The organism is Halolamina salina, assembly GCF_054653455.1.
Genome location: NZ_BAAIGE010000002.1, coordinates 2,131,591 through 2,240,063 on the forward strand (window position 1 = coordinate 2,131,591; position 108,473 = coordinate 2,240,063).

At 69.2% G+C, this 108,473-nt stretch carries 109 protein-coding genes and 5 tRNA genes (2 of these 114 only partly in view); 58 read left to right on the forward strand and 56 right to left on the reverse strand.

The annotated features are described in order from the left end of the window. Window positions 1–694, reverse strand: partial view of a TVP38/TMEM64 family protein gene (locus ACYQZ5_RS11390; RefSeq protein ID WP_379732186.1) — the 5' portion only. It extends 8 nt beyond the left edge of the window; 694 of the gene's 702 nt are visible here — the first part of the coding sequence; the start codon lies at window positions 692–694; its stop codon lies off the left edge, out of view. Window positions 695–842: 148 nt separating this feature from the next. Between ACYQZ5_RS11390 and ACYQZ5_RS11395 the strand changes: the two genes are divergently transcribed. After that, on the forward strand, window positions 843–1,577 hold the full coding sequence (locus ACYQZ5_RS11395) for a creatininase family protein (protein WP_379818400.1): 735 nt from the start codon (window positions 843–845) through the stop codon (window positions 1,575–1,577). Here the strand turns inward: ACYQZ5_RS11395 and ACYQZ5_RS11400 are convergent, their stop codons facing one another. Next, window positions 1,578–1,991: a DUF5790 family protein gene (locus tag ACYQZ5_RS11400; RefSeq protein ID WP_379732093.1), complete on the reverse strand. Its 414-nt coding sequence runs from the start codon at window positions 1,989–1,991 to the stop codon at window positions 1,578–1,580. Window positions 1,992–2,179: 188 nt separating this feature from the next. Next, window positions 2,180–2,527, reverse strand: a complete 348-nt coding sequence (locus tag ACYQZ5_RS11405; RefSeq protein ID WP_379732092.1) for a dihydroneopterin aldolase family protein — start codon at window positions 2,525–2,527, stop codon at window positions 2,180–2,182. A gap of 93 nt (window positions 2,528–2,620) precedes the next feature. Between ACYQZ5_RS11405 and azf the strand changes: the two genes are divergently transcribed. After that, the gene (azf, locus tag ACYQZ5_RS11410; protein ID WP_379818399.1) at window positions 2,621–3,409 is read left to right on the forward strand and encodes an NAD-dependent glucose-6-phosphate dehydrogenase Azf; all 789 of its coding nucleotides are present in this window, start codon (window positions 2,621–2,623) and stop codon (window positions 3,407–3,409) included. On the opposite strand, the gene ACYQZ5_RS11415 is transcribed toward azf, so the two are convergent. After that, entirely contained in the window at window positions 3,410–3,883 is a 474-nt protein-coding gene (locus ACYQZ5_RS11415; RefSeq protein WP_379732090.1) for a redoxin domain-containing protein, read from the reverse strand. It lies immediately after the preceding gene. Window positions 3,884–3,972: 89 nt separating this feature from the next. On the opposite strand from ACYQZ5_RS11415, the gene ACYQZ5_RS11420 reads away from it, so the two are divergent. Next, complete coding sequence (locus ACYQZ5_RS11420; protein WP_379732089.1) at window positions 3,973–4,794, forward strand: MOSC domain-containing protein; 822 nt, start codon at window positions 3,973–3,975, stop codon at window positions 4,792–4,794. 7 nt (window positions 4,795–4,801) lie between these two features. Here ACYQZ5_RS11420 and ACYQZ5_RS11425 read toward each other — a convergent pair whose 3' ends face one another. From ACYQZ5_RS11425 to ACYQZ5_RS11435, 3 genes are all read right to left on the reverse strand, one after another. After that, a complete protein-coding gene (locus tag ACYQZ5_RS11425; RefSeq protein WP_459846228.1) occupies window positions 4,802–5,410 on the reverse strand; it encodes a hypothetical protein in 609 nt (202 codons plus the stop codon). Further along, entirely contained in the window at window positions 5,407–7,308 is a 1,902-nt protein-coding gene (locus ACYQZ5_RS11430; RefSeq protein ID WP_379730658.1) for a flippase activity-associated protein Agl23, read from the reverse strand. Before ACYQZ5_RS11430 ends, ACYQZ5_RS11425 begins: the two co-directional genes overlap by 4 nt. A gap of 75 nt (window positions 7,309–7,383) precedes the next feature. Then, complete coding sequence (locus ACYQZ5_RS11435) at window positions 7,384–8,805, reverse strand: single-stranded DNA binding protein (RefSeq protein ID WP_379730659.1); 1,422 nt, start codon at window positions 8,803–8,805, stop codon at window positions 7,384–7,386. Window positions 8,806–9,009: 204 nt separating this feature from the next. On the opposite strand from ACYQZ5_RS11435, the gene ACYQZ5_RS11440 reads away from it, so the two are divergent. Next, on the forward strand, window positions 9,010–9,693 hold the full coding sequence (locus ACYQZ5_RS11440) for a hypothetical protein (RefSeq protein WP_379730660.1): 684 nt from the start codon (window positions 9,010–9,012) through the stop codon (window positions 9,691–9,693). Window positions 9,694–9,757: 64 nt separating this feature from the next. On the opposite strand, the gene ACYQZ5_RS11445 is transcribed toward ACYQZ5_RS11440, so the two are convergent. The 4 genes from ACYQZ5_RS11445 to ACYQZ5_RS11460 all read right to left on the reverse strand — a co-directional run bounded on the left by ACYQZ5_RS11445 (window position 9,758) and on the right by ACYQZ5_RS11460 (window position 14,106). Continuing rightward, a tRNA-Pro gene (locus ACYQZ5_RS11445) sits at window positions 9,758–9,830 on the reverse strand. A 42-nt stretch (window positions 9,831–9,872) separates the two neighbouring features. After that, entirely contained in the window at window positions 9,873–11,756 is a 1,884-nt protein-coding gene (locus ACYQZ5_RS11450; RefSeq protein ID WP_379730662.1) for an SLC13 family permease, read from the reverse strand. Window positions 11,757–11,804: 48 nt separating this feature from the next. Further along, entirely contained in the window at window positions 11,805–12,014 is a 210-nt protein-coding gene (locus tag ACYQZ5_RS11455) for a glycine zipper domain-containing protein (RefSeq protein ID WP_379730663.1), read from the reverse strand. 37 nt (window positions 12,015–12,051) lie between these two features. After that, window positions 12,052–14,106, reverse strand: coding sequence for a DEAD/DEAH box helicase (locus ACYQZ5_RS11460; RefSeq protein WP_379730665.1), 2,055 nt, complete (start codon window positions 14,104–14,106; stop codon window positions 12,052–12,054). A gap of 131 nt (window positions 14,107–14,237) precedes the next feature. Between ACYQZ5_RS11460 and ACYQZ5_RS11465 the strand changes: the two genes are divergently transcribed. Then, window positions 14,238–14,441 (forward strand): DUF8106 domain-containing protein, encoded by a 204-nt coding sequence (locus ACYQZ5_RS11465; protein WP_379730666.1) that lies wholly within the window; start codon window positions 14,238–14,240, stop codon window positions 14,439–14,441. Window positions 14,442–14,498: 57 nt separating this feature from the next. Here ACYQZ5_RS11465 and ACYQZ5_RS11470 read toward each other — a convergent pair whose 3' ends face one another. Next, entirely contained in the window at window positions 14,499–14,867 is a 369-nt protein-coding gene (locus ACYQZ5_RS11470) for a cupin domain-containing protein (RefSeq protein ID WP_379730667.1), read from the reverse strand. 87 nt (window positions 14,868–14,954) lie between these two features. On the opposite strand from ACYQZ5_RS11470, the gene ACYQZ5_RS11475 reads away from it, so the two are divergent. Next, on the forward strand, window positions 14,955–16,133 hold the full coding sequence (locus ACYQZ5_RS11475) for a CBS domain-containing protein (protein WP_379730668.1): 1,179 nt from the start codon (window positions 14,955–14,957) through the stop codon (window positions 16,131–16,133). Between the two features lie 460 nt (window positions 16,134–16,593). Here ACYQZ5_RS11475 and ACYQZ5_RS11480 read toward each other — a convergent pair. Next, window positions 16,594–16,664, reverse strand: a tRNA-His gene (locus ACYQZ5_RS11480). 114 nt (window positions 16,665–16,778) lie between these two features. Here ACYQZ5_RS11480 and ACYQZ5_RS11485 point away from each other — a divergent pair. Then, window positions 16,779–17,234: a DUF5814 domain-containing protein gene (locus ACYQZ5_RS11485; protein ID WP_379731077.1), complete on the forward strand. Its 456-nt coding sequence runs from the start codon at window positions 16,779–16,781 to the stop codon at window positions 17,232–17,234. Here the strand turns inward: ACYQZ5_RS11485 and ACYQZ5_RS11490 are convergent, their stop codons facing one another. Next, entirely contained in the window at window positions 17,235–17,621 is a 387-nt protein-coding gene (locus tag ACYQZ5_RS11490) for a DUF8146 domain-containing protein (protein ID WP_379731078.1), read from the reverse strand. Between the two features lie 115 nt (window positions 17,622–17,736). On the opposite strand from ACYQZ5_RS11490, the gene ACYQZ5_RS11495 reads away from it, so the two are divergent. Continuing rightward, entirely contained in the window at window positions 17,737–17,931 is a 195-nt protein-coding gene (locus ACYQZ5_RS11495; protein ID WP_049981782.1) for a cold-shock protein, read from the forward strand. A gap of 78 nt (window positions 17,932–18,009) precedes the next feature. Here the strand turns inward: ACYQZ5_RS11495 and ACYQZ5_RS11500 are convergent, their stop codons facing one another. Next, the gene (locus ACYQZ5_RS11500; protein ID WP_379731079.1) at window positions 18,010–19,860 is read right to left on the reverse strand and encodes an ABC transporter ATP-binding protein; all 1,851 of its coding nucleotides are present in this window, start codon (window positions 19,858–19,860) and stop codon (window positions 18,010–18,012) included. Window positions 19,861–20,137: 277 nt separating this feature from the next. On the opposite strand from ACYQZ5_RS11500, the gene ACYQZ5_RS11505 reads away from it, so the two are divergent. Next, window positions 20,138–20,638 carry an acyltransferase gene (locus ACYQZ5_RS11505; protein WP_379731080.1) on the forward strand — a complete coding sequence of 167 codons (501 nt, stop codon included), beginning with the start codon at window positions 20,138–20,140 and terminating at the stop codon, window positions 20,636–20,638. A gap of 13 nt (window positions 20,639–20,651) precedes the next feature. On the opposite strand, the gene ACYQZ5_RS11510 is transcribed toward ACYQZ5_RS11505, so the two are convergent. Together ACYQZ5_RS11510 and dacZ are read right to left on the reverse strand one after the other, a co-directional pair. After that, on the reverse strand, window positions 20,652–21,455 hold the full coding sequence (locus tag ACYQZ5_RS11510) for a mechanosensitive ion channel domain-containing protein (RefSeq protein WP_459846234.1): 804 nt from the start codon (window positions 21,453–21,455) through the stop codon (window positions 20,652–20,654). Beyond that, complete coding sequence (gene dacZ / locus ACYQZ5_RS11515) at window positions 21,455–22,261, reverse strand: diadenylate cyclase DacZ (protein WP_379731082.1); 807 nt, start codon at window positions 22,259–22,261, stop codon at window positions 21,455–21,457. The genes ACYQZ5_RS11510 and dacZ overlap by 1 nt, the downstream gene beginning before the upstream one ends. A gap of 121 nt (window positions 22,262–22,382) precedes the next feature. Between dacZ and ACYQZ5_RS11520 the strand changes: the two genes are divergently transcribed. Beyond that, window positions 22,383–23,549, forward strand: a complete 1,167-nt coding sequence (locus tag ACYQZ5_RS11520; RefSeq protein WP_379731083.1) for an AI-2E family transporter — start codon at window positions 22,383–22,385, stop codon at window positions 23,547–23,549. A gap of 286 nt (window positions 23,550–23,835) precedes the next feature. On the opposite strand, the gene ACYQZ5_RS11525 is transcribed toward ACYQZ5_RS11520, so the two are convergent. Further along, window positions 23,836–23,920: transfer RNA gene (locus tag ACYQZ5_RS11525), tRNA-Leu, on the reverse strand. Between the two features lie 97 nt (window positions 23,921–24,017). Between ACYQZ5_RS11525 and ACYQZ5_RS11530 the strand changes: the two genes are divergently transcribed. After that, the gene (locus ACYQZ5_RS11530; RefSeq protein ID WP_379731084.1) at window positions 24,018–24,578 is read left to right on the forward strand and encodes a DUF6149 family protein; all 561 of its coding nucleotides are present in this window, start codon (window positions 24,018–24,020) and stop codon (window positions 24,576–24,578) included. A gap of 7 nt (window positions 24,579–24,585) precedes the next feature. On the opposite strand, the gene ACYQZ5_RS11535 is transcribed toward ACYQZ5_RS11530, so the two are convergent. Together ACYQZ5_RS11535 and ACYQZ5_RS11540 are read right to left on the reverse strand one after the other, a co-directional pair. Continuing rightward, window positions 24,586–25,452, reverse strand: a complete 867-nt coding sequence (locus ACYQZ5_RS11535; RefSeq protein ID WP_379818691.1) for a class 1 fructose-bisphosphatase — start codon at window positions 25,450–25,452, stop codon at window positions 24,586–24,588. Further along, a complete protein-coding gene (locus ACYQZ5_RS11540) occupies window positions 25,452–26,273 on the reverse strand; it encodes a class I fructose-bisphosphate aldolase (RefSeq protein ID WP_379730921.1) in 822 nt (273 codons plus the stop codon). Before ACYQZ5_RS11540 ends, ACYQZ5_RS11535 begins: the two co-directional genes overlap by 1 nt. A 132-nt stretch (window positions 26,274–26,405) precedes the next feature. Between ACYQZ5_RS11540 and ACYQZ5_RS11545 the strand changes: the two genes are divergently transcribed. After that, window positions 26,406–27,767 (forward strand): M28 family peptidase, encoded by a 1,362-nt coding sequence (locus ACYQZ5_RS11545; protein ID WP_459846238.1) that lies wholly within the window; start codon window positions 26,406–26,408, stop codon window positions 27,765–27,767. A gap of 208 nt (window positions 27,768–27,975) precedes the next feature. Then, the gene (locus ACYQZ5_RS11550) at window positions 27,976–28,410 is read left to right on the forward strand and encodes a universal stress protein (protein WP_379730923.1); all 435 of its coding nucleotides are present in this window, start codon (window positions 27,976–27,978) and stop codon (window positions 28,408–28,410) included. Window positions 28,411–28,426: 16 nt separating this feature from the next. On the opposite strand, the gene ACYQZ5_RS11555 is transcribed toward ACYQZ5_RS11550, so the two are convergent. Continuing rightward, a complete protein-coding gene (locus ACYQZ5_RS11555) occupies window positions 28,427–29,110 on the reverse strand; it encodes a helix-turn-helix domain-containing protein (protein ID WP_379730924.1) in 684 nt (227 codons plus the stop codon). Window positions 29,111–29,211: 101 nt separating this feature from the next. Between ACYQZ5_RS11555 and ACYQZ5_RS11560 the strand changes: the two genes are divergently transcribed. The 5 genes from ACYQZ5_RS11560 to ACYQZ5_RS11580 are packed head-to-tail and all read left to right on the forward strand — an operon-like array spanning window position 29,212 to window position 35,180. After that, window positions 29,212–30,897, forward strand: coding sequence for an ABC transporter substrate-binding protein (locus ACYQZ5_RS11560; RefSeq protein WP_379730925.1), 1,686 nt, complete (start codon window positions 29,212–29,214; stop codon window positions 30,895–30,897). Window positions 30,898–30,900: 3 nt separating this feature from the next. Then, a complete protein-coding gene (locus ACYQZ5_RS11565) occupies window positions 30,901–31,857 on the forward strand; it encodes an ABC transporter permease (RefSeq protein ID WP_379730926.1) in 957 nt (318 codons plus the stop codon). Next, window positions 31,854–32,837: an ABC transporter permease gene (locus ACYQZ5_RS11570; RefSeq protein ID WP_379730927.1), complete on the forward strand. Its 984-nt coding sequence runs from the start codon at window positions 31,854–31,856 to the stop codon at window positions 32,835–32,837. Before ACYQZ5_RS11565 ends, ACYQZ5_RS11570 begins: the two co-directional genes overlap by 4 nt. 1 nt (window position 32,838) lies before the next feature. After that, window positions 32,839–33,885 carry an ABC transporter ATP-binding protein gene (locus tag ACYQZ5_RS11575; RefSeq protein WP_379730928.1) on the forward strand — a complete coding sequence of 349 codons (1,047 nt, stop codon included), beginning with the start codon at window positions 32,839–32,841 and terminating at the stop codon, window positions 33,883–33,885. Further along, window positions 33,882–35,180 (forward strand): ABC transporter ATP-binding protein, encoded by a 1,299-nt coding sequence (locus ACYQZ5_RS11580; RefSeq protein WP_379730929.1) that lies wholly within the window; start codon window positions 33,882–33,884, stop codon window positions 35,178–35,180. The genes ACYQZ5_RS11575 and ACYQZ5_RS11580 overlap by 4 nt, the downstream gene beginning before the upstream one ends. On the opposite strand, the gene ACYQZ5_RS11585 is transcribed toward ACYQZ5_RS11580, so the two are convergent. Further along, the gene (locus ACYQZ5_RS11585) at window positions 35,181–35,840 is read right to left on the reverse strand and encodes a DUF1028 domain-containing protein (protein WP_379730930.1); all 660 of its coding nucleotides are present in this window, start codon (window positions 35,838–35,840) and stop codon (window positions 35,181–35,183) included. A gap of 88 nt (window positions 35,841–35,928) precedes the next feature. Between ACYQZ5_RS11585 and ggt the strand changes: the two genes are divergently transcribed. Together ggt and trmY are read left to right on the forward strand one after the other, a co-directional pair. Next, entirely contained in the window at window positions 35,929–37,578 is a 1,650-nt protein-coding gene (ggt, locus tag ACYQZ5_RS11590) for a gamma-glutamyltransferase (RefSeq protein ID WP_379818699.1), read from the forward strand. 78 nt (window positions 37,579–37,656) lie between these two features. Beyond that, the gene (gene trmY, locus ACYQZ5_RS11595; RefSeq protein WP_379732333.1) at window positions 37,657–38,253 is read left to right on the forward strand and encodes a tRNA (pseudouridine(54)-N(1))-methyltransferase TrmY; all 597 of its coding nucleotides are present in this window, start codon (window positions 37,657–37,659) and stop codon (window positions 38,251–38,253) included. Here the strand turns inward: trmY and ACYQZ5_RS11600 are convergent. From ACYQZ5_RS11600 to arcS, 4 genes are all read right to left on the reverse strand, one after another. Next, window positions 38,250–39,086, reverse strand: a complete 837-nt coding sequence (locus ACYQZ5_RS11600; protein WP_379818701.1) for an RAD55 family ATPase — start codon at window positions 39,084–39,086, stop codon at window positions 38,250–38,252. The two genes, trmY and ACYQZ5_RS11600, sit on opposite strands and share 4 nt — an antisense overlap. Window positions 39,087–39,147: 61 nt before the next feature. Further along, a complete protein-coding gene (locus ACYQZ5_RS11605) occupies window positions 39,148–40,110 on the reverse strand; it encodes a beta-ribofuranosylaminobenzene 5'-phosphate synthase family protein (RefSeq protein WP_459846244.1) in 963 nt (320 codons plus the stop codon). A 57-nt stretch (window positions 40,111–40,167) separates the two neighbouring features. Next, window positions 40,168–40,515 (reverse strand): SHOCT domain-containing protein, encoded by a 348-nt coding sequence (locus ACYQZ5_RS11610; protein WP_379732239.1) that lies wholly within the window; start codon window positions 40,513–40,515, stop codon window positions 40,168–40,170. A gap of 93 nt (window positions 40,516–40,608) precedes the next feature. Next, window positions 40,609–42,366, reverse strand: coding sequence for an archaeosine synthase subunit alpha (gene arcS / locus ACYQZ5_RS11615; RefSeq protein WP_459846246.1), 1,758 nt, complete (start codon window positions 42,364–42,366; stop codon window positions 40,609–40,611). 85 nt (window positions 42,367–42,451) lie between these two features. On the opposite strand from arcS, the gene ACYQZ5_RS11620 reads away from it, so the two are divergent. The 4 genes from ACYQZ5_RS11620 (at window position 42,452) to ACYQZ5_RS11635 (ending at window position 46,958) form a co-directional block, all read left to right on the forward strand. Then, complete coding sequence (locus ACYQZ5_RS11620) at window positions 42,452–43,600, forward strand: sensor histidine kinase (RefSeq protein ID WP_379818458.1); 1,149 nt, start codon at window positions 42,452–42,454, stop codon at window positions 43,598–43,600. Between the two features lie 68 nt (window positions 43,601–43,668). Beyond that, window positions 43,669–45,009 carry a glutamate-1-semialdehyde 2,1-aminomutase gene (gene hemL / locus ACYQZ5_RS11625; RefSeq protein WP_379732365.1) on the forward strand — a complete coding sequence of 447 codons (1,341 nt, stop codon included), beginning with the start codon at window positions 43,669–43,671 and terminating at the stop codon, window positions 45,007–45,009. 65 nt (window positions 45,010–45,074) lie between these two features. Then, window positions 45,075–46,223: a hydroxymethylbilane synthase gene (hemC, locus tag ACYQZ5_RS11630; protein WP_459846249.1), complete on the forward strand. Its 1,149-nt coding sequence runs from the start codon at window positions 45,075–45,077 to the stop codon at window positions 46,221–46,223. Continuing rightward, a complete protein-coding gene (locus tag ACYQZ5_RS11635; protein WP_459846251.1) occupies window positions 46,224–46,958 on the forward strand; it encodes a uroporphyrinogen-III synthase in 735 nt (244 codons plus the stop codon). A gap of 5 nt (window positions 46,959–46,963) precedes the next feature. On the opposite strand, the gene ACYQZ5_RS11640 is transcribed toward ACYQZ5_RS11635, so the two are convergent. After that, window positions 46,964–47,419 (reverse strand): nucleoside deaminase, encoded by a 456-nt coding sequence (locus ACYQZ5_RS11640; RefSeq protein ID WP_379732782.1) that lies wholly within the window; start codon window positions 47,417–47,419, stop codon window positions 46,964–46,966. Between the two features lie 75 nt (window positions 47,420–47,494). Here ACYQZ5_RS11640 and ACYQZ5_RS11645 point away from each other — a divergent pair, with 75 nt between their 5' ends. Beyond that, complete coding sequence (locus tag ACYQZ5_RS11645; RefSeq protein ID WP_459846253.1) at window positions 47,495–48,832, forward strand: APC family permease; 1,338 nt, start codon at window positions 47,495–47,497, stop codon at window positions 48,830–48,832. An 89-nt stretch (window positions 48,833–48,921) separates the two neighbouring features. On the opposite strand, the gene ACYQZ5_RS11650 is transcribed toward ACYQZ5_RS11645, so the two are convergent. Together ACYQZ5_RS11650 and ACYQZ5_RS11655 are read right to left on the reverse strand one after the other, a co-directional pair. Continuing rightward, window positions 48,922–49,539: a trimeric intracellular cation channel family protein gene (locus ACYQZ5_RS11650; RefSeq protein WP_379818172.1), complete on the reverse strand. Its 618-nt coding sequence runs from the start codon at window positions 49,537–49,539 to the stop codon at window positions 48,922–48,924. Then, complete coding sequence (locus ACYQZ5_RS11655) at window positions 49,539–50,054, reverse strand: nicotinamide-nucleotide adenylyltransferase (protein ID WP_379730466.1); 516 nt, start codon at window positions 50,052–50,054, stop codon at window positions 49,539–49,541. The genes ACYQZ5_RS11650 and ACYQZ5_RS11655 overlap by 1 nt, the downstream gene beginning before the upstream one ends. Before the next feature lie 202 nt (window positions 50,055–50,256). Here ACYQZ5_RS11655 and lonB point away from each other — a divergent pair, with 202 nt between their 5' ends. Then, window positions 50,257–52,386 carry an ATP-dependent protease LonB gene (lonB, locus tag ACYQZ5_RS11660; RefSeq protein WP_379730467.1) on the forward strand — a complete coding sequence of 710 codons (2,130 nt, stop codon included), beginning with the start codon at window positions 50,257–50,259 and terminating at the stop codon, window positions 52,384–52,386. A 503-nt stretch (window positions 52,387–52,889) separates the two neighbouring features. On the opposite strand, the gene ACYQZ5_RS11665 is transcribed toward lonB, so the two are convergent. The 3 genes from ACYQZ5_RS11665 to tatC all read right to left on the reverse strand — a co-directional run bounded on the left by ACYQZ5_RS11665 (window position 52,890) and on the right by tatC (window position 55,608). Further along, complete coding sequence (locus ACYQZ5_RS11665; RefSeq protein ID WP_379730468.1) at window positions 52,890–53,360, reverse strand: type IV pilin domain-containing protein; 471 nt, start codon at window positions 53,358–53,360, stop codon at window positions 52,890–52,892. Window positions 53,361–53,618: 258 nt separating this feature from the next. Next, window positions 53,619–54,161, reverse strand: coding sequence for a type IV pilin domain-containing protein (locus tag ACYQZ5_RS11670; protein ID WP_379730469.1), 543 nt, complete (start codon window positions 54,159–54,161; stop codon window positions 53,619–53,621). A gap of 220 nt (window positions 54,162–54,381) precedes the next feature. Further along, window positions 54,382–55,608, reverse strand: a complete 1,227-nt coding sequence (gene tatC, locus ACYQZ5_RS11675) for a twin-arginine translocase subunit TatC (RefSeq protein WP_379730470.1) — start codon at window positions 55,606–55,608, stop codon at window positions 54,382–54,384. Between the two features lie 96 nt (window positions 55,609–55,704). Between tatC and ACYQZ5_RS11680 the strand changes: the two genes are divergently transcribed. From ACYQZ5_RS11680 to ACYQZ5_RS11700, 5 genes are all read left to right on the forward strand, one after another. Continuing rightward, window positions 55,705–58,440: a twin-arginine translocase subunit TatC gene (locus ACYQZ5_RS11680; protein ID WP_459846257.1), complete on the forward strand. Its 2,736-nt coding sequence runs from the start codon at window positions 55,705–55,707 to the stop codon at window positions 58,438–58,440. 136 nt (window positions 58,441–58,576) lie between these two features. Next, window positions 58,577–58,753 (forward strand): ribbon-helix-helix domain-containing protein, encoded by a 177-nt coding sequence (locus ACYQZ5_RS11685; protein WP_379731929.1) that lies wholly within the window; start codon window positions 58,577–58,579, stop codon window positions 58,751–58,753. Beyond that, window positions 58,750–59,484, forward strand: a complete 735-nt coding sequence (locus ACYQZ5_RS11690) for a queuosine precursor transporter (RefSeq protein ID WP_379731930.1) — start codon at window positions 58,750–58,752, stop codon at window positions 59,482–59,484. The genes ACYQZ5_RS11685 and ACYQZ5_RS11690 overlap by 4 nt, the downstream gene beginning before the upstream one ends. Before the next feature lie 75 nt (window positions 59,485–59,559). Beyond that, a complete protein-coding gene (locus ACYQZ5_RS11695; protein ID WP_379731931.1) occupies window positions 59,560–59,898 on the forward strand; it encodes a DUF8064 family membrane protein in 339 nt (112 codons plus the stop codon). A 40-nt stretch (window positions 59,899–59,938) separates the two neighbouring features. Next, the gene (locus ACYQZ5_RS11700) at window positions 59,939–60,148 is read left to right on the forward strand and encodes a hypothetical protein (protein WP_379731932.1); all 210 of its coding nucleotides are present in this window, start codon (window positions 59,939–59,941) and stop codon (window positions 60,146–60,148) included. Between the two features lie 13 nt (window positions 60,149–60,161). Here the strand turns inward: ACYQZ5_RS11700 and ACYQZ5_RS11705 are convergent, their stop codons facing one another. From ACYQZ5_RS11705 to ACYQZ5_RS11720, 4 genes are all read right to left on the reverse strand, one after another. Continuing rightward, window positions 60,162–60,932 carry a 23S rRNA (uridine(2552)-2'-O)-methyltransferase gene (locus ACYQZ5_RS11705; protein ID WP_379731934.1) on the reverse strand — a complete coding sequence of 257 codons (771 nt, stop codon included), beginning with the start codon at window positions 60,930–60,932 and terminating at the stop codon, window positions 60,162–60,164. A gap of 89 nt (window positions 60,933–61,021) precedes the next feature. Continuing rightward, window positions 61,022–62,395 carry an MATE family efflux transporter gene (locus ACYQZ5_RS11710; protein WP_459846260.1) on the reverse strand — a complete coding sequence of 458 codons (1,374 nt, stop codon included), beginning with the start codon at window positions 62,393–62,395 and terminating at the stop codon, window positions 61,022–61,024. A 126-nt stretch (window positions 62,396–62,521) separates the two neighbouring features. Continuing rightward, window positions 62,522–62,911, reverse strand: coding sequence for a ubiquitin family protein (locus ACYQZ5_RS11715; protein WP_379818166.1), 390 nt, complete (start codon window positions 62,909–62,911; stop codon window positions 62,522–62,524). Between the two features lie 59 nt (window positions 62,912–62,970). After that, on the reverse strand, window positions 62,971–63,969 hold the full coding sequence (locus ACYQZ5_RS11720; RefSeq protein WP_459846263.1) for an acetamidase/formamidase family protein: 999 nt from the start codon (window positions 63,967–63,969) through the stop codon (window positions 62,971–62,973). Window positions 63,970–64,069: 100 nt separating this feature from the next. On the opposite strand from ACYQZ5_RS11720, the gene ACYQZ5_RS11725 reads away from it, so the two are divergent. The 3 genes from ACYQZ5_RS11725 (at window position 64,070) to ACYQZ5_RS11735 (ending at window position 66,411) form a co-directional block, all read left to right on the forward strand. Continuing rightward, window positions 64,070–65,071 (forward strand): aldo/keto reductase, encoded by a 1,002-nt coding sequence (locus ACYQZ5_RS11725; RefSeq protein WP_379731733.1) that lies wholly within the window; start codon window positions 64,070–64,072, stop codon window positions 65,069–65,071. 63 nt (window positions 65,072–65,134) lie between these two features. Next, window positions 65,135–66,163 (forward strand): threonine aldolase family protein, encoded by a 1,029-nt coding sequence (locus ACYQZ5_RS11730; protein WP_379731734.1) that lies wholly within the window; start codon window positions 65,135–65,137, stop codon window positions 66,161–66,163. A gap of 89 nt (window positions 66,164–66,252) precedes the next feature. After that, window positions 66,253–66,411 (forward strand): hypothetical protein, encoded by a 159-nt coding sequence (locus ACYQZ5_RS11735; RefSeq protein ID WP_379731736.1) that lies wholly within the window; start codon window positions 66,253–66,255, stop codon window positions 66,409–66,411. Window positions 66,412–66,450: 39 nt separating this feature from the next. On the opposite strand, the gene ACYQZ5_RS11740 is transcribed toward ACYQZ5_RS11735, so the two are convergent. Then, on the reverse strand, window positions 66,451–69,153 hold the full coding sequence (locus ACYQZ5_RS11740) for a GAF domain-containing protein (protein WP_459846266.1): 2,703 nt from the start codon (window positions 69,151–69,153) through the stop codon (window positions 66,451–66,453). Window positions 69,154–69,346: 193 nt separating this feature from the next. On the opposite strand from ACYQZ5_RS11740, the gene alaS reads away from it, so the two are divergent. Both alaS and ACYQZ5_RS11750 read left to right on the forward strand, forming a co-directional pair. After that, a complete protein-coding gene (alaS, locus tag ACYQZ5_RS11745; RefSeq protein WP_459846268.1) occupies window positions 69,347–72,115 on the forward strand; it encodes an alanine--tRNA ligase in 2,769 nt (922 codons plus the stop codon). Between the two features lie 58 nt (window positions 72,116–72,173). Next, on the forward strand, window positions 72,174–72,812 hold the full coding sequence (locus ACYQZ5_RS11750) for a DUF7979 domain-containing protein (protein ID WP_379732927.1): 639 nt from the start codon (window positions 72,174–72,176) through the stop codon (window positions 72,810–72,812). Window positions 72,813–72,819: 7 nt separating this feature from the next. Here the strand turns inward: ACYQZ5_RS11750 and ACYQZ5_RS11755 are convergent, their stop codons facing one another. Further along, window positions 72,820–73,029 carry a hypothetical protein gene (locus tag ACYQZ5_RS11755; protein ID WP_379732925.1) on the reverse strand — a complete coding sequence of 70 codons (210 nt, stop codon included), beginning with the start codon at window positions 73,027–73,029 and terminating at the stop codon, window positions 72,820–72,822. An 87-nt stretch (window positions 73,030–73,116) separates the two neighbouring features. On the opposite strand from ACYQZ5_RS11755, the gene ACYQZ5_RS11760 reads away from it, so the two are divergent. From ACYQZ5_RS11760 to ACYQZ5_RS11775, 4 genes are all read left to right on the forward strand, one after another. Then, entirely contained in the window at window positions 73,117–73,884 is a 768-nt protein-coding gene (locus tag ACYQZ5_RS11760; protein ID WP_379818552.1) for an alpha/beta fold hydrolase, read from the forward strand. Between the two features lie 42 nt (window positions 73,885–73,926). Beyond that, window positions 73,927–74,097, forward strand: coding sequence for a hypothetical protein (locus ACYQZ5_RS11765; RefSeq protein ID WP_379732376.1), 171 nt, complete (start codon window positions 73,927–73,929; stop codon window positions 74,095–74,097). Next, entirely contained in the window at window positions 74,094–75,080 is a 987-nt protein-coding gene (gene corA, locus ACYQZ5_RS11770) for a magnesium/cobalt transporter CorA (protein WP_379732375.1), read from the forward strand. The genes ACYQZ5_RS11765 and corA overlap by 4 nt, the downstream gene beginning before the upstream one ends. Window positions 75,081–75,230: 150 nt before the next feature. Continuing rightward, window positions 75,231–76,187, forward strand: coding sequence for an AEC family transporter (locus tag ACYQZ5_RS11775; protein ID WP_459846272.1), 957 nt, complete (start codon window positions 75,231–75,233; stop codon window positions 76,185–76,187). Window positions 76,188–76,219: 32 nt separating this feature from the next. Here the strand turns inward: ACYQZ5_RS11775 and ACYQZ5_RS11780 are convergent, their stop codons facing one another. Further along, window positions 76,220–77,662 (reverse strand): MATE family efflux transporter, encoded by a 1,443-nt coding sequence (locus ACYQZ5_RS11780; RefSeq protein WP_459846273.1) that lies wholly within the window; start codon window positions 77,660–77,662, stop codon window positions 76,220–76,222. A gap of 131 nt (window positions 77,663–77,793) precedes the next feature. On the opposite strand from ACYQZ5_RS11780, the gene mtnP reads away from it, so the two are divergent. Next, window positions 77,794–78,660, forward strand: coding sequence for an S-methyl-5'-thioadenosine phosphorylase (gene mtnP / locus ACYQZ5_RS11785; protein WP_379732816.1), 867 nt, complete (start codon window positions 77,794–77,796; stop codon window positions 78,658–78,660). Window positions 78,661–79,223: 563 nt separating this feature from the next. Here the strand turns inward: mtnP and ACYQZ5_RS11790 are convergent. The 3 genes from ACYQZ5_RS11790 to ACYQZ5_RS11800 form a co-directional block, all read right to left on the reverse strand. Then, entirely contained in the window at window positions 79,224–81,152 is a 1,929-nt protein-coding gene (locus tag ACYQZ5_RS11790; protein WP_379731700.1) for an ABC transporter ATP-binding protein, read from the reverse strand. Between the two features lie 143 nt (window positions 81,153–81,295). Then, a complete protein-coding gene (locus ACYQZ5_RS11795) occupies window positions 81,296–81,571 on the reverse strand; it encodes a DUF7538 family protein (RefSeq protein WP_379731701.1) in 276 nt (91 codons plus the stop codon). Next, entirely contained in the window at window positions 81,568–82,071 is a 504-nt protein-coding gene (locus tag ACYQZ5_RS11800; protein ID WP_379731703.1) for a DUF192 domain-containing protein, read from the reverse strand. Before ACYQZ5_RS11800 ends, ACYQZ5_RS11795 begins: the two co-directional genes overlap by 4 nt. Before the next feature lie 84 nt (window positions 82,072–82,155). Here ACYQZ5_RS11800 and ACYQZ5_RS11805 point away from each other — a divergent pair. The 7 genes from ACYQZ5_RS11805 to ACYQZ5_RS11835 all read left to right on the forward strand — a co-directional run bounded on the left by ACYQZ5_RS11805 (window position 82,156) and on the right by ACYQZ5_RS11835 (window position 86,208). Next, a tRNA-Val gene (locus tag ACYQZ5_RS11805) sits at window positions 82,156–82,228 on the forward strand. Between the two features lie 264 nt (window positions 82,229–82,492). After that, window positions 82,493–83,047: an FxLYD domain-containing protein gene (locus ACYQZ5_RS11810; protein ID WP_379731704.1), complete on the forward strand. Its 555-nt coding sequence runs from the start codon at window positions 82,493–82,495 to the stop codon at window positions 83,045–83,047. Window positions 83,048–83,108: 61 nt separating this feature from the next. Next, window positions 83,109–83,182, forward strand: a tRNA-Phe gene (locus tag ACYQZ5_RS11815). Between the two features lie 121 nt (window positions 83,183–83,303). After that, window positions 83,304–83,942, forward strand: coding sequence for a hypothetical protein (locus ACYQZ5_RS11820; RefSeq protein ID WP_379818557.1), 639 nt, complete (start codon window positions 83,304–83,306; stop codon window positions 83,940–83,942). 58 nt (window positions 83,943–84,000) lie between these two features. Continuing rightward, the gene (locus ACYQZ5_RS11825; protein ID WP_459846277.1) at window positions 84,001–84,858 is read left to right on the forward strand and encodes an alpha/beta fold hydrolase; all 858 of its coding nucleotides are present in this window, start codon (window positions 84,001–84,003) and stop codon (window positions 84,856–84,858) included. A gap of 103 nt (window positions 84,859–84,961) precedes the next feature. After that, complete coding sequence (locus tag ACYQZ5_RS11830; RefSeq protein ID WP_379732315.1) at window positions 84,962–85,366, forward strand: DoxX family protein; 405 nt, start codon at window positions 84,962–84,964, stop codon at window positions 85,364–85,366. Window positions 85,367–85,425: 59 nt separating this feature from the next. Next, a complete protein-coding gene (locus tag ACYQZ5_RS11835; protein ID WP_379732314.1) occupies window positions 85,426–86,208 on the forward strand; it encodes an enoyl-CoA hydratase/isomerase family protein in 783 nt (260 codons plus the stop codon). A 1-nt stretch (window position 86,209) separates the two neighbouring features. Here the strand turns inward: ACYQZ5_RS11835 and ACYQZ5_RS11840 are convergent, their stop codons facing one another. After that, window positions 86,210–86,770, reverse strand: coding sequence for a hypothetical protein (locus ACYQZ5_RS11840; RefSeq protein WP_379732313.1), 561 nt, complete (start codon window positions 86,768–86,770; stop codon window positions 86,210–86,212). A gap of 113 nt (window positions 86,771–86,883) precedes the next feature. Here ACYQZ5_RS11840 and nucS point away from each other — a divergent pair, with 113 nt between their 5' ends. Together nucS and ACYQZ5_RS11850 are read left to right on the forward strand one after the other, a co-directional pair. After that, the gene (gene nucS / locus ACYQZ5_RS11845) at window positions 86,884–87,660 is read left to right on the forward strand and encodes an endonuclease NucS (RefSeq protein WP_379818920.1); all 777 of its coding nucleotides are present in this window, start codon (window positions 86,884–86,886) and stop codon (window positions 87,658–87,660) included. Window positions 87,661–87,718: 58 nt separating this feature from the next. Then, window positions 87,719–88,249, forward strand: a complete 531-nt coding sequence (locus ACYQZ5_RS11850) for a 50S ribosomal protein L16 (protein WP_379732943.1) — start codon at window positions 87,719–87,721, stop codon at window positions 88,247–88,249. A gap of 13 nt (window positions 88,250–88,262) precedes the next feature. Here the strand turns inward: ACYQZ5_RS11850 and ACYQZ5_RS11855 are convergent, their stop codons facing one another. Next, on the reverse strand, window positions 88,263–88,424 hold the full coding sequence (locus ACYQZ5_RS11855; protein ID WP_379732945.1) for a hypothetical protein: 162 nt from the start codon (window positions 88,422–88,424) through the stop codon (window positions 88,263–88,265). A 116-nt stretch (window positions 88,425–88,540) separates the two neighbouring features. On the opposite strand from ACYQZ5_RS11855, the gene ACYQZ5_RS11860 reads away from it, so the two are divergent. Next, window positions 88,541–89,578 (forward strand): PfkB family carbohydrate kinase, encoded by a 1,038-nt coding sequence (locus ACYQZ5_RS11860; protein ID WP_459846281.1) that lies wholly within the window; start codon window positions 88,541–88,543, stop codon window positions 89,576–89,578. Here ACYQZ5_RS11860 and ACYQZ5_RS11865 read toward each other — a convergent pair. Both ACYQZ5_RS11865 and ACYQZ5_RS11870 read right to left on the reverse strand, forming a co-directional pair. Continuing rightward, on the reverse strand, window positions 89,575–91,002 hold the full coding sequence (locus ACYQZ5_RS11865; RefSeq protein WP_379732030.1) for a dihydrolipoyl dehydrogenase family protein: 1,428 nt from the start codon (window positions 91,000–91,002) through the stop codon (window positions 89,575–89,577). The genes ACYQZ5_RS11860 and ACYQZ5_RS11865 overlap by 4 nt on opposite strands. A 39-nt stretch (window positions 91,003–91,041) precedes the next feature. Next, entirely contained in the window at window positions 91,042–91,266 is a 225-nt protein-coding gene (locus tag ACYQZ5_RS11870) for a DUF7860 family protein (protein ID WP_379732029.1), read from the reverse strand. Window positions 91,267–91,346: 80 nt separating this feature from the next. Here ACYQZ5_RS11870 and ACYQZ5_RS11875 point away from each other — a divergent pair, with 80 nt between their 5' ends. Then, a complete protein-coding gene (locus tag ACYQZ5_RS11875) occupies window positions 91,347–91,589 on the forward strand; it encodes a DUF8151 family protein (protein ID WP_379732028.1) in 243 nt (80 codons plus the stop codon). 1 nt (window position 91,590) lies between these two features. Here ACYQZ5_RS11875 and htpX read toward each other — a convergent pair whose 3' ends face one another. Next, the gene (gene htpX, locus ACYQZ5_RS11880; protein ID WP_379732027.1) at window positions 91,591–92,463 is read right to left on the reverse strand and encodes a zinc metalloprotease HtpX; all 873 of its coding nucleotides are present in this window, start codon (window positions 92,461–92,463) and stop codon (window positions 91,591–91,593) included. A gap of 87 nt (window positions 92,464–92,550) precedes the next feature. Here htpX and ACYQZ5_RS11885 point away from each other — a divergent pair, with 87 nt between their 5' ends. Then, the gene (locus ACYQZ5_RS11885; protein ID WP_379732026.1) at window positions 92,551–93,261 is read left to right on the forward strand and encodes a fumarylacetoacetate hydrolase family protein; all 711 of its coding nucleotides are present in this window, start codon (window positions 92,551–92,553) and stop codon (window positions 93,259–93,261) included. A gap of 523 nt (window positions 93,262–93,784) precedes the next feature. After that, the gene (locus tag ACYQZ5_RS11890; protein ID WP_379731536.1) at window positions 93,785–94,900 is read left to right on the forward strand and encodes a 60S ribosomal export protein NMD3; all 1,116 of its coding nucleotides are present in this window, start codon (window positions 93,785–93,787) and stop codon (window positions 94,898–94,900) included. Window positions 94,901–95,049: 149 nt separating this feature from the next. Here the strand turns inward: ACYQZ5_RS11890 and ACYQZ5_RS11895 are convergent, their stop codons facing one another. From ACYQZ5_RS11895 to ACYQZ5_RS11915, 5 genes are all read right to left on the reverse strand, one after another. Continuing rightward, on the reverse strand, window positions 95,050–95,868 hold the full coding sequence (locus ACYQZ5_RS11895) for a hypothetical protein (RefSeq protein WP_379731537.1): 819 nt from the start codon (window positions 95,866–95,868) through the stop codon (window positions 95,050–95,052). 34 nt (window positions 95,869–95,902) lie between these two features. Then, window positions 95,903–97,777, reverse strand: a complete 1,875-nt coding sequence (locus ACYQZ5_RS11900; protein WP_379731538.1) for a helicase C-terminal domain-containing protein — start codon at window positions 97,775–97,777, stop codon at window positions 95,903–95,905. 81 nt (window positions 97,778–97,858) lie between these two features. Next, window positions 97,859–98,800 (reverse strand): DUF7351 domain-containing protein, encoded by a 942-nt coding sequence (locus tag ACYQZ5_RS11905; protein WP_379731539.1) that lies wholly within the window; start codon window positions 98,798–98,800, stop codon window positions 97,859–97,861. A gap of 70 nt (window positions 98,801–98,870) precedes the next feature. Further along, a complete protein-coding gene (locus ACYQZ5_RS11910) occupies window positions 98,871–99,158 on the reverse strand; it encodes a hypothetical protein (protein WP_459846286.1) in 288 nt (95 codons plus the stop codon). A 98-nt stretch (window positions 99,159–99,256) separates the two neighbouring features. Then, window positions 99,257–100,078, reverse strand: coding sequence for a fumarylacetoacetate hydrolase family protein (locus ACYQZ5_RS11915; protein ID WP_379818918.1), 822 nt, complete (start codon window positions 100,076–100,078; stop codon window positions 99,257–99,259). A 145-nt stretch (window positions 100,079–100,223) separates the two neighbouring features. On the opposite strand from ACYQZ5_RS11915, the gene ACYQZ5_RS11920 reads away from it, so the two are divergent. The 4 genes from ACYQZ5_RS11920 to ACYQZ5_RS11935 all read left to right on the forward strand — a co-directional run bounded on the left by ACYQZ5_RS11920 (window position 100,224) and on the right by ACYQZ5_RS11935 (window position 102,377). Further along, complete coding sequence (locus ACYQZ5_RS11920; protein WP_379732563.1) at window positions 100,224–100,865, forward strand: DUF7504 family protein; 642 nt, start codon at window positions 100,224–100,226, stop codon at window positions 100,863–100,865. Between the two features lie 48 nt (window positions 100,866–100,913). Continuing rightward, window positions 100,914–101,249 carry a DUF5783 family protein gene (locus tag ACYQZ5_RS11925; RefSeq protein WP_379732564.1) on the forward strand — a complete coding sequence of 112 codons (336 nt, stop codon included), beginning with the start codon at window positions 100,914–100,916 and terminating at the stop codon, window positions 101,247–101,249. A 69-nt stretch (window positions 101,250–101,318) separates the two neighbouring features. Continuing rightward, window positions 101,319–101,693, forward strand: coding sequence for a NifU family protein (locus ACYQZ5_RS11930; RefSeq protein ID WP_379732565.1), 375 nt, complete (start codon window positions 101,319–101,321; stop codon window positions 101,691–101,693). 90 nt (window positions 101,694–101,783) lie between these two features. Continuing rightward, complete coding sequence (locus ACYQZ5_RS11935; protein WP_379818917.1) at window positions 101,784–102,377, forward strand: Sjogren's syndrome/scleroderma autoantigen 1 family protein; 594 nt, start codon at window positions 101,784–101,786, stop codon at window positions 102,375–102,377. A gap of 15 nt (window positions 102,378–102,392) precedes the next feature. On the opposite strand, the gene ACYQZ5_RS11940 is transcribed toward ACYQZ5_RS11935, so the two are convergent. The 4 genes from ACYQZ5_RS11940 to metG all read right to left on the reverse strand — a co-directional run. After that, window positions 102,393–104,825, reverse strand: coding sequence for a DEAD/DEAH box helicase (locus ACYQZ5_RS11940; protein WP_379731456.1), 2,433 nt, complete (start codon window positions 104,823–104,825; stop codon window positions 102,393–102,395). Window positions 104,826–104,899: 74 nt separating this feature from the next. Continuing rightward, window positions 104,900–105,142, reverse strand: coding sequence for a ferredoxin (locus ACYQZ5_RS11945; RefSeq protein ID WP_379731455.1), 243 nt, complete (start codon window positions 105,140–105,142; stop codon window positions 104,900–104,902). 69 nt (window positions 105,143–105,211) lie between these two features. Further along, window positions 105,212–106,555 (reverse strand): cytochrome P450, encoded by a 1,344-nt coding sequence (locus ACYQZ5_RS11950; RefSeq protein WP_379731453.1) that lies wholly within the window; start codon window positions 106,553–106,555, stop codon window positions 105,212–105,214. Window positions 106,556–106,676: 121 nt separating this feature from the next. Next, window positions 106,677–108,473, reverse strand: the 3' portion of a protein-coding gene (gene metG / locus ACYQZ5_RS11955) for a methionine--tRNA ligase (protein WP_379731451.1). Its footprint extends 282 nt past the window's final position; the window shows 1,797 of its 2,079 coding nt (coding positions 283–2,079); its start codon lies beyond the right edge, outside the window; the stop codon is at window positions 106,677–106,679.

Genomic DNA, 108,473 nt, shown 5'->3' on the forward strand with positions numbered 1-108,473 from the left:
GGATCCGTGGTTCGAGCCGTTCGACGAACCGACGGATGCGACCTTGGTTGTAGTAGCCGAGCAGCGAGAGCGAGACCACCGCGCCGATCAGCGCCGCACCCGAGAGGAACTGTCCGTTCGCCAGTTCGCCGCCGGCGTACACCGTGATGACGTAGGCGGGCAGGCGGCCGACGGCGATGACCGCCATGAACGTTCTGAGACGCCACGTCGTGAGCCCGCTCAGGAAGCAGATCGCGTCGTCGGGGAGGCCGGGGATGAGGACGAACACGATGAGTCCCGGGATCCCGACCCGCTCGACGAACCCGTCGAACCGCGTGAGGATGTCCTCGTGGAGCGCGCTCTCGACGAACGGACGCCCGTACCGCTTCGCGAGGCTGAACGCGACGGCGCTCCCGATGAGCACGCCGACGAGGCTGTAGACGGTTCCGGCGACCGCACCGAAGAGGTAGCCGGCGACGAGGGCCACGATCTGTCCGGGGATCGGGGCGACGACGACCTGGGTCGCCTGCACGATCACGAACACCAGCGGGGCGAACACGCCGAACTGGTCGATCCAGAGCCGGAGGGCCTCCGTGTCGAAGACGAACGGCGCGTAGCGACGCAACGCGACGTAGAGGGCGACGAACCCGGCACCGAGGAGGGCGACCGCGAGGACCACTCGCCAACGGGCTTGCCGTGACGAGAAGAACTTCATAGAGATCGATTGTCGGTACGCAGTCTTGAATCTTCTTTCTCGTGGCACAGCTTCTCACCCCTATAGCTGGCACCCACGGAACCGGGGCAGTGCCGAACCGGCGCCGCCGACCCACAGCCTACAAGCGATGCCCACCCGAGCACCGCGTATGCGCCTCTCCGACGCGACGTGGACCGACGTTCGCGACGCCGACGCCGACCTCGCCGTCCTCCCGGTCGGCTCGACCGAGGGTCACGGCCCGCACGCGCCGCTGGGAACCGACGCGTTCACCGCCGAAGCCGTCGCCGAGGCCGGCGCCGACGCCTACGAAGCCGAGACGGGCGATCCCGTGCTCGTCGCACCGACGGTGCCGGTCGGCATCAGCGAGGAGCACCGCGCGTTCGACGGGACGCTCTGGGTGTCGCCGGACACGTTCCGCGCGTACGTCCGCGAAACCGTCGAGAGCCTCGCCGCTAGCGACGGGCCGGACGCGGTCGTGCTGGTCAACGGCCACGGCGGGAACGTCGACGCGCTCCGGGAGGTCGCCGCGCGGCTCACCCGCGACGGGGTGGCCCGCGTGGCGCCGTTCACGTGGTTCGAGGCGGTCGGCGAGCACAGCAGCGACATGGGCCACGCCGGCCCGCTGGAGACCGCGTTCCTGCGACACGGCCGCCCCGAACTCGTCCGCGAGGAGCGCATCGACGACGCCCGCGAGGGCGGGAGCGAGCGCTGGGGCGACTGGGTGTCGGGGGTGAACCTCGCCGTCGACAGCGACGAGTTCACCGAGAACGGCGTGGTCGGCGACCCCGGAGAGGGCGACGCCGAACGGGGAGCGGAGCTCGAGGAGCTGGCGACGGCAGCGCTGGTCGATCTGCTCGACGCGGTTCGGGAGCGAGCGGGCTGACTACTCGTCCTCGCCGTCCTCGTCCTCCATGGCGTCCTGCAGCGTGGAGCGCAGCGACGGCAGCGTCCCCGCGAGTTCGCTGGCGTCGTCGTGGGCGTCTTCGATGTCCTCGATCAGTTCCTCGAGGTCGTCGATCTCGGCTTCCAGATCGTCAGCGTCCTCGAACGCGTCGGCGCGCTCGCCCATCACGTACTGCTTCTTCGCCGCCCGGAGGTGCTCGGCGGCGTCGGCGGTGTCCAGTGCGGACTTGAGGCCGTTGAGCACGCCCAGCGCGTTGTCGGCGTCCACCTCCCAGATCGCGTCGGCGTCCGGGAGCGACTCGCGGGCGTCGGCGAGGTGGCTCTCGACCTCGCCACGCATCTCCTCGGCCGCCTCGCCGAACAGGTCGTCCTCGTCGAACGTGGTCTGACTCATGCGGGTAGTTTGCACACCGGGGCGGTAAAAAGGTCGCCACGGAGCGGAACTGAAACGACGGGCGATATCGGTTCAGACCGCGGTTCAGCCGGGTCCGGGGGATCAGTTTCACCGCGCCGGCCCGGCCGTCGATCGCGGCAGTCGCCTCAGCGATCGCGGCAGTCGCCTCAGCGATCGTGGTAGTCGCCTCAGTCCTCGACGGCGACGAGCTTCATCCGCGGGTAGCCGTCCTCCATCGCCATCCGCGTGCGGACCGCGGTTCCCTCGTAGTCGATCCGCATCTCGACCTCCATCAGGCTGCCCGTGAGCTCGGCGTACCCCTCGTCGTGGTCGATCGCGTCGGCGACGCGGTCGTCGAGGATCTCGACGGCGACGGACTCGCAGTACGGCTGGTTCTCGATCGCCTCCTCGATGGCGGTTTCGAGGCTGCGGGTGCTCTCCGGCGAGACGGGGGTGCCGGCGAACTGGTGGTAGAGCGAGCCGAACTTGATGCCGGCCTCGAAGCAGGCCTGCTGGGCGTCGGTCGTGTCGGACATACGCGGGGCTGGGCGGCGACCCGGGAAAGCGGTACCGGAGCCGACCCGCCGAACCGCACCGTATTTACCCCCAGTATCCACATATCCACCCGAATGGACGACCCGGTGCTGCTGACGGGTGCCGGCGGCCGCGTGGGGCAGGCGATCCTCTCGCGGCTCGCCGACGAGTACGACTGGCGGCTGCTCGACCGGGAGCCGATCCCCGAGGAGCGCCGACACGGCGTCCCCGAGTCGGCGTCGATCGTCGCGGACGTGACCGACGAGCACGCCGTCGCCGACGCCGTTTCCGGCTGTGGCGCGGTGATCCACCTCGCGGGCGACCCCCGGCCGGACGCGCCGTGGGACTCGGTGCTCGCGAACAACATCGACGGCACCCAGACCGTGTTCTCCGCTGCCGTCGACGCCGGCGTCGAGAAGGTCGCCTTCGCCTCCTCCAACCACGCCGTCGGCGCCTACGAGACCGACGAGCGCACGCCGGAGATGTATCGGACCGACGACGAGTACCGACTCGACGGCACCGAACTCCCGCGACCGTCGAACCTCTACGGCGTCTCGAAAGCGAGCGGCGAGACGCTCGGGCGCTACTACCACGACCACGCCGACCTCGACGTGGTCTGTGTCCGGATCGGGAACCTCACTGAGGGCCACCCCCCGCGGGAATACGAGCGCGGGCAGGCGATGTGGCTCTCCCACCGCGACTGCGCCCGCCTGTTCCGGTGCTGTCTGGAGGCCGACTACGGGTACGAGATCGTCTACGGCATCTCCGACAACGACCGGAAGTACTACTCAATCGAGCGCGCGAAGGAAGTGCTCGGCTACGAGCCCGTCGACAATTCTGCGGAGTACACGTTCAAAGGGGAACCGAAAGACGACGCGGCGTAGCTACGCGTCCTCGACGGCCGCGAGCAGGTCGTCGTAGTCGGGTTCGTTCGTCGGATCGTCGGCGACCCAGTCGTACGTCACCGTCCCGTCGTTATCGAGCACGAACACCGCGCGGTTCGCGATGCCGTAGAGGCCGAGGTCGGGGATGTCCATCTCCAGTCCGTACGCCCGGATCGCCTCGCCGGCCATGTCGCTCACGAGGTCGAACTCGATGCCGTGCTCCTCGCGGAACGCCCCCTGGGAGAACGGCGAGTCGGCGCTGACGCCGAACACCGTCGCACCGGCGGCCTCGAACTCGCCGATGCGTTCCTGCAGCGCGACCATCTCGTTCGTGCAGGGCGGCGTGAACGCGCCGGGGAAGAAGGCGAGCACGACCGGCCCGTCGCCGAGGTGGTCGTCGAGGTCGAAATCCTCGTGGTCGCTCGTCCCTTTCGTCGCCGAGAATCTCGGTGCCGAATCGCCGGTAGAAACCATACCGAACTGTACGGCCCGCCGACAGTTAAAGACGGCCACGAACATGGGCGGGAACGAACATCTATGTCCACGGGCGGCTACTCCCGACCGTGTCCCGACTCGAACGCGTCCGGATCTACCCGGTGAAGGGACTCGACGCCACCGAGGTCGAGTCCAGCGAGATCCTCGACGGCGGCACGCTCGCGGGCGATCGCGAGTTCGCGCTGTTCGAGGCCGCCGCCGTCCCGTCCGACGCCGAGGACGACAGTATCGACGGCAACCCCCACGACAACGGGGTGTTCAACGCCAAGCACAGCGACCGGTTCCACGAACTCGACACCGCGTACGACCCCGAAACGACGACGCTGACCGTCGAAACCGCCGACGGCGACCGCCGCGAGTTCGACCTCGACGACGAGCGCGCGGCGGCCGGGGCGTGGTTCTCGGAGTTCTTCGACGCCGATCTCACCCTCCGCCGCGACGCGTCGCTGGGGTTCGTCGACCGGCGGGGGATGGGACCGTCGGTGATCAGCACCGCCACGCTGGAAACCGTCGCCTCGTGGTTCGACGACCTGAGCGTCGAGGGCGCGCGCCGGCGCCTGCGGGCGAACCTCGAGGTCTCCGGCGTGCCGGCGTTCTGGGAGGACCGCTTCGTCGGCGAGGACGCCCCGGCGTTCGAAGTCGGCGGCGTCCGGATCGAGGGTGTCACCCCCTGCGCCCGCTGTGTCGTGCCCGAGCGCGACCCCGAGACGGGAGAGCCGACGCCGGAGTTCCGGCAGCGGTTCCTCGAGAAGCGCGAGGAGACGTTCCCCGACTGGGCCGACGAGGCGGCGTTCGACCACTTCTACACGCTGATGCTGATCGCGCGAGTGCCGGAGGCGGATCGTGGTCAGCGCCTCGCCGTCGGCGATCCCGTCGAGATCGTCGACTGAGGCGGCGTCAGTCGAACAGTCCCGAAACGTCGTCTTCCTTGCGCCGCTGGCGGCCCACGAGCCCCGAGAGTCGCTCGAACACGATCGCGCGCTCGCTCGGCTCCGCGGCCGCGTAATCGCGAACGAACGTCGCGTAGCGCGTAGTTTCCGGATGCTCGCTCCGCCGGGCGAACCGCAACGCGTCCGCGACGACCTCGGGGTCGTCGCCCCGAGCGGCGGCGACGGTGCCCGCGACGACGACCGCCGCCGACAGCGGGAGCGCACCCGGCGTGGGGCGGTCGCCGTCGACCGCGATCCGGGGCGGCGGCGAGCGTTCGGCGATCTCCGGATCGGTACCGAACGCTGCCAGCCAGCGCTCGATCGGGGCGAGATCGACGCGAGTACCGTCGACTGCATCGAGTTCGATATCGGCCGCCGTCGCCGCATCGAGCGCCGCGTCCCACTCGCCGCGGCGACTCTCGGTGACGGCCGTCGCGAACGCGGCCAGCCCGTCGAGTAGCTGATCGTCGGCGTCGTCGGCCTCGGGGGCTACGGGCGCTTCGCCCGCCCAGATCGAGCGGGCGACGCCGTACTGGCCGGCGTTGTGTGCCGCCGCGCCGGCGAGGAGCGCAGTCATCCCTCGGCCTCCGCGAGTGCTTCCTCGTCGACGTAGACGACGACCTCCCGGCCCATCGTCCGGAGGTGGTGCTGGCGGCGCTCGTACCCGTCGTCGAGCGCGGCGTCGACCGTGTCGTCGTGGTCGACGTGGGCGATCACGACCGCGGGCTGGCTCTCTTGGATCTGCGACCGGAGTTCGGTCTCGTTGTACGCACACTGCTGGCTCACGTCGTCGGCGGCGACGTACCAGTGGATCGGCAGCGCCCTCGCGAGGCGCAAGCACTCGGGCGCCATCCCGCCACCTTCCCCGGGTTCGGCGACCAACTCCTCGCCGTAGACGAGCAGGTCGGTCCCCTCGTGTGTGGGCGCGATCGCGCCGATGTCGTCGAACGTTCCCCGGAACTCCTGCTGAGGCTGGGCGTACTGCACGAGCTCGTTGTCGTCGGCCGTGGGGTTGACGTACGACGCCGAGGCCGCCGGGACGAGCATCGCTCCGGTGACGAGCAGCAGCAGCGCCACGGTCAGCACGGTACCGACGCGGTCCTCCGCGGCCAGCGACTGCCAGCCCCAGCGGACCACCAGCCCCAGCGCGACGGCGGCCGGGATCACCAGCGGGACGATCGCGTTCACCATGATCCAGCCCGCGCGGATGTCCGTCGCCAGCGGGTAGCCGAGGATGCTGACGAACCCCCAGTAGCCCGTGAACATCACCAGCGATCGCGGGCGGTCGCCGGCGTAGCGCGCGACGACGAACCCCAGCGCCGCGAACGGCACGACGACCAGCGCGTAGTTCGCGAGCACCGAGACCGTGTGCTCGAGGAAGCAGACGTAGCCGCCGATGATCGTCTCCTCGCCGCACTTCGGCTCGACGCTCCCGCCGAACCAGTACTCCAGCCCCGGGCGGATGTCGCCCCACGTCGCCTCGAACAGCTCGGGGAAGCGGAGGGGGTTGAACACGGCGTCCCAGAGGCCGACGCCCGAGCCGACGGTTCGCGGGGCGTAGAAGAACAGCGAGATCAGGAGGAACAGCCCCAGACTCCCGAGCAGCGCGCCGCCCCAGCGGATCGCATCCCCGTCCGGGCGAACCACGTCGACGAGCATCGTCAGCGAGACCAGCAGCACCAGCGCCGTCACGACGGCGGTCAGCGCCCACCCCGACAGCGTCGCGTAGCCGAGCACGAGCAGCGTGAGCGCGGAGAGGACCGTCCAGACGGCGGCGTCGGTCGAGCGCTCGGGGTCACGCAGCGCCTCGAAGTACGGCTCGACGCGGGCGGCGACGGCGTCGATCCCCGAGTCGTAGTTCCGGGGGTGCATCAGCGAGAAGTCGAGCAGGAGCGCCCCTGCGCCGATCCAGCACATCAGGTACACCAGCGCGTTCTCCTTGGCCGCGAAGCCGAGCGCGCCGAACGCGAAGGCGGGGTAGAGCAGCCGCGGGCGGGCGTCGTCCACCGCACGGAGGCCGAAGCCGAAGGCGACGAACATGAACGCCGCGACCAGCAGCGAACTCCGGTAGAACCGCGAGTAGTAGAGCATGATCGGGTTGAACGCGAGCAGGACGGCGACGAGCACCGTCTCCGTGTCGCGCAGGCGCTGCCGGAACAGCAGTGCGGCGAGCGGGAGCAGCGCGCCGACGACGGCGACGAACAGCCGCATCGAGAAGTCGTTCGGACCGAGAACGGCGAACAGCCACGCGTCGGCGTACTGCGCGAGCGGCCCGTGGACGATGTAGCGGTAGCTGATCTCGCCCGTCTCGAGGTAGTGCAGCGCCCAGTAGGCCACGCGCCCCTCGTCGAAGTGAGCGACGCGCTGGCCGAGAAAGAGGAGACGGGCGATTAACCCGGCGGCGACCACGACGAGCACGGCCCGGACCGTGTCGTCGGTCCGGCGGAGGGCGTCGGGGAGCGAGGAACGATCCATCGGTCAGCGAGTGTAACGGGCGAAACCTAAGTGTGTCCTTCCCGGCCCGAGCGGGCGGTACAGCCCCGGAGCGGCTCAGAGCAGTTCGTCGGCGTCGATGCGGCCGCCGTGCTCGACGCCGCGAACCGTGACTTCCTCGCCGAGCTGGACGCTCTCGCTCGTCTCGACGCTGCGGGTCTCCTCGCCGTTGTCGACGACGACCGGACTACCGGACTGGACGACCGTCCCGGTGAACTCGACCTCTTCGCCGTCCCCCTCGGCACTCTCGTCGTCGCGGAGCTCGTCCGCCCCGTCGCCGTCCTCGCCGAACGCCGAGAGGCCGCCCTGATCCGCCGACGGCGGCGTCTTCTCGTCGCCGCCCGCGTCGGCCCCCGCTACGTCGGCCTCGCCGTCGAGGATCGAGACGGTCGACTGCCAGCCTGCGGAGGCCTCGAGCTCGTCCTGCCAGCCGTCCTGAATCTCCACGTCGGTGAACGCGACGCGGTCGGCAAGCGTGATGTCACGATCCGCTTTCTCCCCCCAGAGTGCGACCCGGATGTCGCCCGTGTCGTCACGGACGCGGACGTTCCGGACCTGCCCCTCGGAGCCGTCGTCGCGGTCGAACGTGCGCTTGTCGTCGGTCTCGATCACTGCGCCCGCGATGTCGACGGTGTCGCCCATCTCCACGTCGTCGATGGCCGTCGTCTCGGGGACGTACTCCACGTCCTCGTCGACCTCCTCGATGGTGCCACGGGAGCCGACGTGCAGTTCGAGGTCGCCCTCGCGCTCGCGGACGTAGCCGTCGACGACCTCGACGACTTCGTCGGCTTCGAGCTCGTCGAGCAGGTCGGTCGCCTCGTCCCAGAGCGTCACCCGGATGCGGCCCGTCTCGTCGCCGATCGCGACGTTCGCGACCCGGCCCTCGGTGCCGTCGTCGCGGTCGAACGTGCGGTACTGGTCGTCGACGTCGAGCAGCTTCCCGACGAGGGTCACGTCCGACAGGCCCATCGAGAGCTCCTCGACCGTGTAGCTGTCACTGACGGAGACGTCGATCTCCACGTCGGGGTCGATCTCGGCTTTGTCCGCCGAGACCTCGACGCCGTTGTACCCCTCCTTGGGGCGGCCGGCGATCCGGAGCACGTCGCCCTCCTCCAACTCTTCGAGCGCGGACTCGGCCATCTCGTCCCACAGCGAGAGCCGGATCCGGCCGGACTCGTCGGCGACCTCGGTGTTGACGACCTGTCCGTCGGGCTGGTCGCCATCGCGCTCGAACGTCCGCTTCTCGCCGATGGAGACCAGCTTCGCGACGAACTTCACGTCGTCCATCCCCGGCTCGATGTCCGCGACGCTCTCGACCTCGCCGCCCTCGTCCTCGAGCTCGTGGGCGACCAGCATCGCCGCCGTCTCGTCGTCAGCGAGGCCACCCATCTCCTCGACTTTCTCCGCCACCATCTCCTCGAACTCCTCGGCGGAGACGTCCGCGTCGAGTTCCTCGTGGACGTCGTCGATGGCACTCATTCGTAGCGGTGGGTAGCACAGCCGACGGTTAAGCGTTGCCGTTGGGGTGGGAACGCGCCGCTTGCGTGTGGTTTCGTGGTTCGGTTCGTGTCGTCCATACGCGGGCTGGTGCGCCCTCCTACAAGAGGGTCGGGACGGCGTCGCGGGACGGTCGACGACCCGCCGGCGACAACGCTTTTCGGCACGCTGGCGTTATCCCTCGGTATGAGCTACGAGACCACGACCGAGCGGGGGTTCCTGCTGTCGGCCCGCGAGTGGGGCGTCGTCGGCGGCGCGACGGGGCTGATGCTCCTCAACGTGTTGGTGATGTACGTCGCGGCGGCGACGCCGGTCGCGCAGGTCAACCGGATCGTGTTCTCGGTCCCCATCGTCGGCGCGCTGATCTACGGCGCGCTGATCACGGGCGGCCAGATGGTCGCCGAGCGCGGCTTCGAGAACGACTCGATGGGGCTGGCGATGGCGGGCGTCGTCGTGCTCGAACTCGCCTTCGGCGCGTTCGGCGGCGGCATACTCTCCTTCCTCTCGGAGGGGGTTCGGATCACCGCGCTGGCGATCACCGGCGCCATCGTCGTCGCGATGACGGCGCTGATCGGCACGTACGTCTACCTGCGCTCGGACACGCAGTTCGACCACTACGGCCGCTGGGCGACGTACGCCTTCCTCGCGGGGCTGGGGGCGATCCTGCTCGCGACATTCGTCCCGGCGGTGGGCGTCGCCGCGTTCGCGCTGATCTTCGCGGGGTTCCTGCTACGGCTCGGCTACGAGATGTGGCAGGTCCGAGAGAGCCGCGGGCGGCCGGCGATGCAGTCCGTGGGGCTGTACGTCGCGGTGGCCGGGGTGTTCGTCCACGTGCTCCAGCTGGTGGTGCGGTCGCTGGCCGAGCGGTAGGCACAGACGGCTCGCAGCGTCACCTCGACGCAGAAATCACTCGGTGACAGTGTGACGCGGAAAATGGGACCGCCCGGATTCGAACCGGGGTCACGGGCACCCAAGGCCCGAAGTATACCAGGCTAACCCACGGTCCCGTGCCCCTACGTCCGCGACTCGCGCGCTAAAGCGTTTCGGGGTCAGACCGCGATCGGGATGCCGAACATCGTCGCGATCCCGAGCGTCGTCACGATCATCAACAGCAGTTGGAGCGGGCCGCCCACCCGGACGTAGTCCGTGAACCGATAGCCGCCGGGACCGTAGACGAACAGGTTCGTCTGGTAGCCCACCGGCGTCATGAACGCCGTACTCGCCGCGAACATCACCGCGAACAGGAACGCGGTCGCGCTGGCGTCGACGGCCTGAGCGGTCTCGACGGCGACGGGGATCATCAGCACGACGCTGGCGTTGTTGCTGATCACGTTGGTCAGCAGCGCGGTGAGCAGGTAGAACACCGCGAGCACGCCGATCACCGGCAGCGCCGCCGAGGAGGCGACGACCGCCTCCGCGAGCAGCGAGGCGGCGCCGGTTCGTTCGAGCGCGATCCCCAGCGGGATCACGCCGGCGAGCAGGAGGATCACGTCCCACTGCACCGCCTCGTAGATCTCCCCGGGGTCGAGACAGCGCGTGACGACCATCGCGAGCGATCCCGCGAGTGCGGAGACGACGATCGGGAGGATCCCCAGCCCCGCGAGCGCGACGACGGCGGCGACGATGCCGATCGCGAGTCCGGTCTTCTCCTCGCGGTAGTCGTGCTGTTCGACCTCGCCGATCAGGATGAACTCCCGGCCGCCGTCGATCCGCTCGATCGTCTCCGTCGGCGCCTGCACCAGCAGCGTGTCGCCGACCTTCAGCGGCACCTCGTCCATCCGCCGGCGCACGACCTCGCGGCCACGACGGAGCGCGAGCACGGTCGCGTTGTAGCGCTGCCGGAAGCCGATCGAGGTGAGCGACTCGCCCACCAGCGGCGAGCCGGGGGCGACGACGACCTCGACGAGGTTCTGCCCCGCCTCGGCCTGTTCGAGTTCGGCCTCGTCGACCGGCACGTCCACCAGATCCAGCCCTTCGAGGTCGAGCAGCGAGAGCAGCGTGTCGCGGTCGGTCCGGAGCGTGAACGTGTCGCCGGCCTGAATCTGCTTGGGGCCGAGCGGTTCGAGGAACACCTCGTCGCCGCGGATGAGCTGGAGCAGGTCCACGTCGAGATCGCCCTCCGACAGCGCGTTCCGGACCTTCCGGCCGACGAGCGGGGAGTCCTCCCGGACGGTCACTTCGGTGAGGTAGTCGCCGACGCCGAACTCCTTGGTCAGGTCGTCGGTGGGCGCGATCCGGGCGGGCGTGAGCCAGCGACCGACGGTCAGCAGGTAGGCGATCCCGACCAGCATCACCACGACCCCCAGCCCCGTGAACTCGAACATCCCGAGCTCGTGGAGGTCGGTGTTGGCGTACTCCGGCGCCGCGGCCAGCCGCGCGGCCACGTCGCTCGCGAGCACGTTGGTCGAGGTGCCGATCAGCGTGAGCGTCCCGCCGAACATCGAGGCGTACGACAGCGGGAGCAGGAGCTTCGAGGGGGAGGTGTTGCCGCGGTTGGCCACGTCGGTCACCATCGGGAGCAGGATCGCGACCGCGGCGGTGTTGTTGATGAACCCGGACACCGGCGAGACGATGCCGACGACCGCACTCAGCTGTTTGATCTCGCTGTCGCCGGTGATCCGGCCGATGTACTCCCCGAGCGTCTGGACGATCCCCGTCCGGCGGACGCCCTCGCTGAGGATGAACATCGCGAGCACGGTGATCGTCGCGGGGCTGGCAAAGCCCGAAAGCCCCTGCTCGGGCGTGATCATCGTCACCTGCCCCGCGAGGACGCCGGCGTCTGCGAGCACCCCGCTGACGGGCTCGACGAGCATCAGCGTCACCATGATACCCAGCGCGGTGATGTCGACGGGCACCGGCTCCGTCGCGAACAGCACCAGCGCCGCCAGCACGATCAGGGTGACGACGACGACTCCGGGCGTGATCGCTGCCACGGGGATGTGGTTACCGCCGGCCGGCAAAAGGGTGGGGGTTCCCGACGGTCACTCCCGCTCGGCGAACGCGGCGCCGAAGGCGGCGCCCAGCGCGAGCCCGATCCCCATCCCGACCGCGAGGTTCTCCAGCGACAGACCGATCGCCGCGCCGAGCGAGACGCCGAGGCCGATCCCCAGCGCCATCGCTTCGTCGTCGTCCATCTCGTCCGCATCCGGCTCCTCGGGCGCCGGCTCGTCGGCCGAGTCGTCACTCGTCATGGGGGAGCGCGCGACGCGCGGGAAGAAGTCGGTTTCGCTACAGTTCCTGCTCGGCGAGTTCGAGCGCCGCCACCTGCTCGTAGGGGCTCTTCCCCTCGCGGATCCCCTCGAGGATCAGGAACGCGTCGTCCGGCGAGAGGAAGTGGCTCGTGACCGCCCGACCGAGCGGCGTCGCCTCGAAGCCGTCGATGAACTCCCACTCGAGCAGCTTCCCGACCGCGTGTTTGGTGGGCACGTCGCCGATCATGCGGTCGTTGAGCCGCTTGGCGAGCTTGCCGGCGACGGCGATGTTCGCCAGCGTCTCTTCGGCGGCGGCAGTCTCGTCGTACACCGTCGAGACGTCCTCCATCTCACCTTTCAGGAGTTTAAACGCGATCTCGTCCTCGGTGGCCTCCATCGAGGCGTGGTAGGAGCAGTCCGGCTCCACGAGCAGGTACACCGTCCCCTGATCGTGGTAGTCGGGGCGGCCCGCACGGCCGAGCATCTGGGAGAACTCCTGGACGGAGAGCCACTCGATCCCCATCGCGAGCGAGTCGAACACGACCTGCGAGGCGGGGAAGTCGACGCCCGCCGCGAGCGCGGCAGTCGTCACGACCGCCGCGAGCTCCTGATCGCCGAACTGGCGCTCGACCTGCTTGCGCCGGCCGTAGTCCAGCCCGGCGTGGTACGGCGCGGAGTCGTACTCCAGCTTCCGGGAGATCTCGTGACAGCGCCGCCGGGAGTTGGTGAAGATGATCGTCTGCCCGCGATACCCCTTCGAGGACTTGCTGTCGAACTCCCGCCTGACGAGGCGGTCCTCGATCCGGAGTTTCTCCCGGCCGTCGGCGAACGTGACGTGGCGCTCGATCGGGACGGGCCGCTCCTCGAACTCGATCAGCGTCGCGCGGAGCTGTTCGGCCAGCCACTCGGGGTTGCCGACCGTCGCGGAGAGGTAGACGTACTGCGCGCCGTCGTAGTCCGAGCGGTCCTTCGCGCGCTGCTCGCAGTAGTGCTTGAGCCGGGAGATCATCCCGTCGAGGCGGTGGCCGCGTTCGCCCTCCTTCAGGCTGTGGACCTCGTCGATGACGACGGTGCCGATGTCGCCCATGTCCTTGCCCGTCCGGAGGCCGTGGTCGATCCCCTCGTAGGTGCCGACGATCACGTCGGCGTTCGGGTCGAACTGGGCGCCGGAGTCGGTCACGCGGGAGCCGCCGACCCGCAGCGTCACGTCGAGGATGTCGCCGTAGCGCTCTTGGAAGTCCTCGTGTTTCTGGTTCGCGAGCGCGACCAGCGGGACGAGGAAGAGGAGTTTTCCGTCGCCCTTCAGCGCGCGGTCGACGCCCGCGAGCTCGCCGACGAGCGTCTTCCCCGTCGCCGTCGCGGAGACGACGAGCTGGTCCCGCCCCTCGAACAGCCCGTTCTCGACGGCGAGGCTCTGGACCGGAAGGAGATTGTCGAAGCGACCCTCGATCATCGACTGCAGTTTCGGGTGGAGGTCGAGGTCGCTCGTCGGGTACGGGTCGACCTCGTCGGTGGTGGCGGAGATGGTGTCGAACTTCGTGAGGTCGGGGTCGAGTTCGCCCTGCAGGAGGTCGGTGATGCGGTCGAGGTCGCCCACCTCGAGCAGAAGCTCCTCCAGTCGCTCCTGTGCGGCGCCGGTGAACTGCCCCTTGTAGGCGAGTTCGCGTTCGAGCTCCTCGACGGCGCAGTCCTGGCAGATGTAGTCCCGATCGGCCGAGATGGCGGTCTCCTCGGTGATCGGCGAGTAGCGGCCGGCGTTGGCGCAGTACCGACAGGTGCGGACGACCAGCGCCTCCTGCTGGTAGCCGTCGAGCATCGCCTGCAAGCGTTCGCGACCCTCGGGGGAGGTCTGCTCGGAGATGCGGATGCGCTCGGCGCGGCGGGCGAGTTCGACGAACTCCTCGGGGCGCATCGGCTCGCCGCCGTCGTCGTCGGACTGCAGGAACCGACGGGGCCGCGGCCCGGCATCGGTCTCCTTGAGTTCGAGCGTGCCGCGGAACACCCGGGAGCCGTCACGGAGCACGACGACGCGGTAGTCGTCGCCGGACTCGTGGAGGAACAGGGTGTCGACGCGGGCGACCTGCTGAGACACGGGTGGGGGTACGCGAAACGGGTACTTCAGCCATGCGGTCGGCGCGAAGCCGTGCCGCGGGAATCCGGCGCATGCGGGTGCAACACAGCCTCACGGAGGGTTTACGGCCCCTCAGCGGCTACACTCCGATAATGAACTCCTCCACGCGCACGAAGGCGACGCTGTTCTGCTCGGTCTGCGGGCACGAGAGCCCGGCCGACGGCGATTGGGACGAATCGGCGACGGCCACCGAGATCGGCGAGCGGATCACGCTCTCCTGCCCGGACTGTGCGACGACGATCACGCGCCGACCCGTGAGCAAGCGGAGCGTCGACGCCGTGGTGGCGAGCGACTGACCGGCACGCTGTCAGCCGGGCAGGGCAAGCGACTGATCGGCGGCGGAGAACCGACCGCTATTCCTCGACCAGTTCGATCGTGTCGTCGCCGTTCGGCACCGCACAGAGGAACGCCCCCGGTCGGTCGCTGTCGTTCCGGTACCAGTGGACCGCGCCGGCGGGGATCAGCAGCGAGTCGCCGGCGGAGACCGTGTACTCCTCGTCGTCGATCCCGACCACGTACTCGCCCGCGAGCACGTACTGCTCGTGTTCGACCGCGTTCGTGTGCTCGGGGACCTCGGCGCCGGCGTCGAGTTCGAACCGCCGGATCGCGAAGTTCGGCGCGCCGTCGCTCTCGTCGAGTAGTACGCCTTTCTGCAGCCCCTCGGCGGCGTCGACGGGCTCGTACTCGATCTCCTCGCTGCGTTTCACGACGTGATCGACCATACCGGGAGTTCGGCGCCGGGGCGCTAAACCGTGACGGCACGGGCCGCGGCGACCGCCTTTTTCACCCCCTCGGCCCAACCGAACGGTATGCGAGGTATCCGTCTCGGGAGCGTCTTCGGCATCCCGATCAAGCTCGACGCCACGTTCCTGCTGATCCTACCGGTGTTCGCCTACCTGATCGGCAGCGACGTGACGACGCTGGTCGAGGAGGTGTTCAACCCCGCGTTCGACGCCGGGATCGAGACCGGCGTGTTGACGCAGGGGTACACCCCCTTCGCGCTCGGCGCCGCGGCGGCGATCGGGCTGTTCACCTGCGTGCTGCTCCACGAACTGGGCCACTCGGCGGTCGCGATGTACTACGGCTACGAGATCGACTCGATCACGCTCTGGCTGCTGGGCGGCGTCGCCCAGTTCGCCGAGATGCCCGAGGACTGGAAGATCGAGTTCCAAGTGGCCGTCGCGGGACCGATCGTAAGCGTCGCCCTCGGGGGGCTGGGCTACGCCGGCTTCTCGCTGGTCGCCGGCGGCGGGCGACCGATCGCGACGTTCCTGCTCGGCTACCTGATGCTCGCGAACGTCATGCTCGCCGCGTTCAACATGCTGCCCGGGTTCCCGATGGACGGGGGCCGCGTGCTGCGGGCGCTGCTCGCCCGGACGCGGACCCACGCTCGCGCGACCCAGATCGCCGCGGAGGTCGGGAAGGGGTTCGCGCTACTGCTGGGGCTGCTCGGGCTGTTCAGCGGCCCGAACCTGCTGCTGGTCGCGCTGGCGTTCTTCATCTACATCGGCGCGGCGGGCGAGGCCCAGCAGACCGTGCTCAAGGCGGCGTTCCAGGGCGTCACCGTGAGCGACGTGATGACCGCGGAGCTTCACACTGTCTCGCCGGACGACAGCGTCGCCGACCTGATGGGCCGGATGTTCCGCGAGCGCCACACCGGCTACCCGGTGGTCGAGAACGGCGAGCTCGTCGGGATGGTGACGCTCGCCGACGCCCAGTCGGTCGACGAGGTCGAGCGCGACGCGATGCGCGTCGACGACGTGATGTCGACCGAGGTGTACACCGCGACGCCCGAGACGGAGGCGATGGAGGCGCTCCAGACGATGCAGGAACACGGCGTCGGGCGCCTGCCCGTCGTCGACGCCAACGGGAAGCTCTGCGGGATCATCTCCCGGACGGACCTGATGACCGCGTTCGACATCATCCAGCAGAGCGGCGCCGCTCCGAGCGAGTCGATGGGGCCGAACCTCTCGCCGTTCGGGCGGTAGTCGGCGTTTTTGCGGGTTTGGTGGTCGTCCGTCGTCAATTCTGTCGATCGTGATTCGTCGTCGACGGCTGGTATAGCAACAGCAGTTCGATCGTTGGCACCTTGTGACCGCACCGCCCCGCACAGCCCACAGACCTCCCCAGCCGACTCCTTCGTTCACTGCGTTCACTCAGTCGTCCCTCGCGCTGACTCGCGCACGGAGGCGCTCGCGCTTCGCGCCGACCGCCGTGGCGGTGGACGCCTCGCGCCGGCGACCTGTCGCCGGCGCGGGGGGAGGGGTGGGGAACCCGGTACTGCGCCGGGCTTCATGCCCGGCGCACTGCGGTCACAAGTAGTCAAGCATCGAGATGCTGTGCCGTTGCGGTTGCTGTCTGACCGACGACGTACGTGAACATAGCCGATAAGTGAGGATGCGGGATTCGACGAGCCTTCGGCTGCTCACGTTCGTTCGCAGCCAGAAGGTCCGGGCGCGGGAATTGAACCCGCGTCTCAGCCCCCACAAGGCTGAAGGATACCACTACCCCAGCCCGGACACAGCGATTCCTACCACGGTTTCAGGGAAATACGTTACGACATTCCCGGCCCCGTGACACGCCGCCGCAGGGGAGCGGGAGGCTTTTGCCGCCGACTCGCGTAACCGCCGGTAGTGGCGATCACCGACAAGATCTACGTCAAGAACCACCGGCAGATCGCCTCCCAACTGGAGCGCTCGATCCCCAAGGGCGCGTTCAAGGGGGCGACGCTGGACCTGCTGTTCACGGGCGACGGCATCGAGAAACTCGACGAGGCGACCCGCGAGAAGGTGCTCGACTTCGCGGAGGACTTCCTCGACTGCGACTGCGACAACAACCCCTACTGCGGCCACCCCGAGGAGAAGTTCGTCCAGTACCTGCTCGAACTCCGCGCGCAGGGACTGGGTCCCGACGCCATCGTCGACACGATGTCCGCGGAGTACATGCTGTACGCCTACTCGGGGGACGTGCTCTCCTTCCTCGACAGCTCGATCCGACGGCTGGAGGCCGTCGAGTCGCTGGCAGAAGTCGAAGGGGACCAGGAGGCCGCACGCCGCGCTCGCGAAGCCAAGCAGGAACTCTCGGGCTGACTACCCGATCTGGTACGTGTTCTCGTCGCCGTCGAGGTCCTCGAGCTTGACGACCTCTTCCGTCTCGTCGGCCTGCTCGCGCAGGTAGTCGATGTAGCGTTTGTGCTCCTCCAGCTGCTCGCGCAGGTGGTCGGCCTCCAGCTCCAGCCGCTCGTGCTCGCGGATGAAGCTCTTCGGCACCTCCACCGTCGGCGGGAAGCTCTCGTCGTCCTCGGCCTCCCGATCGGCGGGGACGAGATCCACCTGCCCGTCGTGGGCGACGAGCGTGTCGACGTAGTCCCGAAACACCGCCGACAACGAGATCTCGCGCTCCTCCGCGATCTCCCGCAGCGCCTCGAACGCATCCTCGTCGACGCGGAAGGAGATCGTCTTGCTCTTGGTCCCCATCTCGCCCGGCGGTTGTGAGCGGCCGAACTTAAGCGTTTGTGGGCGGCGAACCGACGAGCGCGGCGGTCGCGCTCTCGAAAGGGTTATCCGGGAGCGGGTCGTTGCTTCGGTTGCAATGGCGACTGGAACGGTTGATTTCTTCAACGACACGGGCGGTTACGGTTTCATCGAGACTGAGGACGCAGACGAGGACGTCTTCTTCCACATGGAAGACGTGGGCGGCCCGGACCTCGAGGAAGGCCAGGAAGTTGAGTTTGACATCGAACAGGCCGACAAGGGCCCCCGCGCGACGAACCTGACCCGCCTGTAAGTCGGTTCTTCGCTGCGGATTTCTGCGTTTATTACACTGAACAGCGGTAGCCCCGGCGATCGGTCGTCGGCCGAGCCCTCAGCGGGCGCGTGCCGGCGTGACCGTCTCGCCGACGTGGAGCCGCCAGAGCTCCGCGTACAGTCCGTCCGCGTCGAGTAGCTCCCCGTGGCTGCCGCGTTCGACTATCTCTCCGTCCTCAAATGCCAGCAGCCGGTCGGCGTCCCGGACCGTCGAGAGTCGGTGAGCGATCGCGATCGTCGTCCGCCCCGCACGCGCCTCGGCGAGGCTCTCCTGCAGGAGCAGTTCCGTCCGGTTGTCGACGTGGCTGGTCGCCTCGTCGAGCAGGAGGATCGGCGGATCGGGTAGGATCGCCCGCGCGATCGCCAGCCGCTGTCGCTGCCCGCCCGAGAGCCGCGTCCCGCGCTCGCCGATCCGGGTGTCGTACCCCTCGGGCAGGTCGGTGACGAACTCGTGGGCGTTCGCCCGCTTCGCCGCGTCGACGACCGCCGCGCGATCAGCGTCGTCGACGCCGTAGGCGACGTTCTCGGCGACGCTACCGTCGAACAGGTAAGGGTCCTGACTTACGTAGCCGACCTGCTCGCGGAGGTCGGAGGCGGCCACCCCAGTGGTGTCGGCGCCGTCGACGGCGATCGTCCCCGAGTCAGGGTCGTAGAACCGCAGCAGGAGTCTGAGCGCCGTCGACTTCCCGGCACCGGTCGGCCCGATCAGTCCGACGAACTCCCCGGGCTCGACGGCGAAGGAGACACTCCGGAGTGCGGGATCGGTCGCTTCCGGGTAGCCGAAGCGTACGTCCTCGAAGGCGACGGCCCCCGACACGTCGCCGAGAGCGTTCCCGCCCTTGGCGTTCCCCGTCGGGTACCGAAGCAGGCCGAGGACGCGCTTGGCGGACGCCCGTGCGTCGGTGTAGCCGTCGGCCACGTCAGCCAGCCGCGAGGACTCGCCGACGAACATCCCGCTGTAGAAGTAGAACGTCACGAACGTCCCGGCCGAGAGCTGTCGGGTGAACGGCCCCGGCGGCCCGAACAGCAGCCACGAGCCGCCGACCGCGACGACGAGAAAGCCCGTGGCCACGGAGACGCCGCGGCGCGCGGCGAAAAACAGCGCCGAGAGCTTCCCGGCCGCCCAGTCGGCCCGCCAGTACGCCCGTGACTCGTCGGCGACTCGCTCGGACTCCGCCTCCGCAGCGGCGAAGGCTTTCACCGTCTCGATCCCCTCGACTGCCTGCTGAATCCGGGTGTTCAGCGCGCCGACCGCCTCCCGCCGCTCGTCGTACCGCGGCTCGACCGCGCGCTGGTAGCCGGCGACCAACAGGGCCATCACCGGCGCGGGGGCGAGGACCGCGAGAGTCAGCTGCCAGTGGATCGCCAGCATCGCCACGAGGGTCGCGACGAAGAACGCCCCTGTTCGGACGGCTCGCTGGAGCCCGTCGTCGAGGAACGACTCGAGTTGGTTCACGTCGTTGTTGAGCACGCTCATCACCTCGCCGGTGCGTTCGCTCTCGAACACTGGAACGCCGAGCAGCCCCGCGGCGTCGAACGCGTCGGTCCGAAGGTCGTGCAGCATCGAGCCCCGGAGCCACCGCCACGACGCCCGACGGAGGGCGTTGGTTCCGACGTTGACGACGCCGGCGAACAGGAACGCCCCAAGCAGGAGCCGGAACTGGCTGCCGGTGTCGACGGGGAGCCACCCCGAAGGGACGAGTGGCAGCGAGAGGCCGCTCCCGAGCAGGAACCCGTCGACGAACTGGCCGAGCAAGTACGGCGCGACGAGTGTCGACAGCCGCCACAGTACCGTGGTGACGACCGCGGCGCCGAACAGCGCCCGCCGACCGGGAACGTATCGCCGAAGCATCGCGAGGACCGGCCAGTCCTGTTCGGCCGCGGCGTCGGTGATCGACGGGAGGCTCATCGCCGCCACCTCGGGAGCGGGCAGTCCCGGACCGTGTCGACGCCGTGGGTGGGACCGACGGCGCGGATCGGGCCGATCGGTAGTGTGCGTCTCGGTTCAGCAGGTCGTACCGTCGTGGTGTCTCGTTGCATCGTGACACCGCTGCGGGCGGCGGCCGGCGGGGCCCAGCACAGTGCTGCGGCTCCCGCCGAGAGAAGACGGACGGAACGATTTTCGGGGAGAACTTAAATCGGTCGCTGCCCCCTGTCGTTTTGTCTCCCCCCGACCAACCCCGTCCATGAGCGACGACACGCGGTTCGAGCGACTGGACCGCCACGCCACGCCCGGCCCGCGGAACTCCCTCCGGCACTGGCCCGACGCCAAGTCCCCGCTCCGCGTGGCACTGAACTACGTCGCCGTCTGGCTGATCCGGATCTCCCCCAGCCTCCGGTTCAAGAACTGGCTGCTCCGGCGGCTCGGCGCCGACGTGGGGGCGGGCGTCTCGTGGGGGCTGGAGGCCACCCCGGACGTGTTCTGGCCCGAGCGCATCACGCTGGGCGAGGACGCCATCGTCGGCTACGACGCGACGCTGCTCTGTCACGAGTTCTTACAGGAGGAGTACCGCCTCGGCGACGTGGTCGTCGGCGATCGGGCGATGATCGGCGCGGGCGCGATCGTCCTCCCGGGCGTCGAGATCGGCGACGACGCGCAGGTCGCGGCGAACTCGCTGGTGACCGAGGACGTGCCCGAGGGCGAAACCGTCGCGGGCGTGCCCGCGGAGCCGCTGGACCGGGAGTGACGCCTCGGCGGCGTCAGTCGTCGTGGACGATCACAATCCCGCCCTCGAACACGCGGTCGTTCGGGACGATGTACTCCTCGCCGTCGGACTCGATGTGTGTGACGAACACGTCGATCTCCTGGACGACGCCGCGCTGACCGTTGATCTTCACCGTGTCGCCGATACCGTAGGGCTCGTTCAGGAACAGGTACAGCCCCGCGGCCGCGGAGGTGAGCATCTGCTTGCCGGCGACGACGCCGAACACCACCAGCGCGAGGGCGTACAGCGCCAGCAGCACGACCAGCGCGAACGTCGCGACGCCGATCTGATCCAGCGCGAGCACGGTCGCGACGTAGACGACGCTGTACTTCGCCGCGGTCGGGACGATCCCGATCTGGGGGAGCTTGACGCTCCGCAGCCGCTCGGAGAGCACGAGTTCGACCTTGTCACCGACGATGACGCCGACGATCAGGATCAACACGGCGACGAAGAAGCTGGGGAAGAAGCCGGTCGCCTGCGACCAGAACTGCTCGGCGTAACTCCGCTCCGCGATGGAGACGGCGACGATTGCGCCGAGGATGACGATGAACCACCCCGAGAGCTGTGAGAGGATCGCAACCGTCGAGGTGCCGATCCCGCGGGCGGTGCGCTCGAACGCCGTCCCCTCAATCGTCTCCGGCAAGCCCGCCCGTCTGAGCAGTCCGGCGTTGACTTTGACGACCAGCCACGCGAGAAGCACCGCGAGGACGAACACCCCGAGTGCGAGCCAGATCCGCTCGGGAACCGCGCCCAGCGGGCCGCCGGCCTCGAACCCGGATTGGAGGGCCATCGGGGGCATCAGTAGTCCTCCGGGTCGATCTCCAGAATCAGCTCGCCGCCTTTGAACGCCCGGACCATCCCGTCGGACTCCGAGAGCACGATCGCGGTCGCGTTGGTCGCCCGGGTGACCGCCGCGCCGGCCATGTGGCGGGTGCCCAGCCCCTTCGGGATGTCCACGCCCTCGGCCCCCGGTTCGAGGTAGCGGTACGCGGAGACGATCTTCCCGGAGTCGCTGATGACGAACGCGCCGTCGAGCCGCGAGAACTCCTTGAGCATCACGTTCACGATCGGGTCGCCGACGTGGACGTGGGACTTCTCGAAGGGGTTGTAGCTGAGCGGCCGGGACTTGTTCATCACCTTCCCGGCGTCGCCGATCACGAACAGCGCGCCGACGGGCTTGCCCTTCTGGCCTTTCTTCCCCAGTTCGATCACCACCTCGAACACGTCGCGGATGACCCCCGGATCCGCACGCGAGTTCGCGAACAGGTCGTACACGCCGGAGTGCATCGACTCGTCGGCGCGGACGCGCACGACGGAGTCGTGTTCGTCGAACACGCTGACGACGCACGCCACCTCGTCGCCGTCGTCGACGACACCGCGGTCCATCGCGCCCTCGACGCCGAACTTGATCCGGTCGCGGACGTTCTCGAACTCCAGCGGTAGCTCGACGAACACCTCGGCGTCGACGACGTTCTCCGGCGCGATAACCACAACCTCCCCGTCGAGATCCTCGAAGCGTTCGTAGAACCCGCTGCTGGGGGAGAACACGAACACCGCGTCCAGATCCGCCGTCAGGTCGTCGAGGAGATCGGCAGGGGTCGACATTATCAAGAATAATCCCGCCCGTGGATCAAAGGGTTTGTGGGTCCGTCAGACGGGCGTCCGACGCCGCCCCTGCGGGGAGCTTCCCAGCAAGCTTTAGACGGAACGCGCTGATGGGTCGCGTATGGACGAGAGACGGCTGATTATCGCCCTGTTCGGCGTGGCCGTCACGGCCATGGTCGGCTTCCTCGCACACCGGTTCATCGCCCCGCTGACGGTGTCGGTGTTCCTCTACTACTCGACGCGTCGGTACTTCAAGTTCCTCCGGCGGCTCCGGCTCCCCGCGCGGGTGCGGGCGGTGACGGTGCTCGCCTCGCTCGCGGTGCCGCTGTTGCTGCTCGTGAGCTACGCGACGGTGCTACTGGTGATCGAGGCACGGTCGTTCGTGGAGCAGTACTCGCTGCTCGACGTGGCGGCGACGGAGGTCGAGTGGCTCGGCGGGATCGACCGCATCCCCGAGTTCACCGTGCAGGGGCTGTACGAGGCGTACCAGTCGGGCGACCTCTCGCCGTTCATCCAGTTCGCGACCGACCACGCGGAGCTGTTGACCTCGCTGGTCTCGGGCTTCTTCCTCAACCTCTTCGTCGTCGTGATCGTCACCTACTACCTGCTGATCGACGGCCGGCGGATGCGCGACTGGCTGCTCCGGTTCGACGACGACGCCATCATCCGGGAGTATCTGGAGGCCGCCGACGAGGAGTTGGAGTCGGTGCTGTTCGGCAACCTCCTGAACGTGATCGCCATCTCGCTGATCGCGATCGCGTCGTTCACCGCCTACAACGCCGTCGCCCCCGCGCCGGCGGAGGTCCCCTACCCCGCGCTGGCGGGGACGCTGACGGGGATCGCGAGCCTGATCCCGGTGGTGGGGATGAAGATCGTCTACCTCCCGCTGACGGCGATCGCCGCGCTCCCGATCGTGCTCGGCGGCGACCAGTCGCTGCTCGTCTACGTCGTCGGCTTCCTCGCCGTCGCGGTCGTCGTCGTCGACACGATCCCGGACATCCTCCTGCGGCCGATCCTGAGCGGCGAGACCACTCACGTCGGACTCCTGATGCTCGCGTACACGCTCGGGCCGGTGGTGCTGGGGTTCTACGGCCTGTTCTTCGCGCCGATCGTGCTGGTGATCGCCATGACGTTCGCCCAGACCGCCCTACCGCGGCTGCTCGGCGCCGACGAGGACGATGGGATCTCCTCGGACCAGATGCGGCTGCGTGACTTCACGGAGCAGCGGAGCTTCCGGGAGAGCGTCCGGGAGCGGGTTCGGGACGGCATGCCCGGGAGCGATCGGTAGTGGCTGCACAGTTCGGTACGTAAAGACCGCTCTGCCGTTTCTTCAAAACGATACGCGGGACCGGATTCGAACCACGGTCGGACGTGCTCGCTCGCTGCGCGCGACCTCCCTGCTTCGAATCCTCATAGCGATTTTCTCCCTCGCTGTCGCTCGGACAGAAAATGCGCGGGACCGGATTCGAACCGGAGCGAGAAATGCTCGCTCACTCCGTTCACTGTGCGTTCCTCGCAAGGTTCGGAATCCTCACGTGGCGCATACATGCCTCTCACGTTCGTTCGAGGCAGTATGCGCGGGACCGGATTCGAACCGGCGGACCCCTACGGGATAGCGTCCTAAGCGCTACGCCTTTGGCCTGGCTCGGCAACCCGCGCGCACCCCCACCTACGGCCCAATCGCCGTAAGAAACTGTCGTTCCGGGCGACGCCGCCGGCCCCCAACTACTCCCGTCTCGCTCCCGAAACGACGCCCATGCGTCTCCACCAGAGCTGGAAAAACTACGCCACGCAGCTGCTCCTCGAACGGGAGATCCCCCTCGTCACCGACTGGACGCGCTCGTGGCTGGTCGATCTCCACGCCGACTTCTTCGTCGAGCACAGCGAGCAGGACGGCACAGCCCGCCGCCCCCTGTTCGACGCGCTGTTCGACGCCGCCATCGACGTCTACCTCGCCGCGCTCCGCGAGGGATACCCCGAGGCACAGGCCCGCGAGATCACCCACATCCAAGGGTCGTGGACGTTCATCCGGCACGGCTGGGGCGAACTGATCGAGTTCCCGCCCGACGAGTCTGCCGCGTACTACGAGCGCTACGAGGCGTTCTACGACCGTCACGACTGCTCGCCGAAGGATCCATTCGGGGAGTTCGCACCCGCGGATGGCCTCCCGGACGCGCCCGAAACGCCGGAGCGCCTGAACGGCGACTACCCGTTCGCGGCGTCGGGGCTGGACGACGGCGTCTACGTCGTCGACGAGAACACCGAGGTCAGACTGGAGTGTGGCGTCGACGCCGAAGACATCACACCGAGCGCCTGACTTCGATTCAGTCCGCGAGCGCCGCCTCCAGCCGCTCGACGTACGCCTCGTTCCCGACGTGAACGGGCACGCGCTGGTGGAGATCCGTCGGTTCGACCGACAGCAGCGACTGCTCGCCGTCCGAGGAGGCGCCGCCGGCGGCCTCGATTATCTTCGCGATCGGTGCGCCCTCGAACTGCAGGCGAAGCTTCCCGTTCGGCGCCGACTCGAGCGCGGGGTAGGCGAAGATCCCGCCGTAGCTCAGCACCTGATTCACGTCGCCGACCATCGCGCCGCCGTAGCGGAGTTTGAGCTCCGACTCCACCTCGCGGGCGTACTCGCGGAACGCGTCGGGCCACTCCGGCACTCGGCCGCCGAAGCCGTAGACGACGGGATCGTCCGGGAGGGAGACGTCCTCCTCGACCGCGCGGGCCTCCCCGCCGTCGATCACGGAGGTCGTCACCGTCCCCTCGCGGGCGACGGTCATCGTCGTGATCGGGCCGTAGAGCACGTACGCCGCGGCGACGAGGCTCTCTCCCGCCGCGGGTAGGGACTCGTCGGCGATCCCGACGATCGTCCCCATCGCGTTGTTGGAAGCGAGGTTCGAGGAGCCGTCGAGCGGGTCGATCGCGACCGCCACGTCGCCCTCGCCGGGCGCGCCGTCGCCGGTGTCGACGACCGCCTCCCGCTCCTCGCTGGCGAACTCGGCGACGCCGTCGATGGCGCCCAGCGCCTCGAAGAACAGTTCGTCGGCGTGAACGTCGGCGGCGGTGACGCTCTCGCCGGAGGGGTTCTCGACGCCCGCCTCCGTGAGTCGTCGGCCCGGGAGGCCGCCGCGCACGTCCGGGGCGACCGCCGCGACCGTCTCGAGCACGTCGTCGACGGTGTCGCTCATCAGTCGAGCGTCGCCTGCTCGCCGTGGCTCTCGACGGCGGCCAGCGCCTCTTCAACGGACGTCTCCTCGAAGATGATCTTCTCCAGCCCGTCGAGCAGCGCCTCGGGGTTCTCCCGCTGGAACACGTTCCGGCCGACCGCGAGCCCCTTCGCGCCGGCGTCCATTGCCTCCTTCACCGTCGAGAGGAACGCCTCGTCGGAGGCCTTCGAGCCGCCGGACATCACCACGTCCGTCGACGCCGCGGCGTCGCAGGCGTGGGCCATCGCCTCGGGGTCGCCGGGGTACTTGATCTTCGCCACGTCGGCGCCGAGTTCGAGGCCGAGTCGGGCCGCGTAGGAGATCACGGAGGGCTTGGTGTCGTTCTTGACGCCCTGCCCGCGCGGGTAGGACCACATGACGACGCCCATGTCCCGGTCGCGTGCTTCCTCCTGTGCCTCGGCGAACTCCTCGGCCATCTCCACCTCGTGGTTCGAGCCGCCGTAGAGGGTGAAACCGATTGCGTCGGCGCCGAGCTCGTCGGCGTACTCGACGCTCCAGTTCACGGCGGAGTCGTGCTCGCCCATCCAGAGGTTCGAGGTGCCGTTGATCTTCGCGAGCAGATTGACCTCTTCCTCGTAGTCGGGGTAGTGGGCCTCGGCGACGCCCTTGCCGACCGCCAGCGCGGTCACGGCGTCGTGGGTCGCCACGTCGAAGACGTGCTCGGGGTTCATCGACTCCGGCACCGCCTCGAAGTCCACGGGACCGTGTTCGAGACCGTGATCGTACGCCAGGATCAGCAGTTTGCCGTCGCGCGAGATGGGGTCAGTTGCGCCGGGGATCATGTTCTGCGTTCGGGCGAGTCGGCACAAAAAGCTATCCAACGGGCGCCGGGAAGCCCGCCGCCGCTCGCGTCGCCCTACCGGCTCTTTCCGCGACCCGCACCCCTTTATCCCGCGGCCGAAACAGCGTCGAATATGGTTCACCTACCCGACGCCGTCGTCGGCGACGCACAGACGAGCCTGTTCGCCTGGAACCGGCTCGAGGAGCTCGTCGACGTGGGCAACCGCATGGCCGGGCAGACCGGCGAGGCAGCCGGCGCCGAGATCATCCGCGAGGCGTTCGAGGACGCCGGACTCCGAAACCCCCACATCGAGGAGTTCGAGATCCCCGGCTGGTGGCGCGGCAGCTCCTCGCTGACCGTCGAGTCGCCGAACGAGCGCGTCCACGAGGGGAGTCACCAGGTCGTCGCGCTCCCGGGCACGCCCGCGGGCGAGGCGACGGCGCCGATCGTCGACGTGGGCGACGGCACCTACGAGGAGTTCGAGGCCAAAAGCGCCGAGCTCGACGGCGCGATCGCGATGGCGACGAGCGACACGCCCGAGTCGGCCGACCGCTGGCTCCACCGGATGGAGAAATACGTCAACGCGGCCGACCACGGCGCGGTGGCGTTCGTGTTCCGGAACCACATCGAGGGCGCGCTGCCGCCGACGGGCGAGGTCGGCTACAACAACCGCCCCGGCCCGATCCCCGCCGTCGGCGTCTCGAAGGAGGTCGGCGCGCGACTGGAGCGCTACGCCGCCGACGGCGACTGCGAGGTGACCGTCGAGGTGGACTGTCGGAACGAGCCCGCGACCTCCCGGAACGTCGAAGCCTATGTCGGTCCCGAGGGGCCGGACGAGGGCGGCGACGCCGACGAGGTGCTCGTGACCGCCCACGTCGACGCCCACGACATCGCCGACGGCGCGAACGACAACGGCGCCGGCTCGGTGCTCGTCGCCGAGGTCGGCCGGCTGCTCTCGCAGGTCGACGACGACCTCGACAGCCGCGTTCGGCTGGTCACGTTCGGCTCCGAGGAGATCGGCCTGCGCGGCGCGTACCACTGCGCGGAGACGACCGACCTCTCGAACGTGAAGTGCGTAATCAACCTCGACGGCGCCTGTAGTTCCCGAAACCTCCGTGTCGGCACGAACGGGTTCGACGAGCTCGGGGAGCTGTTCCGCTCGGTCGCCGCCGACTTCGACGCCCCGATCTCGACGGGGTCGACCATCTCCCCCCACGGCGATCAGTGGGCGTTCGTGCAGGAGGGCGTGCCGGCGACGATGACCGGCACCACCTCCGACCAGTCCGGCCGCGGCTGGGGGCACACCCACGCCGACACGCTGGACAAACTCGACTCCCGAGACCTCCGGGACGTGGCGACGCTGGTGACGGAGGCGGCGTACCGGGCCGCACAGGACGAGTTCGAGGTCGAGTCCCGCAGCCGCGAGGAGACCCGTGACGCGATCGACGAGGGGTACGTGCAGGAGTTGAAGATGGGCGGGCGGTGGCCCTACTGAGCCACGGCGAGTGACCTGCTGCGACCTCCGTGTCGCAGCGACGGAACCCATGCCGTGGCTCTGTCGTACTAAACCACGGCGAGCGAGCGCCGACGGCCTCTGTGCCGTCGGCTCCGAGCGCGATGCCGTGGCTCTGTCGAACTGAAACCCAACGAACGCCGCGCCGACGGCCGGTAGTTTTTCGCCCCGTGAAGCCGACCGCACAGCCGTGTCCGAAACCGTACTCGTCCCCGTAGACGGATCGCCTCAGTCCAACAGCGCGCTCGATCACGCACTCGAGACGTTCCCCGAGGGGGAGATCGTCGCACTGACCGCGGTCGACCCCATCGCGGCCGGCTACAGCACGACGCCCGGTCCCGACGCCGGCGGCTACCCCGGCGAGTGGATCAAGCAGGCCAACGAGCGCGCCGACGACATCCTCAACGATGCCGTCGAGCGCGCCGCCGAGCACGACCGTGAGATCGACACCGTCCGCGTCACCGACCGGCCGGCCCGGGCGATCGTCGACTACGCCGACGAGGAGGGCGTCGACCACATCGTGATCGGCAGCCACGGCCGGACGGGCGTCACGCGCGTCCTGCTTGGCAGCGTCGCCGAGAAAGTCGTCCGCCGCGCCCCCTGCCCGGTGACGGTCGTCCGCTGAACGTCGTCACCGATCGTCAGTAGAGGTGGCCGCCGACCTCCTCCATCACCTTCTCTTCGGCGCGGGCGAGATGCTCCCACGCCGTCGTGCGTGAGACGCCGAGCTCCTCGGCGATCTCCTCGACGGTGGTGTCGTGGTCGACGCCGTAGTAGCCGGACTCGATCGCGGCCCGGAGCGCGTCCCGCTGTCGCGGGGTGAGCACCGTCAGCAGCTTCGAGGCGTCGAGCTGTGGCTCCATCGTGAGCTGGCTCAGCTCCACGTTGCGTTCGAGCCGTACGTCGTTCCCCCACCCCTCGATCCGCTCGATGATCTCGGTGAGCCGGTCGGGATCCTCGAGGTAGATCGTCCAGCGCTCCCACCCATCCGAGATCGTCGTCCCCATCCGGTAGTGGATCCCCATGTCCGAGAGCCGTTCGGAGATGCTGTCCCACTTGCTCACGTCGACCGTCATCGAGACGTACACGCGCTCTCCGCCGAGCGCCGACAGCGGCTCGGCTTCGGTGACGGGCTCGGTCTCGCGGAACTGCTCGATGAACTTTGGGATCGAGTCGGCGTCGCCGACGAGTTCGATGATGCGCCGACGGGTGTCCCCCCGTCCGGTCATCGACGACACCGACCGCATCGTCACGTCGGGGAACGCCGCCGACACCGTCTGTTCGGGCTCGCCGCGGTGGCGGATCCGGAGCACGACTTCGCGCATACTCGTCCGTCGGCGTCGACCCGGAAGCGGCTTTCGGCTGTACGCCGGATATATTTGGGGTGAGACTCATGGGGATGTGGTAAATACACACACACAGGACTATGGCACCCGATACCGAGTGGACCGACGAGGCACTGAGCGGGCCTGAAATCGACAGGCGAACCGCGATATCCCTGCTCGGTGCGGCCGGGCTGGGCGGACTGGCCGGCTGTACCGGCGGCGACGGCACCGAAACCCCGACTGAGGGCGGGACCGACGACGGGACGGCGAGCCCGACCGCGACGCCGCCGTCGGAGGACCAGTTCGGCGGCCGGCTCCAGGCCGGCTGGTACACGGGCGCGATCGAACAGATGGATCCGCCGTACATCAGCGTCGGGCAGTACTTCCAGCTCGCCTCGAACGTGTTCAACGGGCTGACGACGCTGAAGCCCGACCTCACGGTCCGGGGCGATCTAGCCGAGGACTGGACCGTCGAGGACGACGGCGCGACGTTCACGTTCCAGCTCCGCGACGACGTGACGTTCCACAACGGCGAGCAGTTCACCGCGGAGGACGTCCGCTACACGATCAACCGCACCATTCAGGAAGAGGCGCCCGCCGCCTCGAAGCTGTCGTCGCTCCAGCCGGTCGACGACGGCGGCGTCGAGGTCGTCGGCGACTACGAGGTCACCCTCCGGTTCGAGGAGCCGAACGCGGTCGCGCTGATCTACCTGACCCGCGGCCCCGGCCGCGCCGCGACGATCGTGAACCAGACCGCGATCGAGGAGATGGGCGCCGACCAGTACGGCGTCACGCCGGTCGGCACCGGGCCGTTCCAGGTCACCGAGCACGAGGTCGGTAGCGGCGTGACCCTCGACGCCTACGACGATTACTTCGAGACCGACGAGAACGGGAACCAGCTCCCCTACCTCGACGGGATCGACGTGCAGCCGATCCCCGAGCCGGCGTCGATCGTCAACGCGCTCCGGGCGGGCGACATCGACTTCGCGAACATGCTCCCGCTCCAGAACCTCCAGCAGATCGAGGACGCCCAGAACGCGCGGGTCGACTCCAAGCCGGGCATCAACTGGACCGGGTTCGCGATGAATCAGGAGCGCGAGCCGTTCGGCGACCGACAGGTCCGCCGCGGGATCGCGAAGGTGATCGACAACCAGGCGTTCGTCGACTCCGCGTTCTTCGGCAACGCGCTGGCCGACACCGGCGTACTCAACAAGGGGACCGCATGGGTCTGGCGCGAGGAGGGCGAGAAGCCCAGCGACCAGCAGTACGCCCCCGAGGAGGGGAAGCAGCTGCTCGAGGACGCCGGCGCCGACGGCGCCAGCTTCTCGATCCTCGCCAACTCCGGCAACCTCCGCGCCGCCGAGGCGATGCGGAACCAGCTCAACAACGCCGGGCTGGACGTGAGCATCGATCAGGTCACGTCGTCGACGTACTGGACCCGCTACGAGGAGGGGGAGTACGACACGACCATCTCCGGCAGCGTTATCGACCCCGACCCCGACCAGTCGCTCTGGAACTTCTACCGCCTGCCCGACGAGGGCGGCGTCTGGAACTGGGTCAACCACGTCGACGAGGAGGTCCACCAGCTGCTGGCCGAGCAGCGCGGGACCGTCGACCGCGACGCGCGCCGCGAGGTGCTCTGGGAGCTCGAAGACAAGCTGATTCAGGATGTCCCCCACGCCTACCTCCACCACCAAGACGACATCGCGGGCGTCAGCACCAGCGTCCAGGGGTTCCAGCACATCCCCGGTCTGCGCTACTTCCACACGGTGTACCTCGACGAGTAATCGATGTGGCGATACATCGCGAAACGCGTCGCTCACGCCCTGTTCGTCATGTGGCTGGTGGCGACCACGGTGTTCCTCGGGCTGCGGTCGATCCCGGGCGGGCCTGTCCGTGCGATGCTCGGGCAGGAAGCGACGCCGGAGGCCGTGGCGTCGCTCCGACAGGAGCTCGGGCTGGACGAGCCGCTGCCGGTCCAGTACGTCGACTGGCTGACCGGCATGTTCGTGGGCGACTTCGGCACCAGCATCACCTCCGGCGCGGAGGTTGGCTCGCTGATCGCCCAGGCGGCGCCGAGAACCCTCTCGATCGCGCTGTTCGGCGTGCTGCTCGGGCTCGCAGTGTCGATCCCGGCCGGCGTCCTCGGCGCGACACGGCGGAACCAGCCCGCCGACTACGCCGCGACGATCGCCGCGTTCCTCGGCATCTCGATGCCCGCCTTCTTCGTCGGGATCCTGCTGGCGATCGTGTTCGGCGTCTGGCTGGGCTGGTTCCCCGTCGTCGGCTACACGCCGCTGTCGGAGGGGTTCGTGCCGTGGCTCAAGAGCATCACCCTCCCGGGGATCGCCGTCGGCCTGCCGTACGCTGCCGGCGTCACCCGGATGATGCGGTCGTCGCTGATCGAGACGTTGGACGAACAGTACATGCGGACCGCGCTGGCGAAGGGCGTCAGAAGCGACGTGCGGCTGTACAAGCACGCGCTCCAGAACGCCCTGATGCCGGTGGTGACGATCGCGGGGATCCAGCTCGCGCTGGTGCTCGGCGGCACGGTCACGGTCGAGATCGTGTTCGGCATCCAGGGGCTGGGTCGGCTGCTGGTCAACTCCATCCTGGAGCGTAACTACCCGGTGACCCAGGTCACCATCCTGCTGATCTCCGGTATATTCGTGTTCATGAATCTCATCGTCGACATCGCCTACACGGCAATCGATCCGCGGGTCCAGTACGGGGGTGACCAGGCGTGACCGACGGTCCCTCCTACGCCCGCAACGACGGCGAGTTCGGCGTCGGCGAGGTGCCCCCCGAGTACGACGTCGAGGAGACCGTCGAGGAGCACAAGTCCACCGGCGCCCGGATCGTCGAGGCGCTGCGGGCAAACAAGCTCGCACTCGCCGGCGCGATCGCGATCGTGCTGCTGGTGCTCGTGGCGGCGTTCGCGCCCTTTGTCGCGCCCCACGGTCCCGAGGAGCAGTTCGGCTTCATGCAGGAGCCGATGAGCCAGTCGGCCGGCGACTTCGACGGCGACGGGCAGACGGAGACGGTCACCCACTACCTCGGCACCGACTCATTCGGCCACGACATCCTCACCCGGATCATCTACGGGGCGCGCGTCTCGCTGTTGGTCGCGCTCGCGACGGTGGCGTTCGCCTTCAGCGTCGGGACGACGCTCGGCATCCTGGCCGGCTTCTACGGCGGCTGGGTCGACAGCGTCGTGATGCGCTACATCGACTTCCAGTGGGCGTTCCCCGAGATCATCTTGGGGGTGGGTATCATCGCGGTGATGGGCGGGCTCGGCGTCACCAACGTCGTGCTCGCGATCGGGATCGCGTTCATCGACGACTTCGCCCGCATCATCCGCGGCGAGGTGCTGTCGATACGCGAGGAGGAGTACATCACCGCCGCCCGCGCGGTCGGGATGAACGACGCCCGCATCATGTTCAAGGAGATGCTCCCCAACGCGGTGGCGCCGCTGATCGTGCAGGCGACGCTGATGATCCCCTTCGCCATCCTCGCGGAGGCAGGGCTGTCCTTCCTCGGGCTGGGTGTCAAGCCCACCACGCCGACGTGGGGGCTGCTGATCTCCGACGGTCGGCAGTTCATCTCGCGGGCGTGGTGGATCTCCGTGATGCCCGGGCTGGCGATCATGGTCACCGTCCTGGCGTTCAACACGCTGGGCGACGGGCTTCGGGACGCGTTCGACATCTCCGAGGAGGAGGTGAACTGAGATGAGCGATCCAGTGCTCGAAGTCCGCGACCTGCAGACGCAGTTCCCGACCGACCGCGGCGTCGTGAAGGCCGTCGACGGCGTCGACCTCACGATCGAGTCCGGCGAGATCGTCGGCCTCGTCGGCGAGTCCGGCTCCGGCAAGAGCGTGCTCGCCGACAGCGTCGTCGGCATCGTCGAGGAGCCCGGCGAGATCGCCGGCGGCGACGTTCTGTTCAACGGCGAGTCGCTGCTCGAGATGTCCGAGGCCGAGCGGGAGTCGATCCGCGGCGGCAACATCTCGATGGTGTTCCAGGACCCGATGAACAGCCTCAACCCCACGCTCCGCGTGGGCGAACAGATCGCCGAGACCGTCCGGCTCCACCAGGACGTCGGTGAGTCGGTGTCGCTGTCGGCCGAGATGAAACGGAAGATCGTCGGCGCCGCCAAGAACGGCGAGGCGTGGCGCCGCGCGATCGAGATGCTCGAGGCCGTCGAGATCCCCGAGCCAGACGCGCGGGCGACGGACTACCCCCACCAGTTCTCCGGCGGGATGCGCCAGCGCGCGATGATCGCGATGGCGCTGTCCTGCGAGCCGGACCTGCTGGTCGCCGACGAGCCGACGACCGCGCTCGACGTGACGATTCAGGCCCAGATCCTCGACGAACTCGAGGGGCTGAAGGACGCGTTCGACACCTCGATCCTGCTTATCACCCACGACCTCGCTGTGGTCGCGGAGACCTGCGACCGCGTGAACGTGATGTACGCCGGCGAGATCGTCGAACGCGCCGAGACCGAGACGCTGTTCTCCTCGCCGGAGCACCCCTACACGCAGGGGCTGATCGCGAGCACGCCCCGGCTGGAGGACGCCGACCGCGATCTCCAGCCGATCGAGGGGAACGTCCCCGACCTGATCGACATCCCCTACGCCTGTCACTTCGCGCCGCGCTGTCCGGAGTCGAACCGGGAGTGTTTCGAAGTCGATCCGGAGTTCCGTGACGTGGGCGAGCCGGACGACGATCACGAGGCCGCCTGTCTCCGGCGCGGCCCGGAGGGGGAGCAGCTATGAGCGGCGACGACCCCCTGCTCGCGGCCGAGAACGTGAAGAAGCACTTCGATCAGTCCGACGGCTTCCTCGACCGGCTGCTCGGCGGGGGCGGGCTGGTCCGCGCCGTCGACGGCGTCGACCTCGAACTTCACGAGGGGGAGACGCTCGCGGTCGTCGGCGAGTCCGGCTGCGGGAAGTCGACGCTGGGGCAGACGCTGCTGAACCTCCACTCGGCCACCGGCGGCTCGATCCGGTTCCGCGGCGACGAGCTCACGGGGCTGTCCGACCGCGAGATGCGCAAATACCGCCGGCGGATGCAGATGATCTTCCAGGACCCGCTGGCGTCGCTGAACCCGCGCCAGACCGTCGGCGACATCGTGACCGCGCCGATGGAGGTCCACGACATCGGCGACGACGACGCCGACAGGCGTGAACGCGCCGAGGAGCTACTGGAGCGAGTGGGCCTCAAGGCGGCCCACGTCGACCGCTACCCCGGCCAGTTCTCCGGCGGCCAGCAGCAGCGCGTCGGCATCGCCCGCGCGCTCTCCGTCGAGCCGGAGATGATCGTGGCCGACGAGCCCGTGAGCGCGCTCGACGTGAGCGTGCAGGCCCAGATCCTCCAGCTACTGGACGATCTGCAGGACGAGCTCGGGCTGTCGATCCTGATGATCACCCACGACCTCTCGGTCGTCCACCAGGTGGCCGACCGGGTCGCGGTGATGTACCTCGGCGAAATCGTCGAGACCGCGCCGGTCGAGGAACTGTTCGAGAACCCGAAACACCCCTACACCAAGTCGCTGCTGTCGGCGGTGCCCCGGATCGACCCCGCGGCCCGCGAGGACCGCATCCTCCTCGAAGGGACGGTCCCCTCACCGATCGATCCGCCCGAGGGCTGCCGGTTCCACACTCGCTGTCCGGAGGTGATCCCGGGCGACGACTGGTCCGGGGATCAGCCGGCGTTCCGCCGGGCGTTCACGTTCCGGAACCGCGTCGAGAACGGCGAACTCGACCCCGATGCAGTCCGTGACCGGCTCGAAGCCGAGTCCGACGACGTGACCGACGACGATGTGGCGGCGCGACTGATCGAGGGGGCCTTGCCCGGCGAGATCGAGTCGCTGCCCGACCCCGCGGCCGAGACGGTGCGGACGGCCGCAAAACAGGTCGTCAGGGGCGACGAGGACGCCGCCGCCGAGACGGTTGGGGCGTTCAGTTCGCCCTGTGTCGAGTCGGCGCCGCGGGTCGTCGAGCCGGCGTCGAACCGGACGGCGGCGTGTCACCGGATCGACCCGGAGCACCCCGCCGCCGAACTCGACTGATCAGTCGAAGATCCGTTCTTTCGACGACTCGCTGAACCCGTCGCTGGCCTCCACGGCCGCCTCGTACACGCGGCGGAGTTCTTCGACCGGATTCTCGTGTTCGTCCACGCGGAGGTCGTGGAACGCGGTGGTCTGGGGCGCCTTGATCAGGATCGCCGCCGAGGAGTGGCCGCGCTTGTCGCCGCCCGCCTCGACGCCGGCAGCGAGCGCGTCGAGCAGTCGGTCGCCGATCCGGCCGGCGGCGGCCTCGAACGCGTCGATGACGGCGGGCAGGGTGTCGCCCGTCGCGAGCATGTTGCCCGCCGCGGTGATCCCCTCGCGAACCTCGTGGCCACACCACTCGTCGCAGTCCGCGCCCGTGAACGCGAACTCGTTGCCCCGGCGGTCGACGCCGTGGAGCTGTCGGAGTTCGCTGTGCTCGTCCTGTTCGAGTAGCCCCGGCAGCGCGTCGTCGACCGCGAGGTCCGGCAGGAGGTCGATCCCCCGCCGGCCGAGTCGGACGTTGACGAAGCTCTGGGTCGCGACCGCCCCCTCGTGGCTGACGTAGGGACAGAGCGCCCCCACGGCGGGAGCGTCGGTCGCGACCGCGACGGCGAAGGCTGGCCCGTCGCCGGCGTCGTGGTCGGCCGACGGGACGCGTGTACAGACGGAGAACGTCATGGGTAGAGCGTGTGTTGCGGAGTGAAAAAGACCCGCACCGAATCTATTTGGGGAGGTACTTTACCCCCCTCGACCCATCCCCCCGGATATGTCAGAGCCGGACCTCGATCGATTCACTTCGCGCCGCTCGACCGTCTACGGCGCGGAGGGCGTCGTCGCCACCAGCCAGCCCCTCGCCTCGCAGGCGGGGATCTCCGTGCTGCGTGACGGCGGCAACGCGTTCGACGCCGCGGTGGCGACCGCGGCCGCGCTGAACGTCGTCGAGCCTACCTCGACTGGGCTGGGCGGCGACGTGTTCGCGCTGTACAAGACCGCCGACGGCGAGGTTGGCGCGATGCGCTCCTGCGGGGGCGCGCCCGCCGACGCGACCCTCGAGAACGTCCGCGAGGCCGTCGCCGCGGAGTCCGACGAGGACATCGACCCCGAGGAGACCGAGATGCCGATGACCGGCGCGCAGGCCGTGACCGTCCCGGGCACCGCGCGTGGCTGGGAGCTCACCGCCGAGGAGTTCGGCAACAAGGGGCTGGGTGAACTGCTCCAGCCGGCGATCCGCTACGCGACCGAGGGCTACCCCGTCTCCGAGGTCGTCTCGGCGCAGTGGCAGCACGCCGAGGAGCTGTTCACCGACGAGCACGCCCGCGAGGCGTACCTGTTCGACGGCGAGGCGCCGAGCACGGGACAGGAGGTCACGCTCCCCCGGCTCGGCGAGTCCCTCCGGACCATCGCCGAGGAGGGCGCCGACGCGTTCTACGAGGGCGAGATCGCCGAGAAGATCGCCGAGGAGGTGCAGTCGAAGGGCGGCTTCATGACGACCGAGGACCTCGCCGACTTCGAGCCAGAACTGCTCGATCCGGTGTCGACGACGTACAACGGCGCCGAGATCTACGAGCTCCCGCCGAACAATCAGGGGCTGATCGCGCTGGAGGCGCTCAACGTCGCCGAGGAGATCGGCGCCGGCGAGTACGACCTCGACAGCCCCGAGCGCGTCCACTACTTCGCGGAGGCGATGAAGGTCGCGTTCGCTGACGGCCACCACTACATCACCGACCCCGAGTACGAGGACCACCCGCCGCTGGGCTCGAAGGAGTGGGCGAGAGAGCGCGCCGAACTGATCGGCGAGGAGGCGAACCACGACGTGAGCTTCGGCGTCGAGGGGAGCAACGCCGAGGACGCCGACACCGTCCTCCTCTGTGTCGCCGACGACGAGGGGAACGTCGTCTCGTTCATCAACTCCCGCTTCGCCGGCTTCGGCTCGGGGCTGGTCGCGGGCGATACGGGGATCGCGCTCCAGAACCGCGGCTCGTCGTTCTCGCTCGATCCGGACCACCCCAACCGCATCGAACCCGGCAAGCGCCCGTTCCACACGCTGGTGCCCGCGATCGCGGACTTCGCGGCCGACGACGACGAGAAGGAGGACTGGGCCGCCTTCGGCGTGATGGGCGGGTTCATGCAGCCCCAGGGCCACCTGCAGGTGATCTCGAACATCGTCGACTACGACCTGCCGTTGCAGGCGGCGCTTGACCTGCCGCGCTGGCGCTACCGCGAGGACGGCTCGCTGGCGGTCGAAGAGCGCATGGACGCCGACAACGAACTGCTGACGAAGCTCACCCGCAAGGGCCACGAGGTGCAGGTGCTCTACCCCGGCCTGTTCGGCGGCGCCCAGATCGTCCGGAACGAGGACGGCACGCTCTCGGGCGCGACCGAGCCACGGAAGGACGGGAACGCACAGGGGTACTGAACCGAAGCCGGCCGACCGTCGCCGGCCCCCGTCGGAGCCAAACGTAAGCGATTCACGGACAGCCCGCCGACGCCCGATATGCGCCAGTTCCTCGTCGTCGGCCACGACGCGCCGACCGAGCCGTCGTTCTCGCTCGACGACATCGCCGGCGGCGCCGGCCGGCTGGACGTGCTGTGTCGCTGTGTCAACGCCGCGTTCTTCCTCTCACACGACCTGCGCGAGGAGGTCAAAGTCCACCTCGTCCTGAGCGACGAGTACACCGTCAGCTTCGACGGCGCCGACCTCCGCCGGCTCAACCCCGACGAGCGCTCGACGGCAGCGCTGATCCGCGGTGCGCTCGAGGAGAAACAGGAGGCGATCGGCCACCAGCCCGTCGAGACCAGCCCGGGCGTCTCGCTCTACCGGATGGGCGTCGAGGCGACGTTCGACCGCGTCGCCCGGGACGCGACGGTCGTCCAACTCCACGAGGACGGCGAGCCGCTCCCCGAAGTCGAACCGCCCGAGGACCCGCTGTTCGTGCTCTCGGATCACCACGACTTCGCGGCGGCGGAGGCGGAACTGCTGGCGGAGAACGCCGACCAGCGGGTACGAGTGGGGCCGGAGCTACTCCACGCCGACCACACGATCACCGTCGCGCACAACTACCTCGACACCGAGGGGTACGAGCGGTACTAACGGATCTTCCGCACGTCGCTCACGTCGAAGCCGCCCTCGTGGATCTCGGTCTCGAAGCGGACGATGTTCTCCGCCTCCAGTTGGGAGAGCACGCCGCGGAACTGCCGGACCACCATCGTCCGGGCGCGCTGTGAGCCGCCGGACTCCCACGAGAACTCGAAGGTGCCCTCGGAGGCGTCCATCAACTGCCCGAACTCCGTGCGGGTGATCGCGTCGCGGTTGACGATCATGATTATCAGGCCGTCCCAGGTGTGGGAGGCCTTCGTGAGTCCGCGGAGCAGCGTCGTGATGTCGCTCCACTCCACGTCCTCGCCCATCGCGCCGACGAGGTCCGAGATCGAGTCGAGCACGACGAGGTTGCCCGCGGCGTTCTCGTTGAGGTAGTCCCCGAGCGCGCCGAGCACGTCGTCGGTCCCCTCGGCCTTGCCGAGGTCCTCGATCGTCTGGGCCTCGCCCATGTACCACTCCCGCGGGATCGGCGAGAGCTGGAAGTACTCCGGCGAGAGGTCGCGGAACTGCATGCGCTCGGTCGCGGCCTCCACGATGTCGTCGTCCATCGAGTGCTGCATCTCGCGGGCGATCTCGTCGCTGTCGGCGGTGAAGGAGACGTAGTGGACCTCCGGCGGGACGACCGACCGCTCGGGCAGGTCGCCGTAGTAGAGGTCGAACAGCTCCGGGTCGGCGTCGTACAGCGCGTTCATCGCCGCCGCGGTGTGGGCGAACTCCCGGGCGCCCGCCCCGGACTCCCCGGCCGCGAGCAGGGTGCTCCCCGGCGGCGCCCCGCCGCGGAGGATGCTGTCGATGCGCGCGACGCCCAGCGGTAGCCGCTCCATAGCCCTTCGAGGGGACGCCGGCCGTATAAAGGGTTCCCGTGTCGGCGGCGGTCCGGAACCGTCAGTCGATCGACGCCCCGCGGTTGCGCCCCGCGGCGACGAGCACCTCCCCGTCGACGCCCGCCGCCTCGAGCGCGTCCGCCCCGGCCTCGCGGGCGGCGTCGGCGTGTGCGGCGTCGGTGACGCCGTACACCGCCGGTCCCCACGACGACTGGCCGACGCCGTACACCGCCGCCGATTTCGAGAGCGCGTCGACGACGCTGCCGACCGGGGGCCGGTAGGTGCCGCCCTGTTCGTCGGCGTACCACGCGCCGTTGAGGCGACCGACCTCGCTCACGGCGTCGCCGAACCGGGCGGCGTCGCCGGCGGCGATCGCGGGCAACACGCCGCGGACCACGACGCCCGAGATCCGGTCGGCGATCCCGGGGTCGGCGTCGCCCACCACCTGCCGCATCGAAGCGTCTTCGTCGTCGCCGCTCCGGCCCGCGGGGGCGTCGGGGACGACGACGAGGAACCGCCAGTCCTCGGGGACGGGGTGGCGGGCGGACACCTCGGGCACCTCCCACGCGCCCACCTCGGGCGCGTCGGCCGTGAACAGCGCCGCGGGGTGGCCGGCGTCGAGCACGAACCCGCCCTGCTCGAACGTCGCGACGCCGACGCCCGAACGCCCCCCGCGGCCGAGGTCGGGCGCGCGCTCCCGGGCGGCCGGCGCGCGACCGTACGCCCGAGCAATCGCCGCGAGCACGGCCAGCGCCGTCTGCGTGCCACTCCCGAGGCCGGCGTGGCGAGGGAGGTCGCTCTCGACGGACACCTCGGCGCCCGGAACCGAGAGCAGGTCGCAGACGCGTTCGGCGTACTCGGCGGCCACGTCGTCGTCACAGACGACCGCCTCGGCGGTCGTCGCCTCGACGGCGAGCGTCGGGCGATCGAGCGCGACGCCCAGCGCGCCGTAGAGCCGATCGTGTGCCAGCGAGAGGTTACCGAAGCCGAAGTGGAGCCGCGCGGCCGTCTCGACGCGTGCCATCGTCCGTCCCTCTCGCTCGGGGGACTTCGCCGTTTCGGCGGCCGGGGAGGGGGATCCTTAGCGCTCCTTGGCCACGGTGCGCTCCCGGTCGCGGTCCGAGGACTGTTCGGTGCCTTCGGTCTCCAGCAGCGTGTCCAGTCGCCGTTCGAACTCCGCCTCCGTGAGTTCGCCGCGGGCGTACCGCTCCCGGAGCGTCGCTACGGGGTCGTCGGCGTCCTCGGGGTCAGCGTCGGCGTCGTCCTCGTAGTACGTGAGGATCGCCAGCGCCGGCGCGGCGATGAACCAGCCGAGGATGAGAACGACCGCGGGGAGGGCGCCCAGCGAGAGCACTGCGGTGAGGGCGGCGAACCCGAGCGAGACCACGAGGACGAGCGCGATGCCCGGCCAAGACTTGAGCGGGACCATATCGGGAGACGCGTCAGGTATCCTGAAAAATCTACCGTGCTCAGGCGCCGTCGGCGGTCAGGAGTGGGACGCGCTCGGAGCCGGACGAAGCGTTCAAATCTCGTCCACGTGCCGGGTCTCGACGGCGATCCCGCGCGTCGACTCGACCATCTCCTCGCCGAACATCGACGCCCGGCCGACGCCGAACGCCTTCGGCCCCTCGACGATCACCTCGTCACCCGTGCGGATCGCCTCGTCGGCGTCGACGACGCCGGGCGCGAGCACGCTGCCGTGGGGGACGAACTCGTCGATCTCGACGGTCTTGCTCGGCGCGTCGCTCTCGGCCCACTTCCGCGCGCCCGCGGTCGTGAACGAGAGCACGCCGTAGTTGGGCACCATCGTCGCCAGCTGTTCGCCCTCGCTGTCCCGGACCTGCAGCTTGGGGTAGCGGCTGGTGGTCTGGATCTCGTCGCTCGGGAACAGCGCCTCGCCCGCGCCCTCGCCGAGTTGGTAGTCGGCCATCGCGCGGACGATCCGGTGCTCCCGGGTGCGCTTCTGGTACGCTTCCTCGCCCTCCAGCGCCGCCGAGAGCGCGTCGAGCGACTCCTCGGTGGTCGGGTGGTCGTCGACGGTGTACTCGAACTCGGCGTCGACGGCGGGTTCGACCGTCTCGCAGATCTCGGTGTAGCCGCCCGGCGGGACGTGGGCGATCACCCGGTCGTAGTCGTTCCGTTCGAGGTAGCGCCGCAGGACCTCGGCGACGAACTCCCGCTCGTCAGCGCTCCAGCGCCCGGTGACGACGGTGTCGTACTGCTGGGCGGGGTAGGTGAGTTCCAGTTCCTGCGGGACGACGCCGATGGGCGAGGTCATCGACGCGAGGTGGCCGCGCCACTGGATCGCGTCGTGGAACTGTCGGTGGCTCTGGGACTCGCTGTACGGCTTCTTCGCCGAGCAGGGGACGAGCACGAGCGGGCCGTCGAACTCCGTCCGGTAGCGCTCGGTCACGCGCTCGGCGAAGCGCTGGATCTCCGGCCGGCGGATGCTGTCGCCGCTCGCGGCCGCGAGTTCGCTGTCCCGGACGATCGGCGCACGCTCCTCGACGTAGGCGTACTGCTGGTCGAACTCCCGGAACGCCGCGGTGAGCCACTGGTCGTGGCGGGCCTGCCCCTCGACGTAGTCACGCAGGCGCCCCTCGCGGATGCGCTCGCGGACGACCCGGAGTTCCGTCCGCAGCGCGTTGGCGTTGTGCTCGGCGCAGTCCCGGCGGTCGAACTCCTCGATCGGCTGCTGGCAGGCCGAACACGAGCAGGGAAGCTCCCGGAGGTCTTCGAGGAAGCGTTCGCCGTCGCTGGTGAGGTAGAACCCCTCCGCGCCGCGCACCTTCGCCTTCTTCGCGTCGACGAGGTCGACGCCGGCGTAGACCAGCGTCGCGACGTTCCGCGGCGTCGCGACGCCGGAGAGGTAGAGCGCGGTGTCGGCGGGGATCGCTTCGCGGGTGCGGATAATCGCGTCTTTGAACGCCGCGGCGTGGCCGACGAAGCCGTTGGCATCCGAGAGCAGGTAGGCGTCGGCGCCCACGTCGCGGGCCTCCTCGCTGGAGACGACCGCGGCCGTCGGGGCGTCGATCTCCGGGTGGTCGACGCGGAACGACTCGCGGACGGGTTCGCGGGTGCCCGGCGGGAACGCGCGGTGGGGGAGGATCGTGAGGCTGTCGTCGGCGCCCTCGGGGAGTTCGCGGTCCTCGGCCCAGAGGGATCCGGCGTCTTCGGTCACCTCGTCGACCGTGGCCGGCGTCGTGAGGGGGTCGGCGAGGCGGAGTTCGCCGAGACGGGCGGCGCCGTCGCGCCCGTGCACCTCGAAGTACTCGGTCATGGCCGGAACTGGCGCGGGGAGGGCCTTATCGGGTTCGTTGTGACACCGCCGACAGCTTGATGCAGCCAGTGGGTCACCCTCATCCATGGTCGGATCCGGAGGCACACGGGGGATCGTCGACGTGCTCCTGCGGGAGGTCGGCTTCAACCCCGACGTGGAGAGCGACCGCGAGCCCGACCGGGGTCCCGTCCGACTGGTCGCGAGTGCCGTCGTCATCCTGACCGGCGTGGTCCTGTTGATCCCGAACGTCACCGTCCTGCTGACGCCGGGGGTCGGGCCGGTCGGACTCGCGCTGTCGCTGCTCGGCACGGTGGTCTCGACCGGGCTGGTCGCGGCGGGGTACAGCCTCTATCACAGCAACTTCAGCAACCGGAACGCGATCCGGATCGCGGTCTGGAACGTGCTCGGGATCGTCGTGCTGGGGTCGGTGATGCTCGGGCTGTTCGCCTACCAGCGCAACGCCGGCGCCGCCCCGGTCGACCGGGCGTTCACGATCGCGAACCTGCTCGCGATCGGCGCCGCGGCCCACGTCATCATCGGCGTCTACGACGCCCGGCGTGTCCGGGCCGAGGAGCTGGCCGCCGAGCGCCGGAAGCTGGCGGTGCTGAACCGCGTGCTCCGGCACAACCTCCGCAACGAGGCGACGGTGATGCTCGGTCACGCCGACCAGATCGCCGCGACCGCCGAGGATCAGGAGGTCGTCGACTCCGCGGAGACGCTCAAGCGACACGTCGAGACCGTCGGCGAACTCGCCGAGGAGGCCGACACCGTGATGAGCATCTACGACCGCCGCGGGAGCGGCCTCGAAGAGCGGTCGGTCCGGGCCGACGCGCGGGAGGCCGCGGCCGCGGTCGCCGACGACCACCCAGACGCCGACCTCACGGTCGACGTGCCCGAGGGGCTGGCCGTCCGTTCGGACCCCGCGCTCCCGGACGCGCTGGAGGAGCTCGTCGAGAACGGCGTCGTCCACGGCGCCGAGGAGCCGGCGGTCACCGTCACCGCGGCCCGCGAGAACGGCCGGGTCGCGATCGAGATCCGGGACAACGGGCCGGGCATCCCCGAGGAGGAGTACCAGGTCGTCACCGGGGACACCGAGATCACCCAGCTCACCCACGGCTCGGGACTGGGGCTTTGGGTCGCGCAGGCGGTCGTCGACGCCGCCGACGGGCGCCTCGACTTCGGCGCGCCCACGGAGGGCGGCACCGTGGTCACGCTCCGGCTCCCGGCGGCCTGAGCCGCGGAACGCGGCCCCGTCTGCCGAACCCGTTAGCTTCTTTCGCCGTCCGTCCCGACCCCCGAGGTATGAACCACGAGCGCTCAGGCGAGCTCTACGACCGCGCGCTGTCGGTCATGCCCGGCGGCGTGAACTCCTCGGTCCGGGCGGCGATCGAGCCGTACCCCCCCTTCGCCGACCACGGGGAGGGCGGCCACATGATCGACGCCGACGGCAACCGCTACGTCGACTGGGTGATGGGACTCGGCCCGCTCCTGCTGGGCCACGACCTGCCCGAACAGGTCCAGTCCGAGATCCAGCGCCACGCCAGCGCGGGACCGATGTACGGGATGCCGACCGAGATCGAGGTCGAGCACGCCGAGTTCGTCGCCCGCCACGTCCCGAGCGTGGAGATGCTGCGGTTCGTCAACTCCGGCACCGAGGCGACCGTCTCCGCGACCCGGCTCGCCCGCGGCTACACGGGCCGGAACAAGATCGTCGTGATGCAGGGCTCCTACCACGGCGCCAACGACTCCACGCTCGTCGAGGGCGACATCGACGAGCGCGGCCCCTCCACGCAGGGGATCCCGACGGAGTTCGCCGAGCACACCATCCCGGTGCCGTTCAACGACCCCGAGGCCGCGACCGAGGCGTTCGAGCGACACGGCGACGACATCGCCGCCGTGCTCGTCGAGCCGATCCTCGCGAACAAGGGGATCGTCCACCCCGTCGACGGCTACCACGAGACGCTCAGAGACCTCTGTGACGACTACGGCTCGCTGCTGATCTGGGACGAGGTGATCACGGGGTTCCGCGTCGGCGGCCTCGGCTGTGCCCAGTCGAAGTTCGGCATCGAGCCCGACGTGACGACGTTCGGCAAGATCATCGGCGGCGGCTTCCCCGTCGGCGCCATCGGCGGGAAGAGCGAGATCATCAGCCAGTTCACCCCCTCCGGCGACGTGTTCCAGGCCGGCACCTTCTCGGGCCACCCCGTGACGATGGCGGCTGGACTCGAAACGCTGCGTTTCGCCGCCGAAAACGACGTGTACGAGCACGTCAACGGCCTCGGCGAGAAGCTCCGGGAGGGACTCACCGAGATCGTCCGGGAGCAGGCGCCGTCGTACACCGTCGCCGGCACCGACTCGATGTTCAAGCTGATCTTCACCCGCGACGGCCCGGCGAACGTCGAGGACACCTGTACCGGTGGCTGCAAACAGAACGAGGGCTGCCCGCGCTACGACTACTGCCCGAAGACCGGCGCGGACGTGGCGGCCGCCGAGACCGACCGCTGGCGCCGCCGCTTCTGGCCGGCGATGAAGGAGCAGGGCGTGTTCCTCTCCCAGAACCAGTTCGAGTCGCAGTTCGTCTCCTACGGCCACACCGAGGAGGACGTGGAGAAGACGCTGGAGGCGTATCGGGAGGCGCTGTAAGCCGCTCCCGCAGCCGCCGGGGCGCGAACGCACCCCTTTTCCCCACCGGTCGCCCACTCCCGCCCATGAGCACCGACAGGACCCTCCGCCTCGCCACGCGCGGGTCCGACCTCGCCATGCGACAGGCCGCGTTCGTGCAGGAACGGGTTGGCACCCGCCGGCGCCCGGTGGAGCTGGTCGAAGTCCAGACCGAGGGCGACCGGATTCGGGACGAACTCATCGCCGACCTCGGCCGGATCGGCGCGTTCGTCCACGCGCTGGATCAGGAGGTCGTCGACGGCGACTGCGACGCCGCCGTCCACTCGATGAAGGACATGCCCACGGAGTTCGCCGACGGGATGGTCGTCGCCGCCGTGCCCGAGCGGGCACCCGCGAGCGACCTGCTGGTCACGAAGGACGGCAAGGATCTCGAAGACCTCCGCGAGGGCGCCGTCGTCGGCACCTCGTCGGTCCGCCGGACCGCCCAACTGCTGCACGCCCGCCCCGACCTCGACGTGCGGCCGCTCCGGGGGAACGTCGACACCCGGATCGAGAAACTGCTCGCGCCCGAACTCCAGCGCGAACACGAGCGTCGCCTCGGGACCGACGAGACGGAGGCGAGCAAGGAGATGCGGGAGTACAACCTCGACCCCGAGGGCGAACTCGACGACGAGAACGAGGGGCTGAACGCGATCGAGGAGGAGATGGACGAGTTCGACCAGTCCGTCGAGGAGTGGTTCGACAGCCTCTCCGAACTCGAACGCGGCGCGCTGGGACAGGAGTACGACCACGAGTACGACGCGATCGTGCTCGCCGAGGCCGGACTCGAACGCAGCGGCCTGCGCCACAAGATCGGCACCAGCCGCCTCCCGACCGAGGAGTTCGTGCCGGCGCCCGCACAGGGGGTCATCGCCGTCACCGCCCGCGACGAGGACGTGATCGCCCGGCTGCGGACCAAGCTCGACCACGCGCCGACCCGGGTCGCCGTCACCGTCGAGCGAACCGTGCTCGCGGAGCTGGGCGGAGGCTGTGTCGCCCCGCTGGGCGTCCACGCCACCGTACAGGGCGACACCGTCTCCGTGCGCGCACAGGTGCTCTCGACCGACGGCACCGAGGTCGTCGAGGAGACCCGCGACCTACCGATCGACAGCCACGTCGACGCGGCCGTCGAGTTCGCGGCCGACCTCGCCGACCGCGGCGCGGACGACCTTATCGCGGCCGCCGCCGAGGAGTAGATGTCCCGCCCCCGCGTCGCGGTCTTCCGCCCGGACGACGGCCGCGTCGACGACGCCGCCGACCTCCTCGACTCACTCGGCGCCGAACCGGTCCCGGACCCGATGCTGACGATCGAGCCGACCGGGGAGACGCCGCCGGACGCCGACTTCGTCGTCCTCACCTCGGCGACGGGCGTGGACGTGCTCGCCGCCGCGGGCTGGGACCCCGGCGACGCCGTCCTCTGCTGTATCGGCGCCTCGACCGCCGAGGCTGCCGAGGAAGCAGGCTGGACCGTCGACCGCGTACCCGAGCAGTACGACTCCGAAGGGATGGTCAGGGAACTCCGCGGCGACGTTGCCGGGAAGACCGTCGCCCTCGCGCGCTCGGACCGGGCGAGCGCGACGATGCCCGAGGGGCTGCGCGAGGCGGGTGCCGACGTGACAGAGACGACGCTGTACCGGCTCGAACGCCCCGCCGACGCCGGCGAATCGGCATCGCTGGCCGCCCGCGGCGAACTCGACGGCGTCGCGTTCACCTCCTCCTCGACGGTCGAAGGGTTCCTCACAGCAGCCGAGGAGCGCGGCGTCCGCGAGGCGGCTGTCGTCGGCCTCGAAGACGCGGTCGTCGGCGCCATCGCCGAAAGCCCCGCGGAGACCGCGCGGGACGCCGGGATCGCGGTCGACGTGGTGCCCGAGACGGCGGATTTCGAAGCGCTCGCGCGGGCGGTCGTCGAGCGGGCGAAACGCCGCGCGTAGCCCGCTTACCAGCGGGCTTCGTGAACTTTTTCGCCTTCAGCCCGGAGCACGTCCGGGATCACTCGTACGTCGCTACCGCCCGCGGCGAACACGTCCGTCGAGGAGAGTAGCGAGTCCGTTCCCCGGATCGCGGCGGCGCGCTCGCCCGAGACGCTGTAGACGACCGCGTGCAGGCCGGCGATGTCGATCCCGCCGGCACACATCGGGCAGGGCTCGGTGGAGGTGTACATCACCAGCTCCCCGGCGTCGTCGCGTTCCGCGGCGGCGCGTTTCGCGAGCGTGAGCTCCGGGTGTTCGCGGATGTCGTCCTCGGTGTTGATCCGGTTGCCGGCGCGCATCACCACCTCGTCGTCTTTCACGAGCACGGAGCCGTAGGGTTCGTCGCCGCGGCTGGCGGCCTCGCGGGCGCAGTCGATCGCCTCGGCCATGTGGGACTCGTGGTCGAACGCCTCGAGATCCATACGGGGAGTGGCGGCGCCGGGGGCATAGCCGTTCGGCCAGTCGGCTGAAGTGAGCGCCAGCCGTCTCCTCGGGTGATGGGCGAGAAGCTAGGGCTGCGTAGCGCCGTCTCGATGGCGCTGGGCGGGATGATCGGCGGCGGCATCTACGCCGTGCTGGGCATCGTCGTCGCCATCACGGGCGCGACCGCGTGGCTCGCGTTCCTGCTCGCGGGCGTCGTCGCGCTGTGTGCGGGCTACGCCTACGTGAGCCTGAACCGGCGGGTCGGCCACCCCGGCGGCGCGGTCGTGTTCGTCCAGGAGTACCTCGACTCCGCGACGGCGGCGGGGATGGTCGGCTGGACGCTGCTCGTCGGCTACCTCGGCTCGATGGCGATGTACGCGTTCGCGTTCGGGAGCTACTTCGTCGACCTCACGGGCGTCTCGCTCTCGCTGCCGCTGCCGGTCGTGGGTGCCGTCCCGGTGGCCCGCCCCGCGGCGTCGCTCCTCGTCGTCGCGGCGTTCGTCGCCCTGAACGTCCTCGGCGTCCGGGAGACGGGCGTCGTCGAGGATCTGCTGGTCGCCGCCAAGATCGCCGTCCTCGGCGTCTTCGCGCTGGTCGGTCTCCACTACGGCTGGCAGCGGGGGAGCCTGACGCTTGGACTCGACGGGGTCGGCGGCGCGGGCGCGCTGACGGCCGCCGCCTCGTCGTTCGTGGCGTTTCAGGGCTGGCAGCTGCTGTTCTACGATCAGGACTCGATGGCGAACCCCCGGCGGACGCTCCCGCGGGCGGTGTTCGTCGCGATCCCGGTCGCCGTGGCGATCTACGTCGCCGTCGCGGTGGTGACGGTGGCCCTCGTCCCCGACCTCGTTCGACAGCATCCCGAGACCGCGCTGGCCGTCGCCGCCGGGGAGTTCCTCGGCCCGGTGGGGCGGGCGGTGATCGGCGCCTCGGCGCTGGTGTCGACCGCGTCGGCGATCAACGCGACGCTGTTCTCGTCGTCGCTGTTGACCCAGCGGCTGGTGAGCGACGACCTGCTCCCCCCGCGGATCGGGGCCGGCGACCGGGACACCGACGGCGCGCCGCCGACCTCGGCGGTGCTCGCCCTCGGCACGATCACCGCAGGGTTCGCCGTGCTCGGCAGCCTGCAGGGGATCACCTCGTTCGCGTCGCTCTCGTTCATCGTCGTCTTCGGGGGCGCCTGCGCGCTGGCGCTGCGCAACGCCGGGAATCTCGGCTGTTCCCGGCTGGTGCCGGCGGTGGGGCTGGTCGGCTGTGGCGCGTTCCTCCCGCTGCTGTTCCTGCGGCTGTACCGGGCGGAGCCGGCGACGTTCCGGACGGTCGTGGTCGTCGGCGTCGTCGTCGTGAGCATGGAACTGCTGTACTTCCGGCGGCCGGGGCTGTACAAGCGGGTGCGGGAGAGCCTGACCCGGTGAGTGCGCTCCCGAGACCTCGTGTCGAGGGGACCGCGGCCAACCGGGGCATGGAGAGCCTGACCCGGTGAGTGCGCTCCCGCCGGTGCCATTCACACCGTCGGCAGCCGCCAGCCGTACCGCAGCGCACCGAGGCGGAGCGCGAGCACGACGCCAGCGGCGAACAGCGTCGTCGTCCCGAGCGCGAGCCCGGCTGCGATCGCCGGCGGGGCGACGGCGCCGCCGACGACCGCCGGCGTCGCGTAGAAGTCCTCGCGGAGCACCGCCGGCACGCGGGCGAGCAGCAGGTCAGAGAGGCTCCCGCCGCCGACGCCGGTGAGCGTCGCGGTGACGACGACGCCGAACGGGGAGAGGCCCGCCTCGATACCCACGGCCGCGCCGGTCGCCGAGAACGCTGCCAGCCCGATCGCGTCGGGGAGGAGCACCGCCGGACTCTCCATCAAATCACCGCGGACGCGGGTCGCGAGCAGTACGGCCACGGCGATCCCGACCGCGGCGAACAGGACCTCGGTGTTCGACTGCAGCGAGGTGGGAATTCGCCCGACGAGGAGATCCCGGATCGTCCCGCCGCCGAGCGCGGTGAGGAAGCCGAGCACCGCCACCCCGAACAGGTCGAGGTCGGCGTCGCTGCCCTTCAGCGCGCCGACGACGGCGAACGCCACAAGCCCGATCGCGTTCATCGCCTCGAACGCGGGGCCTGCGTCGACCATCAGTCCCCGTTGGTGTCGGTCTCGGAGATGTGGCGGATGCGGTCGACGCCGTCGATCTCGTGGATCGTCGTGGCGACCGCCTCGGGAACCAGCGACTCCCAGTCGCCGCCGGTGACGAGCCGTTCCCGGATCTCCGCCCCTTCGAGCACGTCGCGCTGGAACATCGGCGACTGGCGCACCTCGACGCCGGACTCCTTGAACAGCCGGACGACGAGGGGGTTGTTCGAGTACGCCACGTCGAACTTCGGCGTCATCGACTGGACGTGTCCGACCCAGACCGCGTTCCGGTCGAGGTCCTCGATCGGGACGACGTAGGTGGGGATGTCGAGCGACTCCAGCGCCTTCGTCACCATCATCACGCGCTCGCCGGCGGTGAAGGGGTTCCGCGTGGTGTGGGAGTCGCCGGCGGAGCCGATCCCGACCACGAGCTCGTCGACCTCCTCGGCGATTTCCGCCACCATCCGGTGGTGGCCGTCGTGGTACGGCTGGAACCGTCCGATGTAGAACCCCCGCATGCTCACGGGGTTCGCTCCCGGGGGGAATAAAAACGGCGAGTCGCGGCCGGCCGTTCATTTATAAGCAATCGAGCGAACCGGTGTTCAAGCAAACGGCGTCTAACGGCCCCATACCGCCGGATTACGACGGAGGAGCGAATTCCGCTGATGGGGGAAAGTATATCAGGCTCACGAGCCACCTTCGAGGTAGCGACAGCGTTCTATGAGCAACGAAACGGACGATACCGACGTGCCCGACGAGGGGGAGCAGGGGGACGATCCCTTCCCGCTCAACGGGTCGGGCGCCCGAGAGGGCGACCCCGACGAACAGCCCGACCCCCCCGCGGAGCAGCGGCGCCGCGAGGAGGACGAGGACGAGGCTCCCGAGATCGACGACCTCGGGAGCGAGGTCGAGTTCGACGCCGAGATCGCCGACGACGAGGAGATCGGGAAGGACGACCTGCTCGGCGGGCTCCGCATCGACTCCACCAGCGAGATCGAGGTGCCCGATCGGCTGGTCGATCAGGTGATTGGACAGGAGCACGCCCGGGACGTCGTGATGAAGGCGGCCAAGCAGCGCCGCCACGTGATGATGATCGGCTCCCCCGGGACGGGGAAGTCGATGCTCGCGAAGGCGATGGCCGAGCTCCTGCCGAAGGAGGAGCTGGAGGACGTACTCGTCTACCACAACCCGGACGACAGCAACGAGCCGAAAGTCCGGACCGTGCCCGCGGGCAAGGGCGAACAGATCATCGACGCCCACAAGGAGGAGGCTCAGAAGCGCGATCAGCTTCGCAGCCTCCTGATGTGGATCGTGATCGCGGTCGTCGCCGGCTACGCCATCCTCGCGATGGGGAACCCCATCATCGCCGTGATCGCGGCGGTGCTGATCTACATCGGGTTCCAGTACATCTCCCGGGGCAACGACGCGATGATCCCGAACCTGCTGGTGAACAACGCCGACACGAAGACGGCGCCGTTCGAGGACGCCACGGGCGCCCACGCGGGTGCGCTGCTGGGCGACGTGCGCCACGACCCGTTCCAGTCCGGCGGGATGGAGACGCCGAGCCACGACCGCGTCGAGGCCGGCGCCATCCACAAGGCGAACAAGGGCGTGCTGTTCATCGACGAGATCAACACGCTCGACGTGCGATCCCAGCAGCACCTCATGACCGCGATTCAGGAGGGTGCGTTCGGGATCACGGGCCAGTCCGAGCGTTCCTCGGGCGCGATGGTCCAGACCGAGCCCGTCCCGACCGACTTCGTGATGGTCGCAGCGGGGAACATGGACGCGATGGAGAACATGCACCCCGCGCTCCGGAACCGCATCCGCGGCTACGGGTACGAGGTGTACATGGACGACACCATCCGCGACAGCCCGGAGATGCGCCGGAAGTACGCGCGCTTCGTGGCGCAGGAGGTCGAGAACGACGGCCGACTCCCGCACTTCACGGACGACGCCGTCGAGGAGGTCATCCTCGAGGCCCGGCGCCGCGCCGGCCGGAAGGACCACCTCACGCTCGAACTCCGTTCGCTCGGTGGGCTGGTCCGCGTCGCGGGCGACATCGCCCGCGGCGAGGGCGCCGACGCGACCACGCGCGAGCACGTGCTCGAAGCCAAGGGCCGCAGCCGCTCGATCGAGCAGCAGCTCGCCGACGACTACATCGAGCGCCGGAAGGACTACGAGCTGCAGGTCTCTGAGGGGTACCAGGTCGGCCGCGTCAACGGCCTCGCGGTGATGGGTCAGGACTCCGGGATCATGCTGCCGGTGATGGCGGAGATCACCCCCTCCCAAGGGATGGGCGGGCAGGTGATCGCCACCGGTCAGCTCCAAGAGATGGCCGAGGAGTCGGTGCAGAACGTCTCGGCGATCATCAAGAAGTACACCGACGAGAAGATCTCGGACAAGGACATCCACATCCAGTTCATCCAGACCGGCCAGCAGGGCGTCGACGGCGACTCGGCGTCGATCACGGTCGCGACGGCGGTGATCTCCGCGCTGGAGAACATCGGCGTCGACCAGAGCCTCGCGATGACTGGCTCGCTGTCGGTGCGGGGCGACGTGCTCCCCGTCGGCGGCGTGACCCACAAGATCGAGGCCGCCGCGAAGGCCGGCTGCGACCGCGTGATCATCCCGAAGGCCAACGAGCAGGACGTGATGATCGAGGACGAGTACAAGGAGATGATCGAAATCATCCCGGTGTCGCACATCTCCGAGGTGCTCGAAGTCGCGCTGGAGGGCGAAGGCGAGAAGGACTCGCTGGTGAGCCGCCTCAAGAGCATCACCGGCTCGGCGCTGGAGAGCTCCGAGGTCACGAAGCCCGCCGGCGGGTCGGAGCCGACGCCGCAGTAGGCGACCTCTTTTCGGGCGTCCCCCTTCCGTGACGCGACAGTCGAGAGCGACGGCTTCGGTCTGTGGCCCGTCGTGGTGTCGACGACGTGCAGTCGCGGCATCGACGTGTGGCTCGTCGTAGTGTCGGCGACGGTGCAGTCGTGGCATCGACGTGTGGCTCATCGTGATGTCGGCGACGTACAGCCGTGGCGTCGGCCGCGTCGAGCCGACAGGGTGCGAGACGGACGGCGCGATCGCTCACACCACTACGGTATCGAGGATCGTGAGTGAGTACCCGGCAGCCGCGCCGGCCCACGGCGGTCGCTGCCCATCGAGCAGTGACAGAGACGGCGCCGAGAGCAGCGAGCAGTTCTACCCATCACCGACGTACACGGCGTGTCGGCCGCACGTCATTGACGAGCCGCTGGGCTCGGAGCGTGCGGCCGGACCTGCCCCTACAACGGAGGCGAGTGCTGCGGCTGTCGAGCGTGGCGTCCGAAGAAAAACCGCGTGCGGGGTCGAGCTTACCGGAGCGTGACTTCCGTGTCCAGCAGGATCGAGTCCGACGGGACGTGGATCAGGCGGATACGGTAGGAGTTTCCGGTGGTGAGGCCCGTGTCCGTGTTCGCTTGGCTGTTACCGATCGTCAGCGAATCACCGACTGCGAACTCGTCGCCGGAGCTCGGGTTCGCCCCGTTGACGAAGACCCCAAGGACGGAGTCGTTCCAACTCCCCTGTTCGAACTGGGCGTTGGTGCTGTCACCGTCGACGACGATTCGCATGTCGGCGAACGGAATCGCGTCACCGCCGTTCTGCGAGAGTTCGAACGCCGCGGCGCTTTGATTGGCCGGGAACACGTCGGTCGTGTTACTTGAGTAGTCAGCCGAGGCGTCCTCGGCGTTCAGCGTCGACTGCGGTGCTTGGTTCAGGCTGTCGCCGAGGCCGAGCACGAACGTCCCGATGACGGCCGCGAGGATCACGGTGATGGCGACCATCAGGATGACCCCGATGACCGGGCTGACTGCGCTATCGTCGTCGCGTAAGGATCGAAGTAGTTGCTTCATTAGTGGGATGTGGGCTGCAGTTCTGTGTTGGCCCTATTGCTCGGGAGTGGGCTGGCGTGTAAATATGCTGCGAGCGGATTATCCGAACTGATACTCGGAGGATAGGGCGGTACGCAGCCCTTACCGTCGGGGAACAGCGTCGCTGGCCGAATTATCGAAAAAGAAAAACCGACGAATTCCGGTGGGCGTCTATCGCAGCGTGACTTCCGTGTCCAGCAGGATCGAGTCCGACGGGACGTGGATCAGACGGATGCGGAAGGTGTTGTCAGCTTCCAAGAGGGTCCCGGTGCCGTCCGTCGTGCTCACGGTAAGTGAGTCACCAACCGCCAGCTCAGGGGAGTCCATCCCAGAGATCGAGTTTCCGTTGAGGGTGACGTTAAGCGCGGCACCACTTTCAGGGGAGTCCCAATTGCCCTGACTAAATGTCTCACTCGCGGAACTACTGGTGTTACCGATCACGATCCGCGCGTCAGCCAACGGAATCGCGTCACCACCGTTCTGAGAGATTTCGAACGCCGCGGAGCCGCTCGCAAGAGAGTCGTTGAAGTCCGCCGGCGCGTCCTCCGCGTTCAGCGTCGACTGCGGCGCTTGGTTCAAGCTATCCCCGAGTCCGAGCACGAACGTGCCGATGACCGCGGCCAGAATCACGGTGATGGCGACCATCAGGATGACCCCGATGACCGGACTCACACCACGATCCTCGCCGAGCATCGCTTTGAGCTTCTGTTTCATGAGTATGTCCGACTGCCCGGGCCCGGACGCGTGAACGTCCGTTCCACGAGGCTGTCTGGCCGTGAAAACGACGCAGACACGGATAAAGACTTGGGCCTGATTTTCAAATCCAGTAACGCGCGTATTCAGCAGCGAGGGGTTCCCTACCGGTGTTTCTCGATCGGGCCAAATCCGAATAGTTGCCTGTTTTATGTTTTCCTACCGGGGGCGTCGACGCCGATCAGTTCCCGGTCCAGCGCAGCAGCGCCAGCGTCCCCTCGTAGAGCACGATCATCGTCGCCGCGATGATGAACGGCGTCATCCCCGTCGGGTCGGGGTTGACGAGGAAGGCGATGGTGAGGAACCCACCCCAGAACAGCAGGCGCTTGTCCTCGAGCCACTCCCGGGTGACGATCCCCATCATGATCGCGAGCATGATGAACAGCGGGATCTGGAAGATCACCGCCATGTAGCTCATCAGGACGATGATCAGCGAGAACGTGCTCTCCAGTCCGTAGGCGACGGTGGCGACGTTCTCGTCGGTGTAGACGGTGAAGTAGCGCATGATCGCCGGGATGATCACGAAGTGGGAGAACGCCATCCCGATCGTGCCGAGGATCAGACTGGTCGGGATCGCCGCGAGGTAGTACCGCCGTTCCTTGGGGTAGAGGCCGGGACGCATGAACATGTACGTCTCGTAGACGAACACCGGCAGCGCCACGAGCAGCCCCGCCAGCGCAGTCACCTTGAGCTTGGTGAGCACCAGCTCCAGCGGGCCGTACACCCGCGGGCGGCGCCCCTCGATCTCCGGCGCGCCGGGGATCGCGTTGTTCCACAGCGCGTCGATTATGTCCACCGCCGTGGGCACCTGCTCGAACGCCTGTCCCAACCCCAGCAGCGTCAGCGCCACCGCGCCGCCGACGATGAACACCACCGAGAGCCGCTTCATCATCTCCTCGATGTGGGCCGCCAGCGGCATCTCCTCGTCCGAGTCCGGTCCCTCGCCGAGCAGGCCGTCGTCCGTATCGAGGCCGTCACCGTCGTCGGCGTCGTCGTCGACCGACGGCATCGTCGCGCCGCGCTCCTCGGGCGGCGTCGGCGTCTCGGTGATGTCGTAGTCCTCGAAGACGTGTTCGGCCTCGAACTCGTCGTCCCCGTCTTCGTCGTCGGCCTCCTCCTCGGCGTCGTCCGCTTCCGCGTCCTCTTCCTCGCGCGCACCGTTGTCGGGGCCGAGTCCTTCGACGTTCGTGAACGCCGGGGCGTCGTCCTCCTCTTCGTCGGGCTCGCTCACGTCGTCGTCCGCGTCGTCAGCCGGCTCGCTCACGTCGTCCTGCGGGTCCGACTCGTCTGCCATCCGTTCGGCGTCGTCCGCCGGCTCCCCCTCCGACGCCGTCCGCTCCTCGTCGGAACCGGGCACCGACGAGTCGGACGGCTCCCGTCCCTCCTCGTCGTCCGGTTCCTCGGCCATATGGGTCGGTATCGCTCACGCGGTCTTATAGGCCTTTCCGGATCGCCCGCCCGCGAGGTGGAAAGGTTGATAACGCCGAAGTGGCTCCTTCTCGCTATGTCCAGCGCGCTCGACGACGATACCCAGCGCGCCATCGCCGAGGGGCGGGAGACGGCGGGTGCGGTGCTCCGATCCGCACAGAAGGATCTCCAGAAAGTCTTCGTCGTCTTCCTCGTCGGGTTCTTGGGCGTGTTCATGGCGCTCCGCAGGGGCGTCTGGGTGTGGCTCAAGGGGGTCACCACCCAGCGCATGCCCGCGGAGCTCCAGTCGCAGTTCGACATCATCGCCCAGACCCCCTTCGACGTGATCCTGCTGCAGGCGAAGATCTCCCTCGTCGCGGGGATCATCGTCGCCTCGCCCGTCCTCGTCTACTTCTCCCGGGACGCCCTGAAAGAGCGGGGCCACTGGCCGGAGGTCCCGATCCCGCTGTGGAAGGCCGTGCCGATCGTCCTACTCTCGGGAGTGCTGTTCATGGGCGGGATGGCGTACGGCTATCTCCTCTTCTTCCCGATCATGTTCAACTTCCTCGCCGGCAACGCTGTGTCGGCGGGCTTTGCTCCCTACTGGTCGATCGTCCTCTGGACCGAGTTCGTGCTGCTGCTGACGTTCTCGTTCGGGCTGGCGGCCCAGATGCCGCTTGCGATCACCGGGCTCTCCTACACCGGGATCGTCCCCTACGAGCAGTTCCGCGACAAGTGGCGCTACGCCGTCGTCGCGATCTTCGTCTTCGGCGCCGTGTTCTCGCCGCCGGACCCGTTCACCCAGATCATGTGGGCGGCGCCGCTGCTCGTGCTGTACGGCTTCAGCCTCTACCTCGCGAAGTTCGCGGTGACGATGAAACGCGGCAGCGAGCGCCTCTCCGCCGCCGGCGTGCTCCGGCGCAACTGGAACGCGACCGCGGCGCTGCTCGTCGCCGGCGTCGCCGTCGCGTGGCTCTACGCCAACACCGGCGGCCGCGACGCCGCCAACGCCGCCCTCGAAGCGATCGGGAGCAGCTACCGCGCGCCCGCGGTCGACGGCCTCACGTCGCTCTCCGCGACCGCGAACGTGGTGCTGGTCGGGCTCGCGATCGGCGTCGTCTTCGCCGTCGTCGGCCTGCTGCTGTTCGCCTACCGCGAACTCGAGGAGACGGTCGAGCCCGACAGCGAGATGGGCGACCCGACGGGGATCGACCTCGACGCGCTCGACGAGGACGGCGTCAGGGCGGCGCCGATCGAGGCGTTCGAGTCGATGAGCGAACCCGAGGCGCTCGAGGCCGCCCAGCACGCTATCGACGAGGGCGATCACGGGAAAGCACAGGCCATCCTCGACCGCCACGACGAGGCCCACGAGCCCGATCCCGACGCCCCCGAACCCCCGGCTCACGAGACCGACCCGCTGTTCACGCCGGTCGGGCCGATCGGCGCGATCCAGCGCGGCCGGGAGTGGGTCGACTGGGGCCAGCGCCTCCGCCGGCAGGGTCAGCCCCTCGCCGTGTTCGCGGTCGTACTGTTCGGCCTCGCGTACGCCGTCCTCGGCTACCCGGGCGAGGTGAACGCGCTACTCGCACAGGGCGGCTTCGACGTCGCCGTCCCGGCCTTGGGCTACTCGACGGTCGTCGCCGCCGGCCTCGCCGCCGCGGGGACGCTGGCGTTCGTCGCCGTTCTCGTCGGAGTGTACGTCCTGCTCGCGTGCTACTTCGCGGGCACCGACCCGACCGCGGTCAACGTCGGCCAGCTCTCGACGGCGGAGCTCGAACGCGCGCCGCCGGCGACGTTCACGGCGCTCAGCGAGCAGGAGGCGAACTTCTACGCCAACCGCGCGCTGGCGGCCGACGACGACGCCCGCGCACGCCTGATCCTCGACCGCTACGACGAGGCGACTGCCGCGGCCGAGGAAGCGGCCGAGGAGGACGAGGCCGAGCCGGGAAGCGTGAGCGACCGCGCCCAGCGCGCCGGCGGCACGTTCCTCGACGAGTTCGCCGAGGACACCGACGAGGACGACATCGGCGGCTACTACAAGGACATCCAGTTCATCCTCGGCTCGCTCACCTCGGGGCTGTTCTACATCGTCGGGACGTTCATGGCCGTGATGGCGGGGACGTTCTTCTGGCTCTACACTGGCGGCATCCGCGACGTGTACGCCGACTTCCTCGCCCGCGTGCCGGGCGAGGTGCTCGAACCCGGCCAGACCGCCGCGGAGGCGTCGAAGGTGATCGCGCTCCACCCCGTCGAGGCGCTGGTGTTCGAGGTGAAGTTCTCCGCGCTGCTGGGCGTCGCCGCCGTGCTGCCGCTGATCGCGTACTTCGCGTGGCCCGCGCTGCGCGACCGCGGGTTCGTGCGCGGGCGCCGCGAGGTCATCTTCGGCTGGGCCGCGCTGCTGAGCGCGGGACTGCTCGGCGGGCTGGTGTTCGGCTACTTCGAGGTGGCGCCGCGGATCATCTCCTACCTCGTCGAGGACGCGCTATCCGCGAACATGACGATCAGCTACCGGATCACCGACTTCTTCTGGCTGATCTTCTTCACCACCGCCGGGATCGGCATCCTCGCGGACGTGCCGGTGCTGATGGCGCTTTTGAACACCGCGGGCGTCTCCTACACCGCGATGCGGACCCGCTGGCGGGAGGTGATGATCGGCATGATGCTCGTGGCCGCGCTGCTGACGCCGGCGGACGCGCTCACGATGATCATGATCACGATCCCGCTGATGGCCGCCTACGGCGTCGGCCTCGGGCTGTTGTACGTGCTCACCCTCGGCGGCCGGCGCAACCTCCGGAAGCCGACGGTCGGCCCCGCGAGTAGCGACGACGGGTAACGCGAACGGGACATCGTTTTTCGTGCCGGTGAACCGGTCGACTCCCGAACGGTGCGTTTTTGCGTCCCCTTGGATACTCTCTGGATATGACTCCACGACTATCGAACCGATCGGCGTCCGTGTCGGAGGGGGAACGATGAGCAAGGTGTCCGTCGAGATTCCCGACGAACTGCTGGAGGACCTCGACGAGCACGTCGGCGACGACGGGAAGTTCGTCAACCGCAGCGACGCGATCCGGGCGTCGATCCGGAAGACGCTCGACCAACTCGACGAGATCGACCAGCGACAGGGACGGCTGGAGGGCGAGGAATGAGCGCCGACCGCCGCCCGCTGCCCGTCGATCGCCTGCTGCTGGTAGCGCTGTTCGTCACCGCGCTCGTCGTCGCCCAGCTCACCGCCGCCAAGCTGCTCTCCGTCCGGCTTCCGTTCTCGATCCCGGTGGCCGGCAGCGCGCTCACGCTGCCGGGCGCCGCGCTCGCGTACGCGGTGACGTACTTCGCGTCGGACTGCTACGCCGAGCTGTACGGGAAACGCGCGGCCCGCGAACTGGTCAACGTCGCGTTCCTGATGAACTTCGTCGTGCTGGCGCTGGTCTGGAGCACGATCGTCGCCCCCGCCGCCGACCCCGAGTTCGCGAGCACGTTCGCGTCGGTGCTCGGCACGTCGACCAACATCGTCGCCGGCAGCCTGCTGGCGTACGTCGTGAGCCAGAACTGGGACGTGGCCGTGTTCCACCGGCTGAAGGAGGCCACCGGCGGGGAGAAGCTCTGGCTCCGCAACGTCGGCTCAACCGCCAGCAGCCAGCTCATCGACACCGTGATCTTCGTCAGCGTCGCGTTCTGGGTGCTCCCGAACGCCGGTATCGGCACCGAGCTAGGCCTGCCGCTGGTCGGCGGCGGTCCCGTCCCGAGCGTCGCCGCGCTGATCGTCGGCCAGTACGTGCTGAAGCTCGCGATCGCGCTGATCGACACGCCCTTCGTCTACGCGGTCGTCGGCGCCGTTCGACGGCGTGACGCCGACGATCGCCGGCTGTTCGCGTCGTAGACCGTCGGTCGCTCTTTGTTCGGCCGCGACGACGACTGGATGGCTTTTTCTCGCCGGCGTCCCGAGTGAGCGACGATGGACGAACGACGGCTCCAGACGGGGCTGTACGCCGCCGCGGCGGTCCTGATCGCTGCCGTCGGGATCGCGGTCGTTGCCCGGCCCGGCGGCTCCGCGCCGTGGGCCTACGGGCTGGTCGTGATAGGGGCGGCGTTTTTCGGCCTGAGCGCGGTGCCTCGGGTCCGGGAACACGAGGCGTACAACGCCCTCGGCGCCGCGTTCGCGGCGGCGGTCTGTACCGTCGCGTACGTCGGTAGCGGCGTCCTGTTCGTCGGCATCCTCGCCGTGTTCAGCGCGGTCGGGACGCTGGTCGAACTGTACAACTGGCGGGCGGGAACGACGTACCTGCGGCTGTAACGGCCGACAGCTTCCTCCCCACGTGTGTCGACGGGCGTGTATGGGCAGCGACGCGCTCGTCGGCCTCGATCAGGACACGTGGATGGTGCTCGCGAAGTACAACCTCGTGTTGGCGACAGTGTTCGGGTTCGTGACGGTCTGGGTCCAGCAGGCACCCCCGGCTGACCCCGGGAACGTCCTGCTCGTGGAGAACGGCATGTTCGCGCTCCTGTTCGGCGCGATCCAGACGTACGCGTGGATCTCGAGTTAGCCGCGGCGGCCCGCTATTCGACCCGCTCGGCGAACGCGAAGTTGGGCTTCACGTCGGTCACCGCGACCTCGACCGTCTCGCCCTCGTCGGCGCCGGCGACGAACACCGTGAACCCCTCGACCGTCGCGATGCCGTCGCCCTCCGCGCCGGTGTCGGTGATCTCGACGGTGAGCTGATCGCCCGTCGCGACGGGCGCGGTGGTGAACCCCTTCGCGACCAGATACACCTCGCTCGACGAGTCCCGCGAGGCGTCGGGGTCGACCCGCCGGACGTACTGGAACGATTCCTCGATGTCGGCCTCGAGGTCGTCCAGATCCTTCCCCTGGAACACCTTGGCGACGAAGTCGCCGCCGGGTTTCAGGAACTCCGTCGCGGTCTCGTAGGCGGTCCGGGCGAGGTGGACCGAGCGCGCGTGGTCGAGTTCGTACTCGCCGGTCATGTTCGGCGCCATGTCCGAGATCACCACGTCGGCTTCCGATCCCCCGAGCTCGCGCCGGAGGCGGTCCCGTGTCTCCTCCTCGGTCATGTCGCCCGGGATCGTGCTCACCTGGTGCGCGTCGAGGTCGTCGATGCGCTGGAGGTCGACGCCGACGACCTTCCCCTGCGGACCGACCTCTTCGGCGGCGACCTGCAGCCACCCGCCGGGGGCGGCGCCGAGGTCGACGACCGTATCGCCGTCGTCGAACAGGTTCGCGGTCTCGTCGAGCTGCTGGAGCTTGTACGCCGAGCGGGCGCGGTACCCCTCCTGCTTGGCGCGGTTGTAGTAGTCGTCCTTCCCAGTCATCGCCGACCACCCCGCCGAGAAACGGTGCGTGAACGCTCGTTCATACCGGTATCGACGCCGTCGACCCGGAAAGGTACGTCGGATAGCGCTCAGTCCTCGGTCGCGTCCTCCATGGCGGCCCGGTCGGCGATCATCGACTCGGCGGTCCCGACCCAGTCACCGCGGCGGAACCCCACGACGACGACCACCGCCCAGCAGGCGTAGGAGAGCACCAGCCCGGCGTAGACGCCGACGATCCCGAACTCGAACACGACCGCCAGCAGGTAGGAGCCGCCGAGCATGAAGACGACCGAGCCGAGCAGCCGGGCGTAGAACGGCGTCCGGGTGTCGCCCGCGCCGCGCAGCGTGCCGGCCAGCGGGAAGAAAATCCCGAAGAACAGCATCGAGACGGCGAACGCGCGGGTGAATCCCACCGCGTACCCGGCCGTGAGGCGGTCGCGGGTGAACACCGCGACGAGTTCGGCGGCGCCGACGAACATCACCACGCCGGCGACGCCGAGCGTGCCGAGGCTCAGCGCGAGGATCGCCTCCGCGGCGTAGCGCGCCTCGTCGGACTCCCCCTCGCCCAGTAGCTGGCCGACGACGATGCTCGACACCGTGCTGAACGAGCGGTACAGCGGCCCGGTCAGCTGCTGGTAGATCCGGCGGCCGATGTGGTAGGCGGCGTTGGCCTCCGTGCCGAACAGCAGCGTCAGGGAGTTGAACGGGAAGTTCGCGAGCGTGCTGCTCATCCCCTCGGCGAAGCTCGGGAGGCTCACCGCGACGACTTGGCGAGTCAGCGTGAGGTCGCGCGGGCGGGCGAGCGAGGGACCCGTCCACGGCCCCGCGAGCGCCGCCGTGAGCGCGGCCGCCTCGATCGTGCGGCTGACGGCGGTCGCGACGCCGACGCCGACGATGCCCAGTTCGGGGGCGACCCAGAGCCCGAGGCCCAGACTCACCGTCAGCAGGATGTTGAGCGCGTTCGCAGTCCCGTTGACGAGCATCGGCGTCCGGGTGTCGCCCGCCCCCTGCAGCGAGCGGGCGCCGACCAGCCCGACGATCCGCATCGGCGCGGCCGCGAACACGATCGCGAGGTAGCGCCCGCCGGCGTCGGCGACCCCCGGCTCGGCGCCCAGCAGCGCGATCAGCGGGCCGCCGAACAGGACGCCGACGGCGACCATCGGCAGGCCACAGAGCGCGCCGATGAGCAGCGCCTGCGTGATCGCGCGGTCCCGCGTCAGGTCCGCCCCCCGCCCAGTGTCCTGACTGGAGAGCGCGATCGAGCCGGCCCCCAGCGCCAGCCCCACGCGGAGCGGGACCTGCGCGTAGAGGTCGGCGAGGCCGACGGCGGCGACGGCGGCGGGCGAGAACAGCCCGGTGACCACGAGGTCGACCGTCCGCATCAGCGTGTTGAACGTCTGTTGGACGGCGACCGGCCAGCCGAGCGAGGCGGCCCGCCGCCAGACCGACAGCAGCCGGGACATCACCCGGGGGTGCGACGGTCCGGGGCAAGAGTGCTTGGGTAGGGGCGACGCGGACGGCGATCACTCGCGACGGCTCGGGGATCGGACTCGAAGCGACGCCGGAACGGGTCGGGACCCTTCCCGCGGTCAGAGGCAGAACATGAACGGGTACACCAGCGCCACCCGGTCGCCGTTTTCGAGCGCCGTCCCGAAGCCGTCCAGCAGTTCGTTGAACTTCCCGTTCACGAGCACGCGGGCGAACGCCCGCGTCCGCTCGCCCTCGGGGTTGCGCTCCCACCGCCCCGGCGGCTCGCCCGGGTAGTCCGCCCAGCCAGTGTGGGTCTCCTCGGCCTCGGTCTCGGCCAGCAGCATCTCCTCGCAGCCGTACTCCTCGAAGAAGGCGTCGAGGAATTCGCCGAGCGTGTCGCCCTCGAACGTGAACTCGAACTCGTGGTCGCCCAGTTCACGCCGGACGTGGCCGGTGGCTTTCACCTCGACCGTGGTCGTCGCCGCCTGTTCGGTCTCGACAGTGCTCATGCGCGCCGGTACGGTCGACACCCGCATACGACTGTAGCCGAACGTGTTCGGCTTCGAGCTTACCCCAGCACGGACTCCGGGAGGTACGCCGTCACCGTCCAGTTGGGGGCGTCGACCACCTGACTGATCTTGAGGTCGACGGCCGCCGAGCAGAGCACGTAGGCGTCCGCCCGGGAGAGGCCGCGGCGCTCGTGGAGGTGAGCGATCATCCGCCGGACCGCCTGCTTCGTCGCGTCCATCAGGTCCGGCGCGATGCCGGTCGTGGCGTACATCGGCTCGTCCCGCCCGGTCGGGGTGAACGGGCCGGTGGTCTCGAACTCCGGCTGGGTCACGGACCGATCGGCGAGGTCGAACCGCGCGGTCACCGACATGGGTGCCTCGATCCCGGTGATGCAGACCTCGCCGTCGCCCTGTGCGGCGTGGCAGTCGCCGACGGAGAACAGCGCGCCGGCCACCTCGACGGGGAGGTACAGCGTCGATCCGGCGGTGAGGTGTTTCACGTCCACGTTGCCGCCGACGTTCCGCGGGGGGATCGTACTGGCCGGCCCCTCCTCGGGGGCGACGCCGAGGTTCCCCGGGAACGGCGCGATGGGGACCGAGACGGCCGGCGCGTCGTCGTCGCGGAAACGAGCCACCGGCGTCCCGTCGTCCGCTGTGGCGTCCAAATCCCACGCACGAACGTGCGGCTCCGGGAACGACTCGGGGAGCAGGCCGGCGCCGCTATCGCCCGGCGGGACCGCCGTGGCGCCCCACCCCTCGTGTTCGAACGCGAGCAGGTCGACCCGGAGCGTGTCGCCGGGTTCTGCGCCCGCGATCGCGACGGGGCCGGCCAGCGGATGCCCCTCGGCGTCGACGGCGGCCACGTCCTCGGGCGTCGGATCTCGCGGTAGCTGCCGGTCGTAGGCGTCGCGGCAGTCGAACTGGACGACGTCGCCGGGATCGACGGTGATCGCCGGGTCGAGGTCGGGGTCCCACACGTAGTGGCGGTTGGCGGCCGTGTCGGCCAGTCGGTGGTCGGGGTCGGGCACGTCGTCGACGGCGAAGCGGCGGTCGGCCATACCGGGTATCGCGCCCGGCCCGGGATAACGGTGGCCCGAGCGAGTCACGGACCGCCGATTGCTCAATACTTTTCCCCCGTTCGTCCCAACGGGCGGACACATGAGCGACACCGACCTCGACTTCGTCCCGTTCGGCGAGAGCGGGCTGCAGACCAGCGAGATGCAGTTCGGCACGTGGCGCTTCGGCCGTGAGACCGAGGCGGGCAACCTCGAGATCGGCGAGGACCGGGCCAAGAAGCTGCTCGACGCCTACGCCGGCGCCGGCGGGCGCTACATCGACGCCGCCGACGTGTACGGCGGCGGGCAGGCCGAGGAGTGGATCGGCGACTGGCTGAACGAGCGCGACCGCGAGCGGTTCACGGTCGCCTCGAAGATCTACTGGCAGATCCGGGAGGGCGACCCCAACAGCCGCGGGACGAACCGGAAGAACCTCCGCCACCGCGTCGACGAGATCCTCGACCGGCTCGGCACCGACTACGTGGACGTGCTCTACCTCCACCGCTGGGACGGCGAGACGCCGACCCGCGAGACGATGAAGACGCTGAACGGCCTCGTGGAGGACGGCAAGGTCCACTACCTCGGCGCGTCGACGCTGACGCCCAACGCGTGGCGGGTCGCGAAGGCAAACGAGATCGCCCGCGCGGAGGGCTGGGAGCCGTTCACGGTGCTCCAGCCGCGCTACAACCTCGTCGACCGCGAGATCGAAGGGGATTACCTCCAGTTCGCCCGCGAGGAGGGGCTGGCGGTCTGCCCGTGGAGCCCGCTCGGGCAGGGGTTCCTGACTGGGAAGTACGACCGTGAGGACGGGCTGACGGGCGAGTCCCGCGCCGCCGAGTCCAGCCGGTTCGAGCAGGCGTACCTCACCGAGACGAACTTCGACGTGCACGACGTGCTCGACGAGGTCGCCGACGAGGTGGGCGCCAGCCCCGCACAGACCGCGCTGGCGTGGCTGATGCACCGCGACGGCGTGACCGCGCCGATCGTCGGCGCGCGGACGGTCGAGCAGTTGGAGGAGAACCTCGGCGCCGCCGAGATCGACCTGAGCGACGAGCAGGTCGACCGCCTGACCGAGGCGAAGGGGGGGCCGTACGCGAAGCTCTGATCGGATCCGGAAACGCTCCCGTCCCACCGTATCCCTTATTCCTCCCCCTCTCCCAGCGACCGCATGGTCGTAGACTTACGCTCCGACACCGTCACCAAACCTTCAGAGGCGATGCGGGAGGCCGCGAAGAACGCCGACGTCGGCGACGACGTGTACCGCGACGATCCGAGCGTCAACGAACTGGAGCGCCGCGCCGCCGAGATCCTCGGGAAGGAGGCCGGCCTGTTCGTCCCCAGCGGGACGATGGGCAATCAGGTCGCGATCCGGACCCACACCGACCGCGGGCAGGAGCTGCTCGCCGACGAGCACGCCCACGTTCTCAAGTGGGAACTCGGCGCGGTCGCCCAGCTGAGCAGCCTCCAGACCCGACTGCTCGACTTCGGCGAGTCGGCCGTCCCGACGCCCGAGCAGGTGCGTGAGGGGATCGTCGAGGAGAGCCTCCACGAGGCCGGCACGGGGCTGTTCTGTCTGGAGAACACCCACAACTACCGCGGCGGCGTCGCGATCTCGAAGGCGGAGATCGACGCCGCGGCGGAGGCGGCCCACGACCACGGCGTGCCCGTCCACTTAGACGGCGCGCGACTGTTCAACGCCGCCGAGTCGCTTGACACCGACGCCGCCGAACTGGCCGAGAACGTCGACAGCGTGATGTTCTGTCTCTCGAAGGGGCTTGGCGCGCCCGTCGGCTCGATGCTCGTCGGCGAGCAGGAGTTCATCGACCGCGCGCGCCGGACCCGGAAGCTGTTCGGCGGCGGGATGCGGCAGGCCGGCATGATCGCCGCGCCCGGGCTGCTCGCGCTGGAGAACCGCGGCCACCTCGCGGCCGACCACCGGCGCGCCGAGCGCATCGCCGAGGGGCTGGGTGAGATCGACGGAATCGAAACGGCCGAACCCGACACCAACATCGTCGTCGCCGACGTGGCGGGGACGGGGCTGAACGCCGAGGCGTTCGTCGGCGAGATCGAACAGCACGGCGTGCTCGCGGTGGCGTTCGGCGAGACCACGGTGCGGTTCACCACGAACTGGGACGTGACCGACGGCGACGTCGAGGGGGCGATCGACTCCGTGCGGACCGCGATGGCCGAGCGCTGAGGCCGCCGGCCCGCATCGCCGCTTCCCAGTTCGTCGGAATCGCCGAGCCCGATTTTTCCCAGGGGGCGCAACGATCAGGTAGAAGCACGATGTCCATAGCAACCCTCGAAGAGGACGTGTTCGGCGACGCGCTGACGCCACTGGAGCGTATCGCTGCGGGGATCCCCGCCGCGCTGGCCGCGGCGGGTCACGTACTGCTGTTCGTCGCCACCGCGCTGTTCGTGTTCGTGCTGGCGACGGGCGCCTGAGGGCGGCCCGGAACACGCTTTTTCGGACATCCGGACGCCTCAAGCCGTGACGAAGTCGAACCTCGCGCCGCCGTTTTCGCTCTCCGTGACCGACACCGACCAGCCGTGGGCCTCGGCGATGCTCTCGACGATCGGGAGGCCGAACCCCGTCCCCTCGTCGCTGGTGGTGACGCCGGTGTCGAACGGGTCGATCCCGTCGTCGATGCCGGGACCGTCGTCGGCGACGAAGAAGCCCTCGCGGTCGGACAGCGTGCCGACGGTGACCGTCGGCACCTCGCCGCCGTGTTCGACCGCGTTCCGGTAGAGGTTCTCGAACAGTTCGATCAGGCGGTCGGGGTCGGCGTCGATCGTCCCGTCGGCCTCGACGGCCAGCGACGCGCCGTCGGTCGCGACGTGGGTCCACGCCTCCCGCGCGACGCTGTCGAGGGGGATGCGCTGGGTCTCGCCGACGTCTTTCCCCTCACGGGCCAGCGTCAGGAGGTCGGTGACGAGGTGGTTCATCCGGTCGAGCGCGTCCTCGACGTTGTCGAGCTTGTCGAGGTCGCCGGTCTCCCTGACGAGGTCGAGGTAGCCCGACGCGACGTTGAGGGGGTTGCGCAGGTCGTGGGAGACGACGCTCGCGAACTGGTCGAGGCGTTCGTTCTGCCGGCGGAGTTCGGCCTCGCGCTCGCGCCGTTCGGTCACGTCGGAGTAGATGGCGTACCCCGGGGCGTTCTCCTCGCCGACCTCCAGCGGCGTGACCTGCAGGAGGAAGTGCTTCGTGCCGTCGACGGTCTCGCGTTCGACCTCGGTCTGGACCCGCTCGCCGTTCGCGAGCTGCTCGTTGTACACCTCCGCTTCGGCCTCGCCGTCGGGCGGGACGATGAACTCGTCGAGGGAGTTCCCCTCGACCTCGTCGGCGTCGTAGCCGAACGTCCGCTCGAACGCGCCGTTGACCCGGCGAACGATCGGCTCGCCGTCGATCATCTCGTAGGCGACCGCGGCGCCCGGGATGTTCTCGAACAGCGCTTCGAGGCTGTCCCGCTGGCGCCGGAGGTCGGCCTCCGCACGGACGCGCTGCAGCGCCACCCCAACGTGGGCCATCAACAGCTCCGCGAGCTCGAGGTCCTCCTCGTCGAACGCCTCGCGCTCGGTCGAGACCGCCTGGAACACGCCGAGATCGCCCACTGGGACGGAGATCGCCGACTCGAACTCCGGGCTGGTGGGCCGGGAGTCGGGGTCGCTGTGGATGTCGGTGTGGAGGAACGACTCCCCGGTGCGGGCGGTCTTGCCCGCGATCCCCTCCGAGATGTGCATCTTCCGGCCCGCGTCCTCGGAGATCCCCCCGGACTCCGCGACGGGGACGAGCATGTCGCCCTCGCGGAGGTCGAGCTTGCTCATGTCCAGGTCGAGCACGTCCTCCGCGGCGTCGATCGCGATCTCGAGCAGCTCGTCCTCCGACTCGACGGCGCCGAGCTCCATTGCGGTCGTGTGGAGCCGCTCGATCACCCGCCGGGACTCCCGAAGCGCCTCCTCCGAGCGGATGCGGTCGAGCGTCGACTCCGCGTAGCCGACCAGCAGCTCCACGAGCTCGAGGTCCTCCTCGTCGAACGCGCCGGACTCGTCGGAGATCACCTGAAACACGCCCGAGCTGCCGACCGGGACGCTGATCGCTGATTTGACCGTCTCGTCGGCGGGGTCGGCGTCGGGGTTGGCCTCGGCGTCGTCGACGAGAAACGACCGCTCCTCGTCGAACGTCCGGGCGACGATACCCGCCTCCGTCGAGACTTTCTCCAGGCTGTCGGTGTGCCCGCCGATGGGCTGGAGTTTGCCGTCCTGCTCCATCAGGAGCACCGACTGGTCGAGGTTGAGCACGTCCTCCGCGATGTCGACGACGCGCTGGTACAGCGCGGACTCGGACTCGGCGCCGATCAGCGACGGCGCGGCCTCGTGGAGTCGGGTGATGCGTTCCTGTCGGTTCCGGAGGTCCATCTCGGCGCGCAGCCGGGCGTCGACCTGCGACCCGTGGGTGACGAGCAGCTCCGCCAACTCGAGGTCGACCTCGTTGAACCCCCCCGGCCGCGTCGAGAGAGCGGCGAACACCCCGTCGTCGCCGAATGGGATCACCAGCCCGGAGCGGTGGCGCTCGTCCCGCGGCTGGGCGATTGGGTGGCTCTCGACGTCGTCGACGATCGTCGGCTCCCGGGTCTCGGCGACGTGTGCCACCACTCCCTCGTCGGGCGGGACGCGGTCGGACCCCGCCCCGTCGGTCACGGCGGCGGCGGCGAATCCGCCGTTCTCCCGGAAGTACAGCACCGCGGTGTCGAAGTCAAGTACGTCCGCCGCGATGTCGACCACGCGCTGGTGGAGGTCGGTCCGGTCGTCGACGCCGACCAGTTCGGCCGCCCCCTCGTGGAGCCGGGTGATGCGCGTGCGGTTGGGCGTGCCACCGACGGCCGCCGTCACGTGATCGGCGAGGTCGGCCGCGGAGCAGTCGTCCGACTCCCCGTCCTCACCCCTCGTGGCGGGCGTCCCACCCGGGCAGTCGACGATCGGACAGCCGGCCTCGGCGGCCGCAGCCGCCAGCGACGCCGGGAGCGAGTCGTCACAGGCGATCAGACAGTCCGGATGTGACTCCTCGAACGCAGCGAGCGCCGCCGGAGGGGGCTCGACGCGGCCGACGAACGCGTCCCGATCGAGCAGCGATCCCGCTGCCCGGCAGGGGTTTTCGCCGACCACGAGGATCTCGGTTCGATGTGCCACAGTGTAGACAGCTACTGTTTGTCTTGCGAGACGGTCGCATATGTGTTTCGGTGGAGCAGTTCGGAAGGAGCGTCTGACGCCACCGGCGAGGGCGGCGCCAGCGGCCGGTGGAGCGCCCCGTCCGCCGGTGATCGAACGACTCGCCCGCACGAACCCCGGAATCCTTTTGCCCGGCGGTTGACCACATCCGGTAATGAGTGAGCTCGAGAGCGAGTACCGTCTCGACTACTTCGCCGAGAACGGGTTCGAACGGCAGACCTGTTCGTCGTGTGGCGCCCACTTCTGGAGCCGCGCCGAGCGCGACACCTGCGGCGAACCCCCCTGTGAGGACTACGGCTTCATCGACGACCCCGGGTTCGACGAGTCGTACTCGCTGGCGGAGATGCGCGAGGCGTTCCTCTCTTTCTTCGAGGAGCACGACCACGAGCGGATCGACCCCGCGCCCGTCGCCGCCAACCGCTGGCGCGACGACGTGCTCCTGACGCAGGCGTCGATCTACGACTTCCAGCCGCACGTCACCAGCGGCGAGTCGCCGCCGCCGGCGAACCCGCTCGTCGTCTCTCAGCCCTGCATCCGGATGCAGGACATCGACAACGTCGGGAAGACCGGCCGGCACACGATGGCGTTCGAGATGGGTGGCCACCACGCGTTCAACGCCGACGAGGGGACGGACTACGCCTACGAGGGCGAAGTGTACTGGAAGGACCAGTGTGTGGAGTACTGCGAGGACTTTTTCGCCTCCATGGGCGTCCCCCGCGAGGAGATTACGTTCATCGAGGACCCGTGGGTCGGCGGCGGCAACGCCGGCCCCGCCTTCGAGGTGATCTACAAGGGGCTCGAGCTGGCGACGCTCGTGTTCATGATGCTCGAACAGGACCGCGACGGCGAGTACGAGATGAAGGACGGCAACACGTACTCCGAGATGGACCGTCGGGTCGTCGACACGGGGTACGGGATCGAGCGCTGGACGTGGATGAGTCAGGGCACCCCCACGGTGTACGAGGCGATCTACCCCGAGTCCATCGAGTTCCTGAAGGACAACGCCGGGATCGACATGACCGAGGAGGAGCAGGATCTCGTCCACCGCGCCTCGAAGCTCGCGGGCCACATGGACATCGACGAGGCCGAGGACATGGAGGCCGCCCGCGACAACATCGCCGAGCGGCTCGACGTGTCCGTCGAGCGGCTCGAGGCGCTGATGGAGCCGCTGGAGTCGATCTACGCGATCGCCGACCACGCGCGCTGTCTCGCCTACATGTTCGGCGACGAGATCGTCCCCTCGAACGTCGGCACTGGCTACCTCGCCCGGATGGTGCTCCGCCGGACGAAGCGACTCGTCGACGACGTGGGGATCGACGTGCCGCTGGACGAACTGGTCGACCGCGAGGCCGAGCGGCTCGGCTACGAGAACCGCGACACGATCCGCGACATCGTCCGTACCGAGGAGCGCAAGTACGAGGAGACGCTCGAGCGCGGCCGGCGGAAGGTCCAGCAGTTGGCCGACGACCACGCCGCGGCCGGGACGCCGATCCCGACGGAGAAGCTGATCGAGCTGTACGACTCCCACGGGATCCAGCCGTCGATGGTGGCCGAGATCGCCCACGAACGCGGCGCCGAGGTGAACGAGCCGGACGACTTCTACTCGCTGGTCGCCGAGCGCCACGACGCCGAGGAGGCGCTCGAGGAGGGCGGCGAGGACGAGAACCGCGTCGAGGACCTCCCGGAGACCGACCAGCTCTACTACGAGGATCAGGACCGCATGGAGTTCGAGGCGGTCGTGCTCGACGTGCTCGACCGCGAGGAGGGGTACGACGTGGTACTCGACCAGACGATGTTCTACCCGGAGGGCGGCGGCCAGCCCGCCGACCACGGGACGCTCGTGAGCGAGGACGGCAGCGTCGAGGTGGTCGACGTACAGATGCGCGACGGCGTGATCCTCCACCGGACCACCGGAAGCCCCGAGAAAGGCGAGTTCGTCACCGGGAAGATCGACGCCGAGCGCCGACGCCGCCTGATGCAGCACCACACCGCGACCCACATCGTCGGCGCGGCCGCGCGACGGGTGCTCGGCGACCACGTCCGGCAGGCCGGCGCCCAGAAGGGCGTCGATAGCTCGCGGCTGGACGTGAACCACTACGACCGCGTGAGCCGCGAGGAGGTCAGAGAGATCGAGCGCGTCGCCAACGAGATGGTGACCGACAACACCAGCGTCCGACAGGAGTGGCCCGAGCGCCACGAGGCCGAGGCCGAGCACGGCTTCGACCTCTACCAGGGCGGGATCCCGCCGGGAGAGAACATCCGCCTGATCCACGTCGGCGACGACGTACAGGCCTGTGGCGGCACCCACGTCGATCGGACGGGCGACGTGGGGACGATCAAGGTGCTGAACACCGAGCCGGTACAGGACGGCGTCGAGCGGTTCGTCTTCGCCGCGGGGCCGGCCGCGATCGAGGCGACACAGGACACCGAGGACGCCCTCTACGACGCCGCCGACACGTTCGACGTGAACCCACAGGAGGTGCCCGACGCCGCCGAGCGCTTCTTCACCGAGTGGAAGGAGCGCGGCAAAACGATCGAGGACCTCAAATCCCAGCTCGCGGAAGCCCGCGCGGGCGGCGGTGAGGACGCCGAGGAGGTCGAGATCGACGGCGCGACCGCCGTGATCCAGCGCATCGACGCCGACGCCGACGAGCTACAGGCCACCGCGAACGCGCTGGTCGAGGAGGGGAAGGTCGCGGTCGTCGGCTCCGGCGCCGACGGCTCCGCCCAGATCGTCGTCGGCGTCCCCGACGGCGTCGACATCGACGCCGGCGAAGTGATCGGCGAACTCGCCCGCACGGTCGGCGGCGGCGGCGGCGGCCCGCCGGACTTCGCACAGGGCGGCGGCCCGGACGTGGACGCGCTCGACGAGGCACTCGAGGAGGCGCCCGACGTGCTCCGCCGGCAGAAACAGGCGGCGTAAGCGGCGCTTCCGGCCGATCCGGCACAAGGGTTTCAACTGCCGGCATGGAACTGTGGGTATGCGGAAACTGGTCCCCGCAGTCGCGCTCGCGGCGGCGATCCTCCTCGCTGGCTGTATCGGCGGCGTCGGCACGCCCGGGACGGACGGGTCGCCGACACCGACGCAGACGGCGACTGAGACGCCGACGACGGCATCGCCCACGAGCACGGCCGAGTCCGAACGCGTCGTCGCGTACGAGGAGCTGAACAGTCACCAACAGCAGGCGTTCCGGGACGCGATCGACGGCGAGGCGAGCTTCGTCCCGAACACGTCGTACGTGAACGACTCCGCGGGGTACGACTTCGAGCACGTCGATCCGTTCCGGGAGCACGAGTACGTCCGGTACGAGGGCGAACTGTACGAGATCTCCACCCACCCGGGGGAGCTGTACGCCGCCTACCAGATCCGAACGTCCGTCGGCTCGCCGGGCGAGAACGCGACCGTCGTCGCGCTCGAAGACCTCCCGGAGCGCGTCCGTGAGGAAGTCCGGACGGCGATCATCGAGGGCGAGTACTACGCGCCGTACGGGAAGTGGGACTCGCTCCCCGAGTCGCTACAGGACGTGGAGTACGTCCGGTACGAGAACGAGACCTACGAGACGGCCTACGTCGTCGGCGACGCGTGGGCGACGGTGGTGACGGTCGAGAAAGTCGAGTGAGGGGACGTTACCGCTTCGCCAACCGCCCGTCACACTGCGGACAGCTGTCGGGCGCCGCCCCCGCGAGCTCCGTCGTCCGCTTGTTGTAGCAGTCCGAACAGAGCAGTACCCCACAGCGCTGGCACTCGTAGCCGTCGTAGCTCGCGAGGCCGAGCGTGTCCGCGAGCCCCCCACCCGTGGCGTCGAGGTGCGCGCCACAGCGTTCGCACGCAGGCATGGGGGAAGCGTCAGTACCGACGGGTTTCAAACTGTTCATCGGTTCTCCGCCGGAACGATCAACACCGAGCCGGCCGAACCGCCGGCCGTGCCTCACGCGAACACCGACGGCGTCTCGCTGTACTACGAGACCGACGGCGACGGCGAGGCGGTGCTGTGCTGCGGCGACGTCGGCCTCGGCGCGTGGCAGTGGGGCTGGCAGCACGCCGCCCTCGCCGGGCCGTACGAACTGATCGTGGCCGACACGCGGGGCTGCGGGCGCTCGGACGACCCGCCCGCGGACTGCACCGTCGAGACGCTGGCCGAGGACGCCGTGGCGGTGCTGCGGGACCACGGCGTCCGCTCAGCCCACGTCGTCGGCGCCGGCCTCGGCGGGATGGTCGCGCTCGAACTCGCCCGGAGCACCGGCCGCGTCCGGTCGCTCACGCTGCTCGGCACCGCGCTCTCGGGCGACGGCTACGACCCCGAGCCGCTGTTCGCGCCGCCAACGGACGCAGCGGCGCTGCGGGCCTCGCTGGAGTCGGCGTTCTCCCGCGAGTTCGTCGACGAGCAGGCCGACGCGATCAGCCAGTTCGTCGAGTGGCGCGCCGCCGAGGACGCCGACCGCGAGGCCTGGGAGCGACAGGCCGCCGCGCTCGAGGAGTTCGCCGTCGAAAAACCGTACGAGATCACCGAGCCGGCGCTCGTGGTCCACGGGGGCGACGACCGGCTCTGCCCGCCGGCCCGGGGGCGCGAGCTCGCCGAGGACCTGCCGAACGCGGAGCTGTTCGAGGTCGAGGGCGCGGGCCACCTCGTCGGCGTCGAGGCGTCGAAGGTCGTCAACGACCGGCTGCGGACGTTCCTGGAGTCGGCGTAGCGCGCGGGCGGCTTTAACTACCCGTCGCCCGAACGCCGGCGCATGGAACCACGGAGAGTCGCGGGCGGCGGCCTGCTGGTCGCCGGCCTGCTGAGCTACGGCGTCGGGATCTACGTCCCCTACCCCGGTCGCGCGTTCTCGCTGACGGCGGTGATGGTGGGGATCGTGCTCGTGGCGACGGGGGACGGCCCGCGGTCGGAGGGGGAGCCGTGACGCTCCAGGCGGTCGTCTACACGGGCGCCGGCGTCGAGGAGTACGACGACGTGGGCGCGGCCGTGGAGGCCCCGGGGGAGACGTGGATCCACGCCTCCGCGGGTGAGCGGTCGGATCTGGAGGCGATCAGGGAGCGGTTCGACATCCACCCGCTGGCCGTCGAGGACGCCCTCGACGAGAACACCCGGCCGAAGACCGAGGAGTACGGCGACCACACGTTCGTGCTGATGAAGACCACGCAGCTAAGCCAGCGCGACGACGTGGCGTTCGGGAAGGAGATCCAGAGCCGGTCGGTGGGGCTGTTCGTCGGCGACGGCTGGCTGGTGACGATCGCGCCGCCGGACCTCGAACTGGTCGCGCCGACGGCGTCCGCTTGGACCCGCGACAGCAGCCGCGTCGCCGACCGGGGCGCCGACTTCCTCGCCTACCGCGTGCTCGACGCGATCGTCGACGACTACTTCGACGTGCTCGACGAGATCGAGACCGACATCGAGGCCGTCGAGGAGCGGGTGCTCCACGATCCCGAGCCGGAGATCCTCGAGGAGCTTAACGGCGTGCGCCGGGACCTGCTCGCGTTCCGGAAAGTCGCGTGGCCCGCCCGGGAGGCCGTCTCCTCGCTCGCCCGCGGCGACGTACCGCAGGTCGCCGAGAGCAACGAGAAGTACTTCCGGGACGTCTCCGACCACCTCGTGCAGGTGGTGGACCTGATCGAGACGTACCGCGACCTGACCGGCGGCTCGCGGGACATCTACCTCAACGCCGTCTCCCAGTCGACCAACGACGTGATGAAGACGCTCACGGTCGTCGCGGCGATTTTCATCCCGCTGACGTTCGTCGTCGGCGTCTACGGGATGAACTTCTCGGGGACCCCCTTCGCGATGCCGGAACTCGGCTGGACGTACGGCTACCCGGCGACGATGCTCGGGATGGCGCTGGTGGCGGCGCTGCTGCTCGGCCACTTCCGCCGGCAGGGGTGGCTCTGAGGCGGTCGCACTCCTCGTCCCGGCTCCGTCCCGCGGTGCTTCGCGTTTCCTCGTCATCCGGGGGATCCCGTTCGACGGTGCGTGAGCCGTCGTACCGGCCGATCGCCGGGACCGAACCCCTCTTGATCCCGCGCCGATCACGCTTCCGTAGTGGCACTGATCGACATCTTCGTCTCGGCCATCCTGCCGATCGTCCTGATCGCGGGCGTCGGCTTCACCCTCGGCCGGGCGAAAGACGTGGAGCCCGGGCCGCTCAACACGGCGACGGTGTACGTGCTCGCGCCGGCGCTGGTGCTCCACAGCCTGCTCGACACGGGGCTGGGCGGCGAGACGCTGGTCCGCCTCGCCGCGGCGGTCACCGCGTTCACGCTGGGGATGGCGGCGCTTGTGGAGCTCTCGGGCCGGCTGCTCGGCGTCGACGACGCGACGCTGTCGGCGCTGGTGCTCGTCTCGACGTTCCCCAACGCCGGCAACTACGGTATCCCGGTCAGCGACTTCGCGTTCGGCACCGTCGGCCGGGGGGTGGCGGTGCTGTACGTCGCCGCCCAGTCGGTGCTGATGTACACCGTCGGCGTCTACGTCGCCTCCCGCGGCGGCGGGAGCGCGGGGCTGGGCGCGCTCAAGCGCGTGTTCCGCATCCCGCTGATCTACGCGGTCGCCGCGGGCCTGCTCATGCGGGCGCTGGGACTCGTGCCCGCGGGCGGCTCGACCGCGATGGAGACGCTGCGGCTGGTCGGCGACGCCTCGATCCCCGTGATGCTGCTGATCCTCGGCATCCAGCTCGCGAACACCGACTTCGGCGCCGCGCCGTTCCAGATCGGCGTCGCGAGCGCGGGGAAGATGGTCGTCGCGCCGGCGGTCGCCATCGGCGTCGCCCTGCTGGTCGGCTTCGAGGAGCCGACCGTCGCCCGGACGTTCGTGCTGGAGTCGGCGATGCCCGCGGCGGTGACGCCGCTGGTCCTCCTGATCGAGTTCGCCGACGACGTGGAGGTCGGCGGCGTCAGCGCCCCGGAGTTCGTCTCGACGGCCGTGGCGGCGACGACGCTTTTGTCGGTGCCGGTGCTGACGGTGCTGATCTCGGTGTTGCAGTCCGGCGCGCTCGTTTAGTTGCCCCTCGCTGCCTCTCCGTGCCGCCGTGATCAGTCGTCGCTGTGCCGGGGCACGTTCCGCCCCGGCGACACCGGCGCCGAGTCGACGACCGCCGACTTCCACGTCCCGCGGGAGAGCCACGCGAGGGCAGCCACCGCGCCCACGATGTCGCCCAGTGCGACAGCCGTCCAGACGCCGGTCGGCCCCCACCCCAGCGGAAACGCGAGCAGGTACGTCGCCGGGAGGCGGACGACCCACAGTGCGAGCAGCGAGAGCGCCAGCGCTGTCGTGGTGTTGCCCGCGCCGCGGAACGTCCCCATCGCGACCTGAAACACGCCGAAGAACACGAACGCGACGCTGGCGATCCTGAGGTACGTCGCGGCGTGGTCGATCGTCGCGACGGCGCCCGCCGTCGTCGCGGGGAGGAACAGGGCGACGATCGGCTCCGGGACGGCGGCGACGACGACCGCGACGACCGAGAGCACGGCGACGACCAGCCCCGTCCCGAGCTTGACGGCTTGGGTCGCGCGCTCTGGCTCGGCGGCGCCGAGGTTCTGGCCGACCGCGGTGTCCATCGCCTGTGAGAGCCCCATCGCGGGCAGCGTGACGACCGAGATCAGGCGGTTGCCGAGACCGTAGGCGGCGACGACCGCCGGCGGGAACGTCGCGACCATCGCGGTGGCGGCGACTATCGCGAGCGCGGTACCGGACTGCTCCAGCGCGGTCGGGACGCCCAACTCGACGATCTGGCGGACCGGGCCGGGCTTCGGGATCAGGTCCCGGGGGTCGATCGTCGGGCCGAGGTCAGTGCCGAACAGGACGTACAGCCCCGCGACCGTCGCGATCCCGCGGGAGGTGACGGTCGCAATCGCGGCGCCCTCGACGCCCAGCGCGGGGAACACCCACCAGCCGAAGATCAGGAACGGGTCGAGCGCGACGTTGACGACGACGGAGAGGATCATCACCACAAGCGGCGTGCGCGTGTCGCCGGTGCCGCGCATCAGCGCCGAGAACACGAAGAAGCCGAACAGGGCGGGCGAGCCGAGGAAGAACACCCGCATGTACTCGGCGGCGCGGGGGACGATCCGCTCGGCAGTCACGGGATCGGCCGGCAGCAGCGCGAGCAGCGGTCCCGTCGCGAGGAAGCCGATCGCGCCGACGACGACCGAGACGATGCCGACGAAGCCGAGGGTCTGGCCCGCGATCCGGCCGGCCGCGCGGTCGCCGCCCGCCCCGGTGTGCTGGGCGACGAGGATCGCGCCCGCGGCGGTGAAGCCGCCGCCGATCGAGATCACAAGGAACACGAGCGGGAAGGCGAGGCTGAGCGCGCCGACGGCGTCGGCGGAGAGCCGCCCCAGCCAGATCGTGTCGACGAGGTTGTAGGCGACCTGGAGGAGCTGGATCGCCACCAGCGGCCACGCCAGCCGGACCAGCGGCCGGAGCAGCGGGCCCCGCGTGAGCGAGGAGCGTTCGGCGTGCGGGGCGGAGGTCATACGTATCGAAGGTCCCGGGGGGTCTTGAACTCGCGCAACAGTGGGTAGCACGGTACACTCGCCGGGATCGGTTTCGGGAGGTCGGCGTCGAACCGCCCCCGTTTATTCCGTTGGGTGGCGAAGGGGCGACCATGACCATCGGCTTCATCGGCGGATCGGGCATCTACGAGGCGCTCCCGCTGCACAACACCCGCGAAGTGACGGTCCAGACGCCGTACGGCTCGCCGTCGTCGCCGGTCACCATCGGCGAGTTCGGCGAGACGGGCCGGGAGGTCGCCTTTCTCCCGCGGCACGGCCCGGACCACCAGCACTCGCCGACGAACCTCCCCTACCGCGCGAACATCTACGCACTGAAGCAGGTGGGCGTGACCCACGTGCTCGCGACGAACGCGGTCGGCAGCCTGCGCGAGGACCTGCCGCCGCGGACGCTCGTCGTCCCCGACCAGATCTACGACCGCACCAAGCACCGGGATCTCTCCTTCTTCGGCGACGGGATCGTCGTTCACCAGCCGTTCGCGCAGCCGTACTGCCCCGAGATGGTCGACCACCTCGCGAGCGCGGCCGAGGCCGTCGAGACCGACGCCGGCGTCGAGGAGGGCGGCACGTACGTCTGCATCGAGGGGCCGCAGTACTCCACGAAGGCCGAGTCGGAGTTCTACCGCGATCAGGGGTGGGATATCGTGGGCATGACCGCGATCCCGGAGGCCAAGCTGGCCCGCGAGGCCGAGATGTGCTACGCGACGCTCGCCGGCGTCACCGACTACGACGTGTGGAAGGACGACCACGAGGTGACGCTGCAGGAGGTGCTGGAGAACGCCGAGGCCAACGAGGAGGCGATCAAGGCCGCGATCGAGGAGGCGATCCGCACGTTCCCTGAGGGCCACGAGTGCGACTGTCACAGCTCGCTGGAGGGGACGATCAACACGCCGACCGACGCGATTCCGGAGGAGACCCGCGAACGCGTGGACCTGTTCGTCGGGGAGTATCTGGACGACTGAGGCGAATTCTTTTTCGTTCGTCTCTCGGCAATATGGGTCTGGGCCGACATCCACTGGAACAGCGATAGCTTCAGCGACGGCGACCGCGACAGCAACTCGATCGTTGGCAACTGAGACAGCGACCACGACAGCAGTACGATCGTAGACCACTTGTGACCACAGTGCGCCGGGCAGAAAGCCCGGCGCAGCGCCGACTCCCCACCCCTCCCCCGCGGGCCGGCGACCGGTGCCGGCCCGCGGCGTCCACCGCCACCCCACCGCGGTCGCTGTCGGCGCGAAGCAGGAGCGCCCCTTGTGGGCGCGACCGGCGCGAGGGACGAGCGACCAGCGGGAGCGAGTCGGTTGGGGAGGTTCGAGGGCTGTGCGGGGCGGTGCGGTCGCAAGTGGTCATGCTCACTCCGCGGTCATAATCGCAGTCGGAACAACGGAGCCAGCGGTCGCGGTCGAAACCACGGAGTCAGCGGTACGTCCACTGTCGAAATAACGAACGGCGAGATACTGTCTACTCCCGTCAAAACGAAGAAGAAATCCGCCACCGAGAAGACCGCCGCCGACGAAGTTCCCTAATCGTCGTCGACGTCCACGTCAGCCTGCGCGTGTCGCTCCTGGGCGCGCTCGATGAACTCCTCGGGAAGCTCGTCGATCTCGCCGGCCTGCACGCCCCAGAGGTGGGCGTAGAGGCCGTCCTCCGCGATCAGCTCCTCGTGGGTACCGCGCTCGGCGACCTGCCCGTCTTCGAGGACGAGGATCTGGTCGGCGTCCTTGATCGTCGACAGCCGGTGGGCGATCGCGAACGTAGTGCGGTCCTCGGTCAGCTTGTCGATGGAGCGCTGGATCAGCATCTCCGTCTCCGTGTCCACGTCGGAGGTCGCCTCGTCGAGGACGAGGATCTCCGGGTCCTTCAGGATCGCCCGCGCGATCGAGAGCCGCTGGCGCTGCCCGCCCGAGAGCTTCACGCCGCGCTCGCCGATCTCGGTCTCGTACCCCTCGGGGAGGTTCATGATGAACTCGTGGGCCTCGGCGGCCTTGGCGGCCTCGACGACCTCCTCGTGGGAGGCGCCGAACGTCCCGTACTCGATGTTGTCCGACACCGTCCCGTAGAACATGAACGTGTCCTGCGAGACGTACCCCAGCTTCTTCCGGAGCGAGGGGATGGTCACGTCGCGGATGTCTTGGTGGTCGATCTCGATCGACCCCTCGTCCACGTCGTACATCCGCAGCAGGAGCTTCAGCACCGTCGACTTCCCGGCGCCGGTGGGACCGACGAGCGCGAGCGTGTCACCGCCCTCGACCTCGAAGTTGACGTCCTCGACGATGGTCTCCTCGTCGTAGCCGAAGCTCACGTCGTCGTACTCGACGTGGCCGTCGGTGACCTCGAGCGCCTGCGCGTCGGGGTCCTCGACGATCCGGGAGGGCGTGTCCATCAGCCCGAACAGGCGGGCGCTGGAGGCGCGAGCCCGCTGGTACATGTTGATGATCGAGCCGAACTGCGCCATCGGCCAGATGAACCGCTGGGTGTAGAGGATGAACGTCGTGAACACGCCGGGGTTGAGCGTCTCCTGCCCGCCGGTGATCCACAGCGGCGCCTCGCCGAGCACCCAGAGGCCGCCGACGGCGAAGGTGATGATGAAGCCGATACCGGCGATGACCCGCAGCGCGGGGAAGAAGAGGATCCGCGTCTCGATGGCGTCCCAGTTGGCGTCGTAGTAGTCCTGGGAGACGTCGTCGACGCGGTCGGACTCGAACCCCTCCGTGTTGAACGTCTTGATGACCTTGATCCCGCCGAGGTTGTTCTCGAGTCGGCTGTTGAGGTGGCCGACCGTCTTGCGCACGGTGGCGTACTTGGGCTGGATGATGTCGATGAACTTCCAGGTGATGAGGGCGATGATCGGCACCGGCAGCAGCGCCACCAGCGCGAGGCGGGGGTTCAGCCAGATCATGATGCCCGCGATGCCCAGCACCATCACCGAGAGCCGGAACAGCGAGTTCATCCCCTCGTTGAGGAACCGTTCGAGGCGGTTCACGTCGTTCGAGAGGATGGACATCATCTCGCCGGTCTGCTTCTCGGCGAAGAAGTCCATGTTCAGCCGCTGCATCTTGTCGTACGTGTCCGTACGGATCGTGTGCTGGATCGTCTGGGCGAAGGAGTTCCAGCCGTAGTTTCGCACCCAGTGGAACGCCGACCCGCCGAAGAAGGAGACGCCCAAAAGCGTGATGGCGAACCAGAACTGCGGCATCGTCTCGGTGGGGATGAAGCTCTGGGGGACCAGCGGGAGGTCGAACTGTTCGGGACCGAAGATCGCGTCGATGGCGATCCCCAGCAGCAGCGGCGGGAGGAGGTCGAGGACCCGGGCGGCGACGCTCCCGAGGAAGCCGATACCGAAGTAGCGGGCGTTGGGCCACCCGTACTCCTCGAACAACCGCCGCATCGGGTTATCCGTCTTCTGACGGATATCCTCGAAGGGATCGTCCTCGTCGGAGGGATGTGACATTGTTCACCGCGACGCAATGCCCCTCAAAAGGTCTTACGAATCGAAACACTCGAACGGCCGGGTGAACCGGTCGAAAACGCCGGTATCGGTCGGGCGGGGCGGGGAAAGGAGTAGCTTGTGGTCGTGTGTGCCAAGAGAACGTGTTACAAGGTCCGGCTCTCGGCGGTCGAGTCGACGCCCGCGGCGTCGAGATCCTCGCGGATCCGAGCGCGGAGGGGGTCGGGTACCGTGTCGCGGCCGACGGGGACCGCGGTCTCGCCGTCGCCTTTGACTTTCCAGTAGAGCACGCAGTCGCTGGGCGCGTAGTACTCGACGCTGTAGCGGTCGCCGTCGCCGCGGTAGTGGACGCGGGCGGCGAACCCCTCGGCAGTCCACCCCTCGCGCTCGGCCAGCGCGTCGACGGCGTCGTACTCGCTCACGCGTCGGCCTCCGTGGTCGGGACGGCGGTTCGGTTCTCCTCGGGGATCACGACGCGGTCGCCGACCGTAATCCCGTGCTTGACCGTGTACTCGTAGGGGATCTCGACGACGTACTTCCCGTACCCCTCGTAGGTGGGACTCTCCTCGCCCTCGGGCGGCACCTCGGCGTGGTGGATGGTCGTGATCGTGCCGTTCTCGGCGACGAACACTATGTCGATGGGGAACGCCATGTCCCGCATCACGTAGCCGTGGGTCGCCTCGCGGGGGTGGACGAACAGCATCCCCTCGTCGGGACCGAGCGCCTTGTGGTTGCTGAGGCCGGTGTAGCGCTCATCCCACGTGTCCGAGACGTCCACCGCGACGGTCGCGAGCTCGGTGTCGTTCTCGCTGTCGACGAACGTGACGGTGGTCTGTTCGGTGTCGTCGAGGACGACGTACGCGCCGGCACCGGCGACGACGGCGAGCACGAGGAGGACTGCGAGCAGGGAACGGTTCCGCACGGCTCCCGAGAGGGGCTACGGGGTGCTAAGCGTTGCGACGGAGAGCGAAATCGTTATTCGCGCGGCGTCGGTGTGTTCGCGTGCGGGCTCGTGGTCTAGTGGTTATGACGCTTCCCTTACAAGGAAGAGGCCGGTGGTTCAAATCCGCCCGAGCCCACTTCTGATTCCTCGCGACGACGAGCGCCAGCGAGGAGTCCGTAGAATCGAAGTGGGCGAGAAGGATTTGAAGCAGGGAGTGAAGCGAACGGATTGAGCGGAACGACCGTGGTTCAAATCCGCCCGAGCCCACTACTTCTGTGCGAACGAAGTGAGCACGAAGTAGTGACAGCGACCCCCAATCCCCCAACTCTACCGTCCAACAGACCTATTGGTGCCGGGAATCTCCCCCGAGTGAGGCCACTCGGCCGAGGAAGAACCACCAATGAACCGGAAACACGTCGCGATCGCGGCGCTCGTCGTCGTGATCGCACTGGGAGGGGTCGCCGCCGCGCTGGTGACCGGGTTCGGCCCGGCCCCCGGCGGCGACGGGGGGAGTGAAGGACCGTCGACGCCGTACGAGAATACGGTCGTCGTCGATGGAACCGACTCGGGCGGGGGTGACGCCGGCAGCGGCGGCGAGGGAGGCGCCACGGCCACCGCGGCGCCGGAGCCGTTCACGTTCGTGATCGAGAACATCACGGAGTGTGGGCAGACGTGCCGGGACGTGAACGGCACTATCGTGAATCAGCAGGACCACACCGCCGAGGACGTCGTGATACGGTCAGAGATCTACACCGACGGCGAGATGATCTGGAGCGGGAGCTCCGAGGTCGGCGACCTGGCGTCGGGGGAGTCCTACACCGACACCAAGCGCGTCGAGCTCAGCTACACCGAGGCGTACCAAGTCCAGCAGAACGACGGGCAGATCGAGGTCAAGACGTTCGTCGAGACCGCGAACGCGACGTACGTGTTCACGGAGACGCGAAACGTCACCTGATCGTCGCCGGCTCGCGGTTTTTCGAAATCCTTAATGCCGGATCGGGCGTTCGTCCGACTGCGCCGCCTTAGCTCAGATTGGGAGAGCACTCGACTGAAGATCGAGCTGTCCCCCGTTCAAATCGGGGAGGCGGCATTTTCCTGCGAACCGACGAGGGAGCGAAGCGGCCGAGCTGTAAGCAGTGGGGGCCAGTTCCTGCGAACCGCCGACCGCCTTCAAGGGGCTTTTTCTGTCGGCGGCCGAAGCCGAACCGACGATGCCCTCCACACGCAGGCGCCTGCTCGCGACCGCCGCGACGGGCGGCACGATCCTCCTCGCCGGCTGTACCGGCCAACTCCCCGGAACCGGGCCACGGCGCGTCGACGCCGTCGAGACCGGCGGCGAGCGCGAACTCGTCTGGCAGTACCCCGCCGCCGAGGTCGAGGAACACGACGACGGCGTGGGGTACGGCTCCGTGACGTTCGAGGGCGACCGGTCCTCCGACGGGGGGTCGGGTCGCCTCGCGTTCGAGCTGAACACGACCGTCGGCGGGATCGCCGCGACCGAGGCGTACACCGACTACGAGGCCGACTGGGCGCGGTTCCGGCTCGGCCCGCCGAACGCCTACACCGCCACCCACCCCTTCGAGATGTGGGTCCAACCACCGACAGGGGGGTTCGACCTCCGGACCGGGTACGACCACCGCGCCGGCCGCCGCGAACTCGTCGTCGAACTCCCCGGGATCGACACAGGCGGCACGATCACGCTCCCGGTCCTGTTCGACCCGAGCGACGACGCCGTTCCGGACCTGTTCCACTGCTCGTTCACGGTCGAAGCGTCCGAGCCCGGCGCATTCGGCGAGACGGTCCGGGCCAGCAGCCGTGGAACGATCGAGATCGCCGCGGCGCGATCGTGATTGCCGCCGTCGCGGCGCCGACGACCGACCGCTCGCCGACCGACCACCCCTCCGAACAGTGACAGCCCCTCCCCACACCACGACGTGCAGCACAGCCGAGAACCGACAGCTCGCCTACGCCGAGTACGGCGACCCCGACGGCGTCCCCGTCCTCTTCCTCCACGGGACGCCCGGCTCGCGCCGGCTCGGAGAACTGTTCGCCGACGACGCCGAGGAACGGGGGGTCCGCCTGCTCGCCCCCGACCGGCCGGGGTACGGGCGCTCCGAGCCGTGGCTCGATCGCTCCGTCGCGGACGCCGGGACGTACCTCGCCGACCTCCTCGACGACGCCGGCGTCGAGTCGGCCGGCGTGATCGGCTTCTCCGGCGGCGGCGCGCACGCGCTGGCGCTCGCGGCGACCCGCCCGGGCCGCGTCGAGAGCGTCGATCTCGTCGCCGGGACGACCCCGCCGGGCGTGGCCGCGGAGACGCCGACGCCACAGCGCGTGCTCTCGGGGCTGGCGGGGGCGACGCCGCGACTGCTCGGCGGGCTGTTCCGTGCGCAGGCGTGGCTCGCCGCGCGGCGCGACCCGTCGTTCGTGCTCGCACAGTACACTGACGACCCCGAATCGGTTCCGGAAGCGGCGGCGGAGACTGTGAAGGCGGACTTCCTCGACGCGCTCGCCGATTCCCGCTCCGGCGCCGTCACCGAGTTCGGGAACACCGCGACGACGTGGGAAATCGCGCTCGACGACGTTCGCGCGGACGTTCGCGTCCGGCACGGCGACGACGACACCAACGTCCCGCTCGTGAACGCCCGGCGACTCCACGAACGGCTCCCGTCGGCCGAACTCCACGTCCTCGACGGCGCCGACCACCTCGAAACGCTGTTGGGAGCGACGCCGGACGCGCTGACCGCTCACGCGGAGGACGCGTAGCTGCGGCGACCGGTGATCGCGCCCCACTCTTGCGAACCGGTCACCGAGCGAGCACCGCTCTCGTGGAGGAACGTTCTTGCTGCCGGCGGCCGAGCCGCGAATAATGAGCGACTCAGACAGCGGGCGAGCGCTGCGGACGGTCATGGGGCTGCTCTACGTCGTCGCCGGCGTGAGCCACATCCTCGCGCCGCGGGCGTTCGAGCGAGTGGTGCCGCCACAGCTCCCGCGGCCGAAAGGGCTGGTGTACCTCTCCGGTATCGCCGAGATCGTTCTCGGCGCTGGCGTGCTGTTCGAGCGGACCCGCCGCCCCTCGGCGTGGGGGATCGTCGCGCTCCTGATCGCCGTCTTCCCGGCGAACGTCTACACCGTCACCGACGACGTGGCCCCCGAACTCGTGCCCGACCGGTTCGACGACGCCGCCCGGCTCGCGGCGTTGCTCCGGCTACCGATGCAGGCCGTGCTGGTGGGCTGGGCGTGGCTGTACACCCGGCCGGAGCAGGACGGCTGAACGTCCGGTGTGACTGAGTGCCCGGTAGCTCTTTGCACTCGCCCCCGCGACCGCCGTGTATGCCCGAGTACGGCCCCTACCGTCACCTCGACGCCGTCGTCGAGGACGGCCTCGCGACGCTCACTCTCGATCGGCCGGAGACCCACAACGCGCTGAACACGGCGCTGATGCACGACCTCGGCCGGGCGTTCGCCGAGATCGAGGGCGACCGCTCGATCGACGCGGTGGTGATCGAGGGCGCCGGCGACGAGGCGTTCTCCGCCGGCGCCGACCTCGCGGAGTACGCCGGCCCGACTGCCGAGCACGACCCGACACAGCGCGAGCGGCAGGCGCGGTTCCACGAGATATTCCGGGCGCCCCACGACTGTCACGCGCCGGTGATCGCGAAGATCGACGGCTTCTGCGTCGGCGGCGGGCTGGTGCTGGCTCTCTACTGCGACCTCCGGGTCGCCAGCGAGGGGTCGACGTTCGGTCTCCCGACCGCCGCAGTCGGGCTGCTCCCCACCGGCGGCGCGACCCGGCGGCTGGTCGACGCCGTCGGCGAATCCACCGCGAAGGAGCTGGTGTTCACCGCCGAGCGAATCGACGCCGACCGTGCCCGGGAGATCGGGCTGCTGACCGACGTAGTTCCGACAGAATCGCTGGACGAGCGCGTCGCCGAACTCGTAGCGTCGATGAGCGACGTGGGGACGGCCGCACGAGAACGGGCGAAACGGGCGATCAACGCCGCCGTCGCGGCGCCGGATCCCGCGACCGCACGGGAACGCGAGGCGTCGCTGTGGTGGGAGCAGTTCGAGAGTGCAGAACGCCGGGAGCGCGTCGAGTCGTTCCTCGACGGGTAGCTCAGTTCTCCGCGTCGTCGTCGGTCGGTTCCTCCTCGGCTGCCTCTTCCTCAGTAGATTCCTCGTCGTCTGCCTCTTCAGCTTCTTCCTCAGTGGATTCCTCCTCGTCCGACTCGTCAGCCTCTTCCTCAGTAGATTCCTCGTCGTCTACCTCCTCCGACTCGCCGGCTTCCGCTTCCTCCTCGTCGCCAGCAGCAGATTCCTCCTCAGCTGCCTCCTCAGTCTCCTCCCCGGCAGAGTCCGACTCGTCAGCTTCCGCTGCTTCATCTTCGGCAGCGTCTTCCTCGTCAGTTTCCTCCTCGGTAGGCTCCTCGTCGTCCGATTCGTCGGCTTCGGCAGCCTCGTCGGCCGACTCTTGCTCGGCGGCTGCCGCCTCCTCCGCGCTGTCGGCTTCGGTGTCGCCGCCCGCTTCCGCCACGGGACCGGCGCCACGGACCACGCTCTCGCTCGGGGAGTCGTCCGCCCAAGTGTCCGTCTCGGCGTACAGCAGGTACAGCACCGGCACGATCAGCAGGACGAGGAACGCGATGCCGCCGACGTAGGTGAGTATGGGGTCGACCATGCCTCCCCTTTTCCCCGGGGGGACTGTATGTGCTACGGCTTCCGTTGGGAGGCCGTCACGACGCGCATCCGCGGGACCGTCGGCCATTTGTCCCTCGGCTGCCAACGGTCGGTGTGAGCGTGACCACTCTCCACCGGCCCGCCCACCGCGACGCGCTGGCCGCGCTGTCGGCCGCGTTCGACCGCGGGGAGATGGTCACCGTGTTCGGACGCTGTACCGTGGAGTACGACGGCCGCGCGAGCTCCTCGCTCGGCCCGGGCGACCGCCTGCTGATCCTCAAGCCCGACGGGACGGCGCTGGTCCACACCGACGAGCAGCGGACGCCGGTGAACTGGCAGCCCCCGGGGTCGGAACACCGCGTCGCGATCCGGGACGGTCGCCTGCGCGTGCGAAGCGAGCGCGAGAACCCCGACGAGACGCTCGACGTGCGCTTCGAGCGCGTCGAGCAGGTGTCGGCGCTCCCGGTCACCGGCGGCCGGAGCGTCGACGTGTTCGGCAGCGAGGAGGACCTCCGCCAGCGGATCCTCGAGAACCCCCAGCTCGTGGAGCCGGGGTTCGAGCCTACGGCCACGGAACGTGAGACCGCCGCCGGCCCCGTCGACGTGTTCGGTCACGACGACGAAGGGCGCCCCGTGGTCGTCGAGCTGAAGCGCCGGCGCGTCGGCCCGGACGCCGCGGGCCAGCTCGGCCGGTACGTCGAGGCACTGGCCCGAGAGGTGCCCGACGGCGTCGACGTTCGCGGAATCCTCGTCGCCCCCTCGGTGACCGATCGCGCCCGGGAGCTGCTGGCCGAGAAGGGGCTTGCACACGTCCCGGTCGAGCCGCCGGGGGGCGACGCGTCGGCGACGGCCGGGGAGCCGTCACCGGCCGCCGAGGGCGACGACCGTTGACTCGGCCACGCATCGAAGGGTTTAATCGCCGGCTGGGCCTCAGAACAGCCAAGTAGCCATGTCTGACAAGCCCGCCTCCATGTACCGGGAGATCGACAAGCCGTCGTACACCCGGCGAGAGTACATCACCGGTATCCCCGGCTCGAAGATCGCCCAGCACAACATGGGCGACCTGCAGGCAGATCCCGACGACTACCCCGTCAAGATCTCCCTGCGCCCCGAGGAGACGCTGCAGATCCGCCACGGCTCCCTCGAGTCCGCGCGGCTCTCGGCCAACCGCCACCTGATCAAGGAACTCGGCGAGGGCAACTACAAGATGGTGCTCCGCAAGTTCCCCCACCAGGTGCTCCGAGAGAACAAGCAGGCGACCGGCGCCGGCGCCGACCGCGTCTCCGACGGGATGCGGCAGGCGTTCGGGAAGCCGGTCGGCACCGCCGCCCGCATCGAGCAGGGCGAGAACATCTTCACGGCCTACTGTGAGGTCGAGCAGGCCGACGCCGTGAAGGAGGCGTTCCGCCGCGCCTACAACAAGATGTCGCCGCCCTGCCGCATCGTCGTCGAGCGCGGCGAGGACCTGCTCGTCCGGTAACCCCTCTCGCGGATCACTTCCGTTTCTCTTCACCGCCCAGCGGGACGCTCACCGTCCGATCGCTGGCGAACAGCGCGAACAACGCGAACAGCGCGTACAGCGCCGGCTCGTTCGTGACGACGCCGAAGACGCCGAGCACGCCCAACACGCCCAGTCTGCTGACGGGAACCTTCATACGTGTATTTTGGTTGTCAGTATTGAAAAGCCGCCGGGTCAGTTCCCGGAGCGTGGGAACCCGAACCCTCGCTACCGAGCGTAGCGCCCTTCCCCCTCCCACCCGAAACCGCGCCCATGCCCTACCAGCGCCTCGCCCGACGGCTGGCTGATCCCCCCGCGCCGGCGGTGAGCACGCTCCCCGACGGGAGCGTCGACCGCTACTGTCGGCTCTCGGCGGGCGCGCTCGACCCCGTCGAGCGACGGCGCACGTTCGTCCGCGAGGCCGAGAGCGGCGGCCGGAAGGGGTTCGGGCTGGATCCCGAGTCGATCGAACCCGGCGGCCAGTCGGTCAACGCCGCCCAGCAGGCCCACGCGCTCGGTGCCGACGCGACCTGCTACGGCCACCTCGACGACCCCGAACCGGGCCGCGACGTCTTCGCCGACCTCCCGTTCGAGGCCGTCTCGATGGGGCGACCGGCGATCGTGAACGTGCTCGACTTCGACGACAGCGACCTGCTGCTCGTGGAAGCGTCGTCCGACCTCTCGGCGTGGACGCTCGCGGACCTCCGGGAAGCCGCGCCGCTCCCGGTCGTGTTCGGCACGGACGCCGTCGTCTGTACGAACTGGGTGTCGACGCCGGGGATGGCCGACGCGTTCCACGCCCTCGGCGGCGAGTCGATCCCGCGGGTGCCGTTCGTGTTCGACCCCGGCGACGTGCTGGGGAGCGACCTCGGCGATCACCGCGAACTGCGCGGGGCGCTGCGCGCGCTCGGGGAGAGCGTCGACGTCGTGCTCTCGGTGAACCGGTCCGAACTCCACGCGATCGCCGCCGCGCTCCCCGACCCGCCGGCGCCGCCGGTCGACGACGAGGACCGCGTGCTCGCGGTCCGCGAAGCGATCGACGCCCCGGTGGTGAAACACGGGAAGGGGGAGGCGCTCGCCGCGACGAGTGAGGGGGTCGTCCGCGTCGACAACCCCGTCGTCGAGGACCGCCGGCAGATCGGCGGCGGCGACCGCTTCGCCGGCGGGCTGGCGGTCGGACTGGGCGCCGACTGGGGCTGGCCGACCGCGCTGGCCTGCGGGAACGCGTGTGCGAGCCACTACGTCGCGACCGGCGACACCGCGTCGGCGACGGTTCTCCGGGAGTGGCTGCTGGATCGCGGGATCGCTTAGTCGAGTTCGTCGGTCGCGTCGCGCAACAGCCCGTCGAGGATCTCCGGCGTCGTCGGGTGGAACGCTCGATCGGGGATCTCCCGGGCGTCCAGCCCCATCTCGACGATCACCTGCATCGTCTTGGCCATCACGTCGGCGTGGTAGTGCAGCCCCTGGTAGCCGACGACCGTGCCGTCGCGGGCGACCACCAGTTCGGCGAGCCCTCGCGGCGCGTCCTTCGTCTTGAATACGCCGTCGTCGGCCGCCAAGCGACGGGTGACGATCGGATCGTCGAGCGCCTCGCGGGCGGTCTCGGCGGTGTGGCCGACCCGGACGTAGGGGTAGACGCCCGCAGCCGTGAACATGACGCGGTGGGGCGTGAACTCGTAGGACTCCAGCGCCTCGCCCCGGGCATGGGCGAGCACGTTCTCGGCGGCCAGCTGTCCCTGCTCTTTCGCGATGTGAAGCAGCGGCTCCTTCCCGTTCACGTCGCCCGGGAAGAACAGCGTCTCCGCGTCGGCGGCCTGCATCGTGTCCTCGACGAACCCGGGCTGGGCGTCGATCCCCGCGCTCTCCAGCCCGAGTCCGTCGACGTTCGGCCGGCGGCCGGTGAACAGGAACAGCTCCTCGGCCTCGACTACGCGCTCGCCGACACCGGCCTCCTCGCAGGTGAGCCTGACCCCGCCGTCGTCGGTCGGTTCAAGTCGTTTCTCGTCGGTGTTCGTCAGGATCTCGACGCCGAACTCCTCGCGGTAGCACTCCAGTATCTCGTCGCCGAAGGCGGGCGGCGCGTCGTCGAGCGGTCGGTCGTCGTGCTCGATCACGGTCAGGTCGACGCCGGCCTCCGCGAGGTAGGGGACCATCTCCAGCCCGACGTAGCCAAAGCCCATCACCACCCCGGAGTCCGGGAGGTCGGTCGCGTCGAGCACGTCCGCGGAGTCCATGTAGTCCACGTCGTCGACCCCGGGGAGGTCGGGGACGTTCACCGTGCTCCCGGTACAGACCGCGACGTAGTCGGCATCGAGGGCGCGCGTTGGCTCGCCATCGGGACCGTCCTCGAACAGTTCCACGCGGTCGGCGCCGTCGAGCCGGGCGGTCGCGTGGACGAACTCCACGCCCGACCGCTCGGCGAGGTCGTGGACGTGCCCGCGGCGGTGTTCGGCGAAGCCGAGGACGTGATCGTCTTTGGTGTCGACGATGGAGTCGAGGTCCATCTCGTGAGCGGGACCGTCGAGGCGGTGATCCGTGCGGGCCTGATAGCGGTGGGCCGCCGCCGAGAGCACCTCCTTGGAGGGCATACAGCCCCGGAGGATACAGAGCCCGCCGCCGGGCTCGCCGTCGTCGACGAGGGTGAGGCGGTCGATCTCCCCGCCGACGTGGTCGACGAGGCCGTCGGCGACGGCGACGCCGGCGCTGCCGTAGGCACCGATGATGACGACGTGCATACTCCCCGCGACGGGTGTCGGGGTAAAAGAGCTACCCCCCTACTCCGTCAGCGGGAGGACGATCCCGAACAGGATCGGGCTGAGGACGAACGCCAGCAGCCCGACCCCGGCCACGACGAGGAACAGCGTCTCCTCCCACGCCGGGACCGACACGTAGTTCTCCGCGACGTAGCCGCCGATCTCGCCCACGAACATGAGGGCGAGGCCGAACAGGACGCCGCGCTTCACGACCGACGGGTAGTCGATGGATCCGTATCTGCCCATCTCGGGTCGGCCGTGGGCGCGTCTCGACATACGTCTTTCGAGCGCGTAACGTATATCGCTCCCGACGCGTACTTCGTGGCATGGCTTCCGGCATCCCGGAGATGGCGATCGAGATCGGCACGCTGCTGGCCTACGCGGCGCTGTCGGGCGTACTGACTTACGCCGGCGTGCTCTCCGAGCAGTCGGCGGTCGAAACGTTCGCCGGCGGCCCGACGCCGCTCGCGGTCTGGTTTCTGGTCCTCGGCGCGGCCGCGATCTACGGCGGCGTCGTGCTGGTGGGCCGAGAGCTGTTCGTGGTGCGCCTGCTGGCGCTGTTGAACTGAGTTACTGCGTCTCCATCTCGCGTTCGAGCTCGCGCAGGCGCTCGACGCGGTTCTCCGTGGTCGGGTGGGTTCGGAACAGCTTGCCGACGAACCCCGACTTGATCGGGATGACGAAGAACGCGTTCATCTCCGAGCTCTCGCGCAGGTCCTTGTCGGGCACGCGGTCCATGCTGCCGTCGATCGTCAGCAGCGCCGACGCCAGCGCCGACGGCTTGCCGGTGATCGCCGCGCCGCCGCGGTCGGCCGCGAACTCGCGGTAGCGCGAGAGCAGCCGGATCAGCAGGAACGAGAGCACCCAGACGGCGAAGGAGGCGACGACCGCGACGAGGACGGGCGCGCCGCCCTCCCGGTCGCCGCCGCCGAACAGGAAGCCGAACCGGACGACCATGAACGCCAGCGTCGAGAGGAACGAGGCGATGGTCATCACCATCACGTCGCGGTTCTTGACGTGGGCGAGCTCGTGGGCCAGCACGCCCTCAAGTTCGTCGTCGTCGAGCGTGCGCAGCAGCCCCCGGGTCACACAGACGGTCGCGTTCTTCTGGGACCGGCCGGCCGCGAACGCGTTGGGGATCTCCGTGTCCGCGACCGCGACGGTCGGCTTGGGCAGGTCGGCCTGCTGACAGAGGCGCTCGATCGTCGCGTGGAGCTCGGGGTACTCCTCGCGGTCGACCTCGTGGGCGCCCATGCTCCGCAGCGCGAGCTTGTCGCTGAAGAAGAACTGGCCGAGCATGAACAGCCCCATCACGACCACGATACCGGTCATCCCGAGATCCGTCAGCGAGAGGACGGCGATGAAGACGACGTAGAGGAGGCCGAGCAGCAGCATGGTCCCGCCCATGCGCGCCCGAAGCCCCCAGTCCGCTTTCCACTCCATATCGGTGGATGGACGTTCGGGCGCTTAAACCCCTCCCTGCCGGCCCGCGAGCCGAACCCCTATACGCCCACCGGCACAGCCCCACGTATGCGACTCGCACGGGTCGAGACCGGCGACGGCGTCGTCGCCGGCGAGTACGTCGACGGCGCGGTCGAGAGCGACGGGGAGCGCTACGTGGTCGGCGAGGACGGCACGCTCGCGCCGCCGTGTGACCCCTCCGCCGTCTACTGTATCGGCCGGAACTACGCCGAGACGCTGGAACAGAAGGGGTACGAGCGCCCCGAGCAGCCGACGTTCTTCATCAAGCCGCCGGCGTCGGTGATCTCCCACGGGGCGCCAATCCCGTACCCGACGTTTTCGGAGGAGGTGACCTACGCGGGCGAGCTCGCGGCCGTGATCGGCGAACGGTGTCACGATCTGACGCCGGAGGAGGCCGAGGAGGTGGTTCGGGGGTTCACGATCATGAACGACGTGGACGCGCTGGACCAGCCCGGGCTGACCTCGCGGAAGGCGTTCGACGGCTCCGGGCCGCTGGGGCCGTGGATCGAGACGGACGTGGACCCGCGGGGGATCGACATGTACACCGAGATCGACGGCGAGCGCCGGCAGGAGGCGAACACGGAGCTGATGCTGTGGGGACCGTACGAACTGCTCTCGTTCCTCTCGGAGCGGTTCACGTTCCGCCCCGGCGACGTGGTCGCGTTCGGGAGTCCGGGGAACCCGGGGACGATCGAGCCGGGGAACGAGGTGGAGATCTGGTACGAGGGGATCGGGACGCTGCGGAATTCGGTGGAGTAGTCGCCTGAGGCGTCGGTCGCGTGGGAGTCGGCGGAAGGTGTTTCCACAGTACCAGCACCTCGATCGTCGGCAACTGGAACAGCGACGGCAACCGCAACAGCACCTCGTTCGTAGACCACTTGTGACCGCAGTGCGCCGGACACGAGGTCCGGCGCAGCGCCGAGTCCCCACTCCTCCCCCCGCCGGCGCCGACGGTCGGCGCCGGCGAGGCGTCCACCGCCACCGCACCGCTGTGGCAGTCGGCGCGAAGCGCGAGCGCTTCCGTGCGCGAGCCGAGCGCGAGGGACGAGCGAGCGAACGGATGTGAGCGAGTGAGTCGGCTGGGGAGGCGTGTGGGCTGTGCGGGGCAGTGCGGTCACAAGGTGCCAACGATCGAACTGCTGTCGCGGTTGTGGGAGTAGTAGATCGAGACGCTGTCGCGGTCGCTGTTCGCGGTGCCGACTTGACCCTCACAGAATCGACGCACATCATCCCCAAACACACAGCGCGGTCCTTATCAGTCCGAACCGACGATTCAGCAGTAATGAGTAAGTCCGGCGAGTTCTGCCCTCGCTGCGGCGACGACGTGCCCGAGCGCCCCGAGCCGCTCCCCGGGGAGCCGCGGGACCGCGACGCCGCACTCTGTGACGCCTGCTACTTCGAGCAGTTCGACCTCGTCGACGCCCCCGACCGCATCGAAGTGCTCGTCTGCTCGCGCTGTGGCGCGGTCCACCGCGGCAACCGCTGGGTCGACGTGGGTGCGAAAGACTACACCGACGTGGCCGTCGACGAAGTCGCGGAAGCCCTCGGCGTCCACCTCAAGGCCGAACAGGTCCAGTGGGGTGTCGACCCCGAACAGGTCGACCAGAACACGATCCGTATGCACTGCACGTTCTCGGGCATCGTCCGCGGTACGCCCGTCGAAGAGCAGGTCGTGGTCCCCGTCAAGGTCTCCCGCGGCACCTGCGAGCGCTGTGGCCGGATCTCGGGCGGCTCCTACGCCGGCGAGGTGCAGGTCCGCGCCGAGGAGCGCGTCCCCACCAGCGACGAGCGCGAGCGCGCCATCGAGATCGCCAACGAGATGGTGCGGGAACGCGAGGCCGACGGCGACCGCGAGGCGTTCGTCACCGAAGCCAAGGAGGTGAAAGACGGCGCCGACATCAAGCTCTCGACCAACAAACTGGGTCGGGCGCTCTCGAAGCGCCTCGTCGAGGAGTTCGGCGGCGAGTTCGAGGAGTACGCCACCCTCGTCACCGAGGACTCCGACGGCAACGAGGTGTACCGCGTGACGTTCTCGGTCCGGCTGCCGCGCTACCGGCCGGGGGAGATCATCGACCCCGAGGACGGCGACGGACCGGTGCTCGTCACCTCCGTCCGCGGAAACCTCAAGGGGACCAGACTCGCCTCCGGCGAGCGCTACGAGGCCCGCTTCGGCGAGGGCGACGCGCCCGACGCGCGCCGGCTGGGCGAGCGCGCGGACGCCGTCGAGACGACCGTCGTCGCCGTCGAGGACGAGCACGCGGTGCAGGTGCTCGACCCCGAGACGTTCGAGACGGTGAGCATCCCGCGACCCGACTTCTTCGACACCGACGCCGAGCAGGTGCGGGTGCTGAAGTCCCGCTCGGGGCTGCACATGGTGCCCGAGGACGACGCCGCGTAGGGCGAACACGCACGAGCGCCGCCGACGCGGAAGCTTAAGCCGCTGGAACGACCCTCTCCGGTATGAACTGGAAGCAGCTGCTCGCGATCACGATGGTCGTGCTGATGCTCGGCTCCTCGTTGGCGTACGCGCTGGCGCTCTGAACGGCTCTACGGCCGGTACTCGCGGTTTATCGCGTCGAAGATCCAGCCGAGGATCGGCCGGCTCGTCCCCGCGGGCCGCTCGACGCTCACGTCGTTCCACCGATCGTAGCGGTAGCGCTGCCAGTCCGTCTCGTTGCCGTTGGCCGTGCGGATCGTGATCGACCGGAGCCAGCCCGACTCCGCGTCGACGGCCACGGTGACGTTCGCGTCGAAGGAGTCGGGCGGCGCCGACGCGTTCTCCGAACTGCCGAGCAGGCGGCTCGCGACCGTGTCGTTGTCGGTCCGGAGCCGGATCGTCCCGTTCGATTCCGAGACGGTCGTCTCGACGGCATCGCTCGACAGCGTCGCCGCCAGATCGCTCCGGTCGAGACGGTCGGCGTCCGCCCAGAGGTTCAGCGCCCGCGACTGGCTCCGGTCGGGGGCCTCGGGGAAGTCGGTGAACGTCGCGCTGACCTCGTCGGCGTACACGTCCGGACCGACGCCGAAGTACCCCTCGCCGTTGGCGACGGCGTACTCGCGGTCGCTGCGCTCGACGCTGTACCGGAGGAACACGCAGCCGTCGCCCCGCCGCGTCACGTTCGCGTCGTCACACGGTGTGATCCAGTCCATCCGGTAGTCGTTGGTGCCCGTGGCGTTCAGGGCGTCCAGCGCGACCTGCTCCGGTGGCGCGTCGGTATCGACGCTCTGGGGTTCGGGCGGGGAGTAGAACGGGTCCGCGATCCCGACAGAGCCCATGAGCAGCACGGTCAGGACGGCGGCGATCGCCATCCGGCGGAAGATGTCCTCGCCGAAGCGAGCCCGGAGGGCGTCGGTGAGACGGCTCACGAGTCACCCCACGCGTCCCGACTGGTGCGACTGCTCATCCGTCGCCCCATACGTCCGAGAGCGGATGGTTCTCACGCTTCTCGGCTTCGGCCTCGGTTTTGTTCGTCGGCGAGTCGCCACTCGAACTGGACGACGAAGCCGTCGACGACGAGCGCGAGGACGAACTGGACGCGGTTCCGGCCGAGCCGCCGGACTGTCGTCGGCTACTCCGGTCCGAACTCCCCGGAGAGCCGACGCTCGGGCTGGCGTCGACGCCCGCGAGCGCGGCCGCGGGATCGGCCTCGGGGAGGTCCGGCCGGGAGATGCGGTCGACCTGATCCTGGAACCATCCGGGGATGTCCGTGCTCGCGCGGTCGAACAGCTCCAGCAGCGAGTCGTCCGCGAGGTAGGTCGCACCGTAGTCCTCCGGCGAGCGCACGACGCGCCCGCAAGCCTGGATCACGGTTCTGAGCGCGGCGCGGTAGTACCACGCCCACTGGCCCTCCTCGAGGCGCTGCTCCACTCTGGAGTCGTTGGTGTTGAGGTAGGGGGCCTTGCAGAGTACCTGCCAGCGGCAGAGGTCGTCCTCCAGATTGAGCGCCTCCTCCATCTTGACCGAGAGGAACAGTTCGGGCTCGTCGCTGGCCTTCCACGCTTCGAGTTGGGCGTCGCGGTTCTCCCGGTCGTGGACGCGCACGCGGCCGGCGACGCCGAGTTCGGCGAGGCGGTCGGCGAGCCGCTCCTGGATCGCGTAGGAGTGGCAGTGGATCAACCCCTTCTCCCCTGCGTGTTTCGCCATCAGGCGGACGATCAAGTCGGCGATCTTCGGCAGCGTCTCGTCGCGGTGCTCGTAGGTCATCTTCCCCTGCGTGACGTCGTACAGCGGGCGGTTCTCGACGGGGAACGTGTGGCCCACCTCGACCAGCGCGACCTTCTCGGGGTCGAGGCCGACGCCGCGGCAGAACGCCTCCTTGTTGAGCATCGTCGCCGACAGCAGCGCGAACTTCGAGCCGCGGTCCCAGACGGTGTGCTGGAGATACTTCGCCGGATCGAGCGGCTTGATCGTGATCGGGCCGCCGGCGCCGTCGGGCTGGTCGACCACCCACGTCGTCGGCGAGTGGGCGTCACGGTAATCCTCGACGAAGTAGGAGAGCTCGCTGATCAGCTCCTGCAGGCGGTCCCGGCGGGCGGCCTCGTCGGGGGTAAGCTCGGGCTTCGCGAGCAGTTCGTCCTTCTCGACCTCGCAGCGTTCGAGTAGCTGTTCCGAGAAGCGAACGGCGCCCTCGACGGGATCGCCCGTGGCGGCGGTCACGTCCGGCACGTCCACGTCGTCCCAGACCGGGACTCTCCGGGGCGTGAGTTCGACGGCGGCGTACATCTCCGCCCACTCCGCGAGCCCGTGGGCTTCGTCGACGACGACCACGTCGCGCATCCGGAACACGTCGCTGCCGGCGGTCTGCATGAAGTACGCGAGCGTCATCGCCGCGATCGGTTGGTTGCTGGCGATCGCGCGGTCCGAGAAGTACGGACAGCGGTGCCGGACCGTGCAGTCGAACCCCTTCTTGCGGACGCAGGGGGCCTGATCGACCGGCGTGTCGTGCTCGCCGGGGAGGATGCAGTCGTAGTTGTTCTTGCCCCGGATCACGCGGAAGTCCTCGAGCAGGTCGTCGGCCTCCACGTCGTCCAGTTGGCTGACTTGCGGCGTGGTGTAGTAGGCGCCGGTGGGCTGGGCGGGGTCGGCCTCCTCGACGGTCCGGGCGGCGCCCATGATCGACCGCGCGAGGAGGGACTTGCCGCTGCCCGTCGGCGCGCGCACGAGCACCACGTCGTTCCCGGCGGCGAAGGCGTCGCGGATGTCCGCCAGCGCCTGCTCTTGGTTGCCGCGGAAGGAGGGCGCGGGGAACGAGTCGGGGATGCGGGCGGGCTCCACTCTGTGTAGTGGTACGCTGTCGGCCGGATGAATGTAGCGCTCCGTCACGGGGCGACGACGCGACCGGCGTTACCGGGCGGCTCAGCCGTCGAGGAACGCGTCGTCGATGGTTCGGGAGTACGTGTCCCCGTCGATTGTCAGCCGAACCTCGACCTCCAGCGGGGATCGGGAGTGAACGACGGCGTCGTAGTCCGAGATCGCGCTGAGGTACTCCGTGACCGAGTCGGGGTTCACGGGGTTCAGCCCGTGATCCGTCATGAACCGCAGGAACTCCGTTTCCGCGAACAGCCCTTGGAGCACGCCGCCGCCGGTAGCGAAGTTGCAGTTCGTACACGCCGATCCGAAAACCACCGACCGACGGCGGCCACAGGTCGAGCAGACGCCGTCGTCCGTTTCGTGGTCTTCACACGCCTCGATGCTGCGGTCAGTGCGCGCCGAACACCGGGGGCAGATGCCCGAACTCGCCGTGACGAACTCGGTCTGACCGAGGCCGAAGGCCGCTTGCAACACCTCGTCGGCGGTCCGGCCGTTCAGCCCCGCCGGGGGGAGCGGCATCCCGCCGAGCCACCCGTACTCCTCGGGGACGTCGGCGCCGGACGAGGCGTGAGTGTCACCGTACGCGCCCGTACACTCGGTACAGAAGACGTCGACCCGCTCTTGGTTGTAGCGAACGAGGACCGGGGCGCCGCAGTAGTGGCAGTCCTCGTCGACCGGCGTCGGCTCCATCACCGGCGCGTCGGTCACCGCACCCGAGAGGACTGCCTCGACGACGCGTTCGCCGGCCTGCCGGAGGGTGTACCCCTCCTCGGTCTTTCTGAGGAAGTGACCGACCAGCTTGTCGAGGTGGTAGTTGAACTGTCCCGAGTCGCGGACGTCGACGGCGTCGTGGAGGTCGGAGAACGAACGGGGGCCGTCGGCGTCACCCAGCTGCTGGATGATCTCGAGTCGGATCTCGTTGCCCAGGGTCGCGAAGGCGTCGTCGGGCGAGACGCCCGTCGCGTCCGGCTCGGTCCCGGAAGCCATGCGCTCACGTTGGCTGTCACGTCTAAAAGAGTTCGTGGTGAGTTATCTGAACCCGAGTAACGACCCGTGGCTATCTCGTCGGGTTGCCGGCCGATGTCGGGGGGTCGTCCGTCTCGGGCCTGATTCCGCGTATCGACGCCGGTACCGCGTCGACGACGCGTGAGGGGGCGTCGCTCCGTGCCGTCCGGATGCCGGCGACGAAGCCGGCTACCGCGACGACCGCGGTCGGAGCCTGCATCGTCCAAATCCCGACAAACACGACGATCGGGACGGCGATAACGGCCGCGAACGCCCCGTCGTGGGGCTCGGCGGCGATCGTCGGTCCTGTACTCCCGTGGTGGTGTGGATGGTGTTGCATCACGATTACTGCGAGCCCCGCCACCACAAAAAGTGTGATCTGAAGAATGTTTCTGTCGAACGTCGGACCGAAGTTCGCTTCTGTTCGGAATCTGGTAGCTACCGGACGACGTCCGCCGCGACGCTCCCGATCCCTTCGACCTCCGCGCGCACGTGTGAACCCGGCTCGATCACGCCCGCGCCGGGCGTCCCCGTCGAGATCACGTCGCCGGGTTCGAGCGTCATCACGTCGGAGTGGAACGCCACCAGCTCCCGCGGCGGGAACTCCATGTTCCCCACGACGTTCTCCGCGACCGTCTCGCCGTCGACGACCGTCCGAACCGTCGTCTCCGAGAGATCCGTTCCCGACTCCGGCACCGCGAGATGCGGCCCCAGCACGAGAAACGTGTCGAAACTCTTCGCCCGGGTGAGGAACCGCGGATTCCGCTGGAGCACGTCCTCGGCGGTCATGTCGATCACGGGCGCGTAGCCGGCGATCACGTTCTCGGCCTCCGCAGCGTCGACGTTCCGGCACGTCCGACCGATCACGACCGCCAACTCCGCCTCCGCAGTCACGCGCTCGCTGATCGACTCGGGCGGGAGCCGGATCGGGCCGCCCGGCCCGGTCGCCGCCGTCCTCGGTTTGAAGAAGCTCGCCGGCTCCTCGGGAGCGTCCTCCGAGAGGTCGCCGGCGTGTTCGACGTAGTTGAGGCCGATCCCGAACAGCTTGCCCGGCTCCTCGACGAATGCACCCAGTGAGCGCTTCTCCCGGGGAATCCTGTCGGCGGTCGCGGCGTCGGGAGAGGGGAGCGTCCCCGCGGCCGCGGCCGGGAGCGCCTCGCGGACGCTCGCGTGCTCGGGCGTCGCGGCCGCGAGCGGGACGAAGCCGTCGTCGTCGCCCAGCAGCGGGTCGCCGTCGGCGGTTCGTGCGAGGTAGCGCATCAGCGCCACCCCCGCGTCGGGTCGGCGGCGTGTGAGTCGGTCGCCATACTCGGTGCTGTGCCGCAGGCCCCATCAACGTCCCGGACCCCACGGACGGGGGAGGGAACAGGGTTTTGTGGGCGCCCCGCGAGGTACACGTATAAAGATGGAGGAGCCCACGAGCGAGGCCCTGGACTCCGCCATCCCGGTCGACCAGCTCGCGGCGGGGAAGGCCGTGCTCGTCCGCGGGCCGGCGATGTCCGGGAAGTACGATCTGCTCCTCCGCCTGCTCGGCTCGCTCGCGGACTGTTCGATCCTCGTCTCCACCAGCCGGCAGAATCGCGGCGCCCGATCGGACTTCGCCGCCTACGGCGACCCCGACTGCTTCGGCGTCGTCGACTGCGCCAGCCGGGTACAGGGACAGGACGACGGCGGCGGCGAGCTGGTCCGCTACGCCTCCTCGCCGAAGAACCTCACCGAGGTGGGCGTGAAGTTCACCGACCTCGTGGACCGCTTCCAGGACGACGGCGTCGAGCACGTCGCCGTCGGTCTCCACTCGCTGTCGGAGCTGCTGATGTACAGCGACACCGAGCAGGTGTACCAGTTCCTCCGCGTGCTGCTCGCGGAGGCCCGGGGGATGGACTGGCCGACCGTCGCCGTGATCGACGACGACGCCGCCGGGGAGGCAGCGGTCACCACGCTCACCCAGCCGTTCGACGCCGTGATCGCCACCCGGCGCGACGACGACGGCCGATCGTTCCAGTACCGGGCGGCCGACGGCGAGCCGGGCGAGTGGGTCGGGTTCTGAGCCCGCCGAGTCGCCCCACTTTTGCCGTCCCCGCGCCAACCGCGGGTAATGGCCGATTTCGACCCCGAGACGTTCGAGGAGGAGAAGTACGCTGAGCACTTCACCCAGCTCCAGCGCGCCTACAAGAACGCGTTCGAGACGATGAACGGACAGTACAACTCCGACCTGATCCACGCGATCGACCAGCAGGTGCTCAACGAGTCCGAACCGCACTTCGTCGACGGCCGCTTCGAGGTCGAGCTTCCCGAGAACGCCACGGATCGCGTGACTGCGGTCGATACCGACGCCGAGACGCTGACCGAGACGCTCGATCGCTACACCGACGAGATCGTCGCCGAACTCCACGAGCTGTTCGGCGTCGAGCGGGCCGAGAACGAGGCCTGAGCCGGGTATCGAACGTGTTCGGGCCGCCCCGAACCAAAGGCATAAGCCGCCCGCTCGCGAAGTGAGTGTATGAGCACGGAGAGCCAGTCCGGCGACGACCTTCGCGACCGCGTCAGCAACTTCCTGCGACGCAACTTCCCGCAGATCCAGATGCACGGCGGTTCGTCCTCGATCACCCACCTCGACCGCGAGGAGGGCGTAGTCCACATCCAGCTCGGCGGCGCGTGTTCGGGCTGCGGTATCTCCCCGATGACGATCCAGGCAATCAAGTCCCGGATGGTCAAGGAGATCCCCGAGATCGAGAAAGTCGAAGCCGACACCGGCATGGGTGCCGGCGCCGACGGCGACCTCGGCGGCACCGGCGGCAGCAGCATGAGCCCCTCCTTCCCCGGCGAGGGCGACGACGACGGCGAGGACGACGAAGGGCCGCAGGCCCCGTTCTAACGCTCGCGCGTCGCGTTCCCGTGTTTTCGACCGCGTAGCGGCGCCGCCGGACTACCACGCCTTTTCAGTACGGAGCGCCAACCCACGCCCATGAGCGAGGAGTTCGACAAGGAGGCCGAACGGGAGAAGCTCCGCGAGAAGCTCGAGAAAGACGAGGAGAAACGGCAGGAGACTCAGCGTATGAGCGAACTCCTGCTGCAGGGAGCGACGATGACCAACGAGCACTGCGACCGCTGTGGCGACCCGCTGTTCCGCGACGGCGGGGAGACGTTCTGCCCGACCTGCAGCGGCGCCGGCGGGGAGCAGCCAGCGGAACCCCAACAGGCGGCGGAAACACAGCAGGCTGCGCAGCCGCAGTCACGGCAGCCGGCGCAGTCACGGCAGCCGACGGCCGAGCCGTCCCGGAGCGCCGAACGAACGAACGGCGCCGAGCCGACGGCACGGCCCGAAAGCGGCGCCGACGTTGCGCAGCAGACCGGATCGAACACCGACGAACAGCCGGCCCGTGGACAGCGAGCGCCCGAACCGACGGCCACCGACGCCGCGGGGCCGCGGGCGGAGCTTCAGCGCGCGGTGACGACGACGGCACGGAACGCGAGCGAGGCCACCGACCCCCGGACGGCGAAGGAGTGGCTCGAAGCCTCGAAGGAGGCGGCCGAGGCGCTGGCGGCGCTGGAGCAGTAGCTCGAAGCCCGGGCGTCAGCCCGTGTACTCGCTCCCGACGACCTCTCGGAGCCGGTCGGCGGTCACCTCCCCGATCCCGTCGACGTCCAGCAGATCCTCCTTCCTCGCGGTCATCACCGCCTCGACCGTCTTGAACTCTTCCAGCAGCGCCCGCGCGGTGACGGGGCCAATGTCGGCGACGCTGCCGACGACGTACTCCTGCTGTTCGGCCAGCGTCTTCCCCGACTTCTCGCCGTGGACCGACACCGTGCGGTCGCTCTCCTCCTGCTCGCGGCCGGCGACGACTTCGAGCAGGTCGGCGGTGTCGTCCTCGTCCTCGGTGCGGAGCACGCTCGCGTCGAAGTCGATCGCCAGCGAGGAGAGCGCCCCCCGGATCGCGTTGGGGTGGACGTTGCGCTCGCCGTAGAGGTCCTCGCCCTCGAGGATCACCACGGGCCGGGCGTACGCCCGCGAGAGGTCGCCCACCTGCTCGAACATGGATCGGTCGCCGCCGGTCAGCGTGTCGAGGAAGTCCGCGACCGACTTGCGCTCGACGGCGACGCGATCGGAGAGCACGTAGTCGCCGACTTCCAGCGTTTCGAGGCGGGTCCGGACGCCCTCCCGGCGGGAGAGCTCCTTCGCGATCGGCGAGTCGAGTTCGCGCTGATCGACGACGACCTCTATCTCCTCCTCGTCGGGGTCGGAGTCGGCGGTCGCGACGACGCCCTCGGTGGTGTCGTCCTCGGCGTCGTCGGTGGATTCACTCCCCTCGTCGTCCGCGGCGAAGTCGTCGAGTCCCGGGGAGAGCCGCTCCTCGCGGGTGTCACCGTCGTCAGCCGACGCCCCGCCGTCCTCGCCGGCTCCGTGTGCCGGCGAGCCGTCGAACTCGGAGAGCGCCTGCTGGGCGTCGTCGAGCTCCTCCTCGACCTCGTCGGCGACGCCTTTCAGCTTCCGGAGCTCCTCCTCCATCTCCTGTTCGCGCCGGCGGGCGATCCAGAAGAAGGCCTCGTCGCGGGTGTCCTCCGCGAGGAGGACGACGACCTTCCCCTCGGCCTGTCGCCCGGTTCGGCCCTTCCGCTGGATGGAGCGGATCGCGGTCGGGACCGGCTCGTAGAACAGCACGAGGTCGACCTCGGGCACGTCCAGCCCCTCCTCGGCGACGGAGGTGGAGACCAGCACCTCGAACTCGCCGTTGCGGAACGCCTCCAGCCGTTCCTGCTGTTGGTTCTGGGTCATGCCGTCCGACCCCTCCTTGTCGCCCTGCCCGACGAACTTCCGCGTCTCGAAGCTCTCGCCGAGGAACTCCGTCAGCGCCTCGGCGGTGTCGCGGGACTCGGTGAACACGATGACGCGCTCGCCGTCGCCGATGCCCAACGTCTGGGCGAGCAGGATGCGGGCCTGCGAGAACTTGGGGTGGAGGCCGTCGTACGTGTCGGCTTTCCGCATCGCGCGGCGCACGCGCGGGTCGCTGACCATGCGCTGGCTGGCCTTCGACGCGCCCGAGGAGCGGGCGTCCTCGCGCTGGCGCTCGAAGTAGCGCCGGACCGACTCGACGGACTGGGTCTCGACCAGTTCGACGGCGCGGCGGAGCTTCATCACCTCCGCGTGGGTGCTCATCCCCTGGTACCCCTCGCTCTGGTCGTTGTTGATCAGCTTCTGCAGTTCGGCGCGCATTCCGTTGAGCTTCTTCTGTGAGAGGTCCGGCTGGGTGGTGTTGGTGACGCCGAGTTCCTTCAGATCCTCCAGTCGCTCGGTGATCACCTCGTTCAGCAGGTCGCGGATCTCCAGAATCTCCTCGGGGAGGTCGACGCGCTCCCACTGCACGTCGGTGTCGTGGGTGAACTCGTCCACGTCGGCGTCCTCCTCGGTCATCACCTCCACCTCGGTCAGCCCGAGGTTCTCACAGACCTGCAGGATCTCCTCCTCGTCGCCGCCGGGGGAGGCCGACATCCCGGTCACGAGCGGGTCCGCGGCGTCGGCGTGGTAGCGCTCGGCGATGTAGACGTAGGCGTAGTCGCCGGTCGCGCGGTGGCACTCGTCGAACGTGAGGTGGGTCACGTCCGACAGCGAGACGCGGTTGCCGACGAGGTCGTTCTCGACGACCTGCGGCGTGGCGATGACCACCGTCGCGGAGTCCCAGAGTTCGGCGCGGTCGTCGGGGCTCACGTCGCCGGTGAACACGACGATCTCCTCGTCGGGGATCTGGAGGGCCTCGCGGTAGAACTCGGCGTGCTGCTGGACCAGCGGCTTCGTCGGCGCCAACAGCAGCGCCTTCCCGCCGACCTCGTTCAGTCGTTCGGCGGTCACGAGCAGCGAGACGGTCGTCTTTCCGAGTCCGGTCGGGAGACAGACCAGCGTGTGGGCCGCCTTCGCCGTGCCGGCCAGTTCGAGCTGGTAGCGCCGCTGCTCGAGGAAGTCGGGGGTGAGCAGCGGGTGATCGATCCGGCCGACGTCGTCGGTGGCCGCCATTTGTCGGTACTGGGGCGCGCTCGCCGATAAGGGTTCGGCGAGCGGGGTGGAACTGAAACGGGGGTGTCAGGCTCTCAGACGATCTGCTCGCCGGCGTCGTCGTAGACGCGGATGGCGTCGACGGGGCAGGCCCGCGCGGCGAACTTCGCGTCGAGTTCGGCGTCCTCGGGCACCTCGCGGACGAACACGTCGTCCTCGGCCTCCTCACTGTCGACGAGGACCGCCTTGCCCGCGTCCTCGTCGCGCTCGAAGGCGTCCCACTCGGCGACGCACTGGAACATCCCGATGCAGGTGTCGCGGTCGTACTCGATCCGCATAGTGAAGGGTTGTGCAGGCGGTGCTAAGTGGTTGGCGTCGCTCGGACCGCCGAGTGGATGGGTCGAGCCTCAGCGGCGCTCGACGCGCATCGGCATCCCGTTCCGGGGGTGGGCCGTCAGCGTCGGGAGGAGTTCGAGCGGGGTCTCGCCCTCGTACTCCAGGCGGAACCGGCTGGCCGTCGTCGCGACGATGGATCGGGCCTCGAGCATCGCGAGGTGCTTGCCGATGCAGTGGCGCGGCCCGCCGCCGAACGGGAAGTACGCGAACCGCGGGCGCTCCTCCGCCCGCTCGGGGCGCCAGCGCTCGGGGTCGAACGACGCCGGATCGTCCCAGTGGTCGTCGGAGCGGTGGACCGCCCACTGGGGGAGCATGATCGCCGCCCCCTCGGGGATCGTGTAGTCGCCGATCTCGACCGGCTCCCGTGGCTCCCGGAAGATGGTGTACACCGGCGGGTAGAGCCGCATCGCCTCCTTGATCACCCACTCGGTGTACTCCAACTCCCGTACGTCCGCCATCGTCGGGCGGCCGTCGTCGACGACGGCGTCGATCTCCTCGTGGAGCCGGCGCTCGACCTCGGGGTGCTCCGAGAGCAGGAACCACGTGTACGTCAGCGTCAGCGCGGTGGTGTCGTGGCCCGCGAGCAGCATCGTCATCATCTCGTCGCGGAGCTGTTCGTCGGTCTGTTCGCCGTTTTCCCGGGCTCGCACGAGCAGCGAGAGGAAGTCCATCGGCGCGTCGGGGTCGTCGTCCGTGCCCACGTCGCCCCGGCGCCGGGCGACGATGTCGTCGATGACGCCCTCCAGCTCGGCGACGGCGGCGTCGAACTCGGCGTCGCCCGGCATCGGCACCCAGTCGGGGACTGCGAACCGAATGGGGTCTGGCTCGAACCGCATGCCGAGCGGCTCCAGTTGCTCGCGGACGTGCTCCAGCCGGTCCCGGGGGAGTTCGACGCCCATCATCAGGTCGAGGATCACATCGATGGTGACCGTCGTCATCTCCTGTTCCACGTCGACGCGGTCGCCGTCGGCCCAGTCGGCGAGGCGGGACTCGGTGTGGTCGACGATGCGGTCGGCCATCCCCGAGAGCCGGGCCATGTCGAACGCCGGCTGGGCGAGCGTGCGCTGCTGTCGCCACGTGTCGCCCTCGCTGAGGAGGAGTCCGTCGCCCAACAGATCGCCGAGCGCGTCGTCCTGAAACGCCGGCTTGCCGAAGCGACCCGCCTCGGAGACGAGGATTCGCTCGATGGCCGCGGGGTCGGTGACCACGTACGTGTCGAGCGGCCCCATGTCGAACCGGCTCACGCCGCCGTAGGCCTGTTCGAGCCCCGTGACGAACCGGAACGGGTCGCGAGCGTACTGGTGGCTGCTCCCGAACACGGGCTTGCCCTTGGGACCGGGCGGCGTTCGAGACATCGTTCGTAGTACGTGCTAACCGGGCATAAACCCCGGTTCCGCGTCAGAAAGGAGCGGGCGGATCGGATCGCTGGCGGTCGCCGCTACCGGAATGTCGTCCCGGTACGGCTGTCGGTCGCCGCTACCGGACCTTCGTCCCCGGCTCGGCGTCGCCGTGTGTCGTCAGCAGGTCGGCCTGCTCGCCCGCAGCGAGCACCATCCCGTTGGACTCGACGCCGAACAGTTCGGCCCGTTCGAGGTTCGCCAGCACGATCACCTTCTTCCCCTCGATCTCGTCCATATCGTGGAGCTGCTTCAGCCCGGCGACGATCTGGCGGGTCTCGGCGCCGATGTCGACCTCCAACCGGGAGAGCTTGTCCGCGCCCTCGATCCCCTCGGCGCTCTCGATCCGGCCGACCCGGATGTCGAGGCCTTCGAAGGTGTCGAAGTCGATACGCTCGTCGATCAGGGGTTCGAGTTCGCTGTCGTCCATCTCGGTGTTCTCGTCCTCGGTTTCGTCGTCCTCGCTCTCGTCGTCCGCAGCCGCTTCCTCGATCTTCTCTTCGAGCGCCGCGTCCAGCTCGTCGACGCGGTCGTCTTCGATCTTCTCGAACAGCTCGTCGGGCTCGTCGAACGCGCCCGGCTCGGCGTACACCGCGTCGGTCTCGGCCTCGTGTACGTCGGCGTCGACGTTCAGCTGTTGCCAGACCGTCTCGGCCTTCTCGGGCGTGATCGGTTCGAGCAGCACCGCGACGGCGACGGCGACCTGCAGGCAGTCCCGGATGACCTGCGCCTGCTCGTCGCTGCCGTCCTCCAGTTGCCACGGCTCGTGCTGCTGGATGTACTCGTTGCCGAACTGCGCGAGCTCGACCGCGGCGTCGCCGGCGTTGCGCACGTCGTAGTTCTTCACGGCCTCGCGGAACTGCCCGACCGCGGCGTCGATGTGCTCCTGCACGTCGTCGCTCACGTCGGCGTCGGGCGTGCCGTCGAAGTTCCGCGCCGCGAACAGCATCGAGCGGTAGACGAAGTTGCCGACCGTGCCGACGAGTTCGCCGTTGACGCGCTCTTGGAAGCGCTCCCAGGTGAAGTCGAGGTCCTGCTGGAACCCGCCCATCGTGGTGAGGTAGTAGCGCAGCAGGTCCGGGTGGAACCCCTCGTCGAGGTACTCCTCGGCCCAGATCGCGCGGTTCCGGCTGGTGGAGAGTCCCTTGCCGTCGATGGTGACGAAGCCCGTCGCACAGACCGCGCGCGGTTCGGCGTGGCCCGTCGCGTGGAGCATCGCCGGCCAGAAGATGGTGTGGTGCTGGATGATGTCGCGACCGATCACGTGGACGATCTCGCCGCCGTCGCCGCCGTCGCGGCCCCAGACCTCCTCCCAGTCGTACTCGTCGGCGCCGACGCGCTCGGAGTACTGCTTCGTGGAGGAGACGTACTCGATCGGGGCGTCGACCCAGACGTAGAGCACGAGATCCTCCTCGCCGGGGTAGTCGACTCCCCAGTCCATATCTCGCGTAATGCACCAGTCCTGTAGCCCCTCTTCGAGCCACTCGCGGGGCTGGTTCTTGGCGTTCGACGTCCCTTCGAGGCGGTCGAGGAACTCGTCGAGGTAGTCGGCGAGTTCGGAGACGGCGAAGTACTTGTGCTCGCGCTCGCGGTACTCCGCGGGGTTGCCCGTGATCGCCGAGACGGGGTCCTCGATCTCGCCGGGCTCGAGGTGGCGGCCACAGCCCTCGTCACACTCGTCGCCGCGGGCCTGCTCGCCGCAGTACGGACAGGTGCCCCGGACGTAGCGGTCCGGGAGCGGGTCGTCCTCCTCGGGGTCCCACGCGACCATGATCTCGTCCTCGTAGACGTAGCCCGCCGCTTCGAGTTCCTCGACGAACTCGCGGGTGAGCTCGGTGTTGGTCTCGTCGTTGGTCCGGCCGTAGTTGTCGAAATC

Coding starts and splice junctions, on each gene's coding strand:
- ACYQZ5_RS11395 (WP_379818400.1), top strand. CDS start 843: ATGCGCCTCTCCGACGCGACGTGGACCGACGTTCGCGACGCCGACGCC.
- ACYQZ5_RS11400 (WP_379732093.1), bottom strand. CDS start 1,991: ATGAGTCAGACCACGTTCGACGAGGACGACCTGTTCGGCGAGGCGGCC.
- ACYQZ5_RS11405 (WP_379732092.1), bottom strand. CDS start 2,527: ATGTCCGACACGACCGACGCCCAGCAGGCCTGCTTCGAGGCCGGCATC.
- azf (WP_379818399.1), top strand. CDS start 2,621: ATGGACGACCCGGTGCTGCTGACGGGTGCCGGCGGCCGCGTGGGGCAG.
- ACYQZ5_RS11415 (WP_379732090.1), bottom strand. CDS start 3,883: ATGGTTTCTACCGGCGATTCGGCACCGAGATTCTCGGCGACGAAAGGG.
- ACYQZ5_RS11425 (WP_459846228.1), bottom strand. CDS start 5,410: ATGACTGCGCTCCTCGCCGGCGCGGCGGCACACAACGCCGGCCAGTAC.
- ACYQZ5_RS11430 (WP_379730658.1), bottom strand. CDS start 7,308: ATGGATCGTTCCTCGCTCCCCGACGCCCTCCGCCGGACCGACGACACG.
- ACYQZ5_RS11435 (WP_379730659.1), bottom strand. CDS start 8,805: ATGAGTGCCATCGACGACGTCCACGAGGAACTCGACGCGGACGTCTCC.
- ACYQZ5_RS11440 (WP_379730660.1), top strand. CDS start 9,010: ATGAGCTACGAGACCACGACCGAGCGGGGGTTCCTGCTGTCGGCCCGC.
- ACYQZ5_RS11455 (WP_379730663.1), bottom strand. CDS start 12,014: ATGACGAGTGACGACTCGGCCGACGAGCCGGCGCCCGAGGAGCCGGAT.
- ACYQZ5_RS11465 (WP_379730666.1), top strand. CDS start 14,238: ATGAACTCCTCCACGCGCACGAAGGCGACGCTGTTCTGCTCGGTCTGC.
- ACYQZ5_RS11470 (WP_379730667.1), bottom strand. CDS start 14,867: ATGGTCGATCACGTCGTGAAACGCAGCGAGGAGATCGAGTACGAGCCC.
- ACYQZ5_RS11475 (WP_379730668.1), top strand. CDS start 14,955: ATGCGAGGTATCCGTCTCGGGAGCGTCTTCGGCATCCCGATCAAGCTC.
- ACYQZ5_RS11490 (WP_379731078.1), bottom strand. CDS start 17,621: ATGGGGACCAAGAGCAAGACGATCTCCTTCCGCGTCGACGAGGATGCG.
- ACYQZ5_RS11495 (WP_049981782.1), top strand. CDS start 17,737: ATGGCGACTGGAACGGTTGATTTCTTCAACGACACGGGCGGTTACGGT.
- ACYQZ5_RS11500 (WP_379731079.1), bottom strand. CDS start 19,860: ATGAGCCTCCCGTCGATCACCGACGCCGCGGCCGAACAGGACTGGCCG.
- ACYQZ5_RS11505 (WP_379731080.1), top strand. CDS start 20,138: ATGAGCGACGACACGCGGTTCGAGCGACTGGACCGCCACGCCACGCCC.
- ACYQZ5_RS11510 (WP_459846234.1), bottom strand. CDS start 21,455: ATGCCCCCGATGGCCCTCCAATCCGGGTTCGAGGCCGGCGGCCCGCTG.
- dacZ (WP_379731082.1), bottom strand. CDS start 22,261: ATGTCGACCCCTGCCGATCTCCTCGACGACCTGACGGCGGATCTGGAC.
- ACYQZ5_RS11520 (WP_379731083.1), top strand. CDS start 22,383: ATGGACGAGAGACGGCTGATTATCGCCCTGTTCGGCGTGGCCGTCACG.
- ACYQZ5_RS11530 (WP_379731084.1), top strand. CDS start 24,018: ATGCGTCTCCACCAGAGCTGGAAAAACTACGCCACGCAGCTGCTCCTC.
- ACYQZ5_RS11535 (WP_379818691.1), bottom strand. CDS start 25,452: ATGAGCGACACCGTCGACGACGTGCTCGAGACGGTCGCGGCGGTCGCC.
- ACYQZ5_RS11540 (WP_379730921.1), bottom strand. CDS start 26,273: ATGATCCCCGGCGCAACTGACCCCATCTCGCGCGACGGCAAACTGCTG.
- ACYQZ5_RS11545 (WP_459846238.1), top strand. CDS start 26,406: ATGGTTCACCTACCCGACGCCGTCGTCGGCGACGCACAGACGAGCCTG.
- ACYQZ5_RS11555 (WP_379730924.1), bottom strand. CDS start 29,110: ATGCGCGAAGTCGTGCTCCGGATCCGCCACCGCGGCGAGCCCGAACAG.
- ACYQZ5_RS11560 (WP_379730925.1), top strand. CDS start 29,212: ATGGCACCCGATACCGAGTGGACCGACGAGGCACTGAGCGGGCCTGAA.
- ACYQZ5_RS11565 (WP_379730926.1), top strand. CDS start 30,901: ATGTGGCGATACATCGCGAAACGCGTCGCTCACGCCCTGTTCGTCATG.
- ACYQZ5_RS11575 (WP_379730928.1), top strand. CDS start 32,839: ATGAGCGATCCAGTGCTCGAAGTCCGCGACCTGCAGACGCAGTTCCCG.
- ACYQZ5_RS11580 (WP_379730929.1), top strand. CDS start 33,882: ATGAGCGGCGACGACCCCCTGCTCGCGGCCGAGAACGTGAAGAAGCAC.
- ACYQZ5_RS11585 (WP_379730930.1), bottom strand. CDS start 35,840: ATGACGTTCTCCGTCTGTACACGCGTCCCGTCGGCCGACCACGACGCC.
- ggt (WP_379818699.1), top strand. CDS start 35,929: ATGTCAGAGCCGGACCTCGATCGATTCACTTCGCGCCGCTCGACCGTC.
- trmY (WP_379732333.1), top strand. CDS start 37,657: ATGCGCCAGTTCCTCGTCGTCGGCCACGACGCGCCGACCGAGCCGTCG.
- ACYQZ5_RS11600 (WP_379818701.1), bottom strand. CDS start 39,086: ATGGAGCGGCTACCGCTGGGCGTCGCGCGCATCGACAGCATCCTCCGC.
- ACYQZ5_RS11605 (WP_459846244.1), bottom strand. CDS start 40,110: ATGGCACGCGTCGAGACGGCCGCGCGGCTCCACTTCGGCTTCGGTAAC.
- ACYQZ5_RS11610 (WP_379732239.1), bottom strand. CDS start 40,515: ATGGTCCCGCTCAAGTCTTGGCCGGGCATCGCGCTCGTCCTCGTGGTC.
- arcS (WP_459846246.1), bottom strand. CDS start 42,366: ATGACCGAGTACTTCGAGGTGCACGGGCGCGACGGCGCCGCCCGTCTC.
- ACYQZ5_RS11620 (WP_379818458.1), top strand. CDS start 42,452: ATGGTCGGATCCGGAGGCACACGGGGGATCGTCGACGTGCTCCTGCGG.
- hemL (WP_379732365.1), top strand. CDS start 43,669: ATGAACCACGAGCGCTCAGGCGAGCTCTACGACCGCGCGCTGTCGGTC.
- hemC (WP_459846249.1), top strand. CDS start 45,075: ATGAGCACCGACAGGACCCTCCGCCTCGCCACGCGCGGGTCCGACCTC.
- ACYQZ5_RS11635 (WP_459846251.1), top strand. CDS start 46,224: ATGTCCCGCCCCCGCGTCGCGGTCTTCCGCCCGGACGACGGCCGCGTC.
- ACYQZ5_RS11640 (WP_379732782.1), bottom strand. CDS start 47,419: ATGGATCTCGAGGCGTTCGACCACGAGTCCCACATGGCCGAGGCGATC.
- ACYQZ5_RS11645 (WP_459846253.1), top strand. CDS start 47,495: ATGGGCGAGAAGCTAGGGCTGCGTAGCGCCGTCTCGATGGCGCTGGGC.
- ACYQZ5_RS11650 (WP_379818172.1), bottom strand. CDS start 49,539: ATGGTCGACGCAGGCCCCGCGTTCGAGGCGATGAACGCGATCGGGCTT.
- ACYQZ5_RS11655 (WP_379730466.1), bottom strand. CDS start 50,054: ATGCGGGGGTTCTACATCGGACGGTTCCAGCCGTACCACGACGGCCAC.
- lonB (WP_379730467.1), top strand. CDS start 50,257: ATGAGCAACGAAACGGACGATACCGACGTGCCCGACGAGGGGGAGCAG.
- ACYQZ5_RS11665 (WP_379730468.1), bottom strand. CDS start 53,360: ATGGTCGCCATCACCGTGATCCTCGCGGCCGTCATCGGGACGTTCGTG.
- ACYQZ5_RS11670 (WP_379730469.1), bottom strand. CDS start 54,161: ATGAAACAGAAGCTCAAAGCGATGCTCGGCGAGGATCGTGGTGTGAGT.
- tatC (WP_379730470.1), bottom strand. CDS start 55,608: ATGGCCGAGGAACCGGACGACGAGGAGGGACGGGAGCCGTCCGACTCG.
- ACYQZ5_RS11680 (WP_459846257.1), top strand. CDS start 55,705: ATGTCCAGCGCGCTCGACGACGATACCCAGCGCGCCATCGCCGAGGGG.
- ACYQZ5_RS11685 (WP_379731929.1), top strand. CDS start 58,577: ATGAGCAAGGTGTCCGTCGAGATTCCCGACGAACTGCTGGAGGACCTC.
- ACYQZ5_RS11690 (WP_379731930.1), top strand. CDS start 58,750: ATGAGCGCCGACCGCCGCCCGCTGCCCGTCGATCGCCTGCTGCTGGTA.
- ACYQZ5_RS11695 (WP_379731931.1), top strand. CDS start 59,560: ATGGACGAACGACGGCTCCAGACGGGGCTGTACGCCGCCGCGGCGGTC.
- ACYQZ5_RS11700 (WP_379731932.1), top strand. CDS start 59,939: ATGGGCAGCGACGCGCTCGTCGGCCTCGATCAGGACACGTGGATGGTG.
- ACYQZ5_RS11705 (WP_379731934.1), bottom strand. CDS start 60,932: ATGACTGGGAAGGACGACTACTACAACCGCGCCAAGCAGGAGGGGTAC.
- ACYQZ5_RS11710 (WP_459846260.1), bottom strand. CDS start 62,395: ATGTCCCGGCTGCTGTCGGTCTGGCGGCGGGCCGCCTCGCTCGGCTGG.
- ACYQZ5_RS11715 (WP_379818166.1), bottom strand. CDS start 62,911: ATGAGCACTGTCGAGACCGAACAGGCGGCGACGACCACGGTCGAGGTG.
- ACYQZ5_RS11720 (WP_459846263.1), bottom strand. CDS start 63,969: ATGGCCGACCGCCGCTTCGCCGTCGACGACGTGCCCGACCCCGACCAC.
- ACYQZ5_RS11725 (WP_379731733.1), top strand. CDS start 64,070: ATGAGCGACACCGACCTCGACTTCGTCCCGTTCGGCGAGAGCGGGCTG.
- ACYQZ5_RS11730 (WP_379731734.1), top strand. CDS start 65,135: ATGGTCGTAGACTTACGCTCCGACACCGTCACCAAACCTTCAGAGGCG.
- ACYQZ5_RS11735 (WP_379731736.1), top strand. CDS start 66,253: ATGTCCATAGCAACCCTCGAAGAGGACGTGTTCGGCGACGCGCTGACG.
- alaS (WP_459846268.1), top strand. CDS start 69,347: ATGAGTGAGCTCGAGAGCGAGTACCGTCTCGACTACTTCGCCGAGAAC.
- ACYQZ5_RS11750 (WP_379732927.1), top strand. CDS start 72,174: ATGCGGAAACTGGTCCCCGCAGTCGCGCTCGCGGCGGCGATCCTCCTC.
- ACYQZ5_RS11755 (WP_379732925.1), bottom strand. CDS start 73,029: ATGCCTGCGTGCGAACGCTGTGGCGCGCACCTCGACGCCACGGGTGGG.
- ACYQZ5_RS11765 (WP_379732376.1), top strand. CDS start 73,927: ATGGAACCACGGAGAGTCGCGGGCGGCGGCCTGCTGGTCGCCGGCCTG.
- ACYQZ5_RS11780 (WP_459846273.1), bottom strand. CDS start 77,662: ATGACCTCCGCCCCGCACGCCGAACGCTCCTCGCTCACGCGGGGCCCG.
- mtnP (WP_379732816.1), top strand. CDS start 77,794: ATGACCATCGGCTTCATCGGCGGATCGGGCATCTACGAGGCGCTCCCG.
- ACYQZ5_RS11790 (WP_379731700.1), bottom strand. CDS start 81,152: ATGTCACATCCCTCCGACGAGGACGATCCCTTCGAGGATATCCGTCAG.
- ACYQZ5_RS11810 (WP_379731704.1), top strand. CDS start 82,493: ATGAACCGGAAACACGTCGCGATCGCGGCGCTCGTCGTCGTGATCGCA.
- ACYQZ5_RS11820 (WP_379818557.1), top strand. CDS start 83,304: ATGCCCTCCACACGCAGGCGCCTGCTCGCGACCGCCGCGACGGGCGGC.
- ACYQZ5_RS11830 (WP_379732315.1), top strand. CDS start 84,962: ATGAGCGACTCAGACAGCGGGCGAGCGCTGCGGACGGTCATGGGGCTG.
- ACYQZ5_RS11835 (WP_379732314.1), top strand. CDS start 85,426: ATGCCCGAGTACGGCCCCTACCGTCACCTCGACGCCGTCGTCGAGGAC.
- ACYQZ5_RS11840 (WP_379732313.1), bottom strand. CDS start 86,770: ATGGTCGACCCCATACTCACCTACGTCGGCGGCATCGCGTTCCTCGTC.
- ACYQZ5_RS11850 (WP_379732943.1), top strand. CDS start 87,719: ATGTCTGACAAGCCCGCCTCCATGTACCGGGAGATCGACAAGCCGTCG.
- ACYQZ5_RS11855 (WP_379732945.1), bottom strand. CDS start 88,424: ATGAAGGTTCCCGTCAGCAGACTGGGCGTGTTGGGCGTGCTCGGCGTC.
- ACYQZ5_RS11860 (WP_459846281.1), top strand. CDS start 88,541: ATGCCCTACCAGCGCCTCGCCCGACGGCTGGCTGATCCCCCCGCGCCG.
- ACYQZ5_RS11865 (WP_379732030.1), bottom strand. CDS start 91,002: ATGCACGTCGTCATCATCGGTGCCTACGGCAGCGCCGGCGTCGCCGTC.
- ACYQZ5_RS11870 (WP_379732029.1), bottom strand. CDS start 91,266: ATGGGCAGATACGGATCCATCGACTACCCGTCGGTCGTGAAGCGCGGC.
- ACYQZ5_RS11875 (WP_379732028.1), top strand. CDS start 91,347: ATGGCTTCCGGCATCCCGGAGATGGCGATCGAGATCGGCACGCTGCTG.
- htpX (WP_379732027.1), bottom strand. CDS start 92,463: ATGGAGTGGAAAGCGGACTGGGGGCTTCGGGCGCGCATGGGCGGGACC.
- ACYQZ5_RS11885 (WP_379732026.1), top strand. CDS start 92,551: ATGCGACTCGCACGGGTCGAGACCGGCGACGGCGTCGTCGCCGGCGAG.
- ACYQZ5_RS11890 (WP_379731536.1), top strand. CDS start 93,785: ATGAGTAAGTCCGGCGAGTTCTGCCCTCGCTGCGGCGACGACGTGCCC.
- ACYQZ5_RS11905 (WP_379731539.1), bottom strand. CDS start 98,800: ATGGCTTCCGGGACCGAGCCGGACGCGACGGGCGTCTCGCCCGACGAC.
- ACYQZ5_RS11910 (WP_459846286.1), bottom strand. CDS start 99,158: ATGCAACACCATCCACACCACCACGGGAGTACAGGACCGACGATCGCC.
- ACYQZ5_RS11915 (WP_379818918.1), bottom strand. CDS start 100,078: ATGCGCTACCTCGCACGAACCGCCGACGGCGACCCGCTGCTGGGCGAC.
- ACYQZ5_RS11920 (WP_379732563.1), top strand. CDS start 100,224: ATGGAGGAGCCCACGAGCGAGGCCCTGGACTCCGCCATCCCGGTCGAC.
- ACYQZ5_RS11925 (WP_379732564.1), top strand. CDS start 100,914: ATGGCCGATTTCGACCCCGAGACGTTCGAGGAGGAGAAGTACGCTGAG.
- ACYQZ5_RS11930 (WP_379732565.1), top strand. CDS start 101,319: ATGAGCACGGAGAGCCAGTCCGGCGACGACCTTCGCGACCGCGTCAGC.
- ACYQZ5_RS11935 (WP_379818917.1), top strand. CDS start 101,784: ATGAGCGAGGAGTTCGACAAGGAGGCCGAACGGGAGAAGCTCCGCGAG.
- ACYQZ5_RS11940 (WP_379731456.1), bottom strand. CDS start 104,825: ATGGCGGCCACCGACGACGTCGGCCGGATCGATCACCCGCTGCTCACC.
- ACYQZ5_RS11945 (WP_379731455.1), bottom strand. CDS start 105,142: ATGCGGATCGAGTACGACCGCGACACCTGCATCGGGATGTTCCAGTGC.
- ACYQZ5_RS11950 (WP_379731453.1), bottom strand. CDS start 106,555: ATGTCTCGAACGCCGCCCGGTCCCAAGGGCAAGCCCGTGTTCGGGAGC.